Source organism: Vibrio sp. VGrn 2 (assembly GCF_009361695.1).
GTDB lineage: Bacteria > Pseudomonadota > Gammaproteobacteria > Enterobacterales > Vibrionaceae > Vibrio > Vibrio diabolicus.
This window is the reverse complement of record NZ_RBWD01000001.1, coordinates 115344-230686: the sequence shown is the minus strand read 5'-3', so window position 1 is coordinate 230686 and position 115343 is coordinate 115344. Positions and strand designations below refer to the sequence as shown.

Genomic DNA, 115343 nt, shown 5'->3' with positions numbered 1-115343 from the left:
CTGGGTAAGTCACTCGACTTGACGGTCGTTGCCGAGGGGGTGGAAACCCACCAGCAAGCTACTTTGCTCTCTAACCTTCAATGTAATGCGATTCAAGGATTCCATTTTTATCGCCCACAGCCAAAACATGAAATTGAAGAGCTGTTTGTACAGAATCGTCGTCACAAGAACTAACCCCGACTCGATACCCTTACTCTCAAGGGGTAAATATCGACTTTATTGAGCTAAACCTAACTTAGGTCAATTTCGCTATTCATAATTCTTCATAAAATGCGGACACCTTTTTATTCTCAATGATTGTGAGCATATGGAACTCTTGTGTCCCGCGGGTAACCTGCCTGCGTTAAAAACTGCGATTGATTGCGGTGCCGATGCCGTCTACATTGGCTTCAAAGATGATACCAACGCCCGTCACTTTGCTGGCCTCAACTTTAACGGCAAAAAGTTAGAAAAAGCGGTGCAATACGTTCACGACCGCGACAAAAAAATTCATGTCGCGTTGAATACCTTCGCTCATCCCAATGGCTTCGAGCGCTGGACGAACGCGGTAGACAATGCAGCGGCACTGGGTGTGGATGCGCTGATTATTGCAGACATTGCCGTGCTGGAGTATGCATCTCGCAAATATCCCGATCTGGAACTACACCTTTCAGTGCAAGCATCAGCGACCAACGTCGCAGCCATTGATTTTTATAAACAGAACTTCAACGTAAAACGTGTGGTACTACCTCGCGTCTTATCGATTCATCAGGTGAAACAGCTTTCGCGCAACATCACTAGCGATGTCGAATTAGAAGTCTTTGCTTTTGGTAGCCTTTGTATTATGTCCGAAGGCCGTTGTTATTTGTCATCATACATGACGGGTGAGTCCCCAAACACTGTGGGTGCCTGTTCTCCTGCCAAATACGTTCGTTGGCAAGAAACTGATCAAGGTCTTGAGTCTCGTCTAAACAACATCCTAATTGACCGCTACTGCGCAGGAGAAAACGCAGGCTACCCTACACTCTGTAAAGGTCGTTTTGAAACAGAAATTGATGGTGAGAAAAAACGCTATCATGCTCTGGAAGAGCCAACCAGTTTGAACACCCTTTCGATGCTGCCAGAACTGTTTGCCGCTAATGTCGCATCTGTAAAAATTGAAGGGCGCCAACGCAGCCCAGCTTACGTAGAGCAAGTCACTCGAACATGGCGAGCCGCGATTGATCGCTACCAAGCCAACCCAGAAGCTTACCAAGTTGAAGCCGCATGGGATGCGACGCTCGCAAATGTGTCGGAAGGAACGCAAACCACCCTAGGTGCTTACCACCGTAAATGGCAGTAGAGGTTAAGATGGATAACTCAATGAAATACGCACTTGGCCCACTACTCTATTTTTGGCCAAAACAAGATGTAGAAGCCTTCTACCAACAAGCAAAACAAAGCTCTGCAGACATTATTTACCTGGGTGAATCGGTTTGCTCTAAACGCAGAGAAATGAAACCAGCCCACTGGTTGGAAATCGCTAAAGACTTATCTGCCTCTGGCAAGCAAGTCGTTATCTCTACGATGGCGCTACTGGAAGCACCAAGTGAAGTAAACATCATGAAGAAGTACATCAATAACGGTGACTTCGCCATTGAGGCTAATGACGTATCGGCGGTTCAATTAGCATCAGAGCATAAAGTGCCTTTCGTCGTTGGTCCTGCAATCAATACTTATAACGCACACACGCTCAACTTATTTTTGAAGCAAGGTATGATGCGTTGGTGCATGCCTGTCGAGCTCTCTCGCGAATGGTTAAACGATACTTTAGTTCAGTGTGACGACCTGGGTATTCGTAACAAGTTTGAAGTTGAGGTATTTAGCCACGGTTATTTACCTTTAGCGTATTCCGCTCGCTGTTTCACAGCCCGAGCTGAAAACCGAGCGAAAGACGATTGCGAAACCTGCTGTATCAAATACCCTACGGGAATCCAGGTCAGTAGCCAAGAAGGGCAAGAAGTCTTTAACCTTAACGGCATTCAAACGCAATCAGGGTATTGTTATAACCTGATCAATGACTTACCAAGTATGCAAGGCCTGGTTGATGTGGTCCGATTAAGTCCTCTCGGTGTGAGTACACTTTCTGAGTTAGAGCATTTTCGCTCAAACGAGCACGGCGACAACCCTGAAAAACTTGAAAGCCGCCAATGCAATGGCTATTGGCATCAGCTAGCTGGCTTAGAAGTAAAAAACATTTAGCTCCCCAAAAAAGAAAAGCGAGGCCCAACCTCGCTTTTCTCTATCAGCCATTGTTAACAGGCTTGCACTGTTGGCTCAGCCGAAGTTTCGTTTAGCAGCTTTTTCACGTCCCGCCACAACATACTGACCACAACTAAACTCAGCGCAATATTGGACAATGGGAAAGCCAGCCAAATGCCTGTCACGCCAAACAGTTTCGGCATAACGAATAAAAACGGCAGTTGAACCAACATGTTGCCTAGTGTCACAAACATGGCTTTGCTGCCTTTGTTTACCGATTGGTAGTACGCAGCCGCCACGACTAAAAAGCCATCTAGGAACAACGCAAACATGTGTAAACGAATCCCGATCACCGTGCTATCAATCAACTGTTGATCAGCATTGTTAAACACCGAGACCAACTCGTACGGGAAAAGGTTCATCAAACCCACAAACGCTACACCACCAAGCATAGATGTCCCCATTGCGACTTGCAGTAATTTCCTGACGTTCGCCTGGTTGCGCGCCCCGTGATTGAAACTCACTAGAGGTTGCATACCGTTCGCGATTCCCTCTGCAATCAGATAGTAAACCGTCACGATATATCCCAAAATGGCATACGCCCCGATCAACATTGCACTTCCGTACTGAGCAAATAATGCGTTGTGCATTGCCACCATCACAGAGCCGTACGCGTACATAAAGAAGCTAGATGTACCGATCATTATAATCTTTGGTGCAACATCAACTTGAACCTTAAAGTCACTGATTCGAAGGCGTAAGGTCGCTTTTGAAGTAAAGAAGTAACCAATACCAAGCACGGTTACCACCAATTGTGCCAGCGCTGTAGCAATGGCCGCTCCGGTTAACTCCCACCCCAACCAAGCAATAAATACGTAGTCTAATACAATATTAATGACAGCACCGATGACCATCAGCATCGTTGCTAAGTTCGGGCTGTCGTCATTGCGTAAAAGAAATGGAACCGCGATAGAGCCTAGCGTAAATACGCACGCGACAATCAGAATATGCAGATATTGCAGCGCGAGTTCAAACACTCGCCCTTCCGCCCCCTGCCAGCGAATAAATTCATCGGCAAAATAGAACAATATGGTAGCAACGACCGGCATCAATATCGCTAACAACCCCAATCCGGTCGTTAAAATACGCTTCGCGCCCTCATGATCGTTTTCTCCTTGCTTAATCGACGTTAGCGCACCAGTCCCCACGCCAATCATCATCCCTATACCAAGGATGGAACCGATGATCGGCCACGCAACATTGATCCCTGCTAATCCGTCAGCACCAACATAACGGCCAATAAAAATGCCATCAACTATTTGATATAAACCGTTCACGAGCATTGCTGCGACGGTTGGAATCGTATATTTCCAAAACTGTCTATAAATTGAGTTTTGCATGACTGCCACCAGTAGTTAGCAAAGCTAACCATTTAATTAGCAAGACTAACTAAATAGTTAAATTAAATAAAAGAAAAATGAAACACCAAAGGCTAATGCGTACAGCGGAGGCCTTTGGTTTAATTTAAAATGACTTATTGCTCAATGCTTTATTCAGTAAAGCTTGTAACTGCTCAGCTTCTTGCTGATTTAATTGTTGCATCATTTGTTCAGAGATATCTTTGTAAACCACCTGCTCCAAAGACATTTTTTCTGCGACTTCTTCTGTCAGCAATACACGCTTAGCACGGGCATCCTCATTACATGCGATGCGTTTCACTAAACCCTTTTTTTCCAAACGAACAACCATTGTCGATGCGGAAGGCTTAGTCACTTGCAACTCTTCTGCAAGATCGGTTATTCGTACACCCTCAGGGTAAACCTGAATCACACGTAAATAATCGAACTCATTAAAGCTTAGATGTGATAACGGATCTTCTTTGGCATAAACACGCCAAGCTTTGGCGCAAAAACGCTCTAAATCAATCAAGCTTTCTTCTAGTGCCATAAAAGCCACCACCACTTAGTTAGCAAGGCTAACTATTTTAAATGAGTCACTCATCAAGTTCAATCATAAAAAAGCCGCTCTCATCGAGCGGCTCTAAATCATTCAATTTCCTGCTTCTTAGCGGCCTTTAGCTTGGCTAATCTGTCTTGCTGTAATTGATCGTAGATTTGTGCCAGTTCCAAGAAGGAATACCGGTGCTCAACATAATCATAAACATTGAACGAAATCGCGAGCTTATAAAGTGAGATGGCACTTGCGATGTCACCTTCAAGCTGATTACGCTTTCCAAGGTAGAAATACGTTTCCGTCAATCGTTCAGCTAGGCGATAGTTCTCTCTCGTTCCATCCATAATAGCTTTAAGAGCGTCTTCGTCCGAGACGTCTCGTAGCATGATAGCAACAAGAACCCATCCCCACTCTTCACTACGATCTCGTAAATAACGCTGTTGAAGATTGGCTTTTGCTTGCTCTGGATTTTGCTCAGCTTCGATGATGTACAGCCATAATGAACGAAAAGGATCCGTTGGCATTTCTTGATAGTGCTTGGTCATATCTTCTAAAGCGAGATCGATTCGGCCACCATAATACAGTGCAATCGCACGGTTGCGCTCAGCATAGGTATTATCCGGAGCCAACTCTATGGTCGAGTCAAACGCTTCATAAGCCGCGTCAAACTCCCCCACTTGGGTGAAATACACCCCCAAAAGATTGAAGATATCCGGTTGAGCAGGATTCAACTGCAAAGACTGGTTAAAGTCCAAACGGGCAAGATCACGCAAACCAACGCTATCGTAGTAGCTACCGCGCTCATAATGCATTTTAGCGCGTACTTCATCACTGAGATCAGGACGTTGTAGCAACTGCGATAAACGCGCGATTTGTACTTCTTGTTGAACGCTAGGCTGAAGTGGCACCGCCATCGGTGGATATAGCCACTTTTGTGCTGATTGCTGAGAAGTATTTGCACAACCGGTCAGCGCGATAGCAACACATAAACTTGCGGTTTGAAACCATTTCACTAATTGATACTCCTGTTTGGACCGCTCAAAATTTATTTCTCTTAATGCAATATAGGCGATAACCTCGTTTGAGGTTAATGCGTCGAAATAAACCAAAAAAAGGGGAGCGAAAATGCTCCCCTTTTATAACATGCTTTCAGGCCCTTAATCTAATAAAAGGCTGAAAGTCTCATTTTGTCTTACTCGTCTTTCGCAGCTGGTGCTTCAGCAGCAGCTTCTTCAGCTGGCTTTTCTACCGCTTCTTTCATGCTTAGACGTACACGGCCTTGGCGGTCGATTTCAAGAACTTTAACTTGAACTTCTTGGCCTTCAGCTAGGTAGTCAGACACTTTCTCAACACGTTTTTCTGCGATTTGAGAAATGTGTACCAGACCATCTTTGCCTGGAAGAACCGTTACAAATGCACCGAAGTCAGCTAGACGTGCAACTTTACCCGTGTAGATACGGCCAACTTCAACTTCAGCAGTGATCTCTTCGATACGGCGGATAGCTTCTTTCGCAGCAGTGCCTTCAGTTGCAGCAATCTTGATAGTACCGTCGTCTTCGATTTCGATAGTTGTACCAGTCTCTTCAGTTAGAGCTCGGATAACTGCACCACCTTTACCGATAACGTCTTTGATCTTCTCTGCGCTGATCTTCATTGTGTGAATACGAGGAGCAAATTCAGAGATGTCTTCACGAGCACCAGAGATTGCTTCATCCATTACAGATAGGATGTGCTTACGTGCGCCTTGAGCTTGGTTAAGCGCAATTTGCATGATTTCTTTAGTGATGCCTTCGATCTTGATGTCCATTTGAAGAGCAGTGATACCAGTGTTAGTACCTGCTACTTTAAAGTCCATATCACCTAGATGGTCTTCGTCACCAAGGATGTCAGAAAGAACAACGAAGTCGTCGCCTTCTTTAACAAGGCCCATTGCGATACCCGCAACAGAAGACTTGATTGGCACACCTGCGTCCATAAGCGCAAGAGACGTACCACATACAGAAGCCATTGAAGATGAACCGTTAGATTCAGTGATTTCCGATACAACACGTACTGTGTATGGGAATTCATCTACTGATGGCATTACTGCTGCGATACCACGTTTAGCCAGTTTACCGTGGCCGATTTCACGACGCTTAGGAGAACCTACAAAACCAGTCTCACCTACACAGTATGGAGGGAAGTTGTAGTGTAGTAGGAAGTGATCTTTACGCTCGCCTGTTAGCTCATCAATGATTTGAGCATCACGCTGAGTACCTAGAGTTGCCGTCACGATAGCCTGAGTTTCACCACGAGTGAATAGTGCGCTACCGTGTGTGCGAGGAAGAACACCAGTGCGTACATCTAGTGCACGAACCATGTCTTTTTCACGGCCATCAATACGAGGGTTACCCGCGATAATGCTACGACGTACAACTGTTTTCTCTAGATCATGGAAGATAGTGTGGATTTCTTTTGTATCCGCTTCAGGATCTTCAGCAAGAAGAACTTCATTTACTTCCGCAGCGATCTCATTGATACGGTCGTAACGAGCCATCTTCTCAGTGATTTTGTAAGCCTCAACAAGCTTCGCTTCTGCTAGCTCAGCAATCTTATCTTTAAGCGCTGTGTTTTCTTCAGGAGCAACCCAATCCCAAGCAGGAGTTGCCACTTCTGCTTTGAATTCGTTGATAGCTTTGATAGCAACTTGTTGTTGATCATGACCGTAAACAACCGCTGCTAGCATTTCTTCTTCAGTTAGGTTGTCCGCTTCTGATTCAACCATCAGTACGGCTGATTCTGTACCAGCAACAACAAGATCAAGCTTAGAAGTTTCTAGTTCAGTCTGGCTAGGGTTAAGTACAAGCTGACCATCGATATGACCGACACGCGCCGCACCGATAGGGCCGTTGAATGGAATGCCCGAGATAGCAAGAGCAGCAGAAGTACCGATCATTGTAACGATATCTGGCTGAACATCTGGGTTTACAGACATTACTGTCGCGATAACCTGAACTTCGTTTTTAAACGCGTCTGGGAATAGCGGACGGATTGGACGGTCGATTAGACGAGCTGTTAGCGTTTCGCCTTCAGAAGGACGACCTTCACGCTTGAAGAAACCGCCTGGGATTTTACCCGCAGCGTAAGTACGCTCTTGGTAGTTAACCGTTAGTGGGAAGAAGTCTTGACCTGCAACGGCTTCTTTTTTACCTACAACAGATACGAATACAGACGTATCATCCATTGTGACCATAACTGCTGCTGTAGCTTGACGTGCAATAACGCCAGTTTCTAAAGTAACTGTGTGGTTACCGTACTGGAACGTTTTAACAACTGGTTTTTCGAACATTGTTATTCCTTGTTTCTAATCTTCCTTTAGTGCTTAAAGAAATCTTAGATGTGTTAATTGACACTCAAGGCATTACGAATCGCGACTAGTAAAAAGAAACTCGGAAATTCCTTTTGAATAGTCGCGACCTTTTGGTCGACGTGGTTGACTGTAATGCTATGAGCTTTTGAGAAAACCTCTTACGAGGTTTAGCCGCCAGTATTATAACGGCATAAGTCTAATTTGGCTAAATTTAGGCAACAAAAAAGGGGCATAAAGCCCCTTTTTAGACAAACTGCTATGCAGTCGCTGATTAGCGACGTAGGCCTAGACGTTTGATTAGGTCTTGGTAGCGAGCTAGGTTTTTACCTTTTAGGTAATCTAGAAGCTTACGACGACGAGAAACCATGCGTAGAAGACCACGACGGCTGTGGTGATCGCCTTTGTGCGCTTTGAAGTGACCTTGTAGGTGGTTGATAGAAGCTGTAAGTAGAGCTACTTGAACTTCTGGTGAACCAGTGTCGCCTTCGCCTTGTGCGTATTCTGCAACGATTGCTGCTTTAGTTTCTGCATTCAGAGACATAATTCTCTCCTAATAAGAGTAGGTTTAAAGTTGTAGCAGCCAATCTCTGATTCAGCCGCTACGCGAAGCGCGGATTATAGGGAAATTTCCTATCTCGTGCAATATAAAAATACCGACACTCAGGTCGGTATTTTCAATCATTTACTTGGATGCGACGTCATCTCGAAACACGACCAATCGCTTAGGAGCAATTTTGCCATCTTCATTCATTTCGCCTACGCCAATAAACAAACGCTCTTCACCCATGGTAAGGCGAAGTGAGCCTTCGGTGGGCGCACCAAATACTTGAACAGGTTGCCCATGCTGAACCATATCCGCCAGTTCAGGCACTAAGTTGACTTCTGGTAAGTCTTCTACCGCTGTATCCATTGGTAACAGCAATGGGTCCAGTAGTTCTCGAGGAGCCCGTTCTTCACGGTGTGCTTGCTCTAGTAACTCATTCAGTTGCTCAAGTGTCACCATCTTCTCGTAAGGGTATTTCGCAACACCAGTGCGTCGAAGCATAGTTACGTGCGCACCACAACCTAACATTTCGCCTAGGTCATCCACGATGGTACGAATGTAGGTACCTTTTGAGCAATGAACTTCCATCTCGACTTCATCGCCTTCAAAACGGTGAAGAACAATCTCGTATACCGTGATCTTACGAGATTCACGCGGAACTTCGATGCCTTTGCGAGCGTATTCATACAAGGGTTTCCCTTGATATTTCAACGCTGAAAACATGGAAGGTACTTGATCAGATTCGCCACGGAACTTCTCAATGCACGCTTCTAGCTTGTCTAACGTAACATCGATTGGACGTGTCTCTACGACTTCACCATCCGAGTCAGACGTGTTGGTACGTTCACCAAGCTTTGCGATCACACGGTAGCGTTTATCAGAATCTAGAAGAAATTGAGAAAACTTCGTCGCTTCACCCAAGCAAATTGGCAGCATGCCTGTCGCTAATGGGTCCAAGGCACCAGTGTGGCCTGCTTTCTCAGCAAAGTAGATTCGCTTTACTTTTTGCAGTGCATCATTGGAAGAGATGCCTGTTGGTTTGTCCAACAGTATAACGCCATTAATTGGACGACCTTTACGACGACGAGCCATTATTCTTCGTCCTCACGACCAGAGTCTTTTTGCTTTTTCTTGTCTGAGCTTACCACTTCAGACACTAGGTTAGACATACGCATACCTTCAACAAGCGTATTGTCATAATGGAAGCGGATTTCTGGCGTTAGACGTAGGCGAATGCGCTTACCTAACATCATGCGAATGTGCACTTCGTGCTCACGTAGCGCTGCTAGACATGATTCTGGTGTTTGCTCGCCCACACATAGGAAGGTCACAAATACTTTTGCGTAAGCTAGGTCACGAGAAACTTCTACGTCTGAGATCGTTACCATGCCAAGGCGTGAGTCACGAACTTCACGTTGAAGGATCATCGCTAGTTCTTTTTGCAGCTGCTGTGCAACGCGCTGCGTGCGGCTAAATTCTTTTGACATATCTTTACTCTTATATAGAAAGAATGGGGGGTTGGTCAAAGCCAGCCCCCCATGGTGTATTCAACAACCAATTACTACTTATCTTTCAAAGACAATATTAGTAATTTTAGTCAATTAGTCTAGAGTACGTTTAATTTCAACGATTTCGAAGACTTCGATTTGGTCACCAACGCGAACATCATTGTAGTTCTTAACGCCGATACCACATTCGTAGCCATTCTTAACTTCTTGAACGTCATCTTTGAAACGACGTAGTGACTCTAGTTCACCTTCGTAAATAACAACGTTATCACGTAGTACACGGATTGGGTTGTTACGCTTGATCACACCTTCTGTAACCATACAACCAGCGATAGCGCCCAGTTTCGGTGACTTAAACACGTCACGAACTTCAGCAAGACCAATGATCTCTTGCTTGAATTCTGGAGCAAGCATACCGCCCATTGCTTGTTTAACTTCGTCAATCAATTGGTAAATGATTGAGTAGTAACGTAAGTCAACAGCTGCGGCTTCTACAGCACGGCGAGCAGAAGCATCTGCACGAACGTTAAAGCCAAGGATGATTGCGTTTGAAGCTTCCGCTAGTACTACGTCAGTTTCCGTAATACCACCAACACCAGAACCAACGATGTTCACTTTAACTTCGTCAGTAGATAGCTTAACTAGTGAATCTGCGATTGCTTCTACAGAACCTTGAACGTCTGCTTTAAGTACAACGTTAAGTTCAGCAACTTCACCAGCAGTCATGTTAGAGAACATGTTCTCTAGTTTAGATTTCTGCTGACGAGCAAGTTTCACTTCACGGAACTTACCAGCACGGTAGTTAGCTACTTCACGCGCTTTACGCTCGTCACGAACTACTGTTGCTTCATCACCTGAAGATGGTACACCTGAAAGACCTAGGATCTCTACAGGGATAGATGGGCCAGCCGAAGTAATTTCTTTACCTAGCTCATCACGCATTGCACGAACACGGCCGTATTCTTGACCACAAAGAACGATGTCGCCTTTGTTTAGTGTACCTGATTGAACAAGTACTGTTGCAACTGGACCACGACCTTTATCTAGACGAGATTCAACAACAACACCAGACGCCATGCCTTCTTTCACTGCTGTAAGTTCTAGAACTTCAGATTGAAGAAGGATTGCTTCTAGAAGAGCGTCAACGTTTGTACCCTGTTTCGCAGAGATGTGAACAAAGATGTTCTCACCGCCCCACTCCTCAGGAATAACATCGTATTGAGCAAGCTCATTCTTAACGTTATCTGGGTTCGCGCCTTCTTTATCGATCTTGTTCACAGCAACAATTAGAGGAACGCCTGCCGCTTTCGCGTGCTGAATCGCTTCTACTGTTTGTGGCATTACGCCATCGTCTGCTGCAACTACAAGAACAACGATATCTGTCGCTTGAGCACCACGAGCACGCATTGCAGTAAACGCTGCGTGTCCAGGAGTATCAAGGAACGTGATCATGCCGTTGTCTGTTTCAACGTGGTACGCACCAATGTGCTGAGTAATACCACCCGCTTCGCCAGAAGCAACGTGTGTGCGACGGATGTAGTCAAGTGTTGACGTTTTACCGTGGTCAACGTGACCCATGATAGTAACAACTGGAGCACGTGGAACTGCTTCCGCGTTAGTGTCACGGTCAGATAGTACCGCTTCTTCCAGTTCGTTCTCTTTACGAAGAACTACTTTATGGCCCATTTCTTCAGCAACAAGTTGTGCTGTTTCTTGGTCGATCACTTGGTTGATAGTCGCCATAGCGCCCATCTTCATCATTACTTTGATAACTTCTGTCGCTTTAACCGACATCTTGTTAGCAAGTTCTGATAGAACGATCGTTTCGCCAATTACAACGTCTTGCTTAGCAACCGTTGCTGACTTATCAAAGCCATGCTGCATTGAAGTCGGTTTAGCAAGTTTGCCTTTACGACCTCTACCGCCACGTTGGTTGTTACGGCCACCGCGAGCTTGGTCGTCTTTACCTGAAGCTTTTTTCTTCTTACGACGACCGCTCTCTACTTTGCGATCTGCTTCATCTTCGGCTTCACGTGCGTATTGTGAAGTCGTTACATGGTAATCTGTATCTTCCATATCACCCTTTTTCTCTTCTGCAGCAGACCAACGCTCTTTATTCTTTTCAGCCAATTCGCGAGCTTCTTCAAGCTTGCGCTGACTTTCCTCTTCAGCCTTACGCTTAGCTTCTTCTTCCTGACGACGTTTAAGCTCGTCGGCCTCTTTTCGCGCTGCTTCTTGCTTAATTTTCTCTTCAGCATCACGCTTTGCTTTTTCTTCAGCATTGCGTTGTGCATTCGTATCTACGTCTCGCTTCGCTTTTTCTTCAGCTTCACGTTTCGCTTTTTCTTCCGCTTCACGTTTTGCAGCTTCTTCAGCTTCACGTTTTGCAGCTTCTTCAGCTTCACGTTTTGCAGCTTCTTCTGCTGCACGTTTTGCTGCTTCTTCTGCTTCACGTTGTGCTGCTTCTTCAGCTTCACGTTTCGCTTCATCTTCAATTGTGCTGCGCTTCACGTATGTACGTTTTTTGCGCACCTCAACCTGAACATTCTTACTCTTACCACCACCCGCGTTCACACTAAGTGTACTACGAGTTTTACGCTGAAGCGTAAGGCGAGTCGGCTCTGAATCACCTGATTTATCACCGTGTTCTTTCTTTAGATGAGAGAGAAGCTTCTGCTTCTCTTCATCAGTAACATTGTCAGAGCTCGCCTTTTTAATGCCAGCGTCAGCAAGTTGTTCAATCAAGCGGTCGACTGGCGTACCAATCTCATCACTCAGTGCTTTAACTGTTAATTGTGTCATGCCGCTTCCTCCTTGCCGAAAATTATGCTTCTTCGCCGAACCAACAGATGTTACGTGCGGCCATAATTAGCTCACCTGCACGTTCTTCGGTCAGGCCTTCGATACCTTCTAAATCGTCAATACCTTGGTCAGCAAGATCTTCCAGTGTCGCTACACCTTTCGCTGCCAATTTAAATGCCATCTCACGCTCAAGACCTTCAAGTGCAAGCAGATCTTCAGCTGGTTCTAGACCTTCAAAAGACTCTTCTTGTGCTAGTGCGATCGTCGTTAGTGCATCTTTTGCACGTCCACGAAGCTCTTCGATTAGTTCTTCATTCAAACCATCGATTTCTAGTAGCTCGTTAACTGGCACGTATGCGATTTCTTCTAGCGTTGAGAAACCCTCTTCAACAAGAAGTTGAGCGAAGTCTTCTTCAATATCTAGGTACTTCATGAAGTTTTCAATAGATGCTTGTGATTCTTCAGCGTGTTTCTTCTGAAGATCAGCAACTGTCATAACATTCAGTTCCCAACCTGTTAGCTGAGATGCTAGACGCACGTTTTGACCGTTACGACCGATAGCTTGCGCTAGGTTGTCAGCTTCAACTGCGATGTCCATTGAGTGTGCATCCTCATCAACGATGATAGAAGCAACATCAGCTGGCGCCATTGCGTTGATAACGAATTGAGCTGGGTTATCATCCCAAAGCACAATATCGATACGCTCACCACCAAGTTCGCCAGAAACAGCTTGTACACGTGCACCACGCATACCAACACACGCACCTACAGGGTCGATACGTTTGTCATTTGTTTTGACAGCGATCTTAGCGCGAGAACCAGGATCACGTGCCGCGCCTTTCAACTCGATAATATCTTCAGCGATTTCAGGCACTTCAACACGGAATAGTTCTGCCAGCATTTCAGGCTTAGAACGAGTGATGAACAGTTGGAAACCACGTGCTTCTGGCGCGACTTTGTAAAGAAGGCCACGAACGCGGTCGCCTGGACGGAAGTTTTCACGAGGAAGTTGGTCATCACGTAGGATTACCGCTTCAGCGTTGTTACCAAGGTCAAGCACGATAGTGTCGCGGTTTACTTTTTTCACAACGCCAGTGATTAGATCACCTTCATTGTCGATGAACTGCTCAACGATTTGTGCACGTTCAGCTTCACGAACTTTTTGTACGATAACTTGCTTAGCCGTTTGAGTCGTAATACGGTCAAACGTTACTGATTCGATTTCGTCTTCTACGTAGTCGCCAAGTTCGATTGAGTCATCTTCGTACTGTGCTGCTTCTAATGAGATCTCTTTTGTAGGGTTCTCAACATCATCAACAACTAACCAACGACGGTAAGTCACAAACTCACCAGTTTTACGGTCAATGGCAACACGTACGTCGATTTCGATTTCGTATTTTTTCTTTGTAGAAGTTGCTAGAGCAATCTCAAGAGCCTCAAAGATACGCTCACGAGGTACCGCTTTTTCGTTCGATACCGCTTCTGCTACCGCTAAAATTTCTTTACTCATTGTATTTAGCCTCTAAGCTTAAACTTTTTTAGGGAACTAAAATTTAGGGATCAGGTTAGCTTTGGAAATGTTACTTAGAGCAAACTCTTCTTGCTGACCGTCTACAGTAATTGTCACTGTTTCGCCATCAACGCCGTGGATAATACCTTTCCACTTACGACGGTTTGCTACAGCCATTTTCAATACGATGCTGACCTCGTGACCAATAAATTGCTCGTAATGTGCTGCTTTAAAAAGTGGTCTTTCTAAACCTGGAGAAGACACTTCTAGGCTGTAAGCAACAGAAATTGGATCTTCAACGTCTAAAACCGCACTAACTTGGTGGCTAACTTCTGCACAGTCGTCCACGTTAATACCATTTTCATGGTCAATGTAGATGCGTAACGTTGAGTGCGCGCCTGCACGAATGAATTCTAATCCAACCAACTCATAGCCTGATGCCTCTACTGGTGCTTCAAGCATTTCAGTAAGTTGTCTTTCTAAACCAGTCATTTAACCACTCCAGAAACAAAAAAAGGGCTCAGAGCCCAATCAAAAAACCAAGCAGTCTCTGAGCTATTTCAAAAAGCTCAGATAACAAAAAACCCCGATAGTCGGGGTTTTATGCTGCTGGACCCTGATACGTTAAGAATAGCCAACAAATGCTTCTCTTAACTCGTAGTGTGGTTAGCACTACGCAAACTTGCCAATCTACGATTTCTTCTTAAAGAAAGAGATTGGTTGCGGGGGCCGGATTTGAACCGACGACCTTCGGGTTATGAGCCCGACGAGCTACCAAGCTGCTCCACCCCGCGTCCGACTTGCTGAGCATTATACTCGCAAACAAGTGATTTACAAGTTTGTAAATACATGGTGCCGAGAGAGGGACTCGAACCCTCACACCTAAGGCACTAGCACCTCATGCTAGCGTGTCTACCAATTTCACCATCTCGGCATCAAAACCTTACAGCTTATTGAGGAATTTCATCACCCGCAGGGGCTGGAACTTCACTCGCTGCATCCTTAACTTGTTCAACAACTGGTTGACCTAATGTTGGGTCTACCCATTGTGATTCAATCTTGTGCGTAGACATACGACCAAGCAACAAGCTAACGATAAAGAATACGGTTGCTAAAATAGCAGTTGTTCGGGTTAAGAAATTACCTGAGCCGCCAGCACCAAACACTGTGTTTGAAGCACCAGCACCGAACGAGGCTCCCATATCTGCGCCTTTACCTTGTTGAATCAACACAAGGCCAATCACACCAAGCGCTGCCAACAGGTAAATCACAAGTAGAACTGAAAACATTTTTTCCACCTATGTTCCAAATTGTTGAGCCAGCGCCGTTCAAGAGAATAAATCATAATTGAACAAGGCTAGCGACCTCCTAACGGGAGGCGGAGCAATACTAGCGAAAGCCGGTAACGCTGACAAGGGAAAATTAGTAAAAAATCAATGCCAATGCGCTAAGCGCTCAAAAAAAGGGCAAAAGATGCCCTTTTCATACACTGCACACTTTAACGCAATGATTAACAACTTGCTTTTACAGCTTCGGCAATTTTCAATGCAGAGCTTTGAACTAACTCGCCATCCTCACCTTCCACCATAACGCGAATCAAAGGCTCTGTGCCAGATTTACGCAGCAATACACGTCCTTTATCACCCAGCGTAGCTTCTACTTCGGCGACGGCGTTTAGTACTGCTTGAGCTTCAAGAGGATTACTTTCCCCTGCAAAGCGGACATTTTCTAGAACCTGAGGATACAACGTCATGCCTTGCGATAGCTCATGCAAAGACATATCGCTGCCAACGACAGAAGCAAGCACTTGCAGTGCTGCAACAATCGCATCGCCCGTGGTGACTTTATCTAATAAGATCACATGGCCTGAGTTTTCAGCACCAATTTTCCAGCCTTTTTCTAGCAGTTGTTCCATGACATAACGGTCACCAACAGCGGCACGTACGAATGGAATGCCTAGCTGCTTTAAGCCATTTTCCATGCCCAAGTTAGTCATCAACGTACCAACGACACCACCCTTTAGCTCGCCACGACGAAGAGCATCACGAGCAATAATGTAAGCAATTTGGTCGCCATCGACTTTGTTGCCAAGGTGATCGACCATAATGATACGGTCACCATCACCATCAAATGCTAAACCAAGGTGCGCTTGCTCTTCAACGACACGCTTTTGAAGCGCACGAACATCTGTTGCGCCCACTTCTTCATTAATGTTGATGCCGTTAGGCTCTACGCCCATTGCAATAACTTCTGCGCCAAGCTCTTTGAAGACATTTGGAGCAATGTAGTACGTTGCACCGTGCGCACAATCTACCACGATTTTAAAGTTTGCGAGACTCAATTCAGATGGGAAAGTACTCTTACAGAATTCGATGTAACGGCCTGCAGCGTCATTTAGACGAGTGGCTTTACCAAGTTCTGCAGACTCAACACATTCAATGTCTTTATCCAGCTCAGCTTCAATCGCCAACTCGATATCGTCAGGTAGCTTAGTACCTTCAGAAGAAAAGAATTTAATGCCGTTGTCGTAATATGGGTTATGCGATGCAGAAATCACAATCCCCGCCTCTGCGCGGAAAGTTTGAGTTAAATATGCCACTGCTGGAGTTGGCATTGGACCAGTAAATGTTGCTTTAAGTCCCGCTGCCGCAAGGCCTGCTTCTAATGCAGATTCAAGCATATAACCGGAGATACGCGTATCTTTACCTATAATAACTTTCTTTGTGCCTTGTTTTGCTAGTACACGACCAGCCGCCCAGCCAAGCTTAAGTACGAAGTCCGGAGTGATTGGGTATTGTCCTACTTTACCGCGCACACCGTCAGTACCAAAGTAACGTCTTTTATTCGACATAAACTTTCCTTTATTATTTTTAAATATTGTTTTTCGTCACCTCAACAACTTTCATTGCTTCGATTGTCTCTTCAAAGTCATGCACACGAATGATCTGCGCGCCTTTCATTGCTGCAATCGTAGCGCAAACGACACTCGCATTTGTACATTCAGCCGCTGGCTTATCCAACAATTTAAAAATCATTGATTTACGAGACATGCCAGCCAAAATTGGCAGGCCGAATTCATGAAACTTTTCAAGATGAGCGAGCATATGATAATTGTGTTCTATCGTTTTGCCAAAGCCAAATCCAGGATCGAGAATCAGTTGGGATTTATCAATCCCTGCCGCTTCACATGCCGCGATACGTTCTTCTAGAAAGGCAGATACGTCGCTCATCACATCATCATAATGAGGCGCAACTTGCATGGTTCTAGGTTGACCTTTCATATGCATCAGACAAATTGGAAGCTTTGCTTCTGCTGCGACTTCGAGAGCACCAGGTTCTTGCAAAGATCGAATGTCATTGATCAAATCTGCACCAGCATCAATAGCTTGACGCATAACTTCCGCTTTACTGGTATCGACCGAAATCCACACATCGTACTTTTCACGAATGGCCTTGATTACTGGGACAACACGTCGAAGTTCTTCTTCTAAAGACACATCTGGCGCGCCAGGCCTTGTCGACTCCCCACCAACATCAACAATGCTTACACCAGCCTTTATCATTTTATCAACTTGAGCAAGGGCGAGTTCAATCGAGTTGTATTTACCACCATCCGAAAAGGAATCCGGAGTCACATTTAGAATGGCCATAACATGTGGACGGGAAAGATCTAAAGATTTGTTATTTGCTGTAATCATCATCATAAACACAAAAACCCCGAGATAACTCGGGGTTTATTATTATCAACACTCTTTATTCAGAGTCTTTCTTTTCAGGCGCTTCGCTAGAAGTCGCTTCTGGAGAGCTAGACTTTTCTGCATCTTTCGCAGCGTCCGTTGCTTCTTCTTTAACTTCTGGCTTTGCTTGAGGCTTCTCGCTGTCTTCAGGTTTGCTAGTTGAGTTATCACTCCAACCCGCAGGCTCACGAATTTCAGCTTTGCGCTCCATTAAATCATCAATTTGACGAGCATCAATGGTTTCATACTTCATCAGCGCATCTTTCATCGCATGCATGATATCCATGTTTTCTTGAAGAATCTTCTTCGCACGGTCATAGTTGCGGTCAATGATCTGACGAACTTCATCATCAATCAACTTCGCCGTATCGTCAGATACATGCTTAGTCTGAGTCACGCTACGACCAAGGAACACCTCACCTTCATCTTCTGCATACAGTAGAGGACCAAGCTTTTCAGAGAAACCCCATTGAGTAACCATCTTACGAGCAATATCAGTTGCACGTTCAATATCGTTTGACGCGCCTGTTGAGACTTTATCAGCACCGTAGATAAGCTCTTCCGCTAGACGACCACCGTACAAGCTAGAGATCATAGACTCTAGATGCTGGCGAGACATGCTGACACGGTCTTGCTCCGGTAGGTACATAGTCACACCCAACGCGCGACCGCGTGGAATGATCGACACTTTGTACACTGGATCGTGCTCAGGTACTAAACGACCAACAATTGCGTGACCTGCTTCGTGATAAGCCGTTGACTCTTTTGTCTCTTCAGACATCACCATTGAACGGCGCTCGGCACCCATCATGATTTTGTCTTTCGCTAATTCGAATTCAACCATAGAAACGTTACGCTTGTTACCACGCGCAGCAAATAGCGCCGCTTCGTTGACTAGGTTTGCTAAATCAGCACCAGAGAAGCCTGGTGTACCACGAGCGATTAGAGAAGGCTCTACGTCACCTGCTAGAGGGACTTTACGCATGTGTACTTTTAGAATCTGCTCACGACCACGTACATCTGGCAATCCAACCACTACTTGGCGGTCAAAACGACCAGGACGTAGCAACGCTGGGTCAAGAACGTCTGGACGGTTAGTTGCAGCGATTACGATGATACCTTCGTTACCTTCGAAACCATCCATCTCTACTAGCATTTGGTTTAGTGTTTGCTCACGTTCATCGTGACCACCACCAACACCAGCACCACGCTGACGACCTACCGCATCGATTTCATCGATGAAGATAATACAAGGCGCTGCTTTCTTAGCTTGTTCGAACATGTCACGTACACGAGATGCACCGACACCCACAAACATTTCTACGAAATCTGAACCCGAGATGGTAAAAAACGGTACTTTTGCTTCACCAGCAATGGCTTTCGCTAGAAGCGTTTTACCAGTACCAGGAGGACCAACCATTAACACACCAGTAGGAATCTTACCGCCCAGTTTTTGGAAGCGGCTTGGATCACGCAAGTAGTCCACCAGCTCTTTCACGTCTTCTTTTGCTTCGTCACAACCAGCGACGTCAGCAAAAGTTGTCTTGATTTGTTCTTCGCTCATCATTCGAGCTTTGCTCTTACCAAAAGACATAGCGCCTTTACCGCCGCCGCCTTGCATTTGACGCATGAAGAAAATCCATACACCAATCAGTAAGATCATTGGGAACCAAGAAATGAAAATAGTACCAAGCAAGCTTTGCTCTTCTGGAGGCGTGCCCTGTACTTTCACGTTTTGGTTAATTAGGTCATCTAGAAGCTTTTGGTCATACACTGGCATGTAAGTGACCATTTTGGCACCGCCGCCACGACGAACAAAGCTAATTTCACCGTCTTTAAAAGTTGCTTCTTGAATCTGGCCTTGGCCAACTTCCTGTACAAACGTGGTGTAATCCACGGTTCTGCCATTGCTTTCTCCAGGGCCAAAGCTCTGGAATACCGACATCAATACGACGGCGATAACAAGCCACAGAATTAAATTTTTTGCCATGTCACTCAAGGTGTAAGCCTCTCGATAACTAATTGTAATTAAAGGTAGGGTACTACAGTTCATTCACTGTAGCTATAGTGTTAACACGCTCTCAAGAGAGCAAAATGGTTAACCTTTGTAACCAGTGGCTACAACAAAGACTTCTCGAGAGCGAGCTCGCGATGAGTCTGGTTTTCTAATTTTTACGGCTTTAAACATGTCTCGGACTTCTTTCACATACTGATCGAAGCCTTCCCCCTGGAAAACCTTTACGACAAAGCTACCATTAGGCGCTAGAACTTGTCGACACATATCTAAAGCCAATTCAACTAAATACATAGCACGAGGTTGGTCAACAGAGTTATTTCCCGCAATATTAGGTGCCATGTCAGACATTACTACGTCTACCATTGAAGGTTGGATTCTTTCTAGCAAAGCTTCCAATACTGCATCATCGCGAAAGTCGCCTTGTAAAAAGCTGACACCTGCAATCGGGTCCATAGGAAGCAAATCACACGCAATGATCTGACCACTGTCTCCTACTATCTTAGCAGCATATTGAGACCACCCGCCCGGTGCCGCACCCAAATCGACGACTGTCATCCCAGGCTTTAACAATTTATCTTTCGTTTGAATCTCATCGATCTTGAAATAAGCACGTGAGCGATAGCCTTTTTTACGAGCCTCATTCGCGTATTTATCATCAAAGTGTTCTTTCAACCAACGACCAGAACTAGCCGAATGTTTTTGTTTACTCATTTTAATCCCAACAAGGCGCAAATTGGAGCTATTGTTTTAATAGGCGCTACCTATTACTCAATAAATTATAGTCTTCAGCAATAGATGGCGTTAAAATAGCTTTTTTCAACCCTTATTTTAAAGAAAATTGGCCGCGTAATGAACCTAAGCACCAAACAAAAGCAGCACCTTAAAGGCCTAGCTCACAGTTTAAAACCTGTCGTGCTAATGGGCGCAAATGGACTTACAGAAGCCGTGCTAGCAGAAATTGAAATCGCTCTTAACCATCACGAACTAATCAAAGTAAAAGTTGCTTCAGAAGATCGTGAAACAAAACAGCTAATCATCGACGCTATCGTACGTGAGACGGGCGCAGAAAAAGTTCAGACTATTGGTAAAGTGCTTGTGCTGTACCGCCAGTCTGAAGAGCGTAAAATCGAAATCCCTCGTAAGTAATTCTACTTACGTTGCTGAAGAAAAAAGGTCGCCATTGGCGACCTTTTTGCGTTTTATTGGAGTAACAGACTACTCTCAACGACTTAGATGTACTCTACTCGGTCGATTTCGAAGTCTTTCGCGCCACCCGGAGTTTGAATAGCAACCTCATCGCCTTCCATCTTACCGATCAAGCCACGAGCAATTGGTGAGCTTACTGAAATACGGCCAGCTTTAATGTCTGCTTCGTCATCACCAACAATTTGGTATGTTTTTTCTTCTTCGGTGTCGATGTCAATCAAGGTTACGGTTGAACCAAAAATAACTTTACCCGTGTTCTCCATCTTCGTTACATCAATTACTTGAGCAACTGACAGTTTGTATTCAATGTCACGGATTTGTGCTTCACAGATACCCTGCTCTTCTCGAGCGGCGTGATATTCTGCGTTCTCTTTTAAATCACCTAACTCACGAGCTTCAGCGATTGCCTCTGAAATTTGAGGACGTAGTTTAAGTAGACGATCGAGTTCTGCACGTAGCTTTTGCTCGCCACGTAGTGTCATTGGAACTTTTTCCATTTTATAACCTCAAGCCCAAATGGGTCTTTGGACAAAAAAAAGCCCACCCTGCCATAGGGCTGGGTAGTGCGCTTAAAGATGTATTTCATTTAGTGTAAACAAACTCCCGGACGAAATCATCTTAATTCGAAAGGCTGTAAGACTATGCACTTTCGGCATAATGATATAAGTCACTTTTAGAACGATTCTAGAGTGCATCACTGTCGCAATTTGTTGAAAAACAACACTGTTCATTACACCAAAAACATCAAAAAAGATAAAAACTAATCAATGTCAGACGAATGTTATAGCCACAAAATATCACTTAAAACAAAAGGTTAAATCAAAAACCAGAACAATCGAACAGTGTTCATCGATACGATTTATATCATTTTACTAACTCATACGGAAACTTTAGCAGTAAAACATGTCCAGCGAGTTGTTAGATCAAAGGCTTACAAGGGCGAATTATACCGCTCATTGGCCGATTATAGACCAACAACTTGTGAGAGATTACCTCTCCCCCATACAACAATGATTATGGACAGCTAACTAGGACAAATAAGATGAAAAAGACTCTAATTGCTCTTTCTGTATCTGCAGCAGCTATGGCAACTGGCGTAAACGCAGCTGAACTTTACAACCAAGACGGCACTTCTCTAGAAATGGGCGGCCGTGCTGAAGCACGTCTATCTATGAAAGATGGCGACGCTCAAGACAAATCTCGCATCCGTCTAAACTTCCTTGGTAAACAAGAGATCAATGACAACCTATACGGTGTTGGTTTCTGGGAAGGTGAATTTGAGACTGCTCAAAACGGTACTGTAGACGGCGACGACAAGAGCGATCTAGAAACTCGTCTTGCTTACGCTGGTCTTGGCGGTGCTTACGGTGAGTTCGCATACGGTAAAACTGAAGGTGCACTAGGCGTTATCACTGACTTCACAGATATCATGGCTTACCACGGTAACTCTGCAGCAGACAAACTCGCTGTAGCAGACCGTACAGACAACATGATGGCTTACAAAGGTCAATTCGAAAACCTAAGTGTTAAAGCAAGCTACCGCTTCGCTGACCGTGTAGAACAAAACGGTGAATACTCTGATAACAAACAAGACGGCTACTCTCTATCAGCTATCTACGCTGTAGCAGACACTGGTCTTGAGCTTGGTGCTGGTTACGCAGACCAATACGATGCAAACGAGTACATGCTAGCAGCATCTTACACAATGTCTGATCTTTACTTCGCTGGTATCTTCACAGATGGCGAAAAAATGACTGACACATTCAACAACACTGTTGATTACACTGGTTACGAACTAGCGGGTGCTTACACGCTAGGTCAAACAGTATTCACAACGACGTACAACAATGCAGAAACTGACAATGAAACTTCTGCAAACAACTTCGCTGTTGATGCTTCTTACTACTTCAAACCTAACTTCCGCGGTTACGTTTCTTACAACTTCAACCTAATTGACGCTGGCGATAAGTTCGGCTCAACTAGCGGTAAGACAGTTGCGAACAAGATCGATGCTGAAGACGAGCTAGCTCTAGGTCTACGTTACGACTTCTAATTCCGGTCTTTGACTAGAATATCGAATGCCCGCTTCAAGCGGGCATTTTTTATACTCCATTTTAAGCCGCGCGCCTTTCTCTCATGTCTCATTCCTGATGACGTATAAAGCATTTCTTTAGTTACCTAGCATATTGAAAGGACTTGCGTATACTCAATCACATAACTCACCTTAGAAAGTATCATTATGCGTTTACGTTGGCCCTTGCTCATATTCTCTTCATTACTTTCTGCTTTTTCACAAGCGTACCCTCATCAAGAAGTGTTGCCGGAAGGCTCTCGCATCAGTTTAGTCGCGGAAAAACTCAGTGAGAATGCTGAACTTGACGGTGTTCATCCTACCGAACAACTGTTCCCACCAGCCAGTACATTAAAAATCGCCACAGCATTAGCGGCAAAGTTAGAGCTGGGTGATAACTTCCGCTTTCGAACCAAGCTAGAAGCTTCGAGCTCAGACGCAGTGATTTACTTTGTCGGCGATCCAACGCTCCAAACCAACGATTTAAAATCACTTCTTACCCTAGCCAAGAAAAATGGCTTAAAACGTATTGACGGTGACTTATGGCTCGATAACAGCGCATTCACTGGTTACAACCGTGCAGTGGGCTGGCCGTGGGATATCTTGGGAGTTTGCTACAGCGCTCCGGCATCGACCATCACACTCAATAACAACTGTGTGCAGGCTTCTATCTATACGCAAAAAGACGGTGGGACTCGAGTCTACGTACCTGAGCATCAACCTATTCGTGTAACAAGTACTGTCGAGACCGTTTCTAAAACGATTAAGAAAAGTCGTCATTGCGATTTAGACTTAGTCGCAAACCCTGATAACAACTACAAGCTAACTGGATGCTTAGTTGAGAGGGAGAAACCATTGCCACTTAAATTTGCCATTCAAGATCCTGAACTTTATACCAGCCATAGATTGGCAGCTTTGCTTAAGCAGCTCAATATTGAGTTATCAGGAAAGATTAGGATCGGTTCGGCTCCGGAAAAACAGCGCAAGCTAATCGCCATGCATCAATCAGAGGCATTACCAGACATTCTGGAAGAGATGCTTAAAAACTCTGATAACTTGATTGCAGATACATTAACCAAAACACTTGGCGCTAAGTTTTTTGTTCAGTCAGGTAGCTTTGCCAACGGTACAGAGGCGATCAAGCAGATCATTTTCGCCAACACTGGTATTGATATTCGTAATGCGCGCCTGGAAGACGGCTCAGGACTTTCGCGAAACAACCGTATTTCCGCCACCAAAATGGCGGAAATTCTTCGTTATATTTGGAAGCACGAAGACGAGCTTAAACTGATCGCCATCATGCCGAAGTCAGGTGAGTCAGGCACACTAAAGTACCGACAAAGTATGCGAAAGTTGCCAATTAAAGGACAATTGATCGCCAAAAGCGGCTCCCTCTACGGAACTTACAACATGGCCGGATATGGCTTGGATAAAAATGGTCAACCTAATACCGTTTTTGTTCAGTTTGTTTCAGACTACTTCCCAGAAAAAAGGGACGATAACAAACCTGTCATCGCCCCTATTACACATTTTGAGCAGCTTTTTTACAATGATATTGTGAACTTTAGTCAGGCAATACCTAAGAAATAGTTCACCACGTTAAAGTAAATCCACATTCCTGAAATATCGACGATAGACGCAAGAACTGGACTCACCAATACGGCTGGGTCCAACTTGCAAGCTCGTGCAATAATTGGCAACAGCCCGCCCAATGTTGTAGAAATGGTGACTTGAATGAACAGCGCAACTGCTATTGCCAGTGCGATATCGGTAAGTTCAAAGCCCCCTGTTGATTGACCGGCACTAAATAACATAATGCGTCCAATCATCACGATAGCGATAGCTAACGCAATAAATAGAGCAACGCGGCTCTCTTTCCACAAAACTTCTAACCATTGGCGTTTTTTTAGCTCTCCAGTTGCAAGAGCACGAATCACCAAAGTTGCAGCTTGTGTTCCTGTATTACCACCAGCCGCAGCGATCACAGGCATGTACACCGCAAGCAAAACGAGCTGGCTAAGGGTGTCCTCATACTGAGCAATGATCAAACCCGACACAATCCCTAAAAGGGCCAGTGCAATGATCCACCCAATACGCTGCTTCACGTGCCCCAAAACACTAGTCGATAAATAACCATCAGGTGTATCAACTTCAGACATATGCAAACCCAATTGGTGAGCATAATGACGTGCGCGTTTGTCATGGCCTGTTTGCTCAAGTTGAGCAATAAGACTATTCACATAACCGACAGAGCAATGCTGCAAAATACCTACCGCCTCATCAATCGGCATGATCGTAAGCAAATGGATTTGTTGCTCTTGCTCATACTGCAAAAATGCATTGCGAGCTGCACCAATTTCTACTTCAGAAAAGTTTGGTGTTGTTTCAATAAAAGTGTTGTTCATTACCGTCATGGCGAATCTCCCGATTGGCATTGGTAACGACCATCGACAAGGCACGCAAAGTCAATCTTGCATACTTAAAGTCACACAACAATTAAGATGCACAGAGAAAACCAATGCGGATGCACTGTCTATTCAGAATGTATGAAGGAAATAACGAGAAGAAAATTAGAAAAGATGCCTCACCACTTAGGTAAGGCGGAGATCGCCAATACCGAAGCGGGTTATTTCGCTCCCTTGCTCTTACTCACCCAACGACTGGGAGGATGGTCGGTATTGTTCATGTAAATCTCCGATAACGCTGCCATTATTGGCAGCGTGAGTATAGTAGCAAAGTTCAACATGTTTGGAAGTTTTACTTTGTCTTTTTCGCTAAATTTTTATACAAAAAAAGCGCCCATCAGGCGCTTTCATTTGCAGCGATTATTGATTACTGAATAGTAATACGTGCAAATTTACGTTTGCCTACTTGGAACACGTAAGTACCCGCTGCTGGAGCAAATTTGCTGTCCGCAATTTTTTCACCGTCTATCTTCACAGCACCCTGCTTAACCATACGCATCGCATCTGACGATGATGGGCATAAGCCCGCTTCTTTCAACAGATTGCTCACTGGGCGACCTGCATCAAAATCAAATTCTGGCATTTCATCAGGAATTTGGTTCTTCGCAAAACGGTTTACGAATTCTTGCTCTGCCGCATCTGCATCAGCTTCACTGTGGAAACGAGCAATAATTTCTTTTGCTAGCAATACTTTGATGTCACGAGGGTTTTTGCCTGCTTCTACATCCGCTTTGAATTGAGCAATCTCTTCCAGAGGACGGAAAGATAGCAGCTCGTAGTAGCTCCACATTAGGTCATCAGAAATAGACATGATTTTACCAAACATTTCGCTTGGCGCTTCGCTGATACCGATGTAGTTGTTTGCTGACTTAGACATCTTCTTCTCGCCATCAAGGCCCACTAGGAGAGGCATCATAAGTACAACCTGTGGTTTTTGACCGTGAGACTTTTGCAGTTCACGACCCATTAGCAGGTTGAACTTCTGGTCAGTACCACCAAGCTCAACGTCAGTTTCCATTGCTACTGAGTCCCAACCTTGTAGAAGTGGGTACATGAACTCATGAATAGCAATTGGCTGACCACCCGCGTAACGCTTTTTAAAGTCATCACGCTCTAGCATGCGAGCGACAGTTTGGTTTGCAGCAAGACGAATCATACCTTCTGCACCAAGCTCAGATAACCACTCAGAGTTGAACTGAATCTTAGTTTTTGCAGGGTCTAGAATTTTGAATACCTGCTCTTTGTAAGTTTCTGCATTACGCAATACGTCTTCGCGGCTTAGCGGTGGACGTGTTGTGTTTTTACCTGTTGGGTCACCAACCATTGCAGTGAAGTCACCAATTAGGAACGTCACCTCATGACCTAGCTCTTGGAACAAGCGAAGCTTATTGAAAATAACCGTATGACCTAGGTGAATATCTGGAGCCGTAGGATCCGCACCCAATTTAATACGTAGAGGACGGTCTTCTTTTAGTTTTGCGATAAGCTCTTCTTCTGGAATCAGCTCTTCAACACCGCGCTTAATCTCGGCTAGTGCAGCTTCAATGCTCGCCATTCTTGTTCACTCCCACAGATTTGGCAAAAATATAATAGCTGAACATATTACTTGAATAGCGATGCATTTTGAAACACGTTAGACTAGGTAGTTGTCAATTTTTCCGTTTAATTTAGCAATCAAGTACCTCATGCATTCGATTTTTGTCCGACTTCCACTCTTGCACAAAGTATTGATCGGTTTTTTTAGTGCGCTGATTATCTTCGCGCTCTTCTTTTTACCTGATCCGCAAGACCTAGACCCGCAGCAGAGCCGATTAAAAGTTGGTCAACATTATCCTGTGCCTGTTTCCCTAGAACTCAGTGCACTAAACAGTTCGTCTCCAGCGTCCTCCGCTGTACTGCGTTGGGAAACGTACAAAGTGAAAAATGGTGAGAGTGCCGCCATCTTGTTTAGTCGCGTGGGGCTTTCTGCCCGCCTATTGCATGATCTTGTCTCATCAGACAAAGAAGTGGAAAAGCAATTAACCCGGCTTCGACCTGGCGATCGATTGCAATTCGGTTTTGATGAAAACAACGACTTAGTACAGTTAAGAAGAACATTAAGCGCATTCGAAACTTTTCGTATCACGTTAAAAGACGGCAAATACGTCTCAGAAGTCGATAAAAAAGAAGTCGACTTCCAGTACAACTACGCTGAAGCCACCATCAAATCAAACTTTTGGAATGCGGGAATCTCTTCAGGATTAAATGGCAACCAAATCATGGAACTGGCCGGCATATTTGGCTGGGATATCGACTTTGCTTTAGATATTCGTAAAAACGACAGCTTCCGAGTGCTTTACCAAGAGGAAGTGGTAGAAGGTGAAGTGATTGGACGCGGAAAAATCATTGCTGCGATATTTAAAAACCAAGGCGATACTTTCACCGCAATACTGGATCAGAAAAGTGGCAAGTATTATGACGAAAATGGGCGTGCAATGAAAAAAGCATTCTTACGCGCGCCGTTGGATTTCCGTCGAGTATCGTCTAACTTCAACCCACGCCGCTTACATCCTGTAACGGGACGCGTTCGTCCTCACCGAGGCACAGATTATGCGGCACCTGTGGGCACCCCGATTTGGGCGGCTGGCGATGGTGTCGTTCAAAAATCGTCTTACAACAAATTTAATGGTAACTACGTTTTCATTAAACATAGCAATACTTACATTACCAAGTACCTGCACTTAACCAAACGTACGGTACGAGCTGGTCAACGCGTTAAACAAGGTCAAACCATTGGTACGCTTGGCGGAACAGGTCGTGTAACAGGCCCTCACTTGCACTATGAGTTCCTTGTGAATGGTGTCCACAAAAACCCGCGTACGGTGAATTTGCCACAGTCTAAATCCCTAACAGGCAAAGCGAGACAAACTTTCATGGCAAACGCAAAAATTAGCATGGACAAACTTGAGCGCTACAGCAAACTGTTAGCAATGAAGTAAATTGATGCATTGAAAAGGGCAGCTCAGCTGCCCTTTTTGTTTCTTTAATATCATCACGATGAAGCTTACTTTTCGGAGTGATGCTCTCTCCCGAGCATGAGCAAGCATGGTGTCAGAACCAGCGTTAACAAAGTCGCAAACGCCAACCCACCCGCGACAGCCGTCGCAAGTTGAGACCACCATTGAGTGCTTGGCGCGCCAAATTCCACTTTTTGGTTAACTAAGTCGATGTTCATTTCTAGCACCATTGGTAATAAGCCTAGTATGGTGGTCACCGTCGTGAGTAAAACGGGCCTTAAACGCTGCACACCTGTGCGCAAGATCGCCTCAGATTTCTCTAAGCCACGTTTACGCATCTGATTATAAGTATCGATTAATACGATGTTGTTATTAACAACAATACCTGCAAGCGCAATCACCCCTATTCCCGACATGATGATGCCAAATGGCTTTTGGAAAATAAGCAACCCAGCAAAGACCCCAACGGTAGAAAACAACACAGCACTGAGGATTAAGAAAGCTTGATAAAAGCTATTAAACTGCGTAATTAAAATCAGAGCCATCACACCAAGCGCGACAATAAAAGCATTTTGTAAGAATGCTGATGAGTTTTCCTGCTCTTCATTTTGACCCCGAATCTTATATTCAATGCCTTCCGGTAAGTCGAGCTGTTCCATTCCAGCGGCAATCTTCGGTAGCTCAAGCGCCAAATTGTAACCTTCCACCATGTCTGCTTTGATATTGATAACTCGATGGCCGTCTACACGACGAATGGTATCTTGCTTATGATCTGGCTTAATTTGAGCAAAGTTCGTGATTGGCACCAGACCAGCTGCCGTTTTCACTCTCAGTTGATCAAATCGACCTATGTCGCGCTTATCTTGCGGATAGCGCACCAAAATATCGACTTCTTCATCCGCATCATCGGGCAAATAATCGCCTATTTTCAAACCGTTTGTAACAAACTGAACAGTATTCCCGACTAAGGTCGCATCCGCTGCAAAGCGAGAGGCGTCATCTCGCTGGATATCAATTTGCCAATCAATCCCTTCCTTATTAGTGGTATCACTCAAATTGGTCAGTGCAGGATTACCATCAGCCCAGTGTCGGACTTGTTTGGCCGCTTCATCTAACGCACTAACACTCAAGTTTCGCGATGACACTTCAATCACGAGATCATGCTCAACAGGCGGTCCTGCGTCCGGGAATTTATACTCAAGTTCAACACCATAAAAGCGAACTGTGGTCTCTTTTAGCTCTTCAATAATGGTTTTCACTTTGCGTCGATACTGCCAATCCACAGGTGTTATCTGAATCTGGCCGATTTCATCCCCATTATCACTTGAGCCTGTACGCGTGTAGACACTTTCAAACTCGTCATGACCGAGCATCACCTTCTCGATTTCGCGCATAACCACATCTTTTTCGTGAATAGACAGGTCACCATAAGAACGAACTTTAACGGTAAAAAAGGCTGGGTCCACTTCAGGGAAAAACTCTGCACCCAAGCCAGCCTTGTTGTAAGTGAAGCCGACACCTGCCGCTAGCAGTATCGCGCTGAGTAATACTTTCCATGGATGACGAATCGCTACCGACAGAGTCTGGTAATAAAGTTTGGTAATGCCTGTCGCTTTTTCAAAGTTGCCGTTATGCAGCTCAACCATTTCTCGCTGAGCTTTCTGATTGACTACTTGAGGCTTGCCAATGATCCCACCGATGACAGGAACGAACAGTAAAGCCATCATCAGCGAAGCGGCCAAAGTAGCAATTAAAGTAAGTGGTAAGTACTTCATGAACTCACCAGTAATGTCTGGCCAGAAAAGTAACGGAGCAAACGCAGCCAATGTGGTTGCTGTGGATGCGGTAATAGGCCAGGCCATTCGCTTTGCTGCATCTCGATAGGCTTCTTTACGAGGTGTACCCTCTTGCATGCGCCTATCCGCAAACTCTGTCACCACAATGGCACCATCCACCAACATGCCCACCGCCATAATTAAAGCAAACAGTACGACGATATTGACCGTAAGCCCAAATACCGATAACACCAACAACCCAGTCAAGAACGATCCCGGAATAGAAATCCCTACGAGAAGCGCGGTCCTAACCCCCAATATGGCAATAATGACGATCACTACGAGGATAATTGCGGATAAGATATTGTTTTGTAGATCACTGAGCATCAATTTGACATCGTCGGATTGATCCCAAGTGTATTTGACTTGCAAATTGTCGGGCCACTCGGCTCGTTGTTGTCCCTGAGCCAGTACTTCTTTTACCAGCTCGACCGTTTCAATGATGTTTTCCCCTGCCCGTTTTTTTACGTCCAAAACGATGGCAGATTCACCATCTAAACGAGCAAAACTTTCAGGATCGCGAAATGCACGTCGTACTGTCGCCACATCGCCAAAGGTGATCACCTCTTTGCCATTCACTTTGATTGGCAGTTCAAGCACATCTTTCAGTGAATCAAACACCGATGGGACTTTTACCGAAAAGCGTCCATACCCAGTATCGACAAATCCCGCTGCAACCACTCGGTTATTCAAGGCGATTAAATTATAAATATCCGCTTGATCGAGACCGTAGCTTTCCATCAATAGCGGATCGACAACTATTTCCACGATGTCTTCGCGATCCCCTGCGATTTCAACCTCAAGAACCTGACGGAAACTCTCCAAACGATCACGTAGCGTTCTGGCAATCTGTACAATGGTCCGCTCTGGTACGGTGCCATAGAGCACAACAGTCAAAACAGGCTCTTCAGATGCAAACGTGACTTCATTTACCGTTGGCTCATCACTGTCCTCTGGTAATTTTGGCTTCGCAAGATCAACGGCGTCTCGGACATCTGCCATCGCTTTATCAAGATCCACTCCAACACTAAATTCCAGCGTCACCGAAGCATGACCTTCTGATGCCACAGAGGTCATCTCTTTTACGCCTTCAATAGAGCGCAACTCTTGCTCTATTGGCCGAACTAATAAACGTTCGGCATCAACGGGAGAAATGCCTTGATGCCCAACAGAAACGTAGATAATAGGAATGGTAATATCTGGGCTCGATTCCTTGGGGATAGTGACGTAAGTAATGACACCGGCAATTAAGATCATCACCAGTAATGTCAGCATGGTGCGAGCGCGGGATAACGCAGCATCAATCAGAGTGTACATAAGTGCTCCTTACTGCTCACTAGCCGCTTCAACAACTGCGTCATCAACTTTGTTGGCCAGTACTTGATCGCCATCGCGTACAAACCCTTGCCCCAGCACGATAATATCGGCTCGCTCTCCTAACCCAGAGAGCCAAACACCATCATCTTCGGCCTTAACGAGCTGAATCGGAACAAATTCAACATGCTCATTACGCAGTGTTTTAACACCTAAATTACCTTCTTCATCGAGTGCTAGCATTGCAGCCGTAATCTTTACCGCCAACACTTCACTCAACGGCAGCTGTACTTCAGCGCTCATACCGGCCGGAATTCTTGCATCTTGGTTATCAATTTCGATTTCAATTGGAAAGGTGTTAGTAGAAGCAGAAGAAACACGCCCAATGTAGCGTACCCGACCTTGATAATGCTGTTGGTTAATGGTTCTTACATCGGCTTGTAGGCCTTCCTTAAGGTATTGTATATGCCGCTCACTGACATCGGCTTCAATCACCAAAGTGTCCAAATCAATGACCGTCGCAATAGGATCGCCAATCCCTACAAAGTCGCCTAACTCAACAAAGTGGTGATCAACAATGCCATCGAATGGTGCTTTCACCTCGGTATTTCTTAATGCCGTTTGCACGTTGCTCAAATTCGCTCGAGCATCCACCAATGCCGCTTGTGCTGTCGCAAACGCAACTTCGCCCTGTAGTCCGCGACTTTTTAGCGATTTAGCTGCATTAAACTCTTTCTCTTTAACCAACAGCATCGCCTGAGCCCGCTTGAGCTGAATACCAAGATCGCGCTTGTCGATGCTTGCGATCACTTGCCCCTGCTTGACTGTTTGACCTTTTTCTATATTGAGGCTGACTATTTTACCGGCGACTTCAGCGCCAAGGCGCGCTTGACGATTGGGTGCAGTCCGCCCATACAGTTCGATGGTTTTACTTGTGGGTTCAGCAATAAAGGTGTCGAACATCACCTTTGCAAGTGGCGTGGTGTTCGTTGAAGAGGATGAAGAATTGAGATTATCATCTTGTGCTTTCAGTTGACCGATTGCCAACCATGCAACAAGAAGCAATATGAGGATAAGAGATACTAGCCACGGGCGCTCGACAATGCGACGTCCGAAAGACGATCCAGACATATAAAGTCCTTTTTATTATTTCTCTGCATATTCTGCGAGAGCGACTTTACGTGACATCCTTCTACGTAAAGTTCAGGCAGCCACTGGCTGCCTGATTGGTGTTAATTACACACTGAACGACGCACCACAACCACATGTTGTCGTTGCATTTGGGTTGTTTACAAAGAAGCGCGCTCCTTCTAACCCTTCTGTGTAGTCAACAATGCCGCCAACGAGATATTGCAGACTCATAGGGTCTACAACCAGTGTTACACCACTGTTTACGATTGTCGTATCGCCTTCGTTTACATTTTCATCAAAAGTAAAGCCGTATTGGAAGCCGCTACAGCCGCCACCAGTAATGTATACGCGCAGTTTCAATGCTGGGTTTTCTTCTTCAGCAATCAATGCTTTAACGCGAGATGCTGCTGCGTCAGAAAAAGATAATGGTACGTTTACTTCGCTCACGAAGACCTCTCTCACTCGTGTAATGCGTCAAGCCTGAAGCAAGACGTCAAATTTGTGCTAATTGAGACGATTATCCAATACCTGACAAACTCGTTCAAGTATTCACCGCCGATTCTTTATAACAGATGCGGATATATAAGATTACACAGCGAAACAACACATAAATTAAGCAAAACGTTTCTAACTTGATTATAGCTAGGTACAATGCGCTCCACTTGGTCCGAGCAATCAAAAGAGGATAACCCCATGACCAAATCATCAGAGCTGTATCAAAAAGCTCAGCAAACCATACCTGGCGGTGTCAATTCACCAGTTCGTGCATTCAACGGCGTTGGCGGCTCTCCGCTATTTATCGAACGAGCAGACGGTCCACTGATTTTTGATGCCGATGGTAAAGCGTACATTGATTACGTTGGCTCTTGGGGTCCAATGATTCTTGGCCACAACCACGCGGTTATCCGCGAAGCCGTCATTGACGCAGCGCAACGTGGCCTTAGCTTCGGCGCGCCGACAGAACTTGAAATCGCGATGGCAGAGTTAGTTTCTGAACTTGTTCCATCAATGGAGCAAATCCGTATGGTAAGTTCTGGTACCGAAGCGACTATGAGCGCGATTCGCCTTGCTCGTGGCTTCACTGGTCGCGACAAGATCATGAAGTTTGAAGGTTGTTACCATGGTCACGCAGACAGCTTGCTAGTCAAAGCGGGCTCTGGTGCACTGACCCTTGGTCAACCTAGCTCTCCTGGCGTTCCTGCAGATTTTGCTAAGCACACGCTAACAGCAACATTCAACGACCTAGATTCTGTACGCGAGCTATTCGCTGCTAACAAAGGCGAAATCGCTTGTATCATCGTTGAGCCAGTTGCAGGCAACATGAACTGTATTCCACCAGTGGAAGGCTTCCACGAAGGTCTACGTGAAATCTGTGATCAAGAAGGCGCGCTACTAATTTTTGATGAAGTTATGACAGGCTTCCGTGTGGCACTTGGTGGCGCACAAGCGCACTACAACATCAAGCCAGACCTAACGACACTGGGTAAAGTGATCGGTGGTGGTATGCCAGTGGGTGCTTTCGGTGGTCGTAAAGAAGTAATGCAATACGTTGCGCCAACGGGTCCGGTTTACCAAGCGGGTACGCTTTCTGGCAACCCTGTCGCAATGGCTGCAGGCTATGCATGTTTGAACCTTCTTAAAGAAGAAGGCAACGAAAAACGCCTAGCTTCAAAAACCAAACAACTAGCAGATGGCTTTAAGTCTCTAGCAGAGAAACACGGTATTCCTCTGGTTGTGAACCAAGTGGGCGGCATGTTCGGCTTCTTCTTCACTGACCAAGAAAAAGTGACTTGCTACGAAGACGTAACGAAGTGCGATGTGGAACGCTTCAAGCGCTTCTTCCACTTAATGCTCAAACACGGTGTCTACCTAGCGCCTTCAGCGTTCGAAGCGAGCTTTACTTCCCTTGCTCACGGTTCAAAAGAAATCGATGCCACGCTAGAAGCGGCTGACCGCTGTTTTGCAACTCTTGCAGAAGAAGCAAAATAATCGCTTAAAAGCTGCGATAACTAATTTAAAAAAGGACCATCACGGTCCTTTTTTATTGCCAATTCAATATAACCAATACTGCTAAAACACCAATAACAATGCCAAACCACGGTATTCGTTTGGCTTTTTTCTCGGTTTGACACTTTTTATCACCGTTGCAACAACCCATACTTCATCTCTTGATTGATAACCGACTGATTTGTGGTCATTATAACAAGGTATATTGCTCTGCTCTAATTCGGCATTGTCATAAGCTTGAAAGAGTTAAGAGTGCAAAGTAATAAAGGTTCAACGCCATCTTTGAAGGCGCAAACCGTAAACGTCACCTGTAAGTTGGACTAATCTCATGCCAAATAATGTAAAAATAACGTCGAGTCACCGAGTACTAATGGTCGCTTTACTCGCCGCTGCTTTTGCTTGCTACTTATTGGTTGAGCCATACATCAATTCCATTGTGATGGCTTTTATCATTTCTTTGCTAATGTTTCCGGTACACGAATGGTTTGAGCGAAAAATTCCCAAGCACCCCAATATGGCCGCACTGCTGTCATGTGTCGTCTTGACGTTTATTATCGTTATCCCACTGCTATTTGTGTTTGCAGCCATTGTTCAACAAGGCTCTGTTTTTTCACAAAATACGTACAACTGGGTCACTAATGGCGGAATCCAAGATATATTCCAACATCCTTTCGTTATCAAAGGTTTAGCTATAGTTAATGAGTACTTACCTTTCGATAAAATCGAGCCAAAAGCCATTGCTGAGAAAATTGGTCAATTTGCTACTTCGTTTGGCTCTAACTTAGTTGCTATCAGCGCAAAGATTTTAGGAGACGCCACCAACTTCCTAATGAACTTCTTCCTCATGCTGTTTGTGCTGTTTTTTCTACTTCGTGATCACGACAAAATTATCTCTGCGATTCGTCATATTCTGCCACTCTCACGTAGCCAGGAAGACCGCATATTGACAGAGATAGAGCAGGTTTCTAAATCAGCCGTGATGGGCTCATTCATGACAGCGATTGCACAGGGTCTGGCTGGCGGTATCGGTATGTGGCTCGCTGGTTTCCCGGGGTTATTCTGGGGAACGATGATGGGCTTTGCATCATTCATCCCTGTGGTCGGAACCGCACTAATCTGGATTCCTGCAGCGGCGTACTTGTTCTTAACAGGCGATATGACTTGGGCTATCTTCTTGACGGTGTGGAGTGTGGTCGTCGTTGGTTCTATTGATAACCTATTGCGTCCGCTGCTAATGCAAGGCAGCGCAGGCATGAATACCCTAATGATTTTCTTCTCGTTACTGGGTGGTCTGCATCTATTTGGATTGATCGGCCTGATTTACGGTCCACTGATTTTTGCCGTGACAATGGTACTGTTTAATATCTACGAAGAAGAATTCAAAGACTTCCTCAACCAACAAGACAACAGCTAGTCACAGCTTAATCACTTCAAGCTTGGGGCAGATTGTGCGAAAATCTGCCCCAATTATTTCTGATGAACCCAATTTATGTCTGCTTATATCGCTCCTAGCCAAATCGCTCAGCGTCAGCTCGAGTACTTCAACGGAAAACATGTTTTAGTTGCAGGTGAAGTCGAAGATCTCTTTCCACTTGAACTGACCAAACACTGTGAATCTGTAGAAGTCTTCACATCAAACTACAGCTTCTACCGTCAAATTCGCACTCATAACAAGGTTAAAAGCCATTTTGGTTCTGAGTTTAATACTGAGACACAAGCAGACATGGTGCTTTTGTACTGGCCTAAAGCCAAAGCCGAAGCCGAATACCTTCTGGCGATGTTGATGGCGAAACTAGGCGTGAACACTGAAATTGTAGTGGTTGGCGAAAACCGCTCAGGTGTTAAAAGCATCGAGAAGATGTTCAAAGAGTATGGCCCGGTCAATAAATACGATTCCGCTCGTCGCTGTTCATTTTACTGGGGCACTTGCCTCAATGAACCAAAGCCGTTCAATCAAGCAGACTGGTTTAAAACCTATACGGTCACACTTGGTGAGCAATCACTGACTGTTAAGAGCTTGCCTGGAGTATTCAGTCATGGCGAATTCGATTTAGGTAGCCGCCTATTACTCGAAACCCTACCTACTCTATCAGGTAAAGTCCTCGACTTTGGATGTGGTGCTGGGGTGTTAGGTGCTTTCATGGCAAAAGCCAATCCGGAAATTGCGATTGAGATGTGTGACATTAACGCGTATGCCATCACATCGAGTCAAGCCACACTAAAAGCCAATGGATTAACCGGCCATGTATTCGCCTCTGATATTTACTCAGACACTGCCGACGATTATCGTTTTATCATCAGTAACCCACCTTTCCACAGTGGTTTGGATACGAACTACAACGCAGCAGAAACACTATTGGGTCAGGCTCCAAAGTATCTCGATAACCATGGTGAAATGATCATTGTCGCGAATAGCTTCTTAAAATATCCACCAATTATTGAGCGAGCGTTTAATAATTGCGAGACGCTAAATAAGACCAATAAGTTTTCTATCTACTACGCGAAAAAGTCATAATCTTCCCTCGCGCAGGTACAAACCTGCGCGATTTTTTCTCAAAAACTCAACACTCATAAGAAAAACTGCGTCACCCTGCACGCTTTACAACTAACTTTCTTGTCAAAGAAAAAAAACTCGTTAATTTTGTTAATTCTATCTAGTTGAACATCTTATCCGTTTTTAACGAGAACCTCGGCAGCGAAGTACATTTTAGAACTGCCCTTTATGAGTTGTAATCTTATCCATGTTTAAATTCTACAAAAAACAGAAATTTAAGCGCCTTCAGAGTACACTGATGACCGCATTTCTGGTGCTCAGTATCACACCTCTTACTATTACTGCGATCTTTTTCCTACAGTCCCACAGTAAAGATCTGCAAGAGCAAAGCACCTCACACTTGTTGTCTGTTAGAGATACAAAACAACAGCAAATTATCGACTACTTTGAGGCGCGGGAAACTGAAGTCATGGGCTTTGTGCGCTCTGAACTGGCTTACGCCAGTGGTGGTCGATTCTACGGTCTCGTCAATGCTTTTAGTCGTTTAGGCAATGACATTGAAGAATCTCGTAAAAATGCTCAACAGCGCTACATTGAAGGCAGCGGAGATCAAATCAAAACGTCAACGTTACCCGAGTCTTCCAACTATGTCGGAAGTGAACGTTACCGACTCTTACATAAACGTTACCACTGGGCCTACTTGGAGCTCCTCAAGCGCTCTGATTTTAATGATATTTTGCTGGTCGATATCAACGGTAATGTCACCTACTCGATCAACAAAGACGATAACTACGGAACAAACTTATTATCAGGCCCCTACAAAGACTCAGCACTTGGCAAAACCTTCAAGCGTCTAGCTGATGACGTCACTGAACGCCGTAAGGTGAATGAAGACTACACCCCTGTGATTGTGTCTGATTTCGAACTGGAAGGTGGTAAACAAGTCGCTTGGTTAGGTGCTCCAATTGTTCAGCAAGGCTACCTACACAGCTATGCTATGTTCCGCTTACCAAATAATGGCATCACGAAGTTAGCCGCAGACGCCAACCGAGAGTCATCCATTAACACCTTACTGGTTGGAAATGATCACCAACCTCGCACAATTAACACCAAGCAAGATGACATTAAGAACAGCTTAGAAGTGATCGATAAAGCACTCTCTGGTGCATTTGGCGTCGGCACTTACACGAACGGTTTAGGTGAAGAGATCATCGCTGCTTATGCACCGATTGAAACGCGTGGTGTTATTTGGGCACTCGTCGTTCAATTACCTGAAAACGAAGCTTTCGCTCGTATTCATCAACTCGAAAAACTGTTTGTTATCGCCATGCTGATCGCCATCATTCTAGTGGTAATCGCTTCCCATTATTTATCAAACTTTATTACTTCTCCGTTGCTGAAGTTAACTTGGGCTGCCGAAAAAGTGTCTGCCGGAGATCTTGATGACACTACCTTTAATACGGTTCGCAAAGATGAAATTGGCCGTCTTGCGCTGAGTTTTGAACGAATGCAACGCTCTATTCGAGAGAAAATTCAAACCATTAAGAAGCAAAATGAAGAGCTCGAGAGCAACATCCAGATCATTCAAAAACAAAATGATGAATTGCAATTGGCCGACAAACTTAAAGATGAGTTCTTAGCCACCACTTCTCATGAACTTCGCACACCATTGCACGGCATGGTCGGAATCGCTGAGACTTTAGCGTCCGGCGCTAACGGTGCTATCCCTGCTAGCCAGAAATATCAGCTTGATATCATCATTAAAAGTGGGCAACGTCTCGCAAACCTTGTTGATGACTTATTGGATTATCATAAAATGCGTTACGGAAGCATGGATATCCAGAAGTCAGCGGTGAGTTTAGCCAGTGCAACGCGACTGGTACTAGAGCTTTCCAGCCATTTACTCGGAAATAAAACCATCCGTATCATCAACCAAGTACCAGCGGATTTGAAAGCGGTGTCTGCCGATCCTCAACGCCTTGAACAAGTGTTATATAACCTGATCGGTAATGCGATTAAGTACACCTCTGAAGGTAAAATCGTTATCTCCGCCAATGTGGTTGATGATCATGTTCGTGTGCAAGTTGTGGATACTGGGCAAGGTATTCCCGCAGAACATCTTGAACATATTTTCGAACCACTTATCCAAGCGGGACAAGACGCAAGTCGCTATCGTCAAGGTGCGGGGCTCGGGCTTTCGATTAGCCGTCAATTGATTGAGTTGATGGGTGGCTCGCTATACGTCAGCAGCCAACCTATGGTCGGCACCACCTTCAGTTTCACGTTACCACTTGCCAGTGAAGAAGAGATCCAAACAACTCAAACCCTTGCAGCGCACGGACACTTCCAGATTCCTGAAATCGATGTAGAGAACAATGAAGACTTATCACTGCCAGAGAATCCAGACGGCCCGTTACTGTATGTCGCTGACGATGAGCCAGTAAACCTGCGTGTGCTTGAGAGCTTCTTACGTTTAGAGGGCTATCGCGTACGTACCGTCTCTGATGGACCAGAAACATTAGCACTCGTTGAGCAGGAAAAACCGGAACTCCTATTATTGGATATCATGATGCCAGGCATGAGCGGCTATCAAGTCTGCAGTGAATTACGTGAAACTTATGATCATGCCGAGCTACCTATCATTATGCTCACCGCGCTTAGTCAAACAGAAGATCGTGTACGAGGCTTTGAAGCAGGAGCCAACGACTATTTGTCTAAGCCATTCAATAAACAAGAGCTAGCTGCACGAATCCAAGCGCACTTAACGGCAAGCCAAGCAGAAATGCGCCACATGGAGAATAAGATACTTGAATCTGAACTTCGCCAACGAGCGGCTGTAGAGGCAAGCTTATTAGAAACTCAAGGGCGATTGTTGGAACAACTGGAATCGGCTCCTGAAGCGATTATCTGTTTGCGTGAAGATAAACGTATCCGGTTTGCTAATGAAGCTGCCTGCAAACTATTCAAGCGTAACTTAGAACAATTAAAACGTTCATCTGCCGATGAGTTGATTGCACCTAAGTATCTGACCGTCAAACAACCTCATTACTGTGGCAAGATTGATATCTATATTGAAGATATTCGTCAAAACATCGAAGCAGACATTCTTAAACTACCTGAAGGCTCAGGCTTAGATGTCATGTATATCTTTAATGTTGGCGGAGGAGCCAATGCCGCTCGCATACACAACCTAGAAACCGCAGTAGAGGTGCTTTCAAGTTATGCTTTTGATGGCGATAAAGACCAGCTGCAGAAGCTGAAAGAACTCGGTGGAGAGTTTACACGCCTTGCAGACAAAGCGCTTGGTAACAAAAAAGACAAACAAGAGCTAATGCGAGAAATTCTGGTCGACGCAATGACACATGCCTTAGAGTATTGGGAGTCAGTCACTGGTGAAAGTAAATTCGCATTTGCCGAACAAAGTGGCTTATGGCGCGTTTATCTTGACCGTAGCACTCTGCAAACACGCACTTTGGATAAATACATGCGTATAGAAACGCTGCCGAAAACGCCACGTTGGAGAACGGTATTGAGCTCGATAGAATTCATCCTTGAACACTGTAAAGAACAGAGTCCTGAGCGTGCGTACATCGAAGCTCAACGAGATAAACTACAGCGACTGTTGACCAGCTAATACCTATCAAAAAAACTAGCCCAGCGCATACGCTGGGCTTTTTATTATCCAAGCCTTCTCTTTCTCTAAAGACGAACAATACAGCGACTCTCTACCGTTACCACATTAAAATGCCGAATAAGCCTCTGGACAAAGTTGTCCATGGTAGGCATTCCAAACATACGCTTCTATCGATATGACCTACCCAAACTAGGTTGAATCGAGCGAATAAAACACTTCATTTTCACAATAAAAAAAGAGCAATAAATGAGAGAAAACTGTCGATAAAAGAGACTATTTTTCAGATAACAAACGGTTTTTAACCAACAATTGACAGAGATTGCGAACTCAATCACAACAGAACGGCAGATTAATTTTTAGCTAATTAATTAACACACTTTCTGCATGTGAGCGAGATCTCTGAACCAGGAAGAGAATCAGAAGGCTTTTATTTTAAATAGATTAAAGGTTAGCAACCACTAACACTTACTATTAACAAGGATATAAACTGCGACGCATATCAACGTTTATTTTTTGGTCTATCTCTAGTCAAAATTAGCCAAAATAACGTTTATAACGGAGAGTGACGATATTTTAACGTTTTTAACGAGAATCGAGTTTGATTATTTTATGGATAAGGTGTTTTCTTACTCCTGCCTAAGGCCTACAGGCCACTCTTGGCGAAACTCAATGTTGTAATGAGTAATGCATAAACAAGAGGTAGGTCTTGGAGAGTGTTTATCAATTGATGACATTCAATTCCATTTAGTGAAATGAAAGCAAATAGTAAGGAACAGCTATGCTTGCCAATATTAAAAAAACAGCACTAGCAACAGCAATTATTGCAACGGCTACTACAGGTTTTGCATCGGTAGCTACTGCGGCTGAACGCAGTGAACTGACTATCCACCCTAAAGAGTTTACAACTTTCGTTCGTAACTTTAACCCTTTCTTGGGTGCAACTAACCTGCACACAACAACCGACTTTATTTACGAGCCGCTCGTTGTTTTTAACGAAATGCACGGTAACACGCCAGTATTTCGTCTAGCAGAAAACTTTACCATGGCTGATGACCTAATGAGCGTGACCTTCGATATTCGTAAGGGCGTAAAATGGTCTGACGGCAAAGCGTTTACCGCTGATGACGTAGTTTATTCTTTCAACCTAGTTAAAGAGAAACCAGAGCTAGACCAATCTGGTATCAACTCTTGGGTTACTGGCGTAGAGAAAGTTAACGACTACAAAGTTAAATTCCGTCTAAGCGAAGCAAACTCTAACGTTCCTTACGAAATTGCGAAAGTACCAGTTGTACCTAAGCACGTATGGAGCAAAGTGAAAGATCCAGCAACATTCACAAACGAAAATCCAGTAGGTAGTGGTCCATTTACCGAAATCGACACTTTTACACCGCAACTATACATTCAGTGTGAAAACCCGAATTACTGGGATGCTGATAACCTAGATGTAGACTGTCTACGAGTGCCACAAATCGCGAACAACGACCAATTCTTGGGCAAAATCGTTAACGGCGAAATGGACTGGACGTCTTCATTCGTACCAGACATCGACCGCACTTACGCTGCAGCAAGTCCGAATCACCACTACTGGTACCCACCAGCGGGTACTCAAGCGTTTGTAGTGAACTTCAAAAACCCAGACGCGGCGAAAAACGAAGCACTTACTAACGTTGACTTCCGTCGTGCGTTCTCTATGGCGCTAGACCGTCAAACGATTATCGACATTGCATTCTACGGTGGCGGTACAGTAAATGACTTCGCTTCAGGTCTAGGCTACGCATTCGAAGCTTGGTCTGACGAAGAGACGCACAACAAGTACAAAGGTTACAACACATACAACGCCGAAGGTGCGAAAAAGCTTCTTGCTAAAGCAGGCTTCAAAGATGTAAACAAAGATGGCTTTGTAGATACACCATCTGGCAAGTCTTTCGAGCTTCTCATTCAATCGCCAAACGGTTGGACTGACTTTAACAACACTGTACAACTAGCTGTTGAGCAACTAGCAGAAGTAGGCATTAAAGCACGTGCTCGTACTCCAGATTTCTCGGTATACAACCAAGCAATGCTAGAAGGTACATACGACGTTGCTTACACCAACTACTTCCACGGTGCGGATCCACACTTGTACTGGGACAGCGGCTACAACTCGAAGCTACAGTCTGGTGACGGTATGCCTCGCTTTGCAATGCACTTCTACAAGAACGATAAGTTAGACGGTCTTCTTAACAGCTTCTACAAAACCGCTGATAAGCAAGAACAGCTAGAAATCGCTCATGGTATCCAGAAGATCATTGCTCAGGACCAAGTAACCATTCCTGTGCTATCTGGCGCGTACATGTATCAATACAACACAACTCGCTTCACTGGTTGGTGGAACGAAGAAAATCCTAAGGGCCGTCCAAACATTTGGGCTGGTATCCCAGAGCGTCTACTTCACGTACTGGACCTAAAACCAGTTAAATAAGTAGAAGTTCATTTCAAGCGGCATACATCCCGTGTGCCGCCTATAAAAATCCCTTGTTAACGAAACCAATATGTGGCGCTCGTCGTCAGGGGATTTTTCGCTCTAAATTTCGCTAGGAGCGACCTGAAACCAGAAACAGGGAAAAAATCTGGGTGAGTAAGGTGTGAGTTATGGGTTATTTTTTAAGACGTTTGTCGTTCTATCTTGTCGCGCTCTTAGTTGCAGCGACGTTAAACTTTATTATTCCGCGAGCAATGCCTGGTGACCCAGTTACCATGATGTTTGCTAACGCTTCTGTACAGGTGACGCCAGAACGAATCGCAGCAATGAAAGAACTGCTCGGTTTCGTTGATGGGCCGATTTACATTCAGTACTTTTCGTACATTAAAAACATTCTAAGTTGGGAGCTAGGTACATCTATCCAGTTCTACCCTCTTTCAGTTAACTCTTTACTAGGTAGTGCATTTGGCTGGTCTCTCTTCCTAGCTGGTACTGCGGTTGTACTTTCTTTCTCAATCGCTTCTGTACTCGGTATTTTTGCCGCATGGAAGCGTGGTAGTAAGTACGATGCATTCGTAACGCCTGGTACATTGATCATTCAAGCTATCCCACAGATGGTTATCGCAATGTTAGCGCTGTTTACCTTTGCGATTGGCCTAAAATGGTTCCCATCTGGCTATGCTTACACGCCAGGTACTATCCCTGATTGGTCAAGCTGGGAGTTCATCAAAAACGTGGGTTACCACGCAGTACTCCCTCTATTCTGTGCAACCATCGTTCAGATCGGCGGCTTCCTCGTCAATATGCGTAACAACATGATCAACCTTCTCGCCGAAGACTACATCACGATGGCGAAAGGCAAAGGGCTGAGCGAGAACCGTGTCGTCTTCAATTACGCCGCACGTAACGCGCTACTTCCAAGTGTAACCGCGCTATCTATGTCTTTGGGTATGGCCATTGGTGGTCAATTGATCATCGAGATGATTTTCAACTACCCAGGTTTAGGCACCGTGCTACTTAACGCAATTCACGCTCGTGACTACCAAGTACTTCAAGGTCAGTTAATTATCATGACGATGTTCATGCTGTGCTTCAACTTAATGGCTGACATGCTGTACATGATTCTAGACCCTCGCCTACGTACGGGAGGCAAATAATCATGAAAGAACTATTCAAACTTATTTTAGGTAACTCATTCGCTCGAATCGGTCTTGGTATTGTTACCGTATTCGTATTCGTTGCGATCGCAGCTCCTTTACTTACGAAACATGCGCCAGACAAGCGAACCGGTAATCCACACGAATACCCTAGCTTTGTCGTAAAACAAGCGCAAAATAATCCTGATGGCTGGGTAGCTAAAAATCTAGCAGATGATCGTCGTACGCTGATTATGTCGAAAAAGGCTGATCACGTTCTGGGAACTTCACGTATGGGTCGTGATATTTGGTCACAAGTGGCTTACGGTGCTCGCGTATCGCTAGGTGTCGGCTTTGGTGCTGGCATCATCGTATGTTTCCTAGCGACGGTCATTGGTATCTCGGCAGGTTACTTCGGCGGCAAAGTGGATGACATATTGAGTGCAGCGATGAACATCATGCTGGTAATCCCTCAATACCCATTACTCTTTGTACTGGCAGCCTTTATTGGCGAAGCAGGTCCACTCACCATTGCCTTGATTATCGCTGGTACCTCTTGGGCGTGGGGCGCACGTGTTGTCCGTTCTCAAACCATGGCTCTGCGCGAGAAAGAGTTTGTGAAAGCCGCTGAAGTATTGGGCGAGTCTTCATTCCGCATCATCTTCGTTGAAATTTTACCAAACCTAATCCCGATTGTCGGTGCAAGCTTCATCGGCTCAGTAATGCTCGCTATCAATACTGAGGCTGTAATCTCGTTCTTGGGCCTGGGCGATGCCAACACCATCAGTTGGGGCATCATGCTCTACAACGTGCAAACCTCATCAGCAATGTTGATTGGCGCATGGTGGGAAGTATTAGCACCTTGTATCGCCTTAACTCTTTTGGTGACTGGTCTTGCTCTACTTAACTTTGCCGTTGATGAAATTGCTAACCCACAGCTTCGTTCTCACAAAGGCATGAAACGCTGGAAGAAACTGGCAGAGAAAGACAAGAAAGAGCGCGCGCCTGAAATGGCACCACAAAATGCACTATGGAGCGGAGATAAATAATCATGACTGCACCACTAATTTCTATCCGTAACCTATGCGTAGATTACATCACAGATGCGGGCGATGTCCGCGCCTGTAACAACGTTAGCTTTGACATTGCGCCAGGTGAAGTCTTTGGCCTGGCAGGTGAATCTGGCTGTGGTAAATCCACAGTTGCTTTCTCGCTCATGCGTCTTCATAAGCCGCCAGCATTCATCACTGGTGGTGAGGTCATCTTCAACGGTGAAGACATCATTAAGTACAGCGATGAACGTATGCAATCATTCCGCTGGAGCGAGATGTCGATGGTGTTCCAAAGTGCTATGAACGCATTAAATCCGGTGCTTACGATGGAAGAGCAGTTTTGCGATGTCATCATGCGCCACACCAACATGACACGTGAACAAGCGAAAAAGCGCGCTGAAGGATTGTTGGAAATCGTTGATATTCATCCAAGCCGCTTGAATGACTACCCACACCAATTTTCTGGTGGTATGCGCCAGCGCTTAGTCATTGCGATTGCTCTAGCTCTCAATCCAAAGATGATCATCATGGATGAGCCAACGACAGCACTCGATGTTGTGGTTCAGCGTGAGATCTTACAAAAAATCTATGCTCTGAAAGAAGAGTTCGGCTTCTCGATCCTTTTCATCACTCACGACTTGTCACTCATGGTCGAGTTCTCGGATCGAATCGGCATTATGTACTCCGGTGAGTTGATTGAAGTTGCCCCTTCTAAGCAAATTCTGGAAAGTCCTTACCACCCTTACACCAAAGGTTTGGGTAGCTCTTTCCCTCCACTAACTGGTCCTAAAACCAAATTAACTGGTATTCCAGGCAACCCTTTGAATCTATTAGAGATTCCTCAAGGCTGCCGCTTCCAAGCTCGCTGCGACCGCGTCCACGAAGCTTGTACACGAGTACCAACTCAGCTGCGTCAAATTGAACCTGGTCGTTTTTCAAATTGCCACTTATACGGCGACACGATTGCTCAAGCTAAGGTTTAACAACAAAAAATAACGCTAGCTAAGAACAAAATTACACTGGAGAGAATTATGAGCAAACAACTCGGCGAACTGCTGATTGAGGGTAAACATGTCGTTAAGGACTTCCCTTTAAATAGTAACTCAATCAAGCAGTCAAAAATGCGCGCGATCAACGACGTGTCATTCAAGATGTACAAGAGCCGCGGTTTGTCAGTAGTAGGTGAATCAGGCTCTGGTAAATCTACTACCGCTAAAATGATAGCTAAAATGTACGCCCCTACAGAGGGTGTGATCGAATACAGAGGTCGTGATATCCAAGATATTACCTCTCGACATGACTTGATGACATACCGTGAAGGCGTACAAATGGTATGGCAGGACCCATTTGGCTCACTAAACCCTACACACAATATCTTTCACCACATTGCTCGCCCGTTGCTGATCCATAAAAAGATTGCACCAGGCAACAAAAAGGAACTGGAAGAGCGTGTGTATGACCTACTAGAACAAGTTGGTCTGATTCCGCCAAAAGAAACCGCGCAAAAGTTCCCACATCAGCTGTCTGGCGGTCAGCGTCAACGTGTAAACCTAGCTCGTAATATCGCTGTAGGTGCAGAAGTGGTATTGGCAGATGAGCCAACATCAATGCTGGACGTGTCAATTCGTGCTGGTGTTCTTAACTTGATGGAAGAGATGAAGTTTGAAAAACAAATGTCTCTGCTTTACATCACTCACGACATCGCAACGGCGCGTTACATTGCTGAAGATCTCGCGGTTATGTACGTAGGTCACATGGTTGAATGGGGGGATACTGAGGAAATCATTCACGATCCTCAACACCCATATACGCAACTGTTGGTATCTGCTGTGCCTGATCCATCGAAGTCTATTCACGAGAAGCTGAAAGGCAACAAAGGGGAAATCCCACTTTGGACACCGGATTCAGTCGGCTGTCCATTTGCAGGACGCTGCGTACACGCAACCGATAAATGTCGCGAACGACTACCGGGCGTCACTCAGCTTTCTGAGAACCACTTTGTTCGCTGTTACTTATTTGAAGATTAATTATAACGAGGGTCAGGTTCAGCCTGACCCATTCCTGTTTTATCGTTTCCCGGAGACATTGAATGCTGCTACTGACTAACCACATTGGTTATGAACATCTGGGCCCAAAGAAAGCCATTGTCCAGACCGAACAACCACACTTGTCTTCTTACACTGCCCAATTGATTTGTGCCACTAGCGAGCAAACCGTGGCAACTTTTGCGGTTGAAGAACAGGGTAAAGTGGCGAACTGGCATCAGGGCTATTTCTACCTCATCGACTTTTCACCTTTCACAGATTCAGGCGACTATTTCCTGCAAGTGGAAGATACGCGCTCTTCCTCTTTCACCATTGGCGAACATATTCTGTTGGATCAAACTTTGTCGGATGTGATCCACTACTTAAAATCACAACGTTGTGGTGGAATTTTCGATCAACAAGATCGACAAGTTCCAGTGCTCAACGCCAACCAAACGGTTGATGTGCACGGAGGGTGGTACGACGCATCTGGAGACGTTAGCAAATATTTAAGTCATCTTTCATACGCTAATTATTTGAACCCTCAACAAACCCCAATGGTGGTTTGGAACATCCTAAAAGGGCTTTCATTACTTGAAGGAAGCGAAGACATTGCAGCCTTCACACGTACACGCCTTATTGAAGAAGCCCTGTTCGGTGCAGACTTCCTTGTTCGTATGCAAAACGAAAAAGGCTTCTTCTACATGACGGTCTTTGATAAGTGGAGCAAAGATACTGCGCAACGAGAAATCTGTGCCTACGAAACGCAACTTGGTCACAAATTTGATGACTACCAAGCAGGCTTTCGACAAGGTGGCGGTGTCGCCATCGCAGCGCTGGCCGCGGCGTCGCGTTTAGGTGTTCACGGAGAATACGATCAACAGAAATACCGCAACGCTGCTGAAAATGGTTACTGGCACTTAAAAGAGCACAATACGCAGTACCTCAATGATGGTGAAGAAAACATTATCGACGAATACTGTGCGCTACTAGCTAGTGTAGAACTGTTTAAAGCCACTAAAGAAACTCGCTACTTGGAAGAGAGCCGTTTATGGGCACAGCGCTTAGTTGCCCGCCAAATGAGCGACGAGCAGATTCAACACTTTTGGTCAGCAAACCAAGACGGCAGTCGTCCATACTTTCACGCTGCCGAAGCAGGTCTACCCGTTATTGCCCTATGCGAATACCTAGCAATTGAAGACGACCCCGTACCGACAGAATCGGTAAAACGCATCGTTAACCGAGCGTGTGAGTTTGAGATCAAAATATCGAATAAAGTGACCAACCCATTCGGTTACCCTCGCCAGTATGTTAAAGGCGTAAACGAGTCAAAACGCGATGCATTTTTTGTCGCACACAACAATGAATCCGGCTATTGGTGGCAAGGCGAGAATGCTCGATTGGGCTCACTCGCGACCATGGCGTATCTTGCTCAACCGCATATAGCATCGCAAGAAATACAGCAACAACTTTCCGTGTTTGCTCAAGATGCATTGAACTGGATTGTAGGCTTAAACCCATACGACATGTGCATGCTTGATGGCCACGGTCGTAACAACCCTGATTACCTTCCTCAATATGGTTTCTTCAACGCTAAAGGCGGTGTGTGTAACGGAATCACTGGCGGCTTTGAAGACGAGGAAGACATCGCATTTAACCCACCAGCACAAAAAGACGACATGCTACAAAACTGGCGCTGGGGCGAACAATGGATCCCGCATGGCGCTTGGTACTTACTCGCGATAATGAGTCAAGCTCAGCATATTTCTCAGTTGGCAACCTCTAAAAATATTAAGGAACAATAATCATGGGGATGTATTTTGTCGGTATCGATGGTGGCGGCACGTCATGTCGAGCCAGGATCAAAGATTCACAAGGTAATTTTCTTGGCGAGGCCAAAAGCGGCAGCGCCAACATCATGCTAGGTGCTGAAGTTGCAATGGCTTCGATTCTTGAATCCATCACTTCGGCTGCCGAGCAAGGTGGCCTGACACAACAAGATTTTACATCGATGCATGTCGGCTTAGCCCTTGCAGGTGCTGAGCACAAAGCATCTTGGCAAGCCTTTATGTCTCTTCCTCATCCGTTTGCCAGTATGACTCTTAATACTGATGCTTACGGCGCGTGCGTTGGTGCACACAATGGCGAAGATGGCGCAATCATGATCGCAGGAACGGGTTCTTGTGGCATCTATCTTAAAGGATTGGAGCAGCACGTTGTCGGTGGTCGCGAATTCCCTATTTCGGATCAAGGTGGCGGCGCAGTGATGGGGCTTCGCCTAGTTCAACAAGTTTTGTTAGCAGAAGATGGCATCAGAGAGAAAACGCCTCTAGCACAACACGTCATGGCGCATTTCGAAAATGACGTTGATAACGTGGTGGCTTGGTCTAAACAAGCGCTTCCTCGTGATTATGGCCAGTTTTCTCCTGCAATTTTCCAACATGCAGAACAAGGTGATGCACTAGCAATTGAGATGCTGAAGCAAACTGCAGCTGATATAGAAATGTTTCTCGTGGCATTAAACAAGCGCGGCGCAACGCGTATTTGTTTAATGGGCAGCATTGCTGAACGTATTTTACATTGGCTTTCGCCACCCGTTCAGCAATGGGTTGTTGAACCACAGTTTGACGCGATTGAAGGCGCAATTATGTTTGCAGGGAAGCCTGAACATAACCTTTACTCGCTCAGTGCGGCGTAGGAGTAGATATGGAATATCGTGTTGATCTCGTCGTCCTATCAGAACAAAAGCAAAACTGCCGTTTCGGACTGACTTTCCATAACTTGAGCGATCAAGATCTCCACAATTGGAGCCTGATTTTTGCTTTTGATCGCTACATTCTGCCGGATAGTATTTCGAATGGTCAGCTCAAGCAAATTGGCAGCTACTGCACCCTCAAACCAGAAGGGTTGGTGCTGGCAGCTAACCATCATTTTTACTGCGAGTTCAGTATTGGTTCGAACCCATTCCGTTACTATTCTGATGGATTCAATGAAGCCTTGGTCAACTTTGAAGTCAACGGCAACCTTCAGCGAGCTCAAGTCGATGTTACGCCGATCGTATTGGCTTCACCGTACCGTGAACGTAGTGAGATCCCTTCCAGCTTGACGCATGCGCAGCCTTTATTGCCAAAACCAAACCATATAGAAGTCAGCGATCACTGCTTTAGCTTTAATCATCAAGCTGGCGTTGCGGTTTATTCAAACCTAGCCAATGCAGCTAAAGAATGGTTACTTGAAGAGCTTAAGCGCATTCATCAATTTGAGTTCGCATCAGACAATGGCAGTCAGATCATCTTCAAAGGCAACCCAACCTTGGATGAAGGCGCTTACAAGCTGAAGGTAGCAGAAGAGTCGATCAAAATTGAAGCTGGCTCTTCGTCTGGTTTTACCCATGCTTGTGCAACGTTATTGCAACTGATCAAAGTTGGCGATCAACCAGCCTCAATGGAAGTGGTTTGCTGTTCAATCAAAGACCGACCACGTTTTCGTTACCGCGGTATGATGCTAGATTGTGCTCGCCATTTTCACTCCGTTGAGCAAGTCAAACGTTTGATCAACCAGTTGGCTCACTACAAGTTCAATACATTCCATTGGCACCTTACCGATGATGAAGGTTGGCGAATTGAGATCAAATCATTGCCTCAACTAACCGATATTGGCGCATGGCGTGGGTTGGATGAAACCAATGAGCCACAGTACACGCACCTTGCTGAGCGTTACGGCGGTTTTTACACTCAAGAAGACATCAAAGACGTGGTTGCCTTTGCTTCGAAACGAGGCATCACTGTTATCCCTGAAATCGATGTACCAGGCCACTGCCGAGCTGCCATCAAGTCGTTACCACACCTATTGGTAGAAGCAGAAGATACCACCGAATACCGCAGCATTCAGCATTACAACGACAACGTCATTAACCCAGCTCTGCCGGGGAGCTATGAGTTTATCGATAAAGTGTTGGAAGAAGTATCCGCGTTGTTCCCTGCCCCTTATGTTCATATCGGTGCGGATGAAGTACCTAACGGCGTATGGTCAAAAAGCCCTGCATGCCAAGCACTAATGGAACAACTGGGTTACAGCGACTACAAAGAGTTACAAGGGCACTTCTTGCGTCATGCCGAAGACAAACTGCGCAAACTTGGCAAGCGCATGCTGGGTTGGGAAGAAGCACAGCATGGCGACAAAGTCAGCAAAGACACAGTGATCTATTCGTGGTTAAGCGAAGAAGCGGCGTTGAACTGCGCGCGCCAAGGTTTCGATGTGGTGCTACAACCTGCACAAACCACCTACCTAGATATGACCCAAGATTACGCACCAGAAGAACCGGGCGTGGATTGGGCTAACCCGTTGCCGCTAGAAAAAACTTACAACTATGAACCACTCGCTGAAGTGCCAGCCGACGATCCAATACGTAAACGCATTTGGGGCATTCAAACAGCATTGTGGTGTGAAATCATCAACAACCAGTCTCGTATGGACTACATGGTCTTCCCGCGCTTAACCGCAATGGCAGAAGCATGTTGGACAGACAAACAACACCGAGACTGGACCGACTATTTATCACGTTTGAAAGGACACCTACCGCTGCTTGATTTGCAGGGAGTGAATTACCGTAAACCGTGGAAGTAATACAGAGCTGATGTAGAAGCATCACGCTTGAAGAGTTTTTAAATTTTGGCTGCAGACGCAGCTTTGTAAAAAGGAAAGACACAAATGAAATACGGCTATTTCGATAACGAGAATCGTGAATACGTCATTACTCGCCCTGATGTACCTGCTCCTTGGACCAACTACCTAGGTACAGAAAAATTCTGTACCGTTATCTCGCATAACGCAGGTGGCTATTCGTTCTACAACTCTCCAGAATACAACCGTGTTACTAAGTTCCGTCCAAATGCGACATTCGATCGCCCAGGACACTACGTTTACCTACGTGATGATGAGACGGGAGATTACTGGTCAATCTCTTGGCAACCAGTTGCCAAAAGCCTAGACGAAGCGAACTACGAAGTTCGTCATGGTTTGTCGTACTCTAAATTCAAGTGTGAATACAGCGGCATTAGCGCAACCAAAACGCTCTTTGTACCAAAAGGCGAAGATGCAGAAATTTGGGATGTAGTAATCAAGAACACCTCAGACAAACCGCGTACGATCAGTGCATTCTCATTTGTTGAGTTCTCATTCAGCCACATTCAATCTGATAACCAAAACCACCAGATGTCTCTCTACTCTGCTGGTACGTCATACAACGAAGGCGTGATTGAATACGACCTGTACTACAACACTAACGATTTCGAAGGCTTCTACTACCTAGCGTCAACGTTTGATCCAGATTCATACGACGGTCAACGTGATAGCTTCCTAGGTCTATACCGCGACGAAGCAAACCCACTAGCAGTAGAGCAAGGTAAGTGTTTTAACACCGCGCAAACGTGTTACAACCACTGTGGCTCTCTGCACAAGCAGTTTACTATCCAACCAGGTGAAGAAGTTCGTTTTGCTTACATTCTGGGTATCGGTAAAGGCAACGGTGAACGTCTGCGCACTAAATACCAAGACCTGGCTGAAGTAGACAATGCATTTGCTGATATCAAAGCACACTGGGATGAGCGTTGTGGCAAGTTCCAAGTGAAATCGCCAAACGAAGGCCTAGACACGATGATCAACGCTTGGACGCTGTACCAAGCAGAAACGTGTGTGGTTTGGTCTCGCTTTGCTTCGTTCATCGAAGTCGGTGGCCGTACTGGCCTTGGTTACCGCGATACGGCGCAAGACGCAATTTCCGTTCCTCACGCGAACCCGAAAATGACTCGTAAGCGCATCGTGGATCTACTGCGTGGTCAAGTAAAAGCGGGTTACGGCCTACACCTATTCGATCCTGATTGGTTCGATCCTGAAAAAGCAGATGTTAAACCATCTAAGTCTCCAACAGTTGTTCCTACTCCGTCCGATGAAGATAAGATCCACGGTATTGAAGACACTTGCTCTGATGATCACCTATGGCTAGTACCAACCATCTGTAAATACGTGATGGAAACCGGTGAGCACAGCTTCTTCGACGAAGTGATTCCTTACGCGGATGGCGGTGATGCAACCGTGTATGACCACATGAAAGCTGCGCTAGACTTCTCAGCTGAATACGTGGGTCAAACGGGCATCTGTAAAGGTCTACGTGCAGACTGGAACGACTGTCTAAACCTAGGAGGTGGTGAATCTTCAATGGTGTCGTTCCTACACTTCTGGGCACTGCAAGAGTTCATCGACCTAGCGAAATACCTAGGTAAAGAAGCCGACGTTGAAAAATACACGGGAATGGCAGCAAACGTGCGTGAAGCGTGTGAAACACACCTTTGGGACGACGAAGGCGGTTGGTACATCCGTGGTCTGACGAAAAATGGCGACAAGATCGGTACTGCACAACAAGCAGAAGGTCGTGTACACCTAGAGTCAAACACGCTTGCGGTGCTGTCTGGTGCGGTATCTCAAGAGCGCGGCGAAAAAGCGATGGACGCAGTCGACGAAAATCTATTCTCTGAATACGGCCTTCACCTAAACTCGCCATCATTCGCTACGCCAAACGATGATATCGGCTTTGTAACGCGCGTTTACCAAGGCGTAAAAGAGAACGGTGCAATCTTCTCGCATCCAAACCCATGGGCTTGGGTAGCTGAAGCGAAACTGGGTCGTGGTGACCGTGCAATGAAATTCTACGATGCACTAAACCCATACAACCAGAACGACATCATCGAAAAACGTATTGCAGAACCATACTCATACGTTCAGTTCATTATGGGTCGTGACCACCAAGACCACGGTCGTGCAAACCACCCATGGTTAACAGGTACATCTGGCTGGGCTTACTTCGCTGTTACCAACTTTATCCTTGGTGTGCGTACAGGCTTCGATGGCCTGACTATCGATCCATGTATCCCAACTGACTGGCCTGGTTTCGAAGTGACTCGTCAATGGCTAGGTGCAACGTACAACATAAAAGTGGTGAACCCTGATTCAGTAAGCAAAGGCGTTAAGTCAATTACTGTGAACGGTGAAGCAGTAAATGGTGCATCTGTACCAGTGCAAGCGGAAGGTTCCGTCAACGAAGTGATCGTAACACTAGGTTAATCGCTTCAAAACGTCCCAATGCACTTTTGCTTTTTAGCTTGTGCATTGGGTTCGCTAGCAAAAATTTTAAGGCGCGGCGCCTTGCCGCCCTTATTGAGGTTCGAATCATGATCAAATTTGGTACAGGCGGCTGGCGCGCATTCATCGGTGAAGAATTCACTAAAGATAATGTTCGTTTGGTTGCTCAAGCAGTTGCAAACATTACGAATAACGAATCTGTTGCTGATCGCGGCTTTGTCATTGGCTATGACCGACGCTTTCTGTCTGACAAAGCTGGCCGTTGGTTTGCCGAAGTTTTAGCAGCAAACGGCATCGTCGTTAGCTTTATCGATAAGTTTGTTCCAACGCCTATCGTAATGTTTAAAGCGAAGGAAATGGGCTGCGCTTACTCGGCATGTATTACGGCATCGCACAACCCGGCCGATTACAACGGCATTAAAGTCTTCATTGAAGGCGGTCGTGATGCAGATGAAATCATCACCCAGAAAATCGAATCACAAATCAATACGCTCACTGCACAAGATGTAAAAAGTGTCGATTTTGAACAAGCGGTTGAAGATAAGCTGATTCAAATTATCAACCCGATGAACGAATTCGTAGATTCGATCATTAACTTTATTGATATCGAGTCGATCAAAAAAGCCAACCTACGCGTTTTGATTGACCCGATGTTCGGTGTCGCAAAAAATGCACTGCAAACCGTATTAATCAACGGCCGCTGTGACGTTGATGTGATTAACGATGGAAAAAACCCAGACTTCGGTGGGTTAATGCCTTCGCCAAGCGCTGCAACACTCTACCGTTTGATGCACCTAGTAAAAGAGCAAGGTTACGATATTGGCATCGGTACCGATGGCGATGCGGACCGTCTTGGTATTATTGACGAAAAAGGTAACTTCATTCATCCGAATGAAGTCCTGATTCTACTTTATTATTACTTATTGGAGTACAAAGGTTGGACAGGTTCCGTGGTACGTAACATCGCGACGACTCATCTTCTCGATAAAATTGCTGAAGACCACGGTGAAAAATGCTTTGAGGTACCAGTAGGCTTTAAGCACATCAGTTCTCAAATGGAAGCGGATGACTCACTGATTGGTGGGGAAAGCTCTGGCGGCCTAACCATTCGTGGCCACATCAAAGGTAAAGATGGCGTCTTCGCGTCTAGCTTGTTAGTTGAAATGATTTCAGTAACAGGCAAGAAATTGTCTGAGTTGCTAGATGAAATCTACGGTAAGTACGGCTACGCGTACATGGCAGAAGGTGATTGCAAATTCAAACCAGCGCAAAAAGAAGTCCTGTTCAACAAGATATATGTTGAAAAACAACTGCCTGAGTTTGAGTTTGAGATCGAAAAAGTCAGCTACGAAGATGGTGCGAAAGTCTACTTCAAGAATGGCGGTTGGATCATCGCCCGCTTCTCTGGTACTGAGCCACTACTGCGTATTTTTGCAGAAATGCAAGATAAGGACACTGCGGAACGTGTTCTTCAACAGTTTAAAGACTTCTTATCTTTATAACTGACCTTGTGCCCGCTTCGAACACTTCGGCTACGCTTGTCATGTAATTCAAGCTGTCGCTAGGGGGAAGAATACTTGCCCGGCATCACTGCCGGGCTTTTTTGTATCAACAAATCGAGAATGGATTCGCAATCCCTTATGCAGAGACATTAAGCGAATGCCAGCACGCCCTGCGTTTCAATTTTCACAGCAACAGACTCACCAATATTTAATGCCTGCGATGCTGTAGCCAACAAACGGTCGCCATTCGCATCAATCACGTAACGGCAATGGTCGCCCATAAAGTGCTGCTCCAGCACCGTTACTGAGCTCTTTTCATCGGATTGAATTTGCACATGTTGCGGCCTTAGCAACAAAGAGCATTCAGACTGCACTGGGATCTCTTGTTGGGCTCTGGCTTCAACCACACCCAAGTGGGTTTCATATTCTGAATCCGAAACTCGTTTAGCGGCCAGATAGCTACCACCACCTAAGAAATCCGCAACAAACTTACTTGAAGGCTGGTAGTAAAGCTCAGATGCCGTGCCATATTGCTCGATAACACCATTGTTCATCACTGCCATTTTATCAGCGAAGGCAAAAGCCTCTTCACGGCTATGCGTAACAAAAATGGCAGTCACGCCTTGCGCCTTAAAAATCTTACGGATCTCACTTATCAGCTCATGGCGAACTTGCGTATCAATATTAGAGAACGGCTCATCTAGCAACAATAAGTCTGGGCTGTAAGCTAATGAGCGAGCAATCGCAACACGCTGCTGCTGTCCACCAGACAACTGATGTGGATAACGATCGCCATAGCCTTGCAAATGCACGAGCTCGAGCATCTCTTGAACTTTGCCATTTTTCTCTTTTGTCGAGTAATGCTTTAAGCCAAAGGCAATATTTTGCTCCACCGTCAGGTGAGGAAAAAGCGCATAATCTTGGAAAATCATCCCGATATTACGCTGTTCTGGTGGCAACCAGTTCTCCCCATCATCAATCGTGACGCAATTTAAGCTCATTTCGCCTGACGTTAATGGCAATAGCCCTGCAACGGCTTTTAATAGTGTTGTTTTTCCGCAACCACTTGCACCTAGTAAACAGACAATTTGCCCTTGTTCCACCTCAAGAGATAATGATTCGAGTACGGTTTGATCATCATATTGGCAAGTTAGGTTTTTAATTGATAATGCGCAGCTCATCAGTGATTTTGCTCCAGTGAACGGTTAACAACAACAAGCGGGATCAACCCAACAAGAACCAACAGAACCGCAGGCAAAGCGGCCAATTCTAAATGCTCATCCGAGGCGAAGTTATAAACGTATGTGGCTAGTGTTTCAAAGTTAAATGGACGAAGTAATAGAGCCGCATTGAGCTCTTTCATCGACTCGATAAACACTAACAGAGCCGCAATCAGTGCACCACGTTTAACCAGCGGAAAGTGCACACGCCACAGCATGGCATTAGGCTTACAACCCATGGTGCGAGACGCCATATCTAACGAAGGCGAAATTTTATTTAAATTACTTTCGATACTACCAATCGCCACCGCTGAAAAGCGCACAACCATGGCAAAAACCAGGGCGAACATGGAGCCAGAAAAAATAAGTCCCGGTCTTCCCCATTCCATGGCTTTAGCAAGGTCGTTGACGCGGTGATCCATAAACAGTACTGCGACCATCACACCAATCGCTAATACGGTTCCTGGCACTGCATACCCCATCGAAGAAAGACGCATAAATGCCAAGCTTTCGCGCTTGCCATTGACGCGATGGGTAAAGTTAACGATCAGTGCGACAGCAACACCAATAATGGCGGCAATAACCGACACGACCAAACTATTCCATGCGTATTCACGAAACTCGGGGGTCCAACTCTGCGCAAAGTAAGTTATCGCATAATCAATCAGCTGTAGTAATGGCAAAATAAACGCGACCGAAACCAAGCCCCAACACCAAACCAGCGCGGTCCACTTTTTCCAGCCCGTCAACTCATAACGAAAATCTTCGTGACTGTTAAATTGGCTTTGAAAAAGCTTTTGTTTACGACGACTGTAGCGTTCGGCACTGAGAAGCAGTACTACAATGACGAGCATCATGGCAGAAATCTTGGCTGCAGCATTAAGATTAGAGTACCCCAACCAAGTATCGTAGACCGCTGTGGTTAACGTATTCACAGCGAAGTAACTTACAGTACCAAAGTCACCGATAGTCTCCATTGCGACCAGCGACAAACCCACAGCGATAGAAGGTCGCACTAATGGCATCGAGATGCGCCAAAAGCTTTCCCATGGAGAGCATTTGAGCAAACGCGCGCTTTGCAACAAAGAGACATTTTGCTCCATAAATGCAGCTCGACACAGCAAATACACATAAGGGTACAGCACTAAAGCCAACACAAAGGTCGCGCCAGGCAAGGTGCGAATATCAGGGAACCAATACTCGCCAGGTCCCCATCCGGTTACATCACGCAAAAAGATCTGAATTGGACCAGCAAAATCAAACCAATCAGTAAAAATATAACCAATGATATAACCTGGCATCGCAAGAGGTAACACCAATGCCCACTGCAACCATTTTTCGGTCGGCAGTTTACACATGGCCATTATCCAAGCGCTTGGTATACCAAGAATTAAGGACAACACCATTACGCCAATAGTGAGCGCAACCGTGTTAAAAATATAAGTCGGCATGACTGTCGCCATTAAATGGGCAAACAAATCATCCGTTTCACCAATTGCGGTGTAGAAGATCGCTAAGATCGGCAAAACCAGTAACAGAGTTATTACCCCACTACTGGTTTTCCATAAAGAGTGTTTATCTTTCATCGCCTAATTACTGCAAGGCTGTATGAAATACAAATGCTGTTGCAAATACATCTCATATCCTTTAATCAAATGGGGGTACTGTTATACCCCCACAAGGAATTAAAGGTCAAATTTCACTTCGTCTAATAGCTTAATTGCCGCTTCGTGGTTGGCTGCAATATCGTCTAGAGAAAGCTTGTCTGCTTTAAAGTCACCCCAAGATTCCACAAGTTCAGAACGCTTCACGCCTTCTTTAACAGGGTACTCGTAGTTAACTTCTGCGTACATCTGCTGCGCTTTGTCACCCGTTAGGAATTCCATTAGCTTCACAGCATTGTCTTTGTTTGGAGAGTACTTCGCCATCGCCATACCAGAGATGTTTACGTGAGTACCTGTAGTCTCTTGGTTAGGGAAGTTGATGTAAACTGCATCTGCCCAAGCTTTTTGCTCTTTGTCATTAACCATTTTACCTAGGTAGTAGCTGTTACCTAGAGAAACATCACATAGACCTTCTTTGATCGCTTTAACTTGTGCACGATCGTTGCCTTGTGGTTTGCGAGCAAGGTTTGCTTTCACGCCTTCCAACCACTCTTTGGTTTCTGCTTCGCCATTGTGAGCAATCATTGCTGAAACTAGAGAAACGTTGTACGGGTGCTTACCGCTACGAGTACAAATTTTACCTTTGAACTCTGGCTTAGCTAGATCTGCATAGTTGAAATCTGCGCCTAGTTTACCTACGCGATCACGTGAAGAGTAAACACTACGTGAGCGTAGAGTTAGGGCAAACCACTCATTCTCTTTATCTTGGTATTGAGCTGGTACGTTTTCTTCAATGATTTTGCTATCTACTTTCTGAACTAAACCTTTGTTTGTCAGTTCAGCTAGACGACTGATGTCTGTCGTAAGGATAACGTCAGCTGGGCTGTACTCGCCTTCTTGAGCTAGCTTTTCTGCTAAGCCTTTTTTAGCAAATTTTACGTTTACTTTGATGCCAGTTTCTTTAGTGAACTCGTTGAACATAGGTTCAACTAGGAAAGGTTGACGGTAAGAGTAGACGTTCACTTCTTCAGCAGCCATTGCTGTTGGAGCTAAGGTTGCGCAAGTTAATGCTGAAAGAGTTAGCAGTTTTTTCATTGTTTAATCCTTTACCATGCTAATGATAACGTTTATCAGTTGCGTTATTATATGTATGTTCAATAAGAAGACAATGACAAATATTAAAAAACCTGCTCATCGGAGCAGGTTTTTATATGTTGAGAGTGTAACTATTTATTACAGGCTATTGATTACTTCACAGTGACAAATTCTGGGTACGCACCGACGCCACAATCATGCATGTCCATACCTTCCATTTCTTCATCTTCCGTGACGCGAATTCCAACGGTTGCTTTCAAGATAGCCCACACCACTAGGCTAGCACCAAATACCCAAGCAAAGATAACGACAGCACCTAAAAGCTGTGCACCGAATGTAGCATCGCCGTTACTTAGTGGTACGACCATCAAACCAAAGAAGCCACAAACACCGTGCACTGAAATCGCACCGACTGGGTCATCAATTTTCAGTTTATCCAGGCCAATGATGCTGAATACGACTAGCGCGCCAGATACTGCACCGATAGCAACCGCATATAATGGCGATGGTGATAGAGGATCTGCAGTGATGGCAACCAAGCCAGCTAGCGCACCATTGAGAATCATCGTTAAGTCCGCTTTGCCCCAAGTTGTTTTACATACAAATAGCGCCGCAATAGCACCTGCAGCAGCAGCTGCGTTGGTGTTTAGGAAGATCTGACCTACCGCTGTTGCGTTCTCGAAGTCTGAAACCATCAACTGAGAACCACCGTTAAACCCAAACCAACCAAACCAAAGGATGAAAGTACCTAGTGTTGCCAAAGGCATATTTGAACCTGGAATCGGGTAGATTTCACCGTTTTTGCCATATTTACCTTTGCGAGCACCAAGAAGCAATACACCAGCAAGAGCTGCAGAAGCACCAGCCATATGTACGATACCTGAACCTGCAAAGTCGCTAAATCCAGCTTCTGCTAGGAAGCCACCGCCCCATGTCCAATAACCTTCCATTGGGTAGATAAATGCGGTCAAAATTGCAGAGAAAACCAAGAAAGACCAAAGCTTCATACGTTCAGCCACCGCACCAGAAACGACGGACATTGCCGTTGCAACGAAGACGACTTGGAAGAAGAAGTCAGATTCTAGAGAGTGATCAGCCCCTTCTCCTTGGGTACCAATCAACGCACCAAATGAAGGTAACCAGCCTCCTTCTCCGTTGTCGACATACATGATGTTGTAACCAACGATCAGAAACATCGTACATGCAATTGCGTACAAACAGATGTTCTTCGTAAGAATTTCTGTTGTGTTCTTAGAGCGCACAAGACCCGCTTCTAGCATCGCAAAACCAGCTGCCATCCACATTACCAACGCACCGGAAATGAGGAAGAAAAAGGTGTCAAGTGCGTAACGTAACTCGGTTACTGTTGTTGTTAATTCCATAATAAGTTTCTCCAATCCCTTGAATTCTTAAAGTGCTTCTGCGTCCATTTCGCCCGTTCGTATACGCACCGCTTGGTTCAGGTCGTAGACAAAAATTTTACCGTCACCAATCTTTCCTGTTTGCGCAGCTTTTGTAATCGCTTCAACCACTCGCTCAACATTATCCGCGTGAGTAGCGATTTCAATTTTCACTTTTGGTAGGAAATCGACCTGATACTCAGCGCCGCGATACAGTTCCGTGTGGCCTTTTTGACGACCAAACCCTTTAACTTCTGATACCGTCATCCCTTCGATACCGACGTTAGCCAATGCTTCTCGCACATCGTCTAATTTAAACGGCTTAATAATGGCATTGATTATTTTCATTCAATTCTCTCCGAAGCTTTCATCCTGAAACACTTCTAATAATCCAATCTACGTGCCAAGTTTTTAAGTCATTGAATAATAAAAACTAACGTCAATTTACATATCTATAAACAAAAAGGGCGCACCATATCGGTGCGCCCTTTTCACAAATTTAAAGCAACAGAAGGAAAGTTACCCAAAACTGTGCACTAAATGTTCAAAAAGTCTTTCCATCGCTCGATAAGAATCATGAAGTCCTCTATTCCACAGCTTGCTGTACTTTCTGCATTGTAGAAATCGAATTCACTTTCCATCTCAACATCATGGTCATGGGCCAATGCGTTTTCTTGCACTAGGACTTCATCACCCAGAATCATCAAGCTAATTTCTGTACCTGTTAGGTTATGCTCTTGAGAAGGCGCTGAAAATGACTGCTCAATTAACTTTTCAACCTGAGCAATCTTCATAGGATCTTTGCCAATTTCTTCTTGCAGCCAGCGCCCAACAATCTCATGCCCCATGCTGCATTTTACGTAGTACTCGCCCATTAACGTGTTACGGATGAATTCAAATTCCATCGAGATTGCCTTTTCGTATCAATTTGGTGCGGAGTATAGCGAATTGCACCCATAAAAAAAGCACCTCGTTTGAGGTGCTTTTTAATTGTGCAGTTAAGCTTATGCAGGCTCTTGGAAGATCACTTCATCCGCTTTCTTGGTGTACTGATCCATTTTATGGAAGTTCAAGTAGCGGTAAGTATCTGTAGCGGTTGCATCAATTTGCTTCGCATACTCCAAGTACTCTTCTTTAGTTGGAATCTTACCAAGGATTGCACCTACGGCAGCTAGTTCCGCAGACGACAGGTAAACATTCGCACCAGTACCTAGACGGTTCGGGAAGTTACGCGTTGAGGTCGACATCACTGTTGATTTGTCTGCAACACGCGCTTGGTTACCCATACACAGTGAACATCCTGGTGTTTCGATTCGAACCCCAGCACGGCCAAAGATACCGTAATAACCCTCTTCCGTTAGCTGATCCTTGTCCATCTTCGTTGGCGGAGCGATCCATAGACGAGTTGCAAGCTGTCCGTTGAACTTATCTAGCAGCTTACCAGCAGCGCGGAAGTGACCGATGTTCGTCATACAAGAACCAATGAACACTTCATCAATCGCTGTGCCTTGTACTTCAGACAACAAGCGAGCGTCATCCGGATCATTCGGTGCACATAGTACTGGCTCATTGATTTCAGCCATATCGATTTCAATCACATGTGCGTATTCAGCGTCTTTATCCGCTTGCATCAGCTCAGGATTTGCTAGCCACTCTTCCATCGCTGTAATACGACGTTCGATAGTACGGCGGTCACCGTAACCTTCAGAGATCATCCACTTCAGCATCACGATGTTAGAGTTTAGGTACTCTTCGATCGACTCTTGCGACAGTTTCACAGTACAACCTGCCGCCGAACGCTCTGCAGATGCATCAGACAGCTCAAATGCTTGCTCAACAGTTAGCGTTTCTAGGCCTTCAATCTCAAGGATACGGCCAGAGAATTCGTTGATCTTGCCCGCTTTCTCTACTGTTAGTAGACCTTGCTGAATCGCGTAGTAAGGGATGGCATGAACAAGGTCACGTAGTGTGATACCCGGTTGCATTTCACCTTTAAAGCGAACCAAGATTGACTCAGGCATATCTAGTGGCATAACGCCTGTCGCAGCTGCAAAGGCAACCAAGCCCGAGCCAGCTGGGAATGAAATACCCAGAGGGAAACGAGTATGTGAGTCACCACCCGTACCGACAGTATCCGGCAGTAGCATACGGTTTAGCCATGAGTGGATAATACCGTCACCAGGACGAAGAGATACACCACCGCGGTTCATAATAAAGTCCGGAAGTGTGTGGTGCGTGTTTACGTCTACTGGTTTTGGATACGCAGAGGTGTGACAGAAAGACTGCATGACAAGGTCAGCAGAGAAGCCGAGACAAGCCAAGTCTTTAAGTTCATCACGAGTCATAGGGCCAGTAGTATCTTGCGAGCCTACTGTCGTCATCTTCGGCTCACAGTAGGTACCAGGGCGAATGCCTTCTACGCCACACGCTTTACCAACCATTTTCTGTGCAAGCGTGTAACCCTTGCCAGAATCTGCAATTTCACCAGGTTTACGGAATACATCCGAAGGCTCAAGACCTAGCGATTGACGCGCTTTGTCTGTCAAACCACGACCGATGATCAATGGGATACGACCGCCAGCACGAACTTCATCAATCAGTACTTCCGTTTTCAGCGAGAACTCAGCTAAAACTTCACCTGTTTCGTGATTACAAACTTTACCTTCATATGGGTAAACATCGATAACATCGCCCATGTTGAGCTTAGTCACGTCGACTTCGATTGGTAGTGCGCCCGCATCTTCCATTGTGTTGAAGAAGATAGGTGCAATTTTACCACCAAGCACATAACCACCAGCACGTTTGTTTGGAACGTAAGGGATATCATCTCCCATGAACCAAAGTACTGAGTTGGTTGCAGATTTACGTGAAGAACCAGTACCAACAACATCACCAACGTAAACCAATTGGTGACCTTTTTCTTTCAATTCTTCAATTTGCTTGATCGGACCAATATTGCCCGGTTGATCAGGATTGATGCCTTCACGCTCGTTCTTCAGCATCGCAAGTGCGTGCACTGGGATATCAGGACGAGACCAAGCATCAGGTGCAGGTGAAAGGTCATCCGTGTTCGTTTCACCTGTTACTTTAAATACAGTTAGAGTGACTTTTTCTTCGAGCTTAGGCTTAGAAAGGAACCACTCAGCATCAGCCCATGATTGAAGTACTTTCTGTGCATGCGCATTGCCTGCTTTTGCTTTCTCTTCTACGTCATAGAAAGCATCAAACATCAGCAGCGTATGAGACAGCGCTTTTACTGCGATCTCTGCCAGTGCTTCATCATCCAATAGCTCAACTAGCGGTGCGATGTTATAACCACCTTGCATAGTGCCTAGCAGTTCAGCCGCTTTTTCACGACTCACTAATGGTGATTTAACTTCACCTTTTGCTACTGCTGTTAGGAAACCCGCTTTTACATAAGCAGCTTCATCAACACCTGGAGGGATACGGTTTTCAAGTAGGTCAAGAATGACTTCTTCTTCACCTTGTGGGGGATTTTTCAGAAGTTCTACAAGTCCAGCAACTTGTTCTGCGTCTAGCGGTTTAGGAACAACTCCTTCAGCAGCACGCTCTTCGACGTGTTTACGGTAGGCTTCAAGCACGACTTTTTCCTCTCATTGCGGTTCCTCCTCTATTATTACTATTGTTAAAGTAAAGGAGTGAACATCCTTGGAAACTTGGCTCTCCATTGCCCTTGTTTTCATTCAATTATGATTGAGAAACAGCGCCGTAGAGGCCAAACTGTGGGCAAAACAATAGCAAATTTAACCTTAAATTAAAATCTTATCATTTTGACCAACATAGCAACTTACGACTAAAGTTCTGCTAATTTTGACCAAATATGCCAAGTTTTTGCTTTCTTATACCCGGTTAATTAAACGACGTTCCTACGATCAAATACACAGCATCCATATCCTGCTCAGTACGACCATAAGCCAACATAATTGGCCCGATTGGTGAGTCAACACCAAAGAAAATAGAGCCAGCATTGTAAAGTGGCGCTTCATTCAGCTTCAGATCATTATCTGACCAAACTCCACCGTATTCCACTGATGCACCGAGGTAGACTGGCGCTTCAAATAGTCCAAAGTCATTGTCGAACCATTTGTATCGGTACACCAAGCTACTAAAAAACAGGTTCTGTCCAATCAAGCTATTTCTTGGGATGCCAGATAGGTTTAAAAAGCCGCCTAACTCTCTCGGATCAAGTGGAACCGATGAATTTTTACTTTCTACAAAGCTATATTCTGCATGTCCGACTAAAGTATGACGCTGATGACTGACCGCACCTTTGAATCGCGCGGAGATTTCATACACAGTATCTTCAATCATCTTTTCCGTGTCGAGCAGAGTGATGCCTTCCGGACTCTTGTCATGAGATACGAAATATTCAAGATCGACCAGCAGTCCGCGAGTAGGAAATGCAAAATCATCAAGCGTATCGAGTCGATAGCTCGCAAATATACCTTTGCGCTCGAAGTCTAGCTGCCCTGCCGAGGCCAAGGTAGACAGCTCAATATCTCCTGTAGAGTAACGAGCACCAAGGCGCAACTCTTGCCATAACGTAGGTTGAATGCCAATAGCCAGTTCTGAAGCAAAGTCATTATAGGAAACGGGTAAGAAGTCGTTAACTGAGCTGAGGTCCGGGTTTTCAAACTCGCTAAAAGGTAAGTTTCTATCTTCACTGCTGTATCCAACACGGCCAGCAACAAAAAGCGTTTGGCTAGATAAAACAGGCGAATACAACTCAGCTTCTATCAGCTTATCCGTGCCCATTTCTACGTTGAACGCCAACTCTGCACCATGCGAGTTTAAATTAGTAAAATTGGTCGACATACCGATGCCGTATTGGCTATCCGTATCGAAGTCATCTTCAAGGAAAAATCGAAAGTTAACGTAATTCGGCCCCCACGACTTTTCGTTAACATCAAAAACCAACAATGTCTTACCATCAACATCTTCAAAGTGGTAAGTGATTAACTCAAAACGATCCAACGCATAGAGATTTTCAACGGCTTTTTCTATTTCAGCCGTTGGAATACGACGACCTGTTTTCAATTGGATACGGTTGGTAAGTAATACATCACTGTAGTGGGTGTTATTCACTATCACAATGTCATCAACAATGCGTTTATCACCGTAAACCAGCGTCTTACGTACCTCTTGCTTGTGATCAATGTACTTTTGGTATTCTGCGTTCGATAAACTTAGACCTTGCAGCTTATCTTCAAGCTGCTTGGTAATATCGTAGCCCGCTTGAAAAGCCCAAGGCATTTTGTCGAACTCGACCGTTTCCATGGTGCCTACATTGGGACGAATATAAATATCTTGTGGTTCAAGCTCGTCCACTTGCTGTTGCGTACTGCGACGAACTAGGTAATTAGAAAGTTGATCCGCTACAGTAAACAGCCCGGTAAACTCATCTTCGGTTTTGTAGTCGGTGCTAATATCGACAGCAATAACAACATCTGCCCCCATCGCGCGAGCCACATCGACAGGCATGTTATTAACGACGCCACCATCGACAAGCATATGGCCATTGAGCTTATAGGGAGGAAGCGCTCCTGGTACAGACATACTGGCCATCATGGCGTCCACAAGGTAGCCATTGCCAAGAACCACTTCCTCTAGCGCAAGAATATCTGTCGCCACAGAGCGGTAAGGAATGGCAAGATCATCAAAAGAATCGAATCGCCCTAAGTTCCCTGTAGTCTCACGCAATACGCGCAACATGTTCTGGCCTTGCACCACACCAGTTGGGGCACGCACCTCACCAAATCTTAAGCCGAGGTCAGTGTTAATTTGATAGCGGTCTTCATACTCTTTATCACGAACTCGGCGTTGACTGCGGTCGACACGATCTCGATAGCCACTGCTCCAATCCACGGTGTAGATAAAACTTTCAATTTCATCAGCGCTCATCCCCGTGGCATAGAGACCACCAACATAAGCGCCCATACTAGTGCCCGTTACGATATCGACCGGGATCTGCATCTCTTCTAACGCTTTAAGGACGCCGATATGCGCAGCGCCTTTTGCTCCGCCACCAGCGAGCACAACTGCCACCTTTGGACGAGGCTCCACGTCATCCGTTTTTGCTAGAGAGTTTGCTAGGGAAACTGAAGGAGTGGTGATCAAAAAGGCACTAACCCAAAGCGCGAAATGGCGAGTCGACGGGCTTGATAACAGCTTTTTGAACATTCACTTCTTCCTTTGTTGAATTTCTTATCAAGTAGGGCGTGCTAGCAGCACCGCACTAACACGCCCTAATATGTACTAAGAATTGACCAGAGAGACAAGCTAATGTTGTTGATTTGGCGATGCTACCAATCAAATAAGCTGTTAAGCCAGTTTGATTTCTTCTCACACTGCTGCTTTATTTGACCCGTTTTATCCCAAACTGGCAGTTTATAATCACTACGACAGTTCATTTCTAAACCACCATCTGATGTCGGCTTAAATCCTAACGTGGTGATCTCTCTTGGCCATGGAAGCTCTAAACGCTCAGGAATGCGTTGCTTCAAATACTCTGCGTACACTCGTAATGCACCGCTCGATCCCGTTAGATGAACCGGTTTGTTATCGTCGCGACCTAGCCAAATTGTCGTCACTTCACGGCCATCAACACCGACAAACCAGCTATCGCGGTTATCGTTACTGGTACCCGTTTTTCCTGCCAGTGCAGCCCAACCAAACTGGCTTTGTAAGAAGCGGCCTGTACCTTGAGCAACCCCCTGTTTCATCGCGTAGGTCGTTAGCCATGCTGCTTGCTCATCCACGGCTCTTGATGAACGAGGCAAGGATTGATAAAGCACATTACCTTCCATATCCATCACTGAACGCAGAGCGGTCAGTTTCGCACGTTTGCCTGAGTTCGTCAGTGTCTGATACATCTGCGCGACTTCAAACGGCGTCAAAGAAAACGAGCCCAAAAACATCGAAGGCACTGGGCGGATTTCGTCTTTGTTGACGCCCAAACGCTCTAAAGTATCGGATACTTCTGGGATACCAAGCGCCATGCCTAAGCGCACCGTTGGCACGTTGAGTGACTTCGCTAAAGCAATGTAGAGTGGCACATCACCACGGTATTTTCGGTCGTAGTTACGCGGTGTCCATACATTACCTTTACTGCTTTTCAGGCTTAGCGGCGTGTCGTGCAGCGTCGTGCCTAGGTTATATTTTTCCGGTTGTTCTAAAGCCGTCAAGTAAATCGCTGGTTTAACTAGAGAACCAATTGGACGACTGGCATTGAGCGCGCGGTTAAAACCTTCATAACCAACACGTTTACCGCCAACCATGGCACGGATTTCACCACTATGACGATCAACCGCAACAGCGGCAGCTTCCAATTCTTTACCGCCTCGTTTAGCTAGCTCCGGGATCTTTTTCGCGATGGCTTGCTCCATTTTGCTTTGCGATACCGGATCCAGAGACGTAAACACGCGCAGCCCGGTTTCCGCTTTAAATCGCTCCCCCACTTTTTCTTTCAATTCAATGCTCAATTGTTGGAAATAAGCGGGCTGACGGCTCGCAATACGTGGTTTGCTCTGCGTATCAAGCGAACGACTGACGGCTTGCTCATACTGCTCAGATGTCAGCATGTTTTGCTGCATCAACAAACGTAATACAAGATCGCGGCGCTCTTTCGTGCGCTCAGGGTAACGAATTGGATTGTAGTAAGACGGTCCTTTTACCATCCCAACTAACATCGCCAGTTGATCGATTCGCAGCTCTTGAATCGGTTGTCCAAAGTAATAACGCGATGCCAAGCCAAACCCGTGGATCGCTTCACCACCGCTTTGCCCTAGATACACTTCGTTAAGGTAGGCTTCCAAAATACGATCTTTGCTGTAACGGTAATCCAAAATTAACGCGATATACGCTTCTCTAACTTTGCGCCACAGCGTTTTATCACGGGTCAAAAACAGGTTTTTCGCCAACTGCTGAGTTAGCGTACTACCACCTTGAACAGTACGACCCGCTTTAATGTTTGCAACCATTGCTCGTGCAATCGCGAGTGGAGACACCCCATCGTGTTGATAAAAATCCCGGTCTTCGGTCGCAAGCAGTGCATCAACTAAAATTTCTGGGAACTGATCACGACGCAAGAACAGACGCTGCTCATCTTGATCTTTCTCCAGCATCCCCAACATCTTCGGTTCTAAGCGTAAGTAACCAAGATCACCTCGGGACTCTAAAGACTGAATACGCTGCAAGCCAGAATCTGAAAAATGGAGCATCACGTGACGATCCGGTTCAGGACCATCGGCAAATTCGAATGGACGGCGAATCAATTCAATCCGAGTGGAAGAAGAAGAGTACTCACCAGGATAGCGAGGCTGACTTACCTTACGGTAATTCAGTACATCCAGCTCGTTACGAAGTTCTTGAATGGTGATATTTTCACCCGGATTTAAGTTCAAGATGCGAGCATAAACCACCGTTGGCAATTCAAACAGCTGACCTTCAAAGCGCTCTTTCACGACACTATCTAAATAAATACCCACAAACAGCAAAACAGCGGCAAGCGCAACACCGGCTTTCCAGCTAAATGACCACAAAACTTTCAGCCACGAACGTTTCTCGTTAGCCGGCTTTTTACTCGGTGTGCGTCGAGTCGGTTTTGTCGTTCCTTTATTGGTTGTACTTTTCTTCGCTGGCGCTTTTTTCGCGCTAGGCTTCTTGCTGTTAGTCATTATTCAATTGTCTTTTTGTTTTCGTAGTTGCTACATGATTGGCAGGATCATCTGGCCAAACGTGTTTTGGGTAGCGCCCTTTCATCTCTTTTTGAACGTCTTTATAGCTTCCGTTCCAGAAAGCCGCCAAGTCAGACGTCACTTGCAGCGGACGTTGTGCCGGCGAAAGCAGTTCAAGCACCAAACGCTTACGACCAAGCGCTACCGTAGGGGAGCCACTCTCACCAAATACCTCTTGCATACGCACCGATAATTTCGGCTCATGGCCATACTGGTAACGGATACGCTTCTTTGAACCTGTAGGCAGTTGGTAATGCTCTGGTAACCATTCATCCAGTTGTTGATTGAGTGGCCAACCTAATCGAGCGTTCAGCGCTTCGACCAAGTTTATCTTGCTCAAATCGTTAACCGAACTGACGGACGTCATGTACGGCTCTAACCACTCTTCTAATGAATCCAACAAACTGGCTTCATCAAACATTGGCCATGATTGCTCGGGTAACCATTCCACCGCACAACGAATCCGAGCCAACAAGCTCTCCGCTGCCGGTGTCCAGTTTAGACTCTGTAAGCCCTGGCGGCGGACATACGTGAGTAAAGCTTGTGTCATTTTTTCTTTGCCAGGGCTTGGCAAAGGCTCGCGTTCAACCACCAGCTGACCGAGTTTTGTTTGTCTCTCAGCCATTAGACGCCCTCTTTTTTCATCCCAGTCTACAACTTCTTCAGACGAAAATAGCGCTTCAAAGGTCGCTCGCAATATATTGACATCCAATTCACATGCCGAATGAATTTGACTGGAGTTAGAATGAGAACGCATTAAGTCAACGGCAACCAAATACTCACAGCCACCTAGCATGTCTTCCTGACGACATTCTGCACCATGACCATTAGCCAAAGTAAATCGCCCAAATTGATTTGTGCGCTGCTGCGCAATGCGATCTGGAAATGCCAAACTTAACACCAGCGGTAATGCTTCTTCATCCACGCCTTTCAGGTCAAATACCGTATCTAATTTGTACGCCAGAGATTGAGCACGCTTGAACAACATCGACTTTTTTGGATGAGTACCAACAAGCCAACGATGCCAGCTATGAGCGATATTGGTGACGTTTCTTTCTGGCTCTTCAATCAGTGCGACCGCCGCCAAAGCAGCATTTAACATCTTATCACTGTAAGATTGCGCTTTAATTAGCATCGCAGCCGCACGAGGCTCAACGCCTAGTTCATGCGTCTGTTTTCCTTCGGACGTTAATTGCCCTTTTTCCGTCAGTAGTCCCAATGACACCAATAGCTGCTTCGCTTGTTCCAATGACGCATTAGCGGGAACATCAAGCCACTTGAGATCGTGGATATCACTCGCTCCCCAAAATGCGAGCTCTATAACTAAACTAGCCAAATCGGAATGCAAAATTTCGGGCTGGGGAACCAGAGGTTGCTGCTTGAACTGACTTTCAGAATAGAGGCGAACGCAAATGCCCTCTTCTATTCGTCCCGCTCGTCCTGCACGCTGAATCGCTGAAGACTGTGCAATGCGTGTTTGCTCTAAGCGTGTTAAACCGTTTTTCAAATCAAACCGGGCAATACGCTCTAACCCAGAATCAACCACAAGGCGAATGCCTTCAATCGTCAGTGAAGTTTCTGCGATGTTGGTCGCGAGTACGACTTTACGCTTGCCGTGTTCTGCCGGCGTGATGGCTTTTTGTTGCTCAGTAAAGCTCAGTTGCCCATAAAGCGGACACACTTCAATATCATCCGCCAAATGAGATAAACGTTCTTCGACTTGTTTAATGGCCCCAACGCCCGGTAGGAAAGCCAACAAAGAGCCGGACTCTTTGTTCATAAGACTTTCTATTGTTTTTGCCATACTCGTAGGTAAATGATCATTCACACCTAACGGTTGGTAACGCATGTCTACGTCGAAACTGCGTCCTTCTGATTCAATGTAACTGGCTTCCGGCAACAACGACTGTAAGGCTTGTTGATCAAGCGTTGCCGACATTACCACCAGCTTGAGATCGTCTCGCAATGCCTCTTGAACTTCTAAACTGAATGCCAAAGCGGTATCGGCATGAATGCTGCGTTCATGAAACTCATCAAAGATCAGCAGATCAACACCATCCAGTTCAGGGTCAGTTTGAATCATCCGAGTCATGATCCCTTCAGTCACGATCTCCAACTGCGTTGCAGAACTTACCTTTGCCTCGCCACGAACTCGATAACCCACGCGTTGGCCTACTTGCTCTCCCAATTGCTCAGCAAGATAACGGGCAATGTTACGCGCCGCGAGTCGTCTTGGCTCAAGCATGATGATTTTTCCAACAACCGAATGGTTTAAGAGTAACTGCAAAGGGAAGTAAGTCGACTTACCGGCACCAGGCGCCGCTTTTAAGATCACTTGATGTTGATTTTTGACCGCCGTCAGCAACTCAGGCATCACGGCTTCAATCGGCAATTGTGACAAAGGAAATACCTTGTGGTGTAATGGTGGCAACATTGTACATAAAAAAATTTTTGTCTAAATAAGCAAATGCATTTCACACCCGCTTTAGAGTCCGCCACTCTACTCAAACGCTATAAACGCTTTCTTGCCGATATCGAACTCGATACCGGTGAAGTTCGTACTATCCACTGCGCAAACACTGGCGCTATGACAGGTTGTGCGACACCCGGAAACAAAGTTTGGTTTTCCACTTCCGACAACCCGAAACGAAAATATCCCAATAGTTGGGAGTTGAGTGAAACCGAACAAGGCCACCGCATTTGTATCAATACCGCGCGCGCCAACCAATTAGCCGTTGAGGCTATTGAAAATAATGTCATTTCAGAGCTTTGTGGTTATGACACACTTCAAACTGAGGTGAAATACGGTAATGAAAATAGCCGAATTGATATCTTGCTCAGCGCAGACAGCAAGCCAAAGTGCTATATAGAAGTGAAAAGCGTCACTCTTCTTGATGAGACCGACTCTATTGGACAAGGATACTTCCCAGATGCGGTCACGACTCGGGGACAAAAGCACCTGAGAGAGCTCACAGAAATGGCACAAAATGGAAGTAGAGCCATACTTTTATTCACTGTTTTACATTCAGGTATTGAAAAAGTATCCGCGGCGCACCATATAGACGCGAAATATTCACTATTACTCAAACAAGCACAAGACGCTGGAGTGGAAGTTCTCTGCTACAAAGCTGAACTGAGCGATACTGGAATGAAGCTGATTTCCGCTATTGATTTTATCAATTAAGAGAAAAAATGATGTCGTCTTCACATTGACGATAACTTTGCGATTCAGTATTTGCTTGCACCGCCTCTTTTTGCTATAGATACCCGCCTTAAATTGACTGCGTAGCAGTTGACTAGGTGTAAGTAGGAGATGCTGTATGCCAGAATCAAAGAAGAAAACGATAGGCATCCTAGCCATTGCCGGCGTGGAGCCATATCAGGAAAAACCTGGTGAAGAGTACATGTCACCAGAGCAGGTTGAACACTTTACGAAAATCTTAACAGCTTGGCGCGACCAGCTGAGAGCTGAAGTGGATCGTACCGTTCACCACATGCAGGACGAAGCAGCAAACTTCCCAGATCCAGTTGACCGCGCCTCTCAAGAGGAAGAGTTCAGCCTAGAACTGCGTAACCGCGACCGCGAACGCCGTTTGATCAAGAAGATTGAAAAGACTTTGGATAAAATCAAAGAAGACGATTTTGGCTTCTGTGAGTCTTGTGGCGTAGAGATTGGCGTTCGCCGTCTTGAAGCACGTCCAACCGCTGACCTATGTATTGACTGTAAAACACTTGCAGAAATCAAAGAGAAGCAAATGCAAGGTTAATCAACCAAGCATTATGATTATTGAAGGGAGCTCAGGCTCCCTTTTTGTTTTGACTACCTTTGCATCCCATTTGTTTACTAAATTCGAGATACACGCATGACACGCTATGTAGGTCGATTCGCCCCATCTCCTTCTGGTCCTTTACATTTTGGTTCACTGATTGCCGCTCTTGGCAGCTATTTTCAAGCGAAAGCACACAACGGAACCTGGTTAGTACGTATTGAGGACTTGGACCCACCAAGAGAAATGCCAGGTGCGGCGCAACTTATCCTAGATGCGCTCAAAGCCTACCAGCTACATTGGGATGGAGAGGTGGTATACCAGAGTGAACGTCATGACCTTTACCAAGCCCAAATAAACACATGGCTCGAAAATGGTGAGGCCTATTATTGCCAATGTACTCGAAAGCAAATTAAAGAGCATGGCGGGTTTTATCCTGGCACTTGCCGCGATAAAAACTTGAAAGACGGCGCGATTCGCCTAAAAATGACCAAGCCTGTCGCTCATTTCTTCGATCAGAAGCGTGGAACAATTAAGATTCCAGAGCAACTCGTTAATGAAGATTTCATTATTAAACGTCGAGATGGATTATTTGCTTATAATCTTGCGGTAGTATTGGACGACATCGACCAAGGCGTCACCGAAGTCGTGCGTGGTGCAGACTTAATCGAGCCAACAGGGCGTCAAATCAGTCTGTACCAGATACTTGGGCAGCCTGAAGTCAGCTACTTGCATTTACCATTGGCGATGGACAACAACGGCAATAAACTGTCGAAACAAAATCACGCGACGGCTATTGATATAGAGACACCAAAGCCTAATCTATTACGCGCCATGACATTTTTGGGCTTCGAGATACCGGAAGCCATAAAAGCGGCCAACATAGAAGAGATTCTTCATTGGGGCTGCGAAAACTGGCGCTTGGAACAGCTTCCAACAGAGATCGAGATCACACCGTGATTCTCAAATGGCATTGTGTAGGCTATCATTAGCCGCAAATTAGGCCCTAGAGGCGCAAAAACTAACCAAAGCAAGATTGGACTAAACCCAGTTATTGCCAGATGCACATGAATACAAACGACTATACACCAAGCGAACCTGCCACTATTCCAGAGCTCGCTCTCAATGTAATAACTCGTGAAGAGCACAACATTTCGCGTAAGCAGATCAGTGATAATGCACTGAAGGTACTGTACCGCCTAAATGGTGCTGGTTTCGATGCTTTTCTTGTGGGTGGCGGGGTTCGAGACTTACTGCTTGGACAGAAACCAAAAGATTTTGACATTGCGACCAACGCAACGCCGGAACAGATCAAACAGCTATTTCGTAACTGCCGTTTGATTGGTCGCCGCTTCCGCTTGGCTCACATTATGTTTGGCCGAGATATCATTGAAGTAGCGACATTCCGCGGTCACCACCAAGAGCAAAAGAATAAGAGCATCTCTCAGCAATCGAAAGAAGGAATGCTGCTGCGGGACAATGTCTACGGCACCATCGATGAAGATGCTGAGCGCCGTGATTTCACGATTAACTCGATGTACTACAACATCGCGGATTACTCGATTCACGACTACGCACGTGGTATTGAGGATTTAGAAGATCGCCTCATTCGACTGATTGGCGATCCAGAAACACGCTACCGTGAAGACCCAGTACGTATGTTGCGTGCGGTTCGCTTCGCAGTAAAACTGGACTTTGATATTGAAGAAGACACCGCGGCACCAATCGAACACATGGCACCGTTGCTCGGTGACATTCCGTCAGCGCGTCTTTTTGAAGAGTCACTCAAATTATTGCAATCCGGTCACGGCTTAGAAACCTACCACCTACTGCGTGAGTACAACTTATTCCAACAGCTCTTCCCGACGATTGCAGCGCACTTTACAGAAGATTACTCCTCTCACACAGAGCAAATGTTGGATCTCGTGTTGGATTCTACTGACATGCGCATCGAAGATGGTAAACGTATCAACCCTGCATTTATGTTTGCTGCAATGCTGTGGTACCCACTGTGTGCGAAAGCCGATGAACTGATGGAAGAGCGCAACCTAGGCCATTACGACGCTATTATGGAAGCGAGTAACATCATTCTTGATGAACAAGTTCGTACAATTGCCATTCCAAGACGCCACACCGCAACCATTCGCGAGATTTGGCAGCTGCAGCTTCGTCTTCCACGACGCAACGGTAAACGTGCATTCCGCCTGATGGAGCTCAATAAATTTAGAGCTGGCTTTGATTTTCTTGAAATGCGCGGTGAAATTGAAGGTGGTGACACTCAGAAGCTTGCCAAGTGGTGGGAAACTTTCCAAAATGCAGGCCGAGAAATGCGTCAAGCAATGGCTGCCGACCTAGACGGTCAATCACCGAAGAGTGGTCAGCGCCGCCGTAAAACCTATCGCAAGAAAAAGAGTAAGCCTAAGTCATGATCACAGCGTACATTGCGGTAGGCAGTAACTTGGCTGGTCCTGTCAGCCAAGCGAAGCAAGCGATTGAAGCGTTAAAAACGCTGCCTAAATCAGAATTTGTTCAGGCTTCTTCGCTATACAGCAGCACGCCAATGGGACCACAAAACCAACCGGATTACATCAATGCGGTTGTGTCGATTAACACCAGTTTGACGCCTCTTGAGTTGCTCGATTGCACACAAGCCATTGAGCAAGAACAAGGGCGTGTCCGTAAAGACGAACGTTGGGGACCAAGAACCTTGGACCTCGACATTGTTCTTTATGGCAATGAGGTGATTAATTCCGAGAGGCTGATCGTTCCTCATTATGGAATGAAAGAGCGTGAATTCGTACTCTACCCTCTTGCGGAAATTGCACCAAGTTTACAACTCCCCGATGGGACCGAGGTCTCTAAACTACTGGAACAAGTAGATAGAAACGGCCTCAGTATCTGGCAGTCATAGCCAACTCCTAGTAAGGATAAAACCATGAAAAAAATGACCATCAACGACCTAATCAAGTGGAAGCAAGAAGGTCGTAAATTTGCTACTTCAACCGCTTATGATGCGAGCTTTGCCCAACTGTTTGAAAGCCAAGAAATGCCAGTACTTCTTGTTGGTGATTCTCTAGGTATGGTTTTGCAAGGTCACAACGATACTCTGCCAGTAACGGTCGATGATATCGCTTACCATACTCGTTGCGTACGCGCAGGTAGCCCAAATTGTTTGTTGATGGCTGACATGCCATTCATGAGCTACACCACGCCAGAGCAAGCTTGCGAAAATGCGGCTACACTGATGCGTGCGGGTGCCAATATGGTGAAAATTGAAGGTGGTGACTGGCTAGTAGACACTGTAAAAATGCTCACTGAACGCTCGGTTCCAGTTTGTGCTCACCTTGGTTTAACTCCTCAAGCCGTGAATATTTTTGGTGGTTACAAAGTCCAAGGTCGCGATCAAGAAAAAGCGGACCGCATGGTGAAAGATGCGTTAGCACTGCAAGAAGCAGGCGCTCAAATCGTCTTACTAGAGTGCGTGCCTGCTGAGCTTGCTGAGCGTATTACGCAAGTGCTCGACGTGCCTGTTATCGGTATTGGAGCTGGTAACGTGACAGATGGTCAAATTCTCGTGATGCATGATATGTTCGGTATCTCTGCCAACTACATGCCGAAATTCTCCAAAAACTTTCTTGCTGAAACAGGTGATATGCGCAAAGCCGTTGCTAAATACATTGAAGATGTAGCCAACGGTGTATTCCCAGACGACGCTCATACCATTGCCTAGAGGATAAATGCATGCAAACTTTTGCGGAAATCTCAGCAGTTCGTGAACACCTTAAAACCTTTAAACGTGAAGGTCGTAAAATTGCGTTTGTCCCAACCATGGGCAACCTTCACGAAGGTCACTTAACTTTAGTGCGTAAAGCACGCGAATACGCTGATATCGTTGTCGTAAGCATCTTTGTTAATCCGATGCAGTTTGATCGTGCAGACGATTTAAATAATTACCCGCGTACGCTAGAGGAAGACTTAAGCAAGTTAACCTCTGAAGGGGTCGATGTGGTATTTACGCCGACACCAGAAGTTATCTATCCTGAAGGGCTTGATAAACAAACGTTTGTTGATGTTCCGGGTCTATCGACTATTTTAGAAGGGGCTTCACGCCCTGGTCATTTCCGTGGCGTCACAACCATCGTAAACAAGCTATTTAACATCGTTCAGCCAGATGTGGCCTGTTTTGGTGAGAAAGATTTTCAACAACTTGCTGTTATCCGCAAGATGGTTGTCGATCTTGCGATGGACATTGAAATCATCGGTGTACCAACCGTACGTGAAATGGACGGTTTAGCAATGAGCTCACGTAATGGTCTGCTTACACTTGACGAACGCCAGCGTGCGCCAGTACTTGCTCGTACAATGCGTTGGATCAGCAGTGCCATTCGTGGCGGCCGTGATGACTACGCATCGATCATCGAAGATGCGAGCGACCAACTGCGAGCTGCAGGTTTGCACCCTGATGAGATCTTCATTCGTGATGCTCGTACATTACAAGTGATCACACCAGAAACGACACAAGCCGTCATTCTGATGTCTGCGTTCTTAGGCAAAGCTCGTCTTATCGATAACCAAACGGTAGATATGGTTGTCGAAGCGAAGGAAGAAGCAGAGTCTAGTAATACAAACTCAGAGAGCGCAGAGTAAGCTCTGAGCCATCAAGACGTAAAAAGGTCGACTCTTAGTCGACCTTTTTTATTTTCTACGTATAGACGCAATCTAACCCTTCAGGGCGTGTTTTAAACCGCTTGTGCAGCCACATCCACGCTGGAATATCACGTTTTATCATTTTCTCAAGCTCTTGGTTCAAGATACTTGCCGCTTTAATCGCATTACGCCTCTCGAAACGCTCACTGATATCTTTTCCAATATATAACGTGTAATGGTGATTCTTGCTCACTGTGACGCCAGATATGACCGCACACTTTGTTGCGTCTATAAGCACACTAGAGCCCACGGTACTCGCGGCTTGTTCAACAGCAAAGAACGGCGCAAAAACAGAATGGCTGACGCCATAATCATGGTCGGGCAAATACCACAGTCGATGACCATTTTTCAGAACTTTGAGCATTGATTTAACGTCTTTTCGATCAATCATTTGATGCCCAAAACGAGTTCGGCCTCGATGCTGAATAAACTCATAAGCAGGGTTCGTGTTTGGGCGATACACACCGTAACCTTTGGCAAACTGGCTAAAAATACGAGCGGTTATCTCCAAGTTTAAATGGTGACTGCACACCACCAACACACCACGGCCATTCTTTTCCTCAGCGAGTAAACGATCTTTTCCAACAGTAGAGGTTATCCGACGAATCCGCCAATCTGGCCAAAACCACGCTATGCCCGTTTCGATGATCGCCATTCCCGTATATTGAAAGTTTTTTCGTACTACGTCCTTACATTGCCAATCCGTAAAATCAGGGAAACACAGCTGGAGATTACGCAGAGCGATCTTGTGTCGGCGCTTCATTACATGCATCGCAACACAACCGATGCCTCTACCTAAGATTTGCAACACCACGTAAGGGAGTAGATTTACAATAACCGCTAGAGAGCCAAATGCTAGCCATACAGACCAATATTTGGGCTTAAGTAACTGATAGGAGAAAGGCGGCGGCGGGACAATATTCATAGGAACACTCATTTATTACAAATGATTGAAACCTATCATGATAAAAACTGAAAGATTGTATGGGTATGTATTGTTATGCATGCCAAAGAGCAGCATGATTCGCTGCTCTTTGTTGTGTGGGAGAGGCTTAGCTTCTTAGCCCAATACCTTTCGTTACTAAGTAATGAGCAACGGCATACAGCGCTATCACAAACACCGCAAGCACACTGAATGAGGTGACAATACCCACATCCGATACGCCTAAAAAACCATAACGGAACGCATTCACCATGTAGACGATGGGGTTAATCTTAGAGACACCTTGCCAAAATTCAGGCAGTAAGCTGATGGAATAAAAAACACCACCCAAGTAGGTTAACGGGGTCAACACAAATGTAGGAATGATCGAAATATCATCAAACGTTTTTGCATAGACCGCATTGATCAACCCGCCTAGAGCAAATACAACGGATGTCATGAAGACGGTCGCAACAATAATGCCCCAGTGTTCAACTTGCAGATCCACAAACAATAGAGACACACAGGTAACAATAGCGCCTACTAACAAACCTCGAGTCACACCGCCCATTACGTATCCAGCAATGATCACGTAATTTGGCACTGGTGCCACCAGCAGCTCTTCAATATTCTTCTGTAGTTTTGCACTAAAGAACGAAGACGCCACATTCGAGTATGAATTGGTGATCACCGACATCATGATCAAACCTGGAACTATGTACTCCATGTAGCTAAAGCCGCTCATCTCACCGATTCGAGAGCCAATAAGATTACCGAAAATGATGAAATACAGTGTCATTGTGATTGCAGGCGGAACTAAAGTTTGCACCCAAATACGCGTAAAACGGGTGATCTCTTTGCTCAGCAAGCTACGAAATGCCGTCCAATATAAACCGTACATTTACTTACTCCCTTCTCTTACAATGCTGACAAACAACTCTTCCAGTCGGTTGGCTTTGTTACGCATTGAAAGAACTTTAATACCGTGCTCTGTTAACTGACTGAACACTGAATTCAATCCTTGGCTTTTATCTAGCTCTATCTCTAAAGAGCCATCAACAATACTTTGTCGATTGACGCCTTCAAGCTCAGGCACCTCGCCTTCAGATTCAATGTCTAGGATAAATGTCTCGACGCTTAACTTACCTAGCAACGCCTTCATGGTGGTGTTTTCAATCAACTCACCCCGGTTGATAATGCCGATATTTCGACACAGCATCTCCGCTTCTTCTAGGTAGTGCGTCGTCAAAATAATCGTAATCCCTTGCTCTTGGTTGATCTCTTTCAGAAATTCCCACATTGAGCGGCGTAGTTCAATGTCCACCCCAGCCGTTGGTTCATCCAAAATGAGCAACTGCGGCTCGTGCATCAAAGCTCGGGCGATCATCAAACGGCGCTTCATTCCGCCAGATAAATTACGGGCACGCTCTTTACGTTTTTCCCATAAATCGAGTTTTTTCAGGTACTTTTCAGCTCGTTCTTTGGCTAATACTTTAGACACACCGTAATAGCCCGCTTGCTGCATCACGATTTGTTCAACAGTTTCAAACTGATTGAAGTTGAACTCTTGTGGCACCAAGCCTAAATTCTGTTTGGCCAACTCAAGGTCGGTATCAATGTCATAACCGAAAACTTTCGTCGTCCCAGAAGTTTTGTTCACTAAGGAAGAGATGATGCCGATCGTGGTCGATTTTCCTGCACCATTGGGACCCAGAAGCGCGTAGAAGTCACCCTTTTTCACTTGGAGACTAATACCTTTTAACGCCTCAAAGCCACCTGCATACGTCTTGCGCAGCTGTTCAATTTCTAATGCGTACATAAGGTCGTGATTGCCGTTTGTTTGTGATTACTAATACCGACTCAATGTTTATCAGCGGTTTACTACGAAATCGCCTTGGGTATTGTACTGGAGGTCCATCAGTTTATCGTTGAATAACGATGATTACAATTAAACCTTTCGATAATATTGGAAATATAGTCCCTATCAACGTAAAGGTTATCTGCAAGTAAGGAAAAGTTAGGGAATAAAAAACGCAACAGAGCGCTGTTGCGTTTTTAACGATCAGAGTGATTACGCCGTTATACGCTGATACTGGTCCGCCTCGACATGTGCTACCGCCGCATTCAATGCTTCATAACGGAATTGGTACATATTGTCATTCGGGACAAGATCAATAACGTGGAACTTTTCTAGCTGTTCTCGCGTGCGCTCATTTGGACACAACAAATACACGGCACAATTAGCATCGAGCGCATCTTTAATCGCGTTTTCTAACGCTAAACCGACAGTAACATCAATCATAGGTACATCGGTAAGATCGAGAATCATCACATCATAATCCGAAATACTGGAGTGCTGGCGTGAAATTGCCTTAGAAACACTGAAGATCATTGGGCCCGAAAGATAAAAGAACAGTACTTTGCCATTGGCGCGATCAAGCAAGCCACGCTCGCTGTCAGTTAGCGGCACATCGTCTTCATCCGCGTCGCTGATCGCTTTCACTTGTCTCGCCTGTTCTCGGCTCAGACGCTCAATGATAATAATGTTGGAAATAAAGACGCCCAAGCCCACGGCAACGATAAGATCAACGAACACTGTGAGCAACATAACGCCATACATTACCGCCATTCCGGAAAAGCTAACCTTGTGTGCTCGTTGAATAAAACTCCAATCCAAAATGTTAAAGCCGACATATACTGCAATGCCAGCCAACACAGCCATTGGGATCGGCTCCGTTAATCCCCCCGCAACCAATACGACCAATGCAAGCATAAGTGCACGAATCACACCGGACAATGGCGAACGAGCCCCAACTTGAATGTTAGTCACCGTGCCCATCGTTGCGCCCGCGCCAGGTAGAGCACCGAACAAGCCTGAGATCATGTTGGCAAGACCTTGGCCTCGCAGTTCTTTGTCTGAGTCGTGCTCTTTACGAGTCAAGGAGTCACCGATAACCGCCGTTAACAAAGTGTCGATACAACCTAAGGTGCCGAGCACCAACGCATCAATAACCATCTCAACAAACATATCTGGATCAATATGAGGTGCAACGAGAGAAGGCAATCCTGCCGGGATTTCACCGATACGACGAATGTCTTCCGTATCGAAGAACATCACAGACAATAAAGTCACCGCAACCAACGCCACGAGTTGCGCTGGTACATATTTTCGATATTGCTTAGGGAAGAAAAAGAGAATACCCAAAGTCAGTAGACCTAAAAACAGTTCACTGAACTTAAGGTTAGAAATGGTCTCCGGCAAAGCAGATAATGTTCCGAGCACTCCTCCAGAAGGAGCAGCATGCCCCATCAAAGGTGATAGCTGCAAAATGATAAGAATCACGCCAATCCCTGACATAAAGCCCGAAATCACGCTATAAGGCATCAAGGTAACGTATTTACCCAGTTTTAACGTCCCTAATAGGATTTGGAACGCGCCAGCCATCATAACAACCGTGAAGGTCATGGCCATGCCCGTTTCTGGATACTTCGCCATCATACTGGTTAACACAGCGGTCATGATTACCGTCATTGGCCCTGTTGGTTCTGATATTAACGTATTAGAACCACCAAACAACGAAGCAAACAAACCGACCATTATTGCGCCCCAGAGGCCTGCTTCTGCCCCTGCACCGGATGCAACACCGAACGCTAACGCCAAAGGAAGAGAGATAATCGCTGTGGTTACCCCGCCAAATACATCCCCTTTGAAATTAATATCTTCAAAACGACTACCGAACACTGCTGATTTCCCTGCATTCAATTTTAAAAAGTAAAATGTCATTACTTTAACGAGCCAGGCGAAAATTTAAACCATAAATAGATTAAGGCTAAATTCACACCACAAATAATTAGGCCTAATTTTACGTTTTTATTGATGAAAACTAGTCAGATGAGTCCTGTCTGACGAATATTTAACGGGATCGAAATTGTAACATTGTGTATAGTTACAACACTGATCGCTTGCATGTTCATATAAGCGGCAGCGCTTTTGTCTTTTAAGGGAAGTAGTTTGCAAGATGCCGGAAATTAAACAGTTATTTGAAAACAATTCAAAATGGTCTCAAGAGATCAAATCTGATCGACCTGAATACTTCGCAAAACTCGCAGAGGGTCAAAAGCCCGATTTTCTTTGGATTGGCTGTTCTGATAGCCGTGTCCCTGCCGAGCGACTAACCGGACTATACTCGGGTGAACTATTCGTTCATCGGAATGTTGCAAACCAAGTCATCCATACTGATCTCAACTGTCTGTCCGTCGTTCAATACGCCGTAGACGTTCTTAAGGTTAAGCACATCATTGTCTGTGGACACTATGGCTGTGGTGGCGTAAACGCTGCCATTGATAACCCTAAGCTAGGTCTTATTAATAATTGGCTGTTACATATCAGAGATATCTATTTCAAACACCGCACTTACCTAGATCAAATGCCGCAGCAAGATCGAGCAGATAAACTAGGCGAGCTTAATGTCGCAGAGCAAGTGTACAACTTGGGTAACTCAACCATCCTGCAAAACGCTTGGGAGCGTGGGCAAGATGTTGAAATTCATGGCGTGGTATACGGAATTGAAGATGGTCGTTTAGAGTACTTAGGCATTCGTTCTAACTCTAAGGAAACCGTAGAAGCGTCTTATCAGAAAGCCCTTTCGACGATTCTAAATACAGACAATAAGCTGCTTTGTCGCTAAGCTACATCTAAAAGTTGAACAAAAAACGCCCATCTGAGATGGGCGTTTTTTTGTATTTTTAATGCTGCTCTCAATGATTATTCTTGAGGTACAACTTTACCGATGTATGGTAAGTGGCGGTATTTCTGCGCGTAATCAATACCCACACCAACGACAAACTCATCTGGGATTTCGAAACCAATCCAATCCACAGGAACATTCACTTCACGACGAGATGGTTTATCTAGGAGCGTACAAATCGCGATAGACTTCGGCTCACGCAGCGATAAGATCTCACGGATTTTATTTAGTGTGTTACCTGTATCAATGATGTCTTCAACAAGCAAAATGTCTTTGCCTTTGATGTCATCATCCAAATCTTTCAAGATACGAACGTCACGTGAACTTTCCATTGTGTTGCCGTAGCTTGACGCAGTCATAAAATCAACTTGGTGAGTCAGTTCGATAGCACGTGCCAAGTCTGCCATAAATACAAATGAGCCACGCAATAAGCCTACCAACACAAGATCTTCACTACCTTGATAACGCTCTGTAATTTGTTTGCCTAATTCACGAACTCGTTCCTGAACTTCTTGCTCAGAAATCATGACTTCTATTGTATGTTTCATACTGTGCTCAATCTAATTTGTGGGTTGAGGTAAGTCGCACGCAAACGATCACCTAATCTTACGGCGTGTAGTGTATCACCACGTTCATTGGGTTGAAAGTCACATCCTGTTGCCAAAAAATCTTGGAAGAAGGTCTTAGTTTTATAAAGTTCATAGCTAATTTTATCAATAATAATGACATTACTGTATATAAATTGTTCTACAGATGTTGACCTTGTTGATATGCACCATTACACTCATCACTGCTTTAAGCAACTATTAAAATAATCAATTAGGGGGTTACCCCCAATATCAACTCAAATGGCAAGGAAAATGGATATGGACTCAATTGCAAAGAGACCTAGAACTAGGCTTTCCCCGATTAAGCGTAAGCAACAGTTAATGGAAATCGCATTGGAAGTGTTTGCGCGCCGCGGCATCGGTCGTGGTGGTCATGCAGATATCGCAGAAATTGCTCAAGTTTCTGTGGCGACCGTTTTTAACTACTTCCCGACTCGTGAAGACTTGGTGGATGAAGTACTCAACCACGTCGTACGTCAGTTCTCGAACTTCCTATCGGATAACATTGACTTAGACTTACACGCGCGTGAAAACATCGCCAATATTACTAATGCGATGATCGAGCTTGTCAGCCAAGATTGTCACTGGCTAAAAGTTTGGTTCGAGTGGAGCGCTTCAACACGTGATGAAGTATGGCCATTGTTTGTTTCAACTAACCGTACTAACCAGTTGCTGGTACAAAACATGTTCATTAAAGCAATTGAACGTGGCGAAGTATGTGACCAGCACGATTCAGAACACTTGGCAAACTTGTTCCACGGTATTTGTTACTCACTGTTTGTCCAAGCGAACCGAGCAAAAAGTGAAGCGGAACTTAAGCACCTTGTTAGTTCATACTTAGACATGCTCTGCATTTACAACCGTGAACACTAAAGCTTAACTCGCAATATATGTCAGCCCACCGTTTGGTGGGCTTTTTATTGTCTGCTGTCAGCCGAGCACACGTTTATATTCCTAACTAACAAACATAAAAAAACCGCTGCAATGCAGCGGCTTCTATCATTCAGTCAGAAGAAACTTACTTCTTCTTAACTGCTTTTTTGTTTGGCAGGTCAGTGATAGAACCTTCAAATACTTCAGCAGCTAGACCTACAGACTCGTGTAGAGTTGGGTGAGCGTGGATAGTCAGAGCGATATCTTCTGCATCACAGCCCATCTCGATCGCAAGACCGATTTCGCCTAGTAGTTCACCACCGTTAGTACCAACGATAGCACCACCGATTACGCGGTGAGTTTCTTTGTCGAAGATTAGCTTAGTCATACCGTCTGCACAGTCAGATGCGATTGCACGACCTGATGCTGCCCATGGGAATGTCGCCACTTCGTACTTGATGCCTTCTTCTTTCGCTTCTTTTTCAGTCTTACCAACCCAAGCTACTTCTGGCTCAGTGTACGCGATTGAAGGGATAACTTTAGGGTCGAAGTAGTGCTTCTTACCAGAGATAACTTCAGCTGCTACGTGACCTTCATGCACACCTTTGTGAGCAAGCATTGGTTGACCAACGATATCACCGATCGCGAAGATGTGAGGAACGTTAGTACGCATTTGCTTATCAACGTTGATGAAGCCACGCTCGTCAATTTCTAGACCCGCTTTTTCACCGTCGATTAGCTTACCATTTGGTACACGACCGATAGCAACTAGAACCGCATCGTAACGCTCAGCTTCAGCTGGCGCTTTCTTGCCTTCCATTGAAACGTAGATACCGTCTTCTTTTGCTTCAACTGCTGTTACTTTCGTTTCTAGCATTAGCTTGAACTTGTCTTTGATACGCTTAGTAAATACTTTCACGATATCTTTGTCTGCTGCAGGAATTACCTGGTCAAACATTTCAACAACTTCAACTTTAGAACCTAGAGAGTGGTAAACCGTACCCATTTCTAGACCGATGATACCACCACCCATGATAAGCAGTTTTTCTGGCACTTCTTTTAGTTCAAGAGCGTCAGTAGAGTCCCAAATACGTGGGTCTTCATGCGGGATAAATGGCAGTTTGATTGGACGAGAACCAGCCGCAACGATTGCGTTGTCAAAGTTAACAACTGTTGGCTCACCTTCGCCTTCTACAAGGATAGAGTTAGGGCCAGTGAACTTACCGTAACCGTTAACTACTGTTACGTTACGCATCTTAGCCATACCGCTTAGGCCGCCAGTTAGTTGGTTAACAACTTTTTCTTTCCAGATGCGGATTTTGCTGATGTCTGTTTGAGGCTCACCGAACACAACGCCGTGTTCAGCCATCGCTTTAGCTTCTTCAATTACTTTAGAAACGTGAAGCAGTGCTTTAGATGGGATACAACCCACGTTCAGACATACACCGCCAAGCGTGCTGTAACGTTCAACTAGTACAGTTTCAAGACCTAAGTCCGCACAACGGAATGCAGCGGAGTAACCAGCAGGACCAGAACCAAGTACAACAACTTGGGCTTTAATTTCTTTGCTCATTTTGACCTCTTGTAGTCATTATCCCTAACAGGCTGAGTGGGTATCGATTTTTTATGTTTAAGAGAGATTTGTTTTAAACAGTTGTTTTCAGACCGCTAACAGTTTACAGAGATGTTAATGGTGTGAAAAGTAAATCAATTTAGCCTGTGAGCTAGACAACAATTCGATTGTGAAAACCCTGAACGAAGCAAGGCTGATAACCAAATTGTCGGTAATTATGATTAGCAGAGGCGGCTAAGTTGCCGCCTCTCATTCATCTAATTTCTATTACAGAACTAGACGACGAATGTCAGATAGACATGAGTTTAGGTAAGTGATGAAGCGCGCACCTTCAGCACCATCGATCACACGGTGGTCGTATGATAGAGATAGTGGAAGTTGTAGACGCGGTTCGAACTCTTTACCGTTCCATACCGGTTTCATTTCTGACTTAGACACACCTAGGATACCAACTTCTGGCGCGTTTACGATTGGAGTAAACGCCGTACCGCCGATACCGCCTAGGCTAGAGATAGTGAAACAGCCACCTTGCATGTCAGCAGCAGTTAGCTTGCCTGCACGTGCTTTCTTAGAAACAGCCATTAGCTCTTCAGATAGCTCGTAGATGCCTTTCTTGTTCACGTCTTTAAATACAGGAACAACTAGACCGTTTGGTGTATCTACCGCGATACCAACATTCACGTATTTCTTCAGAATTAGGCTCTCACCGTCTTCTGATAGAGAAGAGTTGAACGCTGGGAACGCTTCAAGCGCTTTAGCTACCGCTTTCATGATGAACACAAGTGGCGTGATCTTCATGCCAGTGTCTTTCTTCGCTTCAATCGCGTTTTGCTCTTTACGGAATGCTTCAAGAGCCGTAATGTCTGCGTTATCCCACTGTGTAACGTGCGGGATCATTACCCAGTTACGGTGTAGGTTTGCGCCAGAGATCTTCTTAATGCGAGATAGCGGTTGAACTTCTGTCTCACCAAACTTGCTGAAGTCCACTTTTGGCCATGGTAGTAGACCAAGAGCCGCGCCGTCGCCTTTACCAGATGCTGCTGCACCTGCGCCAGACTCAAGACGCTTAAGTGCATCTTTCACGTAAGCTTGAACGTCTTCTTTTAGGATACGGCTCTTACGACCAGAACCTTTAACCTTAGAAAGGTTAACGCCAAATTCACGTGCTAGACGACGAACAACTGGAGACGCGTGAGCGTACTCATCGTTTTCTTTGAAATCGCCAGTCGCTGCTGGAGCTGGAGCTTCTGCTTTAGGAGCCGGAGCCGCAGGTGCCGCTGCAGGAGCTGGAGCTGGAGCTGCTGCAGGAGCAGGTGCTGCGCCCGCCACTTCGAATACCATGATTAGTGAGCCAGTAGACACCTTGTCGCCAGCTGCAATCTTGATTTCTTTAACCGTACCAGCAAATGGTGCAGGAACTTCCATAGAAGCTTTGTCACCTTCAACAGTGATTAGAGATTGCTCTTCTTCCACTGTGTCGCCAACGGCAACCATGATCTCAGTAACTTCAACTTCGTCGCCGCCGATATCTGGAACGTTCACTTCTTTTGCCGCAGACGCTGCTGGAGCTGCTGCCGCAGGAGCTTCAGTTGCCGCTGGTGCTGCTGGAGCGCCTGAACCTGCTGTTTCGAACACCATGATAAGTGAGCCAGTCGATACTTTATCGCCTGCTGCAACCTTGATCTCTTTTAGAGTACCTGCGAATGGCGCTGGAACTTCCATAGAAGCTTTGTCGCCTTCAACAGTTAGAAGAGATTGCTCTTCTTCGATGCTGTCGCCAACGGCAACCATGATTTCAGTAACTTCTACTTCATCACCACCGATGTCTGGTACGTGAACTTCTTTTAGTTCTGCCGCTGCTGCTGGAGCTGGAGCTGCTGCTGGAGCTGCTTCTGCCGCAGGAGCAGGTGCAGCGTCAGCTGCACCCTCGGCTTCGAAAATCATGATTAGAGAACCAGTAGAAACTTTGTCGCCTTCTGCAACTTTGATTTCTTTAACGATACCCGCTTGAGAAGCAGGAACTTCCATAGAAGCTTTATCGCCTTCAACTGTGATCAGAGACTGCTCTTCTTCAACCTTGTCGCCAACGCTTACAAGAATCTCAGTAACTTCAACCTCATCCGCACCGATGTCTGGTACATTAATTTCGATTGCCATTTCTTATCTACCTTCTTAATTAAGCGTATAGCGGGTTTGTTTTCTCTGTGTCGATGTCGAATTTCTTAATTGCTTCTGCAACTACAGATTTCTCAACTTCGCCACGTTTCGCTAGTTCAGTTAGCGCTGCTACTACTACGTAACCTGCGTTCACTTCGAAGTGACGACGTAGGTTTTCACGGCTGTCTGAACGACCGAAGCCATCAGTACCAAGAACTTTGAAAGACTCAGCAGGAATGTATGCACGAACCTGCTCTGCGTAGTTCTTCATGTAGTCAGTTGCTGCGATAGCAGGCTCAGTACCCATTACTGTTTGGATGTAAGGTACTTTCGCTTCCGCTTCTGGGTGAAGCATGTTGAAACGCTCTGCATCTTGGCCATCGCGAGTTAGTTCGTTGAATGACGTTACAGAGTAAACATCAGAAGCAACACCGTAATCTTCGCTTAGGATTTGAGCTGCTTTACGTACTTCATTCATGATAGTACCAGAGCTCATTAGCTGAACTTTCGCTTTGTCGCCCGTGTAAGTTTCTAGCTTGTAGATACCTTTACGGATGCCTTCTTCAGCGCCTTCTGGCATTGCTGGCATTGCGTAGTTTTCGTTCATTAGCGTTAGGTAGTAGAACACGTTTTCTTGTTCTGGACCGTACATGCGACGGATACCGTCTTGCATGATTACTGCTACTTCGTACGCGAATGTTGGGTCGTAAGAAATACAGTTAGGAACCGTACCCGCCAAAATGTGCGAGTGGCCGTCTTCGTGCTGTAGACCTTCACCGTTCAACGTTGTACGACCCGCAGTTGCACCTAGTAGGAAACCACGTGCTTGTTGGTCACCAGCCATCCACGCCATGTCGCCAACACGTTGGAAGCCGAACATTGAGTAGTAGATGTAGAACGGGATCATTGGTAGGTCGTTTGTCGAGTATGAAGTCGCAGCAGCAACCCATGAAGACATAGCACCTAGCTCGTTGATACCTTCTTGTAGAACCTGACCTGAAGTCGCTTCTTTGTAGTAAGAAACAACGCCACGGTCTTCTGGTGTGTAAGTTTGGCCGTGCGGGTTGTAGATACCGATTTGACGGAACAGACCTTCCATACCGAATGTACGTGCTTCGTCAGCAATGATAGGAACGATGTTCTTACCAATGTTCTTGTTCTTAAGTAGAACGTTTAGCGCACGTACGAAGGCCATAGTAGAAGAGATATCACGCTTCTGTTCTTCTAGTAGTGGCTTGAATTCTTCTAGCTCAGGAACGATGAATTCTTGAGTGAATTTTGGTAGACGCTGTGGTGTGTAGCCGTGTAGCGCTTTACGACGAGCGTGTAGGTATTCGTACTCTTTTGAACCTTCTTCAAGTTTCAGGTACGGAAGTTCTTTCACAGCTTCGTCAGTTAGGATGTCTTGAAGACCTAGACGATCACGTAGGTGTAGTACGTGAGTCATGTCCATCTTCTTAACTTGGTGCGCGATGTTCTTACCTTCAGCCGCTTCACCCATGCCGTAACCTTTAACAGTCTTAGCTAGGATTACTGTTGGACGACCTTTAGTTTCTGCCGCGTTTTTGTATGCCGCGTATAGCTTAGAAGACTCGTGACCACCACGCTTAAGTGCGAAGATTTCGTCATCAGTCATGTCAGCAACAAGTGCCGCTGTCTCAGGGTACTTACCAAAGAAGTGCTCACGTACGTACGCGCCATCTTTAGATTTGAATGTTTGGTAGTCGCCATCGATCGTTTCGTTCATAAGCTGTAGAAGCTTACCAGAAGTATCTTTAGCTAGTAGTGAATCCCAGTTGTTACCCCAGATTACCTTCACTACGTTCCAACCAGCACCTTTGAACAGACCTTCAAGTTCTTGAATGATCTTACCGTTACCCATTACAGGGCCATCTAGGCGCTGTAGGTTACAGTTGATTAGGAAACATAGGTTGTCTAGTTTCTCACGCGCAGCGAAAGAGATAGCACCACGTGATTCTGGCTCATCCATCTCACCGTCACCTAGGAACGCGTAAACGCGCTGCTCTGAAGTATCTTTAAGACCACGGCCTTCTAGGTACTTAAGGAAACGAGCTTGGTAGATAGAAGCGATTGGACCTAGGCCCATCGATACTGTCGGGAACTGCCAGAATTCAGGCATCAGTTTAGGGTGCGGGTATGAAGGAATACCTTTGCCGTCTACTTCTTGACGGAAGTTGTCTAGCTGCTCTTCAGTTAGACGACCTTCAACGAATGCACGTGAGTAGATACCTGGTGAAATGTGACCTTGGTAGTAAACTAGGTCGCCACCGTCCTTCTCGTTTGGCGCACGGAAGAAGTGGTTGAAACATGTCTCGTAGAACGCAGCAGAAGACTGGAAAGACGCCATGTGGCCGCCTAGCTCTAGGTCTTTCTTAGATGCACGTAGAACGATCATGATAGCGTTCCAACGAATAATTGAGCGAATACGACGCTCAAGTGTTGTGTCACCTGGGTATGCTGGTTCTTGGTCTGCAGGAATCGTGTTGATGTAGTTAGTTGTGATACCTGTTGGCATATCAACACCGTCTAGACGTGCTTTGTCTAGAACTTGCTCTAATAGGAATTGAGCACGCTCTAGACCTTCTTCACGTACAACTGACTCAAGCGCTTGTAGCCATTCTTGAGTTTCCAGTGCATCTACGTCATGCTTCATATCAGACATGGCGATCTATCCTTCTGTTGGTTGGATCTACTTATTTAAGTAACGCTCTTACGAGTCATTACCCTGCTGAATTCGACGTAGAGAACGCTCTCGTCGAGACTCTTCTCGAGTCAAATCCAACAATGTTTCTTCGATGTAAGCCAAGTGCGAGTGGGACATTTCTCGCGCCTTTTCAGGCTGACCAGAAACAATCGCATCCACGATATTGGCTCGGTGTTTACTGACTTTCTCGACCGCTTCTGGGCGGCGACGTAGTAATTTAAAATTTTGTAGAATATTTTGCTCAAGCAAAGGCGCTAAGCTTCGAACAATGTGCAACAAAACCACGTTGTGCGCGGCTTCTGTCAAAGCGATCAAAAATTGCATCACTTCCGCAGATTCAGCTTCGATATCGTTGTTTGCTTGCTCTTGGCTAATACGCTCAAGGCAACCTTGAATACGCGCAAAATCTTCTTCGGTACCACGTAAAGCTGCAAAGTAAGCTGAAATTCCTTCCATTGCATGACGAGACTCAAGCACATCAAGCTGGGTTTCAGAATGACTAGACAACAAATTCAACAAGGGATCTGAAAAGCTCTTCCAGATATTCTCACTTACGAATGTTCCGCCACCTTGGCGACGAGTTAACAAACGCTTCGCTTCTAAGCGTTGAATGGCTTCTCGGACTGAAGGACGAGACACATCGAACTGTCTTGCCAGTTCACGCTCTGGAGGCAGTTGTTGCCCCGGAGACAATGTTCCTTCCACTATCAACCTTTCTAACTCTTGTTCTATAACATCAGAGAGTTTTGGCTGACGAATCCTTTGATAAGCCATAATTTATTGTTCTTCTACTCTTGCAGGTAATTGGTAATACCAATTTTAAGTTGGTGCAGAAATTAACATAATTAAAACGCCACTGTCCAGCCGAAAATTGACCTAAATCATAGAACGAGCTTACTTCCAACACTCTGATAACAATCGACTGTTAAAACAGCAATAGAATTGGTATGACCAATTACATAAAGCATACAAATGGGAAGTCGACGTGCTAGCAGTTTTGGAAAAGAAATACAGAAAATGACAAAATTATCAGTCTATTTATTCACCAAAACGGCATGTGCGAGCGTAAAAATGTAGTTAACTTTTAACAATCATTAATATTTCTGGTATCAAAAAAAGGCATACCTGATCGTATGCCTTATTTATTTCGCTTTTTTGAATTTACACTTTCGCTACAAATCAACGCTGTATAAGCAGTCTATATTTCACCCAATCAAAGCTTAGACCAGGATCGCTTTTTCTCAAGGGCGCAATATATTGATGACCGGTAATTCGTGGCGGGGTGATTTGAGGATAAGACTGCATAATCACCTCAGTGATCTCTGCAAGTGATTGATATTGAGCTTCTGTGTAGGCAGTAAATTCTGTCCCTTCAAGTTCGATACCAATGGAATAATCATTACAACGCTCCCTGCCCGCGAAACTGGATTGACCGGCATGCCATGCTCTATCGAGAAAAGAAACAAATTGAACGACCTCGCCGTTTCTCTTAATCAAGCAATGTGCAGAAACGCCCATTTTGTGAATAACTTCAAAAAATGGATGTGTATTTGGGTCTAGCTTGCCAGTGAAGAAGTCCTCTATATACGGTCCACCAAACTGCCCAGGAGGCAAACTGATATTATGTACCACCAGCAAAGAGATGTCGTTTATATCAGAGCGGGCATCAAAAAATGGTGACGGAACATGCTTTGCCTGTGTCAGCCAGCCATTCTCGATAATTGGGCGCATATCAACCTCTCTACTTTGCAAATTAACTGCTGAAATTATTGACACCGGAGAGTATCATTCGTTGCCATCTCCCTTTCAAGACAAGATTTGCGATGAAGAACACACACAACATTCAAGAACGCCTAGAATACCTTAAACAACAACTCCCTTTAGAGATCACTCGCTCTGTCGCTGATACCTTAAAAGAAGATCTAGGTGGCAATGTCGACGCAGATAACGACATTACTGCATCTTTGATCCCTGCCGATGCGGTTAATACCGCAACGATTATTACTCGCGAATATGGTGTGTTCTGTGGTCAAGCATGGGCTGATGAAGTTTTTAAACAGCTCGGTGGTAAGGTCAGCATTGAATGGCACGTAAAGGACGGCGATAAAGTCGAACCCAACCAAACCCTTTGCACGCTGACAGGCCCTGCTCGTGATTTGTTGACAGGTGAGCGTAACGCAATGAACTTCATCCAAACGCTGTCTGGCTGCGCAACAGTTACCGCAGAGTACGCTGAAAAAATCGCGCATACTGAGTGTCGTCTACTAGACACACGCAAAACCATTCCTGGTCTGCGTAGCGCACTAAAATACGCCGTGACGTGCGGTGGTGGCTTTAACCATCGCATCGGTGTGTTCGATGCTTACCTTATTAAAGAAAACCACATCATTGCTTGTGGCGGTATTACTCAAGCGATCCAAAAAGCGAAAGAGCTTAACCCAGGCAAGCCAGTAGAAGTAGAAACGGAAAGCTTAGAAGAGTTGAAACTAGCTATAGACGCTGGTGCCGACATCATCATGCTCGATAACTTCACAAAAGAAATGATGCGTGAAGCCGTAGCGATTAACGCAGGTCGTGCCGCTTTAGAGAACTCAGGTAACATTACGCTAGAGACCATCGCAGAATACGCAGAAACTGGTGTCGATTACATTTCGGTAGGCGCGTTGACTAAGCATCTAAAAGCGATGGATCTTTCGATGCGCTTCAAATAATAAAAGCAACACAATCTAAATTACTTCAACTAACTCAGTGAGTTGTGAGTAATTCATCATTAAAAAGGGCCAATAGGCCCTTTCTTTTTATCCATTAAAAAATAGTACTACTCGCAAAACTCTGCATGCAATATGCAACTTTCTACCAAAGAGTTTTATCTCACTCGAGAGCCCATCTCTTCCCCATTTTCAACCCACCTTAACTCTCCATAATCTTTCGCTAATGCAAGAGCATTATTAATTTTTAGGAAAGGGTTAAAAATGAAAAACAGTAAACAGAAGAAACAACAGGGTTTTACTCTGATCGAATTGATGATTGTAGTGGCTGTGATTGGTGTCTTGGCGGCAATTGCAGTGCCTCAATATCAAAACTACGTCAAAAAAGGAGCATTGGGTACTGCTTTAGCGAGCGCAAGTGCACATAAAACGATCGTCGAAGATCACATCGCATTCTCAAACTCTTTCCCTTCAATCTCAGCAGCATTTGGAATTGGAACAATTACAGCTACCTCAGGTGCTTTGGCAACAGGTACTTCTACGAATGACATTGTTGCAGAGGTAACCGAAGGTTCAGGCACTGGTGCAACTATAACTCTTAAGCGTGATGTTGACGGAAATTGGACTTGTGAAAACTCCTTGAGTTCCGATATTTCTATTTCAGGATGCTCTTAATTGTCATTGTTAACAAACCTCTCAACAGTTCTTCGCCAAGCTGGGATACTGACCTTTTCCCAAGAAGAGCTGTTACTTGAGCAAGCTAAAGCTTCTGGTATATCAATGCCAGAAGCTTTACTCAATTCTGGCTTTTTCCAATCTCATGAATTAACGGAGCACCTAAGTTCTGTTTTCGGGCTTTCTTGCACTTCTCTCAATCAATACGAATACGCTTCGTTATGCCAAACGCTAGGTTTGCGAGATTTGATCACTCGGCACAACGCTCTGCCGCTTAATCGCACCTCATCAACTTTGATTCTCGCGGTTGCCGATCCAACCAATCTTCAAGCCGAAGACGACTTTCGTTTTGCAACAGGTTTGCAAGTCGAACTTGTTCTGGCGGATTTTCGTCAACTCAGCGCGGCAATTCGACGCTTATATGGTCGTTCATTGAGTCACGAGAAGTCTGGATTAAAAGAGATCAACCAAGAAGAGTTAGCCAATCTGGTTGACGTGGGCGAAGATGAAATCGACAACATTGAAGACTTGAGCCAAGACGAGTCACCCGTCAGCCGTTACATAAACCAAATTCTGTTGGACGCTGTGCGCAAAGGCGCATCCGATATCCACTTTGAACCTTATGAAAAGATGTACCGCGTTCGCCTACGCTGTGATGGCATCTTAATTGAAACACAGCAGCCACCAAGCCACTTAAGTCGCCGCTTATCCGCTCGTATCAAAATCCTCTCTAAGCTTGATATTGCAGAGCGACGTTTACCACAAGATGGGCGTATTAAGCTCAAGTTGAATCAAGACACCGCGATTGATATGCGTGTATCCACGCTACCGACTCTATTCGGAGAGAAAATTGTATTACGACTACTCGACAGCAGCTCTGCGTCACTGGATATCGACAAGCTTGGTTATAGCGAACAACAAAAACAATTGTACTTGGATGCGCTGCGTCGCCCACAAGGCATGATTCTGATGACAGGCCCAACTGGGAGCGGGAAAACCGTTTCTCTGTACACTGGGCTGAGTATTCTCAATAAACCAGAAATCAACATTTCCACGGCAGAAGACCCAGTAGAAATTAACTTATCGGGCATTAACCAAGTTCAAGTTCAGCCTAAGATTGGTTTTGGTTTTGCCGAAGCATTGCGCTCTTTTCTTCGTCAAGACCCCGATGTGGTAATGGTCGGTGAGATTCGTGACTTAGACACTGCGGAAATCGCCATAAAAGCATCGCAAACCGGTCACTTAGTACTTTCAACCTTACATACCAATTCTGCGGCTGAAACGGTGATTCGTTTATCAAACATGGGCGTAGAAAGCTTTAACTTGGCCTCCTCTCTTAGTTTGATTATTGCCCAGCGCTTGGCCCGTAAACTGTGCTCGCACTGCAAACAATCACAAGAGCTTACCGTTCAGCTACAACATCTCGGAATTCAAGCAAGCGACAACATTTTTAAAGCCAATCCCGATGGATGCAATGAGTGTACCCATGGTTATTCCGGCCGAACGGGGATTTATGAAGTGATGCGCTTTGATGAATTTCTTTCCGAAGCGCTTATTAAAGGCGCCTCGGTACATGAACTAGAAAAACTCGCCATCGCAAATGGCATGAGCACGTTACAAATGTCGGGCATAGAAAAACTCAAACAAGGGATCACAAGTTTTAGTGAACTACAGCGCGTACTTTATTTTTAATCCTTTAATCAGCAATCACCTCTATGAAAAGCACTACACCACAACTTAAAAACTTCCGCTGGAAAGGCATCAACAGTTCAGGCAAAAAGACATCTGGACAAACCCTCGCGATGACGGAAATTGAAGTACGCGAGCGTCTAGACGCACAACACATCAAGATCAAGAAGTTAAAGAAAAGCAGTATCTCGTTTCTCACTAAACTCAGCCATCGCGTGAAAGGCAGAGACATCACGGTGTTTACCCGTCAGATTTCGACGATGTTGATAACTGGTGTCCCCTTAGTTCAGGCTTTAAAATTGGTCTCAGAAAACCATAAAAAAGCAGAGATGAAATCCATTTTGATGAGCGTAACACGCGCCGTCGAAGCGGGTACGCCCATGTCAAAAGCCATGCGCACTGCAAGTGAACACTTTGACCCACTCTATACCGACCTTATCGCAACAGGTGAGCAATCCGGTAACTTAGCAGAAGTATTCGAGCGCTTAGCCACCTACCGAGAAAAAAATGAACAACTCCGTGCGAAAGTGATCAAAGCACTGATTTACCCAGCCATGGTAGTGCTAGTAGCGTTAGGCGTGTCGTTTATCATGCTCACCAAAGTCATTCCCGAGTTTGAAAAAATGTTTGTTGGTTTTGGTGCTGATTTACCTTGGTTTACCAGGCAAGTATTAGATCTTTCCGCCTGGACACAAAACTGGAGTCCGTTTATCACACTAGGCTCCATTAGTTTATTCATCTCGGCGAGAATCCTCTCTAAGCGTTCAGATTCTTTTCGCTTAATGCTCAACCGCTCTGTGCTTAAATTTCCTGTTCTGGGCCCTGTATTATCAAAAGCCGCTATTGCCAAATTTAGTCGAACACTCGCCACAAGCTTTACAGCGGGTATTCCAATTCTAACCAGTTTAAAAACCACATCAAAAACCTCAGGAAACTTACACTATCAACTCGCCATAGAAGAAGTTTACCGTGATACCGCCGCAGGTATGCCAATGTATGTTGCCATGCGTAACTGTAATGTGTTCCCTGAATTAGTGTTACAAATGGTCATGATCGGTGAAGAGTCTGGTCGACTTGACGATATGCTCAATAAAGTTGCAACGATCTACGAGTTTGAAGTCGATAACACCGTCGACAACCTTAGTAAAATTCTAGAGCCGCTAATTATCGTTTTTTTAGGCATCGTTGTTGGCGGATTAGTGACAGCAATGTACTTGCCAATCTTTAACTTAATGAGTGTATTAGGCTAGAATGAGCTGTTAACTCCTTTAAAACAGCATCTTGCTAATTTCACTCATCGCTCAAGAGACAAATATGGAAGTATTCCAGTACTACCCTTGGCTATTCGTTGTGTTTGCCACCATCTTCGGTCTGATCGTGGGTAGCTTCCTCAATGTGGTTATTTATCGACTACCTAAAATCATGGAACTAGAATGGCGACGCGAATGTGCCGAGTCATTTCCTGAATACAAAATAGAACCTCCTAAAGAAGTGCTGACCTTGAGCGTCCCACGCTCCTCCTGTCAGAAGTGCGCAACGCCGATACGTATTCGAGACAACATCCCTGTGATTAGCTGGCTGCTTTTAAAAGGCAAATGCCACAACTGTCAGACAGCCATTAGCGCACGCTATCCACTGATTGAACTGCTCACTGCGTTCTGCTCAGCCTTTGTCGCTTACCACTTTGGTTTTAGTTACTTTACCGTTGCCCTACTCTTTTTCACTTTTATCTTAATCGCCGCAACATTTATCGATCTCGATACTATGTTGTTACCTGACCAATTAACATTACCATTAACTTGGGCTGGCATTGCCTTAGCATTAGTCGAAATAAGTCCTGTTACTCTACAAGATTCTGTCATTGGTGCTATTGCTGGTTACCTATGTCTCTGGTCCGTTTACTGGGGCTTTAAGCTACTTACTGGTAAAGAAGGAATGGGATATGGTGATTTTAAACTACTAGCAGCACTAGGGGCTTGGCTGGGCTGGCAGTCACTGCCGATGATCATTCTACTTTCTTCTGTGGTTGGCATCGTATTTGGCATCATTCAACTACGCTTGCAAAAACAGGGAATTGAAAAAGCTTTTCCTTTCGGTCCTTACTTAGCAATTGCTGGTTGGATAAGCTTAATTTGGGGCGACCAGATTTTAAACTGGTACTTTACTTCAGTTCTAGGAGTGTAAATGGCTTTGGTTATTGGTTTAACAGGTGGTATCGCTAGCGGTAAAACAACCGTCGCGAATCTGTTCAAACAACAATTTAAAATCGATATCGTCGATGCCGACATTGTAGCAAGAGAAGTTGTCGAGCCAGGCACTCCCGGCCTAAACGCGATTATTGAACATTTTGGTCACGATATAGTTCGTGAAGACCAAACTTTAGATCGCGCAAAGCTGAGAGAGAAAATCTTTTCAAACTCAGATGAAAAAGCATGGCTCAACGCACTGTTGCACCCGATAATTCGTGAAAAGATGATCGAAGATTTGCAGCAAGTCACCTCAGAGTATGCGTTACTTGTGGTGCCGTTGCTCGTAGAAAACAAGCTAGACAGTTTGTGTGATCGAGTTCTTGTCGTCGATGTAGAACCGAATACACAGATATCTCGCACGATGAAACGAGACAATGTGAGTGAAGAACAAGCTCGCGCTATCCTTGCCTCTCAAGCATCAAGAGAGCAAAGACTCGCGCTTGCAGACGATGTGGTTAAGAATAATCCAAGTGACCCAGATCTTTTGCTTCAAATCACAGATTTGCACGAAAAGTACCTAGCCATGTGTAAGAAAAATCTGCGAAAATAGGAACGAAACTCACAAAGGCTTATGTCGATGACCACGCACAAATTTGAACATCCGTTAAATGAGAAAACTCGTATTTATCTAAGAGTGGAGTCTCTGCTGCGTCAGGCTCACTTGGCCTCTGGGTTTAGCGAAAATCACCAGTACCAACTGTTTTTTCGTGCGTTATTCGATATGGTTGAAATCTTCGAACAGATCCAGCTGAAAAGTGAACTGGCCAAAGATTTAGAGAAACAACGACTGTCGTACCGCCATTGGCTCAATGTTGATGGTGTCGATCAAGACGCATTAAATACCCTACTACAAGAGATAGATGTCGTTCATAGCCAACTGATGGGTGCAGAGCGTTTTGGTCAAGCACTAAAAGAAGATCGCTTCCTAAGCTCTATCCGCCAACGCTTTAATCTACCGGGTGGTTCATGCTGTTTTGATTTGCCAGCGTTACATTACTGGCTTCACCTACCCATTGAACGTAAAAAGCATGATGCACAGCAGTGGCAAGTAAGCTTAAAGCCCTTATCTGATGCGCTTTCGCTATGGTTGAAACTCACCAGAGAGACCGGACATTTCAAAGCTCAAATCGGTCGTGCGGGTTTCTTCCAAAGTGACGCTGATGAAGCTAATATTCTAAGACTTCACATCCCAATGGAATATGGCGTTTATCCTATGATTTCTGGCCATAAAAACCGCTTTGCGATAAAGTTTATGTCGTTTGAAAACGGTCAAGCGTGCACACAAGATATTGAGTTTGAACTTGCTGTGTGCAGCTAAGACTCACCCCCACAATCTAAAATTCAACGCTTTATTGTGCGTATATTGGATAAAATTTCGTAGCAGCAATAGCGCGTTGAATAAGCCATCTTGAATTCATTTAGGTATACTACCCTTTAACACCAATTAGTAATGGGACGCTCAACTATGTCTAAAATTACCATCGTTCAATGCCCACAATGTGGCGCCGACGTAGAATGGGGAGAACAAAGTCCTCATCGCCCTTTCTGCAGTAAACAATGCCAAATGATTGATTTTGGTGAATGGGCAGATGAAGAAAACACCATCCCAGGCGCCCCCGATATGTCCGACAGTGATGGCTGGTCTGAAGACCAGTATTAATTGAGGCACTAGGGTAAAGGAATATCCTAGGCTCCTTCTTGGGGAGTCTGAATCACGCTCTTTCGTCGCTGTCCAGAGTGACGAATTTTAACCGCGGAGCCCTGTAATCTTTGGTCATCATTTGCCGTCATTCCGAGGAGCCATAGCGACATCAGGAATCTACTCACTGTAAGGACACTTCTGAAGTTGACGACTTAAACACTAGTGCTTTCGGCTAGTAGATTCTGAATCCCGCTACTTCTTCGCTATCCAGAATGATGAATTTTAACCATTGCGGTCTGCAATCGGTATTCATTCACCCCTTTTCAACTCTGACTATTTTGATGACCTAGCAAAGCTATTTTTATTCGAGCAAGGCAGAGGCGCGGAGTATATGCCAGTGCATGAGCATCGGCAGTTCAGGTCGGATGAAAAGAAAACGAGCAAGCTAATTACACAAATAAAAAAACGGAGCCCTAAAAGGACTCCGTTTAAGATGAGAACGCTAGTTATAGCATTACTTCTTAGCAAGTTTCTCTTTGATACGAGCAGACTTACCAGAACGCTCACGTAGGTAGTACAACTTGGCACGACGTACTGCACCACGGCGTTTAACTTCGATGCTATCAACGATTGGAGAGTGTGTTTGGAACGTACGCTCAACACCTTCACCGTTAGAGATTTTACGTACAGTGAAAGCAGAGTGTAGACCACGGTTACGGATTGCGATTACAACGCCTTCGAAAGCCTGTAGACGCTCACGGTCACCTTCTTTTACCTTAACTTGAACTACAACAGTGTCACCTGGTGCAAATTTAGGTAGGTCTGATTTCATTTGCTCTTCTTCAAGAGCTTTGATGATGTTACTCATTTTTTAAATTCCTAGAATAAACTGATACTAAATAAATTAGGTTACTTTGCGTTATGTTCACTAATGACTTTATGTTCATTAACAAACTCGGCAAGTAATTGTTCCTGTTCGTCAGTCAGAGCTAGGTTTTCCAGGAGCTCTGGTCTTCTAAGCCAAGTTCGGCCCAGCGACTGTTTTAGTCGCCATTGACGAATGTCCTTGTGATTGCCTGACATCAGTACCGCTGGTACTTCTTTGTCATCCAATACTTCTGGACGCGTATAGTGAGGGCAATCTAACAAGCCATTTGCAAAAGAGTCTTCTTCTGCTGACGCGAAATCCCCTAGTACACCCGGAACAAACCGAGAGACAGAGTCGATTAACGTCATGGCTGGTATCTCACCACCCGTCATCACAAAATCACCAATCGACCATTCTTCGTCGACTTCAGATTGAATGATGCGCTCATCTACCCCTTCATAACGACCACAAATCAGAAGCAAGTTCTCATTCGTTGCCAGTTCTTCCACTCCTTTCTGGTCGAGCTTGCGACCTTGAGGAGAAAGGTAGATGACTTTCGTCTTGCCCGGTGAGGCTGCTTTCGCGGTATGAATGGCATCGCGCAAAGGCTGAACCATCATTAACATACCAGGGCCACCACCGTAAGGTCGATCATCGACAGTGCGATGTTTGTCGTGAGTAAAATCTCTAGGATTCCAAGTCTCAATCGACAAAAGACCTTTTTTAACCGCTTGACCTGTTACTCCAAAATCAGTAACAGAACGGAACATTTCTGGAAAAAGGCTAATAACGCCAACCCACATGTTTATCTCGCTCTGTAATTTTGGAGATTAGAATCCAGGATCCCAGTCAACTTCGATCCGTTGAGCTTCGCGATCAACATTAATGATCACTTGCTCTTCAAGGAACGGGATTAATCGTTCCTTCTGCCCGAAAGCATCTTTAAGATTTGCTTTAACAACCAGAACATCGTTTGAGCCAGTTTCTAGCATGTCAGTAACGACACCTAGATCGTAACCTTTAGTGGTTACAACTTGCATCCCAAACAATTCGCGCCAGTAGAACTCATCTTCTGACAATTCAGGAAGTACCGCAGGGTCAATAGCAATTTCAAAGTTCGTCATTAGATGCGCGTCTTCACGAACATCCATGCCTTCCAGCTTAGCCACCATACCTTTGTTATGGCGCTTCCAGCTTTCTACTTTGTACTCAACCCACTTACCCTTTTGGTTAATGTACCAAGGGCTGTAATCGAAAATGCTTTCAGCATTGTCTGTGTAGGAAAAAACCTTAAGCCAACCTCGAATGCCGTAAGTAGCACCAAACTTGCCTACAACAATCTTTTCGTTGCTCATTGTTTCTTTACCTTTCATCGACATAAACTAGTTTCTACTTTTCAAGTAAAAATTAAGCCGCTTTTTGAGCGTCTTTAACTAGCTTAGCAACGCGGTCAGATACAGACGCGCCTTGACCAACCCAGTGGTTAACGCGGTCTAGGTCTAGACGTAGACCTTCTTCTTGACCTTTAGCAGTTGGGTTGAAGAAACCAACTTTCTCGATGAAACGGCCAGTTGCAGCGTTGCGGCTGTCCGCTACTACGATTTGATAAAATGGACGCTTTTTAGCGCCGTGACGTGCCAAACGAATGGTTACCATGTCGTCCTCTTTGCTTTCTCAAAAATAAAATTAACCCCAAAAACCATTCAAGAAATTAAATAGTTTGGGGTCTCGTGCCAAAATAAAGCTCCGGAATTTTACTCTTCTCCCGGAGCAATGCAAGGAGTTTAGTTACTTTTTCACCAACATAAATTGAATTTAAAGTTTGTGACGTACCTAACACCCTGAATCTATGCGTAATCGATTAATTAACGACCAAATGGGTTGAAGCCACCGCCTCCACCCATGCCGCCCATCATGCCTTGCATGTTGCGCATCATGCCTTTCATGCCACCTTTTTGCATCTTTTTCATCATCTTCTGCATTTGGGTGAACTGTTTTAGTAAGCGGTTTACGTCTTGAACCTGCACACCAGAACCAGCCGCAATACGTTTCTTGCGTGAGCCTTTGATAATCTCTGGGCGTTGACGTTCTTTCATTGTCATGGAGCTGATGATCGCTTCCATCTGCTTGAACATCTTGTCATCGACTTTGTCTTTCACATTGTCTGGTAGCTGAGACATGCCAGGAAGCTTATCCATCATGCCCATCATGCCGCCCATGTTTTGCATCTGGCCTAGCTGTTCACGGAAATCTTCAAGGTCGAAACCTTTCTTCTCTTTGAACTTCTTCGCCAGCTTTTCTGCTTTTTCTTGGTCAACGTTGCGTTGAAGGTCTTCAATTAAAGACAGAACATCACCCATGCCAAGAATACGTGAAGCAACACGATCTGGATGGAACGGTTCTAGCGCGTCAGTTTTTTCACCGACACCCAAGAATTTGATTGGTTTGCCCGTTACATGGCGTACTGACAGTGCCGCACCACCACGAGCATCACCATCAACCTTAGTTAGAACCACACCAGTAAGAGGTAGCGCATCGCCAAAGGCTTTTGCGGTATTTGCTGCGTCTTGACCCGTCATGGCGTCAACAACAAATAGCGTTTCTACTGGGTTGATAGCTGCGTGAAGATCTTTGATCTCCCCCATCATCTCTTCATCAATTGCCAAGCGACCTGCGGTATCGACAATCAATACGTCGTAGAATTTTTTCTTCGCATGGTCAATCGCTGCATTGGCGATATCAATAGGCTTCTGGTCTGGTGATGATGGGAAGAAGTCAACACCGATATCTGATGCCAGCGTTTCAAGCTGCTTGATTGCCGCAGGGCGGTAAACGTCGGCAGACACAACCAAGACTTTCTTCTTGTCACGTTCTTTTAAAAGCTTAGATAGCTTACCTACCGATGTGGTTTTACCCGCACCTTGTAGACCCGCCATAAGAAGCACAGCAGGTGGTTGAGCGGCAAGGTTTAGCGCCTCATTCGACTCACCCATTACGGCTTCAAGTTCTGTTTGAACGATCTTGATAAATTCCTGACCTGGAGTCAGAGATTTAGAAACTTCTACACCTACCGCTTTTTCTTTAACGCGGTTAACAAATTCACGAACAACCGGAAGCGCAACGTCAGCTTCAAGTAAGGCCATTCGTACTTCACGTAGGGTCTCTTTAATGTTGTCTTCGGTCAGACGACCTTTGCCACTGATATTTTTCAGCGTTTTGGATAATCGATCCGTTAAATTCTCAAACATCTTTGTCTCTTCGCTAAAATGGCGATTAATTAGTGTGAGTATACATTAGCCAAGGTCTGAGTCATACCCGTACCGCTGCTCTATTCTTGTCTCTATTTCTATATGGTGCGGTAACTTATTAATTTCAATATCTCATCTCTCACGATTGATGTCGGATATAACGTAGCCCCAAAGTGTAATGCAAGGTATAATTTCCTCATTGTGCACAATAATATTTAGGATTCATGGATAGCTTAATAGCCATCGCGGCCGCCATACTTTATGTTTTGGCGATTGCGACCATCATACCCGGACTCTCACAGCAGTCAGGAATCAAAGCAAAAACAGTCTTTGCTAGTGCTGCCTGTGCGCTTGTTTTTCATGCGTGGATTTTGAGTGATCTGATTTTTGATGGTGCAGGTCAAAACCTTAGTATTCTCAACGTAGCCTCTTTGATCAGTTTTATTATTTCTCTGGTCATGAGCCTTGCTATGTTGAAAAATCGGTTGTGGTTTTTATTGCCTGTCGTTTATAGCTTTGCTGCCATCAATTTATCTGCTGCCACATTTTTGCCAAGCACGTTTATCAAGCACCTAGAGAATGACCCTAAGCTACTCATTCACATTTCTTTTGCGCTGTTCTCATACGCAACTTTAACTATCGGTGCACTCTACGCACTTCAGCTGGCTTGGTTGGATCACAAACTGAAAACAAAAAAATCTTTGGCGATTAACCCAAACCTGCCGCCTTTATTAATGGTAGAGCGTCAGCTATTCAAAATCATTTTGATCGGTAACTTATTGTTAACTGGTACTCTCATTACTGGCTTTGTCTTTGTGCAGGATATGTTTGCTCAAGGTAAAGCACATAAGGGCATTCTTTCTTTCATCGCTTGGATTGTGTACTCAATACTGCTTTGGGGTCATTATCAAAAAGGTTGGCGGGGTAGAAAAGTTACTTGGTTCGCTGTCGCAGGGGCAACGCTGTTAACTCTGGCGTATTTTGGCAGTCGCTTTGTGAAAGAAATCATCTTGAATTAAGGAGCTCTAGGGCTCCTATCCTTTATATTTTAGGCTAGATAAAATACAGTACGCCTTAACCCTTTGACTTAACGGACTTACTCAACCGTTATATAACCCAATACTTACAAGGAACAGCAACGTTTTGGACGACATCTCTACGGGTATCTTGTTTGCGCTACTCGCGTGTCTTATCGTCATATCAGGTTACTTTTCCGGCTCAGAAACAGGGATGATGTCTCTGAACCGTTATCGCTTAAAGCACTTAGCCAAAAATGGGCATAAAGGCGCTAAGCGAGTCGAAAAACTATTAGACCGCCCAGATCGTTTGATTGGTCTTATTCTTATCGGCAACAACCTCGTTAATATTCTCGCGTCCGCTATCGCGACCATTATTGGTATGCGTTTGTATGGTGATTTAGGTGTCGCCATCGCAACCGGTGCACTGACTATGGTTGTATTGGTTTTTGCTGAAGTTACCCCAAAAACAATTGCAGCGCTGTACCCTGAACGCGTGTCTTACGCGAGCAGTATACTACTGACCATATTGATGAAGTTACTATCGCCTTTGGTGATGCTCGTTAACTTTATTACGAATGGCTTTATTCGTTTACTTGGCGTAAAAGCCGATCACTCGGTAGAAGACCATCTTAGTTCCGATGAGCTACGTACCGTAGTAAACGAAGCTGGCGGCTTGATCCCTCGCCGACACCAAGACATGTTGGTGTCTATTTTGGATCTTGAACACGTCACTGTGAACGACATCATGGTGCCACGCAATGAGATTACCGGTATCGATATTAATGATGACTGGAAATCCATCGTTCGTCAGCTTACCCACTCACCACATGGACGCATTGTTTTTTATCGTGACCAAATTGATGAAGTGGTTGGCATGCTGCGCCTGCGTGAAGCTTACCGCCTGATGCTGGAAAAAAACGAGTTCAATAAAGAGACGCTATTACGTGCCGCGGATGAAGTCTATTACATCCCGGAAGGTACGCCACTGAACGTGCAAATGTTAAAGTTCCAACGCAACAAACAGCGTATTGGTCTGATTGTTGATGAGTATGGCGACATTATTGGCTTGGTGACATTGGAAGATATTCTGGAAGAGATCATTGGCGAATTCACGACCTCGATTTCTCCAAGCCTTTCTGATGAAATCAGTCCTCAAGGTGACGGAAGCTTCCTCATTGAAGGCAGCACCAATATCCGAGATATCAACAAAGGCCTGAAATGGGATTTACCAACGGATGGCCCAAGAACGTTAAACGGTCTTATTTTGGAGCACCTGGAAGATATTCCAGAGAGCCATTTAAGCGTGAGAGTGGCTGGTCATCCAATGGAGCTTGTTGAGATTGAAGAAAACCGCATCAAGCTCGTTCGTGTTTATCCTAAAAAGAAAAAATAGCCTCTATCTACAACTCACGATAAGAAATAAAAAGAAAAGAGCCTGATCATGTCAGGCTCTTTTTAGTTTTGGATAAATATGCTTCTTGATAAGTTTTTAGCAACTAGTCGATGCGCAACTCTTTTAACATCGACTCAGGCAAAGCAAGTTCATCATTTTTGTTCACCGAAACACCAGCATCCAAAATGCTCTTTGCGATCTGTTGCGCTTCTTCTAAAGAGTGCATCGCTGCCGTGCCACATTGGTATTCGTTGAGTTCAGGGATCTTGTTCTGGCTTTCTACCTTTAGTACGTCTTCCATGGCCGCAATCCAAGCATCCGCTACTTGCTGCTCTGATGGAGTGCCAATCAGACTCATGTAAAAGCCCGTGCGGCAACCCATAGGCGAAATATCGATGATCTCAACAGAATCGCTGTTAAGATGATTGCGCATAAAGCCTGCATAAAGGTGCTCTAGCGTATGAATACCTTTTTCAGAAAGGATGTCTTTGTTTGGCGCGGTAAAGCGTAAATCGAAGACAGTAATCGTGTCCCCTTTTGGGGTCTGCATGGTCTTCGCCACTCGCACTGCCGGTGCATTCATGCGAGTGTGGTCCACGGTAAAACTATCGAGTAAAGGCATTACATCTCTCCTGATTGTAACTCCAATACCTCTCGGTACTGGATAAATGTCATTCATCCCTACAGCACATAAACAGGCTGTAGGTTAAAAGAACCAGCTGCTGTTGTCTTCCAATTCCTGACGACATTGCTTCAGCTGCCAGCCATAAGTTTTTGCAGTTTGTTCAACACGTCGAGCGACTTTGAGCAAGCTGGGCTTTCGCTTATAAGTACCTCGCTTGTACCCACCTCGACCTTCATGATAAGCCAGATATTGACTGTATGGGTCCCATAACGAAATCCCTAGTTGGCGCCTCGTTTCGTGAGTATACCAACCGACAAACATCATTGAATCATCAAAGTTGGTACGAGAACCGCCCTGACCCGTCGCATCTTGGAAATCTTCCCAAGCAGGATCTTGAGCTTGAGCGTAACCATACGCACTGCTGACTCGTCCCCAAGGGATAAATCCCAATAAATAGTCTTTGGGTGGTTTCGCATCGTGCCGAAAGCTGCTTTCTTGTTTAATGATAGCCATAGCGACATGAATGGGGGTTCCCCACTTTTCTTCCATATCTTTGGCATCATCATACCAGCCGGATTTCTCTCGAAATATCTCACATAAATTATTCTGCTGCTTTGGCGGTGCCGTGGCACAACCTGCAAGTAACATGCTTCCGAGTACCGATACTACTAACGGTTTAATGTTCAATCCCACCCAACCTTTACCTATTCACTACTGCTTCAGATAAGCAAAGTAATCTTCCAAAAAATCATCAAAAGATAGCGTGTCACTTTGTTCCGCTTGCTTTTGCTTTTCTACTGACGACGCCACTTCCGTTTCCATCGTATCTTGCGAGTAGTACTGATAACCGTGAGCTAGATTTTCCTCGCGGTACTTCATGCCAAGCGCACAGCCGACTTTACCTAACCCACCAAGCTCTTTCGTCAGCTCTAATAGTTGACCTGAAATCGTTAGTTCTGGGTTATCAATCCATGTCTCGAGTTTATTACACACATCTTGGTATGCACTGCCACCAGCAGCCATATCCATTTGCTGTGCTATCTGACGCAGCTCGACAAACACTCGATGCGCCCAATCTTGCAGAGATAGACGTTCACCTTGGCAACCAATTTGAAGCATTAGCCCTTTTTCACGACCAGAAACAATGACTTTGTTCCAGTTGTCGCGCCAACACTCTAATTCACAGTTGTCCATTGGATCCGAGTCTGACAAGGCCGCCCAAGTCAGGAAGAGATCAAGGAATCGTACTTGCTCTTCAGCCAACCCCACTGCGCTGAATGGGTTAACGTCTAGAGAGCGAACTTCAATGTACTCAACCCCACCGCGTCGTAACGCATCTGAAGGCTTCTCACCACTTTTCGACACGCGTTTCGGGCGAATTGGAGCGTATAGCTCGTTCTCAATTTGTAAAATATTGGAATTAAGCTGGCGGTATTCACCGTCCACTTTGACGCCTATTTTCGCAAACTCTTCTGATGGGTGACGAATCGCATCGCTCAAACCATCCAGATACTGATCAATGCTGTTAAAGCCAATTTTCAGTACACTTTGCGCACTATTGGTGTAGCCCAGATCGCTCAAACGCAAAGACGTCGATTTCGGCAAATACAAAGTGCCGCCAATTTTTTCGAATGGCAGATCGGTTTCACGACCTTGAATAAAAGAGCCGCATAACGCTGGCGATGCGCCGAAGAAATACGGAATCATCCAACCAAAACGGTAATAGTTACGGATCAGCGCAAAGTAGGCATCAGACTTAGCATCTTGGCGGGCTTGTTCATCTTGCTCGCCGTAAAGCGCGTCCCAAAATGTCTCAGGGAACGAGAAGTTAAAATGCACACCTGAAATGATTTGCATCAGGCTGCCATAGCGGCGTTTTAGACCTTCTCGGTACAGGGTTTTCATTTTTGCTGCATTCGAAGAGCCGTACTGAGCAAGCTGAATATCCTCTTCCGAGCCAACATAACATGGCATAGAAAGAGGCCACATCTTTTCTTCACCCATTTTTGTCTGCGTGAAGTGATGGATATCTTTCAGTTGTGCCATCAGTTCTGGAATTTCATGTGACACAGGAGTAATGAACTCTAACAATGATTCAGAAAAATCAGTCGTGATCCATTGGTTTGTGAACGCTGAGCCTAACCCCTCTGGATGAGGTGTTGTTGCTAGATGTCCATCCTGACGATAGCGCAAAGTTTCTCGCTCAACACCGCGTCCAAACTGCTTAAATACTTCGGGGTTTGATGCAACTTTTTTTAGTCGCGCAGCAAAATCAGTCAAAATGAGGTTCGCTTATATTGGGAGCAGGACACTTGTCACAAAGGACAAGTGTAAGCTAAGTTATTGATATTTAATGCATCTAGATAAATAACCCACAAAAAGTCGCTTATCTAGATGAATAGCGGAGAAACGTTTCTCCGCTATTAAATGTGTACTCTATCGAATGATTTCAAGCTCTTCTACGTCTTTCCCCAACTTTTCTAATTGAGGACGCAGTGATTTAGCATCACCAACGACGATAATTTGATAGTCATTTGGATCAAACCACTTTTGAGCCAGTGCATTCAAAGTCTGCTTATCGACTTTTTCTACGATAGCGTTTCTTTGCTGCAAGTAATCTTGATCGAGGTTGTACTTAAGAATATCACTGATGAGTTCCGCTTTTTGTGTTGGCGTTTCATATTTCAGTGCATCTTTTTGACCGACCGCTTGACGCATAAATTTCATCTCTTCATCAGTAATTCCTGACTGCGAGTATTCATTTAGCTCATTTTCCATCTCAATGATCGAAGCAACCGTTGCATCCGCTCGTACTTGCGCGGTGAAAACAACCGAGCCAGTTTCTGGATTTCCAGAGAAGTAGCCGTAAGCGCCGTATGTGTAACCCTTGTCTTCACGTAGGTTTTGGTTAATGCGGCTATTGAAGTTTCCAGCTAAGTTGAAGTTTGCCAGTTGGCTTAGGTAAAAATCGCCCGTTGCATCGTAAGGCATACCTTGACGAACCATCATGACCACACTTTGTGGTGCACCTGGTTTATCAACAAGATGGATCTTTTGCTCACCTAATGCAGCGATGCTTTGCGGTGCATACAATGGCGCAGCTTCATCCTGCCAGTTTTTCCAGAACGTCAGTTGCTGTTCAATTTCCTGTTGATCAATGTCACCAACAACGACGATTTGCGCACTTTGTGGCGTGTAATGCTTCGAGTAGAATTCACGGACATCATCCAACGTTAGTGCACTGACACCTGCTTGCGTGCCGTCTTTTGGTCGAGCAAAGACAGAATCCCCATAGAGCACCTGGCGAGTCGCTTGTGATGCCATCCAACTTGGGTTTTGATGCTCATACACAAGACCTTCTAGCGCTTGCATCTTCACACGCTCGAAGTCTGCTTGCTTAAATGCAGGAGACAGCAACATCTCTTCGACAATTTTCAACGTCGGCTCTAAGTTCTTTTCTAAAGCAGAAACGCTGATGTTTGTTGTGTAGCCCGTTGCATTCACGGAGATGACACTACCTAGTTTATCGAGCTCAGCTTGAATCTCTTCGACACTACGTTTCGTTGTGCCTTCTTGCAACATCGCGGCGGTCAATTGGGCAAGACCTTCTTTGCCCTTTTCAACAAAACGTGTTCCCGCAGGTAAACTAAACTGCATCATGACCGTTGGTGTTTCATCGCCAACCGCGCCAAGCAACTCCGAGCCATTATTAAAATGAAGCTCGTACAACTCAGGCATCGTCGCTTTCACTGGCTCCCCTACAGGCGGTTGCACAGAACGATCGAAGTTATCGGTCGCACGACGATACGCCAATTGATCATCAGTGATCTTCTCGTATTCTGGTAGCGTGCGCTTTGGCGTCACAAAGGTCGCTGGTTTTACGACAAGGTCAGTTTTTCCTTTTGGTACCACGCTTAGGGTCACTTTGTTCTTACCTTGGATAAAATCCGTATACGCTTTTTCTACCGATGCAGGCGTCACTGCGCGGATCTGCTTAAGCTGCTGCTCAAGACGGTCTGGATCGCCGAAGAATGTCTCGTTGGATGCCAACTGCGTTACTTTGCCTTTAACGCTTTCTAATGCAAAGATAGCATCCGCTTCCGCCTTACCCTTCAATTGTTCAAGGCGATCTTCTGTCACGCCTTTTTCAGCAAACTGATTGAGTGACTGTAAAAGCTCGTCGTACAGTTTTGATAGGTCGCCTTTGTCCCCAGAGTCACCCATTGCATAAACGTAAAAGTTACACGCCAGTTCTGCACAGTCATGGAATGAGCCCGCATCGACGGCTTTTTGAGTCTTGACTAAGTCTTGGTAGAGCACGCTGTTTGTACCGCCACCTAGCACTTCAGATAGCGTATCGAGAGACGCTTGGCTTTCTTCGCCGTTGTAAGTTGTTGGCCACGCGATCATCACCATCGGTTGTTGAATCCGATCTTCTAGCGTGATGTATTTGTCTTCTTGCAGCTTTGCAGGTTGTTTCGGCGCATTTTCAACCTCTGGCCCACGAGGAATCGAACCGAAGTACTTATTTACCCACTCAAGAGTTTGTTCAACGTCTAAGTCACCACCGATCGTGATAGTCGCATTGTTTGGGCCATACCAACGCAAGAAAAACGCTTTGAGGTCGTTCACATCAACACGGTCAAGATCTTCAACATAACCAATGGTTTGCCACGAATACGGATGACCTTCAGGATATAGCGCTTCAGACATGCGCTCCCAAATTAAGCCATAAGGACGATTATCGTAACGCTGAGCTCGCTCATTTTTTACAGTAGAACGCTGAATTTCAAATTTGCGTTGAGAAACCGCATCCAGCAAAAAGCCCATACGGTCAGACTCTAACCACAGCATTTTCTCTAGCTGGTTAGCCGGGACAGTTTCAAAGTAGTTAGTACGATCACGGTTTGTCGTACCATTTAACGTACCGCCAGCCTCTGTAATGATTCTGAAGTGCTCTTGGTCACCAACGTTCTCTGAACCTTGGAACATCATGTGCTCAAAGAAATGCGCAAAACCAGACTTACCCACCTCTTCACGAGCCGAACCAACATGGTAAGTCACATCCACATGGACCAATGGGTCGGAATCTTCAGGAGCTAATATCACCGTTAAACCATTATCGAGTTTATACTTTTGGTATGGAATCTTAACTTTGCCTTCTTCCGCTTTCGATGACTCGACGAAAGTTACCCCTTTCGGCAGTGATGAAACTGGCGTATTTGATGCACAGCCCGTGATCACCAAAAGTGAACACGCGCCAACCCAAAACATCTTCATGTACTTTCCTTAAAATAATCCGAGATAGATGGCCGCAAGTAAGCTATACCTAGCAGCCTTTCCTAAAAATATTAAAATCACGCAAGGCAGAAACTTCATTCTCAGCCACCCTGCGGCTAAACACAGCGGGTCTCCAATCACAGGTAACCAGCTAAAAAACAATCCCCAATAGCCATACTTTGACAGCCACTTTAATGCGGTATGACCGTGCTTTTCTTCTTGCGCTTTGTTGGGAATCCACAAGCCAAGCCAATAATTTGTTAAGCCACCAAGCGTATTGCCGATAGTGGCGACCATAATAATTGACGAAACGGAATATTGATTTAATGAGAGAGTGGCAACTAAGCCCGCCTCAGAACCACCAGGTAACAAAGTGGCACTGAGAAAACCGGTCATGAAAAGCACCCATAATGCTGAATCTGAAAACCAAAGCGCTAAACTTTCAAAGCTCGTATTAAATGCTTCTAGCATGTCATATCAAGCAACACCTTGCCTCTGGTTCTTCCTGATTCTACTTGCTGGTGAGCAGCAATCACATCACTCATCGGATAAACCTGTTGAATTTCAGTCTTCAGTAAACCAACGCCAACCATGTACAACAAGGTATCTAATTGCGCTGGATCTGGCTCAACCAACATGCCGTTAGCCTCAAAGCCTAGGAGTTTGGCTTTTTCACAAATCAGCTCAGCCGTGATGGTTGGAACGGTTATGACTCTCGCACCGTCTTTCAGGCATTTAAGCGCATCTAACGCGGCATCTCCACCTACTAAATCAATCAAAACATCAACGTCTTCAACACGTTCTGACACTGGTGCAAATTGATAGTTCACTGCGTGAGCGCCAAGGGTAGCCAGGTAGTCTAAATTTCGTTCACTGCAGGTTGTAAAGACTTCTGCTTTAGTCGCGACCGCGATTTGTACCGCTAGGTGTCCAACGCCACCGGCTCCTGCGAGGATAAGTACGCGATCGTTTTCTGTCACATTGGCTTTGCTGAGTGCTTGTGCCGCAGTTTGGCCAGCCAACGGTAATGCTGCTGCAGCCTCTAAAGTAACTGAACTGGGAACATGACTTAACTCAGTTTCTGGAACACATACGTACTGACTGTACCCACCGCCTCGGACTGGGAAACCGATAAATCCAGCCACCTCATCACCATCATTAAAACGCGACGCCCCGTCTCCACAGGACACGACTTTTCCTGAGATGTCGTAACCTGGTACCCAAGGTAAATTATCCTTGTTCTGCGCAGCTGCCCAACCGAGTCCGGCTCGAGTTTTAACATCAATAGGATTTACGCCTGAAAAAGCGACTTTTACTAAGACTTCACCAGGCTGTGGTGATGGTGTAGAAGCATGTTGAATCGCGAGTACGTTGGCATCACCAAATTCAGTGATAACGATCTGTTTGTGTTCCATAAACCATTCCCTGCAAGAAAACAAAAAGGGATGCGAAAGCATCCCTTTGACTATAAACCATTTTGTTCACCGAAGTTAATCGTGATTTTGTAAATTGGTTGATCATTCCATTTTCGGTAATGACTAGCCGACAAGTGCTAGCAAGATACCAGCGGCAACCGCTGAGCCCAATACACCAGCTACGTTTGGTCCCATCGCATGCATCAACAAGAAGTTTTGCGGGTTAGCTTGTAAGCCGACCTTGTTCACCACACGCGCGGCCATTGGTACCG

The 115343-nt window shown here is 45.3% G+C and carries 93 protein-coding genes and 2 tRNA genes (2 of these 95 cut by a window edge); 40 read left to right on the top strand and 55 right to left on the bottom strand.

Going from position 1 to position 115343, the window contains the following annotated elements:
• The 3 genes from D8S93_RS01130 to D8S93_RS01120 form a co-directional block, all read left to right on the top strand.
• A protein-coding gene (locus tag D8S93_RS01130; protein ID WP_152811654.1) for a bifunctional diguanylate cyclase/phosphodiesterase crosses the window boundary here: on the top strand, positions 1-174 show its 3' portion. 1866 nt of this gene lie to the left of the window's left edge; 174 of the gene's 2040 nt are visible here — the last part of the coding sequence; the start codon falls outside the window, past its left edge; it ends in the stop codon at positions 172-174.
• Positions 175-307: 133 nt separating this feature from the next.
• Entirely contained in the window at positions 308-1321 is a 1014-nt protein-coding gene (ubiU, locus tag D8S93_RS01125) for a ubiquinone anaerobic biosynthesis protein UbiU (RefSeq protein WP_152811653.1), read from the top strand.
• Positions 1322-1341: 20 nt separating this feature from the next.
• On the top strand, positions 1342-2220 hold the full coding sequence (locus D8S93_RS01120) for a U32 family peptidase (protein WP_193621560.1): 879 nt from the start codon (positions 1342-1344) through the stop codon (positions 2218-2220).
• Between the two features lie 53 nt (positions 2221-2273).
• Here the strand turns inward: D8S93_RS01120 and D8S93_RS01115 are convergent, their stop codons facing one another.
• From D8S93_RS01115 to rlmE, 17 genes are all read right to left on the bottom strand, one after another.
• A complete protein-coding gene (locus D8S93_RS01115) occupies positions 2274-3620 on the bottom strand; it encodes an MATE family efflux transporter (protein ID WP_152811649.1) in 1347 nt (448 codons plus the stop codon).
• Positions 3621-3744: 124 nt separating this feature from the next.
• Positions 3745-4167 carry a MarR family winged helix-turn-helix transcriptional regulator gene (locus D8S93_RS01110; RefSeq protein WP_005394653.1) on the bottom strand — a complete coding sequence of 141 codons (423 nt, stop codon included), beginning with the start codon at positions 4165-4167 and terminating at the stop codon, positions 3745-3747.
• Positions 4168-4265: 98 nt separating this feature from the next.
• Positions 4266-5186, bottom strand: a complete 921-nt coding sequence (nlpI, locus tag D8S93_RS01105) for a lipoprotein NlpI (protein WP_012841449.1) — start codon at positions 5184-5186, stop codon at positions 4266-4268.
• Positions 5187-5365: 179 nt separating this feature from the next.
• Positions 5366-7501, bottom strand: a complete 2136-nt coding sequence (pnp, locus tag D8S93_RS01100) for a polyribonucleotide nucleotidyltransferase (RefSeq protein WP_005394655.1) — start codon at positions 7499-7501, stop codon at positions 5366-5368.
• Between the two features lie 292 nt (positions 7502-7793).
• A complete protein-coding gene (rpsO, locus tag D8S93_RS01095; protein ID WP_005380094.1) occupies positions 7794-8063 on the bottom strand; it encodes a 30S ribosomal protein S15 in 270 nt (89 codons plus the stop codon).
• Between the two features lie 141 nt (positions 8064-8204).
• Complete coding sequence (gene truB / locus D8S93_RS01090; protein WP_005394656.1) at positions 8205-9158, bottom strand: tRNA pseudouridine(55) synthase TruB; 954 nt, start codon at positions 9156-9158, stop codon at positions 8205-8207.
• Entirely contained in the window at positions 9158-9553 is a 396-nt protein-coding gene (rbfA, locus tag D8S93_RS01085) for a 30S ribosome-binding factor RbfA (protein WP_005394657.1), read from the bottom strand. The genes truB and rbfA overlap by 1 nt, the downstream gene beginning before the upstream one ends.
• Before the next feature lie 114 nt (positions 9554-9667).
• Positions 9668-12376, bottom strand: a complete 2709-nt coding sequence (gene infB, locus D8S93_RS01080) for a translation initiation factor IF-2 (RefSeq protein ID WP_046875050.1) — start codon at positions 12374-12376, stop codon at positions 9668-9670.
• A gap of 22 nt (positions 12377-12398) precedes the next feature.
• Positions 12399-13886, bottom strand: a complete 1488-nt coding sequence (gene nusA / locus D8S93_RS01075) for a transcription termination factor NusA (RefSeq protein WP_005380084.1) — start codon at positions 13884-13886, stop codon at positions 12399-12401.
• Between the two features lie 36 nt (positions 13887-13922).
• Positions 13923-14378 (bottom strand): ribosome maturation factor RimP, encoded by a 456-nt coding sequence (rimP, locus tag D8S93_RS01070; RefSeq protein WP_005394659.1) that lies wholly within the window; start codon positions 14376-14378, stop codon positions 13923-13925.
• A 225-nt stretch (positions 14379-14603) separates the two neighbouring features.
• A tRNA-Met gene (locus D8S93_RS01065) sits at positions 14604-14680 on the bottom strand.
• A 56-nt stretch (positions 14681-14736) separates the two neighbouring features.
• Positions 14737-14820 (bottom strand) — tRNA-Leu (locus D8S93_RS01060).
• Between the two features lie 16 nt (positions 14821-14836).
• Entirely contained in the window at positions 14837-15175 is a 339-nt protein-coding gene (gene secG, locus D8S93_RS01055; protein ID WP_005394661.1) for a preprotein translocase subunit SecG, read from the bottom strand.
• A 221-nt stretch (positions 15176-15396) separates the two neighbouring features.
• On the bottom strand, positions 15397-16737 hold the full coding sequence (glmM, locus tag D8S93_RS01045; RefSeq protein WP_152811645.1) for a phosphoglucosamine mutase: 1341 nt from the start codon (positions 16735-16737) through the stop codon (positions 15397-15399).
• A gap of 19 nt (positions 16738-16756) precedes the next feature.
• Positions 16757-17587 carry a dihydropteroate synthase gene (gene folP, locus D8S93_RS01040; RefSeq protein WP_152812057.1) on the bottom strand — a complete coding sequence of 277 codons (831 nt, stop codon included), beginning with the start codon at positions 17585-17587 and terminating at the stop codon, positions 16757-16759.
• Between the two features lie 52 nt (positions 17588-17639).
• Complete coding sequence (gene ftsH / locus D8S93_RS01035) at positions 17640-19613, bottom strand: ATP-dependent zinc metalloprotease FtsH (protein ID WP_041852890.1); 1974 nt, start codon at positions 19611-19613, stop codon at positions 17640-17642.
• Between the two features lie 108 nt (positions 19614-19721).
• Positions 19722-20351: a 23S rRNA (uridine(2552)-2'-O)-methyltransferase RlmE gene (gene rlmE / locus D8S93_RS01030; RefSeq protein ID WP_005388985.1), complete on the bottom strand. Its 630-nt coding sequence runs from the start codon at positions 20349-20351 to the stop codon at positions 19722-19724.
• A 138-nt stretch (positions 20352-20489) separates the two neighbouring features.
• Between rlmE and yhbY the strand changes: the two genes are divergently transcribed.
• Complete coding sequence (gene yhbY, locus D8S93_RS01025; protein WP_005380066.1) at positions 20490-20786, top strand: ribosome assembly RNA-binding protein YhbY; 297 nt, start codon at positions 20490-20492, stop codon at positions 20784-20786.
• Between the two features lie 83 nt (positions 20787-20869).
• Here the strand turns inward: yhbY and greA are convergent, their stop codons facing one another.
• Positions 20870-21343 carry a transcription elongation factor GreA gene (greA, locus tag D8S93_RS01020; RefSeq protein ID WP_005380065.1) on the bottom strand — a complete coding sequence of 158 codons (474 nt, stop codon included), beginning with the start codon at positions 21341-21343 and terminating at the stop codon, positions 20870-20872.
• Between the two features lie 545 nt (positions 21344-21888).
• Between greA and D8S93_RS01015 the strand changes: the two genes are divergently transcribed.
• Positions 21889-22899 (top strand): porin, encoded by a 1011-nt coding sequence (locus D8S93_RS01015; RefSeq protein WP_012841444.1) that lies wholly within the window; start codon positions 21889-21891, stop codon positions 22897-22899.
• Between the two features lie 186 nt (positions 22900-23085).
• Positions 23086-24507 carry a serine-type D-Ala-D-Ala carboxypeptidase gene (gene dacB / locus D8S93_RS01010; protein WP_152811643.1) on the top strand — a complete coding sequence of 474 codons (1422 nt, stop codon included), beginning with the start codon at positions 23086-23088 and terminating at the stop codon, positions 24505-24507.
• Here the strand turns inward: dacB and D8S93_RS01005 are convergent.
• Together D8S93_RS01005 and tyrS are read right to left on the bottom strand one after the other, a co-directional pair.
• The gene (locus D8S93_RS01005; protein WP_152811641.1) at positions 24486-25331 is read right to left on the bottom strand and encodes a magnesium transporter; all 846 of its coding nucleotides are present in this window, start codon (positions 25329-25331) and stop codon (positions 24486-24488) included. The genes dacB and D8S93_RS01005 overlap by 22 nt on opposite strands.
• 418 nt (positions 25332-25749) lie before the next feature.
• Positions 25750-26937: a tyrosine--tRNA ligase gene (tyrS, locus tag D8S93_RS01000; protein WP_065645535.1), complete on the bottom strand. Its 1188-nt coding sequence runs from the start codon at positions 26935-26937 to the stop codon at positions 25750-25752.
• A gap of 130 nt (positions 26938-27067) precedes the next feature.
• Between tyrS and D8S93_RS00995 the strand changes: the two genes are divergently transcribed.
• Positions 27068-28360, top strand: a complete 1293-nt coding sequence (locus tag D8S93_RS00995; RefSeq protein WP_109169495.1) for a peptidoglycan DD-metalloendopeptidase family protein — start codon at positions 27068-27070, stop codon at positions 28358-28360.
• A 65-nt stretch (positions 28361-28425) separates the two neighbouring features.
• On the opposite strand, the gene vmeK is transcribed toward D8S93_RS00995, so the two are convergent.
• The 3 genes from vmeK to erpA form a co-directional block, all read right to left on the bottom strand.
• Positions 28426-31530, bottom strand: a complete 3105-nt coding sequence (gene vmeK / locus D8S93_RS00990; RefSeq protein ID WP_152811639.1) for a multidrug efflux RND transporter permease subunit VmeK — start codon at positions 31528-31530, stop codon at positions 28426-28428.
• A 9-nt stretch (positions 31531-31539) separates the two neighbouring features.
• A complete protein-coding gene (locus D8S93_RS00985; protein WP_053809225.1) occupies positions 31540-32658 on the bottom strand; it encodes an efflux RND transporter periplasmic adaptor subunit in 1119 nt (372 codons plus the stop codon).
• Between the two features lie 105 nt (positions 32659-32763).
• Complete coding sequence (gene erpA, locus D8S93_RS00980) at positions 32764-33105, bottom strand: iron-sulfur cluster insertion protein ErpA (protein ID WP_005380031.1); 342 nt, start codon at positions 33103-33105, stop codon at positions 32764-32766.
• Positions 33106-33351: 246 nt separating this feature from the next.
• On the opposite strand from erpA, the gene hemL reads away from it, so the two are divergent.
• From hemL to D8S93_RS00910, 14 genes are all read left to right on the top strand, one after another.
• Positions 33352-34647, top strand: a complete 1296-nt coding sequence (gene hemL, locus D8S93_RS00975) for a glutamate-1-semialdehyde 2,1-aminomutase (protein ID WP_012841437.1) — start codon at positions 33352-33354, stop codon at positions 34645-34647.
• A gap of 346 nt (positions 34648-34993) precedes the next feature.
• On the top strand, positions 34994-36079 hold the full coding sequence (locus D8S93_RS00970; protein WP_048625951.1) for an AI-2E family transporter: 1086 nt from the start codon (positions 34994-34996) through the stop codon (positions 36077-36079).
• Between the two features lie 75 nt (positions 36080-36154).
• Positions 36155-37180, top strand: coding sequence for a 16S rRNA (guanine(1207)-N(2))-methyltransferase RsmC (gene rsmC, locus D8S93_RS00965; protein WP_005394693.1), 1026 nt, complete (start codon positions 36155-36157; stop codon positions 37178-37180).
• Between the two features lie 226 nt (positions 37181-37406).
• A complete protein-coding gene (locus D8S93_RS00960; protein ID WP_048625952.1) occupies positions 37407-40793 on the top strand; it encodes a response regulator in 3387 nt (1128 codons plus the stop codon).
• A gap of 778 nt (positions 40794-41571) precedes the next feature.
• Positions 41572-43254, top strand: a complete 1683-nt coding sequence (locus D8S93_RS00955; protein WP_005394703.1) for an ABC transporter substrate-binding protein — start codon at positions 41572-41574, stop codon at positions 43252-43254.
• Positions 43255-43424: 170 nt separating this feature from the next.
• The gene (locus tag D8S93_RS00950; RefSeq protein WP_005394705.1) at positions 43425-44411 is read left to right on the top strand and encodes an ABC transporter permease; all 987 of its coding nucleotides are present in this window, start codon (positions 43425-43427) and stop codon (positions 44409-44411) included.
• 2 nt (positions 44412-44413) lie between these two features.
• Positions 44414-45439, top strand: coding sequence for an ABC transporter permease (locus D8S93_RS00945; RefSeq protein WP_005394707.1), 1026 nt, complete (start codon positions 44414-44416; stop codon positions 45437-45439).
• 2 nt (positions 45440-45441) lie between these two features.
• Positions 45442-46425, top strand: a complete 984-nt coding sequence (locus D8S93_RS00940) for an ABC transporter ATP-binding protein (protein ID WP_005394709.1) — start codon at positions 45442-45444, stop codon at positions 46423-46425.
• A gap of 48 nt (positions 46426-46473) precedes the next feature.
• The gene (locus tag D8S93_RS00935; protein ID WP_005394711.1) at positions 46474-47469 is read left to right on the top strand and encodes an ABC transporter ATP-binding protein; all 996 of its coding nucleotides are present in this window, start codon (positions 46474-46476) and stop codon (positions 47467-47469) included.
• 62 nt (positions 47470-47531) lie between these two features.
• Positions 47532-49271, top strand: a complete 1740-nt coding sequence (locus D8S93_RS00930; RefSeq protein ID WP_152811637.1) for a glycoside hydrolase family 9 protein — start codon at positions 47532-47534, stop codon at positions 49269-49271.
• A gap of 2 nt (positions 49272-49273) precedes the next feature.
• Entirely contained in the window at positions 49274-50164 is an 891-nt protein-coding gene (locus tag D8S93_RS00925) for an N-acetylglucosamine kinase (RefSeq protein WP_152811635.1), read from the top strand.
• A gap of 8 nt (positions 50165-50172) precedes the next feature.
• Positions 50173-52092: a beta-N-acetylhexosaminidase gene (locus D8S93_RS00920; protein ID WP_152811633.1), complete on the top strand. Its 1920-nt coding sequence runs from the start codon at positions 50173-50175 to the stop codon at positions 52090-52092.
• A gap of 84 nt (positions 52093-52176) precedes the next feature.
• Positions 52177-54585, top strand: a complete 2409-nt coding sequence (locus D8S93_RS00915) for a GH36-type glycosyl hydrolase domain-containing protein (RefSeq protein ID WP_152811631.1) — start codon at positions 52177-52179, stop codon at positions 54583-54585.
• Positions 54586-54692: 107 nt separating this feature from the next.
• Positions 54693-56105, top strand: a complete 1413-nt coding sequence (locus D8S93_RS00910) for a phosphoglucomutase/phosphomannomutase family protein (protein WP_005396733.1) — start codon at positions 54693-54695, stop codon at positions 56103-56105.
• 149 nt (positions 56106-56254) lie between these two features.
• On the opposite strand, the gene D8S93_RS00905 is transcribed toward D8S93_RS00910, so the two are convergent.
• The 10 genes from D8S93_RS00905 to hrpB form a co-directional block, all read right to left on the bottom strand.
• The gene (locus tag D8S93_RS00905; protein WP_152811629.1) at positions 56255-57286 is read right to left on the bottom strand and encodes an ABC transporter ATP-binding protein; all 1032 of its coding nucleotides are present in this window, start codon (positions 57284-57286) and stop codon (positions 56255-56257) included.
• Entirely contained in the window at positions 57286-58911 is a 1626-nt protein-coding gene (locus D8S93_RS00900; RefSeq protein WP_005396731.1) for an ABC transporter permease, read from the bottom strand. Before D8S93_RS00900 ends, D8S93_RS00905 begins: the two co-directional genes overlap by 1 nt.
• A 99-nt stretch (positions 58912-59010) precedes the next feature.
• Complete coding sequence (locus D8S93_RS00895; protein ID WP_005386566.1) at positions 59011-60024, bottom strand: Fe(3+) ABC transporter substrate-binding protein; 1014 nt, start codon at positions 60022-60024, stop codon at positions 59011-59013.
• Between the two features lie 152 nt (positions 60025-60176).
• Positions 60177-61406: an ammonium transporter gene (locus tag D8S93_RS00890; RefSeq protein WP_046875065.1), complete on the bottom strand. Its 1230-nt coding sequence runs from the start codon at positions 61404-61406 to the stop codon at positions 60177-60179.
• A 27-nt stretch (positions 61407-61433) separates the two neighbouring features.
• Complete coding sequence (locus tag D8S93_RS00885) at positions 61434-61772, bottom strand: P-II family nitrogen regulator (RefSeq protein ID WP_005396729.1); 339 nt, start codon at positions 61770-61772, stop codon at positions 61434-61436.
• A gap of 188 nt (positions 61773-61960) precedes the next feature.
• Positions 61961-62329 (bottom strand): YacL family protein, encoded by a 369-nt coding sequence (locus D8S93_RS00880; RefSeq protein WP_005396728.1) that lies wholly within the window; start codon positions 62327-62329, stop codon positions 61961-61963.
• A gap of 99 nt (positions 62330-62428) precedes the next feature.
• Positions 62429-65026, bottom strand: coding sequence for a bifunctional aconitate hydratase 2/2-methylisocitrate dehydratase (acnB, locus tag D8S93_RS00875; RefSeq protein WP_319802943.1), 2598 nt, complete (start codon positions 65024-65026; stop codon positions 62429-62431).
• A 268-nt stretch (positions 65027-65294) separates the two neighbouring features.
• Positions 65295-67625, bottom strand: coding sequence for a patatin-like phospholipase family protein (locus tag D8S93_RS00870; protein ID WP_152811627.1), 2331 nt, complete (start codon positions 67623-67625; stop codon positions 65295-65297).
• 122 nt (positions 67626-67747) lie between these two features.
• Complete coding sequence (gene mrcB / locus D8S93_RS00865) at positions 67748-70120, bottom strand: penicillin-binding protein 1B (protein ID WP_005396725.1); 2373 nt, start codon at positions 70118-70120, stop codon at positions 67748-67750.
• Positions 70113-72581: an ATP-dependent helicase HrpB gene (gene hrpB / locus D8S93_RS00860; RefSeq protein ID WP_152811625.1), complete on the bottom strand. Its 2469-nt coding sequence runs from the start codon at positions 72579-72581 to the stop codon at positions 70113-70115. Before hrpB ends, mrcB begins: the two co-directional genes overlap by 8 nt.
• Before the next feature lie 66 nt (positions 72582-72647).
• On the opposite strand from hrpB, the gene sfsA reads away from it, so the two are divergent.
• The 7 genes from sfsA (at position 72648) to panC (ending at position 78594) form a co-directional block, all read left to right on the top strand.
• Positions 72648-73364, top strand: a complete 717-nt coding sequence (gene sfsA, locus D8S93_RS00855) for a DNA/RNA nuclease SfsA (RefSeq protein WP_046875071.1) — start codon at positions 72648-72650, stop codon at positions 73362-73364.
• 136 nt (positions 73365-73500) lie between these two features.
• A complete protein-coding gene (dksA, locus tag D8S93_RS00850) occupies positions 73501-73947 on the top strand; it encodes an RNA polymerase-binding protein DksA (RefSeq protein ID WP_005386584.1) in 447 nt (148 codons plus the stop codon).
• A 96-nt stretch (positions 73948-74043) separates the two neighbouring features.
• Positions 74044-74907 (top strand): tRNA glutamyl-Q(34) synthetase GluQRS, encoded by an 864-nt coding sequence (gluQRS, locus tag D8S93_RS00845; protein WP_152811623.1) that lies wholly within the window; start codon positions 74044-74046, stop codon positions 74905-74907.
• 101 nt (positions 74908-75008) lie between these two features.
• Positions 75009-76376: a polynucleotide adenylyltransferase PcnB gene (gene pcnB / locus D8S93_RS00840; protein ID WP_046875073.1), complete on the top strand. Its 1368-nt coding sequence runs from the start codon at positions 75009-75011 to the stop codon at positions 76374-76376.
• Complete coding sequence (gene folK / locus D8S93_RS00835; protein WP_152811621.1) at positions 76373-76858, top strand: 2-amino-4-hydroxy-6-hydroxymethyldihydropteridine diphosphokinase; 486 nt, start codon at positions 76373-76375, stop codon at positions 76856-76858. Before pcnB ends, folK begins: the two co-directional genes overlap by 4 nt.
• Before the next feature lie 24 nt (positions 76859-76882).
• Entirely contained in the window at positions 76883-77677 is a 795-nt protein-coding gene (panB, locus tag D8S93_RS00830; RefSeq protein ID WP_005396718.1) for a 3-methyl-2-oxobutanoate hydroxymethyltransferase, read from the top strand.
• 11 nt (positions 77678-77688) lie between these two features.
• Entirely contained in the window at positions 77689-78594 is a 906-nt protein-coding gene (gene panC, locus D8S93_RS00825) for a pantoate--beta-alanine ligase (RefSeq protein WP_005396717.1), read from the top strand.
• A 55-nt stretch (positions 78595-78649) separates the two neighbouring features.
• Here panC and D8S93_RS00820 read toward each other — a convergent pair whose 3' ends face one another.
• From D8S93_RS00820 to D8S93_RS00800, 4 genes are all read right to left on the bottom strand, one after another.
• Positions 78650-79579, bottom strand: a complete 930-nt coding sequence (locus tag D8S93_RS00820; protein WP_048625964.1) for a Kdo(2)-lipid IV(A) acyltransferase — start codon at positions 79577-79579, stop codon at positions 78650-78652.
• A 127-nt stretch (positions 79580-79706) separates the two neighbouring features.
• A complete protein-coding gene (locus D8S93_RS00810; protein ID WP_005396714.1) occupies positions 79707-80477 on the bottom strand; it encodes an ABC transporter permease in 771 nt (256 codons plus the stop codon).
• Positions 80478-81395, bottom strand: a complete 918-nt coding sequence (locus D8S93_RS00805; protein ID WP_005396713.1) for an ABC transporter ATP-binding protein — start codon at positions 81393-81395, stop codon at positions 80478-80480.
• A gap of 252 nt (positions 81396-81647) precedes the next feature.
• Complete coding sequence (locus D8S93_RS00800) at positions 81648-83318, bottom strand: SulP family inorganic anion transporter (protein ID WP_114323662.1); 1671 nt, start codon at positions 83316-83318, stop codon at positions 81648-81650.
• Between the two features lie 277 nt (positions 83319-83595).
• Between D8S93_RS00800 and can the strand changes: the two genes are divergently transcribed.
• Positions 83596-84264, top strand: a complete 669-nt coding sequence (gene can / locus D8S93_RS00795; protein WP_005379996.1) for a carbonate dehydratase — start codon at positions 83596-83598, stop codon at positions 84262-84264.
• Between the two features lie 77 nt (positions 84265-84341).
• Here can and hpt read toward each other — a convergent pair whose 3' ends face one another.
• Positions 84342-84872: a hypoxanthine phosphoribosyltransferase gene (hpt, locus tag D8S93_RS00790; RefSeq protein ID WP_005379995.1), complete on the bottom strand. Its 531-nt coding sequence runs from the start codon at positions 84870-84872 to the stop codon at positions 84342-84344.
• Positions 84873-85190: 318 nt separating this feature from the next.
• Here hpt and opaR point away from each other — a divergent pair, with 318 nt between their 5' ends.
• Positions 85191-85805: a transcriptional regulator OpaR gene (gene opaR / locus D8S93_RS00785; RefSeq protein ID WP_031780576.1), complete on the top strand. Its 615-nt coding sequence runs from the start codon at positions 85191-85193 to the stop codon at positions 85803-85805.
• A 145-nt stretch (positions 85806-85950) separates the two neighbouring features.
• On the opposite strand, the gene lpdA is transcribed toward opaR, so the two are convergent.
• The 5 genes from lpdA to ampD all read right to left on the bottom strand — a co-directional run bounded on the left by lpdA (position 85951) and on the right by ampD (position 93991).
• A complete protein-coding gene (gene lpdA / locus D8S93_RS00780; protein WP_152811616.1) occupies positions 85951-87378 on the bottom strand; it encodes a dihydrolipoyl dehydrogenase in 1428 nt (475 codons plus the stop codon).
• 267 nt (positions 87379-87645) lie between these two features.
• Positions 87646-89535: a pyruvate dehydrogenase complex dihydrolipoyllysine-residue acetyltransferase gene (aceF, locus tag D8S93_RS00775; RefSeq protein WP_152811614.1), complete on the bottom strand. Its 1890-nt coding sequence runs from the start codon at positions 89533-89535 to the stop codon at positions 87646-87648.
• 19 nt (positions 89536-89554) lie between these two features.
• Complete coding sequence (gene aceE / locus D8S93_RS00770; protein ID WP_005396679.1) at positions 89555-92218, bottom strand: pyruvate dehydrogenase (acetyl-transferring), homodimeric type; 2664 nt, start codon at positions 92216-92218, stop codon at positions 89555-89557.
• 48 nt (positions 92219-92266) lie between these two features.
• Positions 92267-93034 carry a pyruvate dehydrogenase complex transcriptional repressor PdhR gene (gene pdhR, locus D8S93_RS00765; protein ID WP_005396680.1) on the bottom strand — a complete coding sequence of 256 codons (768 nt, stop codon included), beginning with the start codon at positions 93032-93034 and terminating at the stop codon, positions 92267-92269.
• Between the two features lie 405 nt (positions 93035-93439).
• The gene (ampD, locus tag D8S93_RS00760; RefSeq protein WP_152811612.1) at positions 93440-93991 is read right to left on the bottom strand and encodes a 1,6-anhydro-N-acetylmuramyl-L-alanine amidase AmpD; all 552 of its coding nucleotides are present in this window, start codon (positions 93989-93991) and stop codon (positions 93440-93442) included.
• Positions 93992-94083: 92 nt separating this feature from the next.
• Here ampD and nadC point away from each other — a divergent pair, with 92 nt between their 5' ends.
• From nadC to yacG, 8 genes are all read left to right on the top strand, one after another.
• Positions 94084-94971: a carboxylating nicotinate-nucleotide diphosphorylase gene (nadC, locus tag D8S93_RS00755; RefSeq protein ID WP_152811610.1), complete on the top strand. Its 888-nt coding sequence runs from the start codon at positions 94084-94086 to the stop codon at positions 94969-94971.
• A 261-nt stretch (positions 94972-95232) separates the two neighbouring features.
• The gene (locus D8S93_RS00750) at positions 95233-95643 is read left to right on the top strand and encodes a pilin (protein ID WP_152811608.1); all 411 of its coding nucleotides are present in this window, start codon (positions 95233-95235) and stop codon (positions 95641-95643) included.
• Between the two features lie 6 nt (positions 95644-95649).
• Positions 95650-97335 carry a type IV-A pilus assembly ATPase PilB gene (pilB, locus tag D8S93_RS00745; RefSeq protein WP_152812055.1) on the top strand — a complete coding sequence of 562 codons (1686 nt, stop codon included), beginning with the start codon at positions 95650-95652 and terminating at the stop codon, positions 97333-97335.
• A gap of 23 nt (positions 97336-97358) precedes the next feature.
• Positions 97359-98582 carry a type II secretion system F family protein gene (locus tag D8S93_RS00740; protein WP_152811606.1) on the top strand — a complete coding sequence of 408 codons (1224 nt, stop codon included), beginning with the start codon at positions 97359-97361 and terminating at the stop codon, positions 98580-98582.
• 64 nt (positions 98583-98646) lie between these two features.
• Entirely contained in the window at positions 98647-99516 is an 870-nt protein-coding gene (locus tag D8S93_RS00735; RefSeq protein ID WP_152811604.1) for a prepilin peptidase, read from the top strand.
• Positions 99517-100131: a dephospho-CoA kinase gene (gene coaE / locus D8S93_RS00730; RefSeq protein WP_047008979.1), complete on the top strand. Its 615-nt coding sequence runs from the start codon at positions 99517-99519 to the stop codon at positions 100129-100131. It abuts the gene before it with no gap.
• A 27-nt stretch (positions 100132-100158) separates the two neighbouring features.
• Positions 100159-100899, top strand: a complete 741-nt coding sequence (gene zapD / locus D8S93_RS00725; RefSeq protein WP_012841416.1) for a cell division protein ZapD — start codon at positions 100159-100161, stop codon at positions 100897-100899.
• A gap of 147 nt (positions 100900-101046) precedes the next feature.
• Positions 101047-101241, top strand: coding sequence for a DNA gyrase inhibitor YacG (yacG, locus tag D8S93_RS00720; RefSeq protein WP_005396692.1), 195 nt, complete (start codon positions 101047-101049; stop codon positions 101239-101241).
• A gap of 496 nt (positions 101242-101737) precedes the next feature.
• Here yacG and rplS read toward each other — a convergent pair whose 3' ends face one another.
• The 5 genes from rplS to ffh all read right to left on the bottom strand — a co-directional run bounded on the left by rplS (position 101738) and on the right by ffh (position 105339).
• Entirely contained in the window at positions 101738-102091 is a 354-nt protein-coding gene (gene rplS / locus D8S93_RS00715) for a 50S ribosomal protein L19 (protein ID WP_005379971.1), read from the bottom strand.
• A gap of 41 nt (positions 102092-102132) precedes the next feature.
• A complete protein-coding gene (gene trmD, locus D8S93_RS00710; protein WP_005396693.1) occupies positions 102133-102894 on the bottom strand; it encodes a tRNA (guanosine(37)-N1)-methyltransferase TrmD in 762 nt (253 codons plus the stop codon).
• Positions 102895-102921: 27 nt separating this feature from the next.
• Complete coding sequence (rimM, locus tag D8S93_RS00705) at positions 102922-103470, bottom strand: ribosome maturation factor RimM (RefSeq protein ID WP_005379964.1); 549 nt, start codon at positions 103468-103470, stop codon at positions 102922-102924.
• Positions 103471-103498: 28 nt separating this feature from the next.
• Entirely contained in the window at positions 103499-103747 is a 249-nt protein-coding gene (rpsP, locus tag D8S93_RS00700) for a 30S ribosomal protein S16 (protein WP_005379962.1), read from the bottom strand.
• A 209-nt stretch (positions 103748-103956) separates the two neighbouring features.
• Positions 103957-105339 (bottom strand): signal recognition particle protein, encoded by a 1383-nt coding sequence (gene ffh / locus D8S93_RS00695; protein ID WP_005385423.1) that lies wholly within the window; start codon positions 105337-105339, stop codon positions 103957-103959.
• Between the two features lie 224 nt (positions 105340-105563).
• Here ffh and D8S93_RS00690 point away from each other — a divergent pair, with 224 nt between their 5' ends.
• Positions 105564-106358 (top strand): inner membrane protein YpjD, encoded by a 795-nt coding sequence (locus tag D8S93_RS00690; RefSeq protein ID WP_047008980.1) that lies wholly within the window; start codon positions 105564-105566, stop codon positions 106356-106358.
• Between the two features lie 124 nt (positions 106359-106482).
• Positions 106483-107751 carry an HlyC/CorC family transporter gene (locus D8S93_RS00685; protein ID WP_047008981.1) on the top strand — a complete coding sequence of 423 codons (1269 nt, stop codon included), beginning with the start codon at positions 106483-106485 and terminating at the stop codon, positions 107749-107751.
• Positions 107752-107854: 103 nt separating this feature from the next.
• Here D8S93_RS00685 and luxS read toward each other — a convergent pair whose 3' ends face one another.
• The 7 genes from luxS to D8S93_RS00650 form a co-directional block, all read right to left on the bottom strand.
• Complete coding sequence (gene luxS, locus D8S93_RS00680) at positions 107855-108373, bottom strand: S-ribosylhomocysteine lyase (RefSeq protein ID WP_005396698.1); 519 nt, start codon at positions 108371-108373, stop codon at positions 107855-107857.
• 84 nt (positions 108374-108457) lie between these two features.
• Positions 108458-109063 carry a hypothetical protein gene (locus D8S93_RS00675; protein ID WP_170891673.1) on the bottom strand — a complete coding sequence of 202 codons (606 nt, stop codon included), beginning with the start codon at positions 109061-109063 and terminating at the stop codon, positions 108458-108460.
• Between the two features lie 24 nt (positions 109064-109087).
• Positions 109088-110656, bottom strand: coding sequence for a glutamate--cysteine ligase (gshA, locus tag D8S93_RS00670; RefSeq protein WP_152811601.1), 1569 nt, complete (start codon positions 110654-110656; stop codon positions 109088-109090).
• 156 nt (positions 110657-110812) lie between these two features.
• Positions 110813-113656: a M16 family metallopeptidase gene (locus D8S93_RS00665; RefSeq protein ID WP_152811599.1), complete on the bottom strand. Its 2844-nt coding sequence runs from the start codon at positions 113654-113656 to the stop codon at positions 110813-110815.
• 9 nt (positions 113657-113665) lie between these two features.
• A complete protein-coding gene (locus D8S93_RS00660) occupies positions 113666-114127 on the bottom strand; it encodes a YqaA family protein (RefSeq protein WP_005396704.1) in 462 nt (153 codons plus the stop codon).
• Positions 114121-115071 carry an NADP-dependent oxidoreductase gene (locus tag D8S93_RS00655; RefSeq protein WP_152811597.1) on the bottom strand — a complete coding sequence of 317 codons (951 nt, stop codon included), beginning with the start codon at positions 115069-115071 and terminating at the stop codon, positions 114121-114123. Before D8S93_RS00655 ends, D8S93_RS00660 begins: the two co-directional genes overlap by 7 nt.
• A 123-nt stretch (positions 115072-115194) precedes the next feature.
• Positions 115195-115343 carry the end of a sodium ion-translocating decarboxylase subunit beta gene (locus tag D8S93_RS00650; RefSeq protein WP_005396706.1) on the bottom strand. The gene runs 982 nt beyond the window's last position, so only the last 149 of its 1131 coding nucleotides appear in the window; its start codon lies off the right edge, out of view; its stop codon occupies positions 115195-115197.

Coding starts and splice junctions, on each gene's coding strand:
- ubiU (WP_152811653.1), top strand. CDS start 308: ATGGAACTCTTGTGTCCCGCGGGTAACCTGCCTGCGTTAAAAACTGCG.
- D8S93_RS01120 (WP_193621560.1), top strand. CDS start 1,342: ATGAAATACGCACTTGGCCCACTACTCTATTTTTGGCCAAAACAAGAT.
- D8S93_RS01115 (WP_152811649.1), bottom strand. CDS start 3,620: ATGCAAAACTCAATTTATAGACAGTTTTGGAAATATACGATTCCAACC.
- D8S93_RS01110 (WP_005394653.1), bottom strand. CDS start 4,167: ATGGCACTAGAAGAAAGCTTGATTGATTTAGAGCGTTTTTGCGCCAAA.
- pnp (WP_005394655.1), bottom strand. CDS start 7,501: ATGTTCGAAAAACCAGTTGTTAAAACGTTCCAGTACGGTAACCACACA.
- rpsO (WP_005380094.1), bottom strand. CDS start 8,063: ATGTCTCTGAATGCAGAAACTAAAGCAGCAATCGTTGCAGAATACGCA.
- truB (WP_005394656.1), bottom strand. CDS start 9,158: ATGGCTCGTCGTCGTAAAGGTCGTCCAATTAATGGCGTTATACTGTTG.
- rbfA (WP_005394657.1), bottom strand. CDS start 9,553: ATGTCAAAAGAATTTAGCCGCACGCAGCGCGTTGCACAGCAGCTGCAA.
- infB (WP_046875050.1), bottom strand. CDS start 12,376: ATGACACAATTAACAGTTAAAGCACTGAGTGATGAGATTGGTACGCCA.
- nusA (WP_005380084.1), bottom strand. CDS start 13,886: ATGAGTAAAGAAATTTTAGCGGTAGCAGAAGCGGTATCGAACGAAAAA.
- rimP (WP_005394659.1), bottom strand. CDS start 14,378: ATGACTGGTTTAGAAAGACAACTTACTGAAATGCTTGAAGCACCAGTA.
- secG (WP_005394661.1), bottom strand. CDS start 15,175: ATGTTTTCAGTTCTACTTGTGATTTACCTGTTGGCAGCGCTTGGTGTG.
- glmM (WP_152811645.1), bottom strand. CDS start 16,737: ATGTCGAATAAAAGACGTTACTTTGGTACTGACGGTGTGCGCGGTAAA.
- folP (WP_152812057.1), bottom strand. CDS start 17,587: ATGATGATTACAGCAAATAACAAATCTTTAGATCTTTCCCGTCCACAT.
- ftsH (WP_041852890.1), bottom strand. CDS start 19,613: ATGGCAAAAAATTTAATTCTGTGGCTTGTTATCGCCGTCGTATTGATG.
- rlmE (WP_005388985.1), bottom strand. CDS start 20,351: ATGAGTAAACAAAAACATTCGGCTAGTTCTGGTCGTTGGTTGAAAGAA.
- yhbY (WP_005380066.1), top strand. CDS start 20,490: ATGAACCTAAGCACCAAACAAAAGCAGCACCTTAAAGGCCTAGCTCAC.
- greA (WP_005380065.1), bottom strand. CDS start 21,343: ATGGAAAAAGTTCCAATGACACTACGTGGCGAGCAAAAGCTACGTGCA.
- D8S93_RS01015 (WP_012841444.1), top strand. CDS start 21,889: ATGAAAAAGACTCTAATTGCTCTTTCTGTATCTGCAGCAGCTATGGCA.
- dacB (WP_152811643.1), top strand. CDS start 23,086: ATGCGTTTACGTTGGCCCTTGCTCATATTCTCTTCATTACTTTCTGCT.
- D8S93_RS01005 (WP_152811641.1), bottom strand. CDS start 25,331: ATGACGGTAATGAACAACACTTTTATTGAAACAACACCAAACTTTTCT.
- tyrS (WP_065645535.1), bottom strand. CDS start 26,937: ATGGCGAGCATTGAAGCTGCACTAGCCGAGATTAAGCGCGGTGTTGAA.
- D8S93_RS00995 (WP_109169495.1), top strand. CDS start 27,068: ATGCATTCGATTTTTGTCCGACTTCCACTCTTGCACAAAGTATTGATC.
- vmeK (WP_152811639.1), bottom strand. CDS start 31,530: ATGTACACTCTGATTGATGCTGCGTTATCCCGCGCTCGCACCATGCTG.
- D8S93_RS00985 (WP_053809225.1), bottom strand. CDS start 32,658: ATGTCTGGATCGTCTTTCGGACGTCGCATTGTCGAGCGCCCGTGGCTA.
- hemL (WP_012841437.1), top strand. CDS start 33,352: ATGACCAAATCATCAGAGCTGTATCAAAAAGCTCAGCAAACCATACCT.
- D8S93_RS00970 (WP_048625951.1), top strand. CDS start 34,994: ATGCCAAATAATGTAAAAATAACGTCGAGTCACCGAGTACTAATGGTC.
- rsmC (WP_005394693.1), top strand. CDS start 36,155: ATGTCTGCTTATATCGCTCCTAGCCAAATCGCTCAGCGTCAGCTCGAG.
- D8S93_RS00960 (WP_048625952.1), top strand. CDS start 37,407: ATGTTTAAATTCTACAAAAAACAGAAATTTAAGCGCCTTCAGAGTACA.
- D8S93_RS00955 (WP_005394703.1), top strand. CDS start 41,572: ATGCTTGCCAATATTAAAAAAACAGCACTAGCAACAGCAATTATTGCA.
- D8S93_RS00950 (WP_005394705.1), top strand. CDS start 43,425: ATGGGTTATTTTTTAAGACGTTTGTCGTTCTATCTTGTCGCGCTCTTA.
- D8S93_RS00945 (WP_005394707.1), top strand. CDS start 44,414: ATGAAAGAACTATTCAAACTTATTTTAGGTAACTCATTCGCTCGAATC.
- D8S93_RS00940 (WP_005394709.1), top strand. CDS start 45,442: ATGACTGCACCACTAATTTCTATCCGTAACCTATGCGTAGATTACATC.
- D8S93_RS00935 (WP_005394711.1), top strand. CDS start 46,474: ATGAGCAAACAACTCGGCGAACTGCTGATTGAGGGTAAACATGTCGTT.
- D8S93_RS00930 (WP_152811637.1), top strand. CDS start 47,532: ATGCTGCTACTGACTAACCACATTGGTTATGAACATCTGGGCCCAAAG.
- D8S93_RS00925 (WP_152811635.1), top strand. CDS start 49,274: ATGGGGATGTATTTTGTCGGTATCGATGGTGGCGGCACGTCATGTCGA.
- D8S93_RS00920 (WP_152811633.1), top strand. CDS start 50,173: ATGGAATATCGTGTTGATCTCGTCGTCCTATCAGAACAAAAGCAAAAC.
- D8S93_RS00915 (WP_152811631.1), top strand. CDS start 52,177: ATGAAATACGGCTATTTCGATAACGAGAATCGTGAATACGTCATTACT.
- D8S93_RS00910 (WP_005396733.1), top strand. CDS start 54,693: ATGATCAAATTTGGTACAGGCGGCTGGCGCGCATTCATCGGTGAAGAA.
- D8S93_RS00905 (WP_152811629.1), bottom strand. CDS start 57,286: ATGAGCTGCGCATTATCAATTAAAAACCTAACTTGCCAATATGATGAT.
- D8S93_RS00900 (WP_005396731.1), bottom strand. CDS start 58,911: ATGAAAGATAAACACTCTTTATGGAAAACCAGTAGTGGGGTAATAACT.
- D8S93_RS00895 (WP_005386566.1), bottom strand. CDS start 60,024: ATGAAAAAACTGCTAACTCTTTCAGCATTAACTTGCGCAACCTTAGCT.
- D8S93_RS00890 (WP_046875065.1), bottom strand. CDS start 61,406: ATGGAATTAACAACAACAGTAACCGAGTTACGTTACGCACTTGACACC.
- D8S93_RS00885 (WP_005396729.1), bottom strand. CDS start 61,772: ATGAAAATAATCAATGCCATTATTAAGCCGTTTAAATTAGACGATGTG.
- D8S93_RS00880 (WP_005396728.1), bottom strand. CDS start 62,329: ATGGAATTTGAATTCATCCGTAACACGTTAATGGGCGAGTACTACGTA.
- D8S93_RS00870 (WP_152811627.1), bottom strand. CDS start 67,625: ATGTTCAAAAAGCTGTTATCAAGCCCGTCGACTCGCCATTTCGCGCTT.
- mrcB (WP_005396725.1), bottom strand. CDS start 70,120: ATGACTAACAGCAAGAAGCCTAGCGCGAAAAAAGCGCCAGCGAAGAAA.
- sfsA (WP_046875071.1), top strand. CDS start 72,648: ATGCATTTCACACCCGCTTTAGAGTCCGCCACTCTACTCAAACGCTAT.
- dksA (WP_005386584.1), top strand. CDS start 73,501: ATGCCAGAATCAAAGAAGAAAACGATAGGCATCCTAGCCATTGCCGGC.
- gluQRS (WP_152811623.1), top strand. CDS start 74,044: ATGACACGCTATGTAGGTCGATTCGCCCCATCTCCTTCTGGTCCTTTA.
- pcnB (WP_046875073.1), top strand. CDS start 75,009: ATGCACATGAATACAAACGACTATACACCAAGCGAACCTGCCACTATT.
- folK (WP_152811621.1), top strand. CDS start 76,373: ATGATCACAGCGTACATTGCGGTAGGCAGTAACTTGGCTGGTCCTGTC.
- panB (WP_005396718.1), top strand. CDS start 76,883: ATGAAAAAAATGACCATCAACGACCTAATCAAGTGGAAGCAAGAAGGT.
- panC (WP_005396717.1), top strand. CDS start 77,689: ATGCAAACTTTTGCGGAAATCTCAGCAGTTCGTGAACACCTTAAAACC.
- D8S93_RS00820 (WP_048625964.1), bottom strand. CDS start 79,579: ATGAATATTGTCCCGCCGCCGCCTTTCTCCTATCAGTTACTTAAGCCC.
- D8S93_RS00810 (WP_005396714.1), bottom strand. CDS start 80,477: ATGTACGGTTTATATTGGACGGCATTTCGTAGCTTGCTGAGCAAAGAG.
- D8S93_RS00805 (WP_005396713.1), bottom strand. CDS start 81,395: ATGTACGCATTAGAAATTGAACAGCTGCGCAAGACGTATGCAGGTGGC.
- can (WP_005379996.1), top strand. CDS start 83,596: ATGCCGGAAATTAAACAGTTATTTGAAAACAATTCAAAATGGTCTCAA.
- hpt (WP_005379995.1), bottom strand. CDS start 84,872: ATGAAACATACAATAGAAGTCATGATTTCTGAGCAAGAAGTTCAGGAA.
- opaR (WP_031780576.1), top strand. CDS start 85,191: ATGGACTCAATTGCAAAGAGACCTAGAACTAGGCTTTCCCCGATTAAG.
- lpdA (WP_152811616.1), bottom strand. CDS start 87,378: ATGAGCAAAGAAATTAAAGCCCAAGTTGTTGTACTTGGTTCTGGTCCT.
- aceF (WP_152811614.1), bottom strand. CDS start 89,535: ATGGCAATCGAAATTAATGTACCAGACATCGGTGCGGATGAGGTTGAA.
- aceE (WP_005396679.1), bottom strand. CDS start 92,218: ATGTCTGATATGAAGCATGACGTAGATGCACTGGAAACTCAAGAATGG.
- pdhR (WP_005396680.1), bottom strand. CDS start 93,034: ATGGCTTATCAAAGGATTCGTCAGCCAAAACTCTCTGATGTTATAGAA.
- ampD (WP_152811612.1), bottom strand. CDS start 93,991: ATGCGCCCAATTATCGAGAATGGCTGGCTGACACAGGCAAAGCATGTT.
- nadC (WP_152811610.1), top strand. CDS start 94,084: ATGAAGAACACACACAACATTCAAGAACGCCTAGAATACCTTAAACAA.
- D8S93_RS00750 (WP_152811608.1), top strand. CDS start 95,233: ATGAAAAACAGTAAACAGAAGAAACAACAGGGTTTTACTCTGATCGAA.
- D8S93_RS00740 (WP_152811606.1), top strand. CDS start 97,359: ATGAAAAGCACTACACCACAACTTAAAAACTTCCGCTGGAAAGGCATC.
- D8S93_RS00735 (WP_152811604.1), top strand. CDS start 98,647: ATGGAAGTATTCCAGTACTACCCTTGGCTATTCGTTGTGTTTGCCACC.
- coaE (WP_047008979.1), top strand. CDS start 99,517: ATGGCTTTGGTTATTGGTTTAACAGGTGGTATCGCTAGCGGTAAAACA.
- zapD (WP_012841416.1), top strand. CDS start 100,159: ATGACCACGCACAAATTTGAACATCCGTTAAATGAGAAAACTCGTATT.
- yacG (WP_005396692.1), top strand. CDS start 101,047: ATGTCTAAAATTACCATCGTTCAATGCCCACAATGTGGCGCCGACGTA.
- rplS (WP_005379971.1), bottom strand. CDS start 102,091: ATGAGTAACATCATCAAAGCTCTTGAAGAAGAGCAAATGAAATCAGAC.
- trmD (WP_005396693.1), bottom strand. CDS start 102,894: ATGTGGGTTGGCGTTATTAGCCTTTTTCCAGAAATGTTCCGTTCTGTT.
- rimM (WP_005379964.1), bottom strand. CDS start 103,470: ATGTCGATGAAAGGTAAAGAAACAATGAGCAACGAAAAGATTGTTGTA.
- rpsP (WP_005379962.1), bottom strand. CDS start 103,747: ATGGTAACCATTCGTTTGGCACGTCACGGCGCTAAAAAGCGTCCATTT.
- ffh (WP_005385423.1), bottom strand. CDS start 105,339: ATGTTTGAGAATTTAACGGATCGATTATCCAAAACGCTGAAAAATATC.
- D8S93_RS00690 (WP_047008980.1), top strand. CDS start 105,564: ATGGATAGCTTAATAGCCATCGCGGCCGCCATACTTTATGTTTTGGCG.
- luxS (WP_005396698.1), bottom strand. CDS start 108,373: ATGCCTTTACTCGATAGTTTTACCGTGGACCACACTCGCATGAATGCA.
- D8S93_RS00665 (WP_152811599.1), bottom strand. CDS start 113,656: ATGAAGATGTTTTGGGTTGGCGCGTGTTCACTTTTGGTGATCACGGGC.
- D8S93_RS00660 (WP_005396704.1), bottom strand. CDS start 114,127: ATGCTAGAAGCATTTAATACGAGCTTTGAAAGTTTAGCGCTTTGGTTT.
- D8S93_RS00655 (WP_152811597.1), bottom strand. CDS start 115,071: ATGGAACACAAACAGATCGTTATCACTGAATTTGGTGATGCCAACGTA.